The sequence below is a fragment of the Chromobacterium sp. IRSSSOUMB001 genome, from assembly GCF_023507765.1.
Classification (GTDB): domain Bacteria; phylum Pseudomonadota; class Gammaproteobacteria; order Burkholderiales; family Chromobacteriaceae; genus Chromobacterium; species Chromobacterium haemolyticum.
In genome coordinates, this window is sequence record NZ_JALCYU010000004.1 from 1 (window position 1) to 114165 (window position 114165).

At 62.1% G+C, this 114165-nt stretch carries 106 protein-coding genes, 3 tRNA genes and 1 riboswitch (1 of these 110 only partly in view); of the genes, 45 read left to right on the plus strand and 64 right to left on the minus strand.

Annotated elements, in window-relative coordinates; all coding sequences use genetic code 11:
• Positions 1 to 196 precede the first annotated feature (196 nt).
• The 11 genes from MOV80_RS06060 to MOV80_RS06110 form a co-directional block, all read right to left on the minus strand.
• Positions 197 to 742 carry a glutathione peroxidase gene (locus MOV80_RS06060; RefSeq protein WP_039756336.1) on the minus strand — a complete coding sequence of 182 codons (546 nt, stop codon included), beginning with the start codon at positions 740 to 742 and terminating at the stop codon, positions 197 to 199.
• A gap of 107 nt (positions 743 to 849) precedes the next feature.
• Positions 850 to 1212 (minus strand): thioredoxin, encoded by a 363-nt coding sequence (trxA, locus tag MOV80_RS06065; RefSeq protein WP_081554853.1) that lies wholly within the window; start codon positions 1210 to 1212, stop codon positions 850 to 852.
• Positions 1213 to 1349: 137 nt separating this feature from the next.
• Positions 1350 to 2552, minus strand: coding sequence for a sodium/glutamate symporter (gltS, locus tag MOV80_RS06070; RefSeq protein ID WP_019103841.1), 1203 nt, complete (start codon positions 2550 to 2552; stop codon positions 1350 to 1352).
• 149 nt (positions 2553 to 2701) lie between these two features.
• On the minus strand, positions 2702 to 3646 hold the full coding sequence (locus MOV80_RS06075; protein ID WP_118268261.1) for a class I SAM-dependent methyltransferase: 945 nt from the start codon (positions 3644 to 3646) through the stop codon (positions 2702 to 2704).
• Between the two features lie 97 nt (positions 3647 to 3743).
• On the minus strand, positions 3744 to 4271 hold the full coding sequence (gene coaD, locus MOV80_RS06080) for a pantetheine-phosphate adenylyltransferase (protein WP_043590836.1): 528 nt from the start codon (positions 4269 to 4271) through the stop codon (positions 3744 to 3746).
• Between the two features lie 180 nt (positions 4272 to 4451).
• Complete coding sequence (locus MOV80_RS06085) at positions 4452 to 5423, minus strand: peptide ABC transporter ATP-binding protein (protein WP_118268262.1); 972 nt, start codon at positions 5421 to 5423, stop codon at positions 4452 to 4454.
• A complete protein-coding gene (locus tag MOV80_RS06090) occupies positions 5420 to 6394 on the minus strand; it encodes an oligopeptide/dipeptide ABC transporter ATP-binding protein (protein ID WP_118268651.1) in 975 nt (324 codons plus the stop codon). The genes MOV80_RS06085 and MOV80_RS06090 overlap by 4 nt, the downstream gene beginning before the upstream one ends.
• 10 nt (positions 6395 to 6404) lie before the next feature.
• Complete coding sequence (locus MOV80_RS06095; RefSeq protein WP_019101432.1) at positions 6405 to 7319, minus strand: ABC transporter permease subunit; 915 nt, start codon at positions 7317 to 7319, stop codon at positions 6405 to 6407.
• Between the two features lie 19 nt (positions 7320 to 7338).
• Positions 7339 to 8367, minus strand: a complete 1029-nt coding sequence (locus MOV80_RS06100) for an ABC transporter permease subunit (RefSeq protein ID WP_043590832.1) — start codon at positions 8365 to 8367, stop codon at positions 7339 to 7341.
• Between the two features lie 555 nt (positions 8368 to 8922).
• Positions 8923 to 10521: an ABC transporter substrate-binding protein gene (locus tag MOV80_RS06105; RefSeq protein WP_043590830.1), complete on the minus strand. Its 1599-nt coding sequence runs from the start codon at positions 10519 to 10521 to the stop codon at positions 8923 to 8925.
• 162 nt (positions 10522 to 10683) lie between these two features.
• The gene (locus MOV80_RS06110) at positions 10684 to 11805 is read right to left on the minus strand and encodes a beta-ketoacyl-ACP synthase III (protein ID WP_019102780.1); all 1122 of its coding nucleotides are present in this window, start codon (positions 11803 to 11805) and stop codon (positions 10684 to 10686) included.
• 430 nt (positions 11806 to 12235) lie between these two features.
• On the opposite strand from MOV80_RS06110, the gene iscR reads away from it, so the two are divergent.
• From iscR to udk, 10 genes are all read left to right on the plus strand, one after another.
• On the plus strand, positions 12236 to 12715 hold the full coding sequence (gene iscR / locus MOV80_RS06115; RefSeq protein WP_019102781.1) for a Fe-S cluster assembly transcriptional regulator IscR: 480 nt from the start codon (positions 12236 to 12238) through the stop codon (positions 12713 to 12715).
• Positions 12716 to 12746: 31 nt separating this feature from the next.
• Complete coding sequence (locus MOV80_RS06120; RefSeq protein ID WP_019102782.1) at positions 12747 to 13964, plus strand: IscS subfamily cysteine desulfurase; 1218 nt, start codon at positions 12747 to 12749, stop codon at positions 13962 to 13964.
• A 61-nt stretch (positions 13965 to 14025) separates the two neighbouring features.
• A complete protein-coding gene (gene iscU, locus MOV80_RS06125; protein WP_019102783.1) occupies positions 14026 to 14409 on the plus strand; it encodes a Fe-S cluster assembly scaffold IscU in 384 nt (127 codons plus the stop codon).
• 17 nt (positions 14410 to 14426) lie between these two features.
• Positions 14427 to 14750: an iron-sulfur cluster assembly protein IscA gene (gene iscA, locus MOV80_RS06130; protein WP_019102784.1), complete on the plus strand. Its 324-nt coding sequence runs from the start codon at positions 14427 to 14429 to the stop codon at positions 14748 to 14750.
• A 75-nt stretch (positions 14751 to 14825) separates the two neighbouring features.
• Positions 14826 to 15359 carry a Fe-S protein assembly co-chaperone HscB gene (gene hscB, locus MOV80_RS06135; protein WP_249604931.1) on the plus strand — a complete coding sequence of 178 codons (534 nt, stop codon included), beginning with the start codon at positions 14826 to 14828 and terminating at the stop codon, positions 15357 to 15359.
• A 108-nt stretch (positions 15360 to 15467) separates the two neighbouring features.
• Positions 15468 to 17330: a Fe-S protein assembly chaperone HscA gene (gene hscA, locus MOV80_RS06140; RefSeq protein WP_249604932.1), complete on the plus strand. Its 1863-nt coding sequence runs from the start codon at positions 15468 to 15470 to the stop codon at positions 17328 to 17330.
• Positions 17331 to 17339: 9 nt separating this feature from the next.
• Positions 17340 to 17681, plus strand: a complete 342-nt coding sequence (fdx, locus tag MOV80_RS06145; protein WP_043590826.1) for an ISC system 2Fe-2S type ferredoxin — start codon at positions 17340 to 17342, stop codon at positions 17679 to 17681.
• Between the two features lie 132 nt (positions 17682 to 17813).
• The gene (iscX, locus tag MOV80_RS06150; RefSeq protein WP_019102788.1) at positions 17814 to 18008 is read left to right on the plus strand and encodes a Fe-S cluster assembly protein IscX; all 195 of its coding nucleotides are present in this window, start codon (positions 17814 to 17816) and stop codon (positions 18006 to 18008) included.
• A gap of 172 nt (positions 18009 to 18180) precedes the next feature.
• Positions 18181 to 18816, plus strand: coding sequence for a glutathione S-transferase family protein (locus MOV80_RS06155; protein ID WP_019102789.1), 636 nt, complete (start codon positions 18181 to 18183; stop codon positions 18814 to 18816).
• Positions 18817 to 18908: 92 nt separating this feature from the next.
• A complete protein-coding gene (gene udk / locus MOV80_RS06160; RefSeq protein ID WP_043590824.1) occupies positions 18909 to 19526 on the plus strand; it encodes a uridine kinase in 618 nt (205 codons plus the stop codon).
• Between the two features lie 459 nt (positions 19527 to 19985).
• Here the strand turns inward: udk and MOV80_RS06165 are convergent, their stop codons facing one another.
• Positions 19986 to 20384: a VOC family protein gene (locus MOV80_RS06165; RefSeq protein ID WP_081574276.1), complete on the minus strand. Its 399-nt coding sequence runs from the start codon at positions 20382 to 20384 to the stop codon at positions 19986 to 19988.
• 86 nt (positions 20385 to 20470) lie between these two features.
• Positions 20471 to 21262, minus strand: coding sequence for an inositol monophosphatase family protein (locus MOV80_RS06170; RefSeq protein ID WP_019102792.1), 792 nt, complete (start codon positions 21260 to 21262; stop codon positions 20471 to 20473).
• A gap of 203 nt (positions 21263 to 21465) precedes the next feature.
• Between MOV80_RS06170 and MOV80_RS06175 the strand changes: the two genes are divergently transcribed.
• Both MOV80_RS06175 and MOV80_RS06180 read left to right on the plus strand, forming a co-directional pair.
• A complete protein-coding gene (locus tag MOV80_RS06175; protein ID WP_019102793.1) occupies positions 21466 to 22245 on the plus strand; it encodes an RNA methyltransferase in 780 nt (259 codons plus the stop codon).
• Positions 22235 to 23158 (plus strand): DUF1853 family protein, encoded by a 924-nt coding sequence (locus MOV80_RS06180; protein ID WP_118268265.1) that lies wholly within the window; start codon positions 22235 to 22237, stop codon positions 23156 to 23158. The genes MOV80_RS06175 and MOV80_RS06180 overlap by 11 nt, the downstream gene beginning before the upstream one ends.
• 283 nt (positions 23159 to 23441) lie before the next feature.
• Here the strand turns inward: MOV80_RS06180 and fnr are convergent, their stop codons facing one another.
• Positions 23442 to 24188: a fumarate/nitrate reduction transcriptional regulator Fnr gene (gene fnr, locus MOV80_RS06185; protein WP_043590811.1), complete on the minus strand. Its 747-nt coding sequence runs from the start codon at positions 24186 to 24188 to the stop codon at positions 23442 to 23444.
• A 109-nt stretch (positions 24189 to 24297) separates the two neighbouring features.
• Here fnr and hemN point away from each other — a divergent pair, with 109 nt between their 5' ends.
• On the plus strand, positions 24298 to 25704 hold the full coding sequence (gene hemN, locus MOV80_RS06190; RefSeq protein ID WP_118268266.1) for an oxygen-independent coproporphyrinogen III oxidase: 1407 nt from the start codon (positions 24298 to 24300) through the stop codon (positions 25702 to 25704).
• Between the two features lie 67 nt (positions 25705 to 25771).
• Here hemN and MOV80_RS06195 read toward each other — a convergent pair whose 3' ends face one another.
• Both MOV80_RS06195 and MOV80_RS06200 read right to left on the minus strand, forming a co-directional pair.
• On the minus strand, positions 25772 to 27187 hold the full coding sequence (locus MOV80_RS06195; protein ID WP_019101096.1) for a sodium:alanine symporter family protein: 1416 nt from the start codon (positions 27185 to 27187) through the stop codon (positions 25772 to 25774).
• Positions 27145 to 27486 carry a hypothetical protein gene (locus tag MOV80_RS06200; RefSeq protein WP_162897120.1) on the minus strand — a complete coding sequence of 114 codons (342 nt, stop codon included), beginning with the start codon at positions 27484 to 27486 and terminating at the stop codon, positions 27145 to 27147. The genes MOV80_RS06195 and MOV80_RS06200 overlap by 43 nt, the downstream gene beginning before the upstream one ends.
• A 265-nt stretch (positions 27487 to 27751) precedes the next feature.
• On the opposite strand from MOV80_RS06200, the gene MOV80_RS06205 reads away from it, so the two are divergent.
• On the plus strand, positions 27752 to 29764 hold the full coding sequence (locus MOV80_RS06205) for a methyl-accepting chemotaxis protein (protein WP_162897121.1): 2013 nt from the start codon (positions 27752 to 27754) through the stop codon (positions 29762 to 29764).
• A gap of 6 nt (positions 29765 to 29770) precedes the next feature.
• Positions 29771 to 30475, plus strand: a complete 705-nt coding sequence (locus tag MOV80_RS06210) for a transporter substrate-binding domain-containing protein (RefSeq protein WP_249604933.1) — start codon at positions 29771 to 29773, stop codon at positions 30473 to 30475.
• Here the strand turns inward: MOV80_RS06210 and ugpQ are convergent.
• From ugpQ to MOV80_RS06230, 4 genes are all read right to left on the minus strand, one after another.
• The gene (gene ugpQ / locus MOV80_RS06215; protein WP_043590802.1) at positions 30462 to 31220 is read right to left on the minus strand and encodes a glycerophosphodiester phosphodiesterase; all 759 of its coding nucleotides are present in this window, start codon (positions 31218 to 31220) and stop codon (positions 30462 to 30464) included. The genes MOV80_RS06210 and ugpQ overlap by 14 nt on opposite strands.
• 140 nt (positions 31221 to 31360) lie before the next feature.
• Positions 31361 to 32374, minus strand: coding sequence for a cytochrome d ubiquinol oxidase subunit II (locus tag MOV80_RS06220; RefSeq protein ID WP_118268268.1), 1014 nt, complete (start codon positions 32372 to 32374; stop codon positions 31361 to 31363).
• Positions 32371 to 33711: a cytochrome ubiquinol oxidase subunit I gene (locus MOV80_RS06225; RefSeq protein ID WP_107731545.1), complete on the minus strand. Its 1341-nt coding sequence runs from the start codon at positions 33709 to 33711 to the stop codon at positions 32371 to 32373. The genes MOV80_RS06220 and MOV80_RS06225 overlap by 4 nt, the downstream gene beginning before the upstream one ends.
• A 2-nt stretch (positions 33712 to 33713) precedes the next feature.
• A complete protein-coding gene (locus tag MOV80_RS06230; protein ID WP_043590797.1) occupies positions 33714 to 34280 on the minus strand; it encodes a GbsR/MarR family transcriptional regulator in 567 nt (188 codons plus the stop codon).
• 312 nt (positions 34281 to 34592) lie between these two features.
• Between MOV80_RS06230 and mutS the strand changes: the two genes are divergently transcribed.
• Together mutS and MOV80_RS06240 are read left to right on the plus strand one after the other, a co-directional pair.
• A complete protein-coding gene (gene mutS / locus MOV80_RS06235) occupies positions 34593 to 37139 on the plus strand; it encodes a DNA mismatch repair protein MutS (protein WP_107731544.1) in 2547 nt (848 codons plus the stop codon).
• A 66-nt stretch (positions 37140 to 37205) separates the two neighbouring features.
• Positions 37206 to 37631, plus strand: coding sequence for a hypothetical protein (locus tag MOV80_RS06240; RefSeq protein ID WP_019100880.1), 426 nt, complete (start codon positions 37206 to 37208; stop codon positions 37629 to 37631).
• A gap of 72 nt (positions 37632 to 37703) precedes the next feature.
• On the opposite strand, the gene aceK is transcribed toward MOV80_RS06240, so the two are convergent.
• Together aceK and MOV80_RS06250 are read right to left on the minus strand one after the other, a co-directional pair.
• The gene (gene aceK, locus MOV80_RS06245) at positions 37704 to 39494 is read right to left on the minus strand and encodes a bifunctional isocitrate dehydrogenase kinase/phosphatase (protein WP_019100881.1); all 1791 of its coding nucleotides are present in this window, start codon (positions 39492 to 39494) and stop codon (positions 37704 to 37706) included.
• Between the two features lie 39 nt (positions 39495 to 39533).
• Complete coding sequence (locus MOV80_RS06250; protein WP_019100882.1) at positions 39534 to 40178, minus strand: pseudouridine synthase; 645 nt, start codon at positions 40176 to 40178, stop codon at positions 39534 to 39536.
• Positions 40179 to 40508: 330 nt separating this feature from the next.
• Here MOV80_RS06250 and MOV80_RS06255 point away from each other — a divergent pair, with 330 nt between their 5' ends.
• Together MOV80_RS06255 and icd are read left to right on the plus strand one after the other, a co-directional pair.
• Positions 40509 to 42746 (plus strand): NADP-dependent isocitrate dehydrogenase, encoded by a 2238-nt coding sequence (locus tag MOV80_RS06255; RefSeq protein ID WP_043590793.1) that lies wholly within the window; start codon positions 40509 to 40511, stop codon positions 42744 to 42746.
• A 182-nt stretch (positions 42747 to 42928) separates the two neighbouring features.
• Positions 42929 to 44173 carry an NADP-dependent isocitrate dehydrogenase gene (gene icd, locus MOV80_RS06260; protein ID WP_019100884.1) on the plus strand — a complete coding sequence of 415 codons (1245 nt, stop codon included), beginning with the start codon at positions 42929 to 42931 and terminating at the stop codon, positions 44171 to 44173.
• Positions 44174 to 44238: 65 nt separating this feature from the next.
• Here icd and MOV80_RS06265 read toward each other — a convergent pair whose 3' ends face one another.
• Both MOV80_RS06265 and MOV80_RS06270 read right to left on the minus strand, forming a co-directional pair.
• Entirely contained in the window at positions 44239 to 44736 is a 498-nt protein-coding gene (locus MOV80_RS06265) for a dihydrofolate reductase (protein WP_174243648.1), read from the minus strand.
• Positions 44733 to 45527 carry a thymidylate synthase gene (locus tag MOV80_RS06270; RefSeq protein ID WP_043642239.1) on the minus strand — a complete coding sequence of 265 codons (795 nt, stop codon included), beginning with the start codon at positions 45525 to 45527 and terminating at the stop codon, positions 44733 to 44735. The genes MOV80_RS06265 and MOV80_RS06270 overlap by 4 nt, the downstream gene beginning before the upstream one ends.
• A gap of 127 nt (positions 45528 to 45654) precedes the next feature.
• Here MOV80_RS06270 and flhB point away from each other — a divergent pair, with 127 nt between their 5' ends.
• Genes flhB through MOV80_RS06300 form a run of 6 tightly spaced genes read left to right on the plus strand, consistent with a single transcriptional unit; the run spans position 45655 to position 52853 of the window.
• Positions 45655 to 46812, plus strand: coding sequence for a flagellar biosynthesis protein FlhB (gene flhB, locus MOV80_RS06275; protein ID WP_043590786.1), 1158 nt, complete (start codon positions 45655 to 45657; stop codon positions 46810 to 46812).
• A gap of 48 nt (positions 46813 to 46860) precedes the next feature.
• On the plus strand, positions 46861 to 48942 hold the full coding sequence (flhA, locus tag MOV80_RS06280) for a flagellar biosynthesis protein FlhA (RefSeq protein WP_039756267.1): 2082 nt from the start codon (positions 46861 to 46863) through the stop codon (positions 48940 to 48942).
• A 6-nt stretch (positions 48943 to 48948) separates the two neighbouring features.
• Positions 48949 to 50439, plus strand: coding sequence for a flagellar biosynthesis protein FlhF (gene flhF / locus MOV80_RS06285; protein ID WP_107731538.1), 1491 nt, complete (start codon positions 48949 to 48951; stop codon positions 50437 to 50439).
• A gap of 5 nt (positions 50440 to 50444) precedes the next feature.
• Positions 50445 to 51314, plus strand: a complete 870-nt coding sequence (locus MOV80_RS06290; protein ID WP_043642233.1) for a flagellar synthesis regulator FleN — start codon at positions 50445 to 50447, stop codon at positions 51312 to 51314.
• Positions 51311 to 52057: an RNA polymerase sigma factor FliA gene (locus MOV80_RS06295; RefSeq protein ID WP_043590783.1), complete on the plus strand. Its 747-nt coding sequence runs from the start codon at positions 51311 to 51313 to the stop codon at positions 52055 to 52057. Before MOV80_RS06290 ends, MOV80_RS06295 begins: the two co-directional genes overlap by 4 nt.
• 46 nt (positions 52058 to 52103) lie before the next feature.
• Positions 52104 to 52853: a flagellar motor protein gene (locus MOV80_RS06300; protein ID WP_039756256.1), complete on the plus strand. Its 750-nt coding sequence runs from the start codon at positions 52104 to 52106 to the stop codon at positions 52851 to 52853.
• A gap of 64 nt (positions 52854 to 52917) precedes the next feature.
• Here MOV80_RS06300 and MOV80_RS06305 read toward each other — a convergent pair whose 3' ends face one another.
• Positions 52918 to 53802 (minus strand): LysR family transcriptional regulator, encoded by an 885-nt coding sequence (locus MOV80_RS06305; protein WP_019103720.1) that lies wholly within the window; start codon positions 53800 to 53802, stop codon positions 52918 to 52920.
• A 103-nt stretch (positions 53803 to 53905) separates the two neighbouring features.
• On the opposite strand from MOV80_RS06305, the gene MOV80_RS06310 reads away from it, so the two are divergent.
• The 3 genes from MOV80_RS06310 to ptsG all read left to right on the plus strand — a co-directional run bounded on the left by MOV80_RS06310 (position 53906) and on the right by ptsG (position 59133).
• Positions 53906 to 54292, plus strand: coding sequence for a DoxX family protein (locus tag MOV80_RS06310; RefSeq protein ID WP_019103721.1), 387 nt, complete (start codon positions 53906 to 53908; stop codon positions 54290 to 54292).
• A gap of 468 nt (positions 54293 to 54760) precedes the next feature.
• On the plus strand, positions 54761 to 57277 hold the full coding sequence (ptsP, locus tag MOV80_RS06315) for a phosphoenolpyruvate--protein phosphotransferase (RefSeq protein ID WP_249604934.1): 2517 nt from the start codon (positions 54761 to 54763) through the stop codon (positions 57275 to 57277).
• A gap of 92 nt (positions 57278 to 57369) precedes the next feature.
• A complete protein-coding gene (gene ptsG / locus MOV80_RS06320) occupies positions 57370 to 59133 on the plus strand; it encodes a PTS glucose transporter subunit IIBC (protein ID WP_107731536.1) in 1764 nt (587 codons plus the stop codon).
• Between the two features lie 69 nt (positions 59134 to 59202).
• Here ptsG and MOV80_RS06325 read toward each other — a convergent pair whose 3' ends face one another.
• From MOV80_RS06325 to hppD, 8 genes are all read right to left on the minus strand, one after another.
• Positions 59203 to 60000, minus strand: coding sequence for a Cof-type HAD-IIB family hydrolase (locus MOV80_RS06325; protein ID WP_019103723.1), 798 nt, complete (start codon positions 59998 to 60000; stop codon positions 59203 to 59205).
• 92 nt (positions 60001 to 60092) lie between these two features.
• Positions 60093 to 60449: a carboxymuconolactone decarboxylase family protein gene (locus tag MOV80_RS06330; RefSeq protein WP_019103724.1), complete on the minus strand. Its 357-nt coding sequence runs from the start codon at positions 60447 to 60449 to the stop codon at positions 60093 to 60095.
• Between the two features lie 111 nt (positions 60450 to 60560).
• Positions 60561 to 60636 (minus strand) — tRNA-Phe (locus tag MOV80_RS06335).
• Between the two features lie 26 nt (positions 60637 to 60662).
• Positions 60663 to 60738 (minus strand) — tRNA-Phe (locus MOV80_RS06340).
• 152 nt (positions 60739 to 60890) lie between these two features.
• Positions 60891 to 61535: a maleylacetoacetate isomerase gene (gene maiA, locus MOV80_RS06345; RefSeq protein WP_161524231.1), complete on the minus strand. Its 645-nt coding sequence runs from the start codon at positions 61533 to 61535 to the stop codon at positions 60891 to 60893.
• Positions 61528 to 62511: a fumarylacetoacetate hydrolase family protein gene (locus MOV80_RS06350; RefSeq protein WP_043642212.1), complete on the minus strand. Its 984-nt coding sequence runs from the start codon at positions 62509 to 62511 to the stop codon at positions 61528 to 61530. The genes maiA and MOV80_RS06350 overlap by 8 nt, the downstream gene beginning before the upstream one ends.
• 185 nt (positions 62512 to 62696) lie before the next feature.
• A complete protein-coding gene (locus MOV80_RS06355; RefSeq protein ID WP_019103727.1) occupies positions 62697 to 63827 on the minus strand; it encodes a homogentisate 1,2-dioxygenase in 1131 nt (376 codons plus the stop codon).
• A 199-nt stretch (positions 63828 to 64026) separates the two neighbouring features.
• Positions 64027 to 65100, minus strand: a complete 1074-nt coding sequence (gene hppD / locus MOV80_RS06360) for a 4-hydroxyphenylpyruvate dioxygenase (RefSeq protein ID WP_019103728.1) — start codon at positions 65098 to 65100, stop codon at positions 64027 to 64029.
• Positions 65101 to 65582: 482 nt separating this feature from the next.
• Between hppD and MOV80_RS06365 the strand changes: the two genes are divergently transcribed.
• A complete protein-coding gene (locus tag MOV80_RS06365) occupies positions 65583 to 66068 on the plus strand; it encodes an Lrp/AsnC family transcriptional regulator (protein WP_249604935.1) in 486 nt (161 codons plus the stop codon).
• An 84-nt stretch (positions 66069 to 66152) separates the two neighbouring features.
• Here the strand turns inward: MOV80_RS06365 and metF are convergent, their stop codons facing one another.
• Together metF and ahcY are read right to left on the minus strand one after the other, a co-directional pair.
• On the minus strand, positions 66153 to 66989 hold the full coding sequence (gene metF, locus MOV80_RS06370; RefSeq protein WP_019103730.1) for a methylenetetrahydrofolate reductase [NAD(P)H]: 837 nt from the start codon (positions 66987 to 66989) through the stop codon (positions 66153 to 66155).
• Between the two features lie 131 nt (positions 66990 to 67120).
• Positions 67121 to 68530 carry an adenosylhomocysteinase gene (gene ahcY / locus MOV80_RS06375; protein ID WP_043590771.1) on the minus strand — a complete coding sequence of 470 codons (1410 nt, stop codon included), beginning with the start codon at positions 68528 to 68530 and terminating at the stop codon, positions 67121 to 67123.
• A 62-nt stretch (positions 68531 to 68592) separates the two neighbouring features.
• A riboswitch (S-adenosyl-L-homocysteine riboswitch) is annotated at positions 68593 to 68666 on the minus strand.
• 79 nt (positions 68667 to 68745) lie between these two features.
• Between ahcY and MOV80_RS06380 the strand changes: the two genes are divergently transcribed.
• Entirely contained in the window at positions 68746 to 70383 is a 1638-nt protein-coding gene (locus tag MOV80_RS06380; protein ID WP_107731530.1) for a histidine kinase N-terminal 7TM domain-containing protein, read from the plus strand.
• Between the two features lie 63 nt (positions 70384 to 70446).
• On the opposite strand, the gene metK is transcribed toward MOV80_RS06380, so the two are convergent.
• Positions 70447 to 71616, minus strand: a complete 1170-nt coding sequence (gene metK, locus MOV80_RS06385) for a methionine adenosyltransferase (protein ID WP_118268271.1) — start codon at positions 71614 to 71616, stop codon at positions 70447 to 70449.
• Positions 71617 to 71692: 76 nt separating this feature from the next.
• Here metK and MOV80_RS06390 point away from each other — a divergent pair, with 76 nt between their 5' ends.
• On the plus strand, positions 71693 to 72574 hold the full coding sequence (locus tag MOV80_RS06390; protein WP_249604936.1) for a lysophospholipid acyltransferase family protein: 882 nt from the start codon (positions 71693 to 71695) through the stop codon (positions 72572 to 72574).
• A gap of 69 nt (positions 72575 to 72643) precedes the next feature.
• Complete coding sequence (locus MOV80_RS06395; protein WP_081554819.1) at positions 72644 to 73510, plus strand: lipid A biosynthesis lauroyl acyltransferase; 867 nt, start codon at positions 72644 to 72646, stop codon at positions 73508 to 73510.
• 50 nt (positions 73511 to 73560) lie between these two features.
• Here MOV80_RS06395 and MOV80_RS06400 read toward each other — a convergent pair whose 3' ends face one another.
• From MOV80_RS06400 to tpiA, 19 genes are all read right to left on the minus strand, one after another.
• Entirely contained in the window at positions 73561 to 73854 is a 294-nt protein-coding gene (locus MOV80_RS06400; protein WP_043590767.1) for a putative quinol monooxygenase, read from the minus strand.
• A 115-nt stretch (positions 73855 to 73969) separates the two neighbouring features.
• A complete protein-coding gene (locus MOV80_RS06405; protein ID WP_019101978.1) occupies positions 73970 to 74263 on the minus strand; it encodes a DUF2818 family protein in 294 nt (97 codons plus the stop codon).
• A gap of 12 nt (positions 74264 to 74275) precedes the next feature.
• The gene (gene nuoN / locus MOV80_RS06410) at positions 74276 to 75730 is read right to left on the minus strand and encodes an NADH-quinone oxidoreductase subunit NuoN (RefSeq protein ID WP_118268272.1); all 1455 of its coding nucleotides are present in this window, start codon (positions 75728 to 75730) and stop codon (positions 74276 to 74278) included.
• Between the two features lie 20 nt (positions 75731 to 75750).
• Complete coding sequence (locus MOV80_RS06415; RefSeq protein ID WP_019103712.1) at positions 75751 to 77247, minus strand: NADH-quinone oxidoreductase subunit M; 1497 nt, start codon at positions 77245 to 77247, stop codon at positions 75751 to 75753.
• Positions 77248 to 77287: 40 nt separating this feature from the next.
• The gene (gene nuoL / locus MOV80_RS06420; protein WP_107731529.1) at positions 77288 to 79321 is read right to left on the minus strand and encodes an NADH-quinone oxidoreductase subunit L; all 2034 of its coding nucleotides are present in this window, start codon (positions 79319 to 79321) and stop codon (positions 77288 to 77290) included.
• Between the two features lie 32 nt (positions 79322 to 79353).
• Positions 79354 to 79659, minus strand: coding sequence for an NADH-quinone oxidoreductase subunit NuoK (nuoK, locus tag MOV80_RS06425; protein WP_019102195.1), 306 nt, complete (start codon positions 79657 to 79659; stop codon positions 79354 to 79356).
• Between the two features lie 26 nt (positions 79660 to 79685).
• Positions 79686 to 80345: an NADH-quinone oxidoreductase subunit J gene (locus tag MOV80_RS06430; protein ID WP_039755352.1), complete on the minus strand. Its 660-nt coding sequence runs from the start codon at positions 80343 to 80345 to the stop codon at positions 79686 to 79688.
• Positions 80346 to 80354: 9 nt separating this feature from the next.
• Complete coding sequence (gene nuoI / locus MOV80_RS06435) at positions 80355 to 80843, minus strand: NADH-quinone oxidoreductase subunit NuoI (RefSeq protein ID WP_019102197.1); 489 nt, start codon at positions 80841 to 80843, stop codon at positions 80355 to 80357.
• Between the two features lie 19 nt (positions 80844 to 80862).
• Positions 80863 to 81909 carry an NADH-quinone oxidoreductase subunit NuoH gene (gene nuoH, locus MOV80_RS06440; RefSeq protein ID WP_249604937.1) on the minus strand — a complete coding sequence of 349 codons (1047 nt, stop codon included), beginning with the start codon at positions 81907 to 81909 and terminating at the stop codon, positions 80863 to 80865.
• A 3-nt stretch (positions 81910 to 81912) separates the two neighbouring features.
• A complete protein-coding gene (nuoG, locus tag MOV80_RS06445; RefSeq protein WP_249604938.1) occupies positions 81913 to 84243 on the minus strand; it encodes an NADH-quinone oxidoreductase subunit NuoG in 2331 nt (776 codons plus the stop codon).
• 3 nt (positions 84244 to 84246) lie between these two features.
• Positions 84247 to 85542 carry an NADH-quinone oxidoreductase subunit NuoF gene (gene nuoF / locus MOV80_RS06450; protein ID WP_019103467.1) on the minus strand — a complete coding sequence of 432 codons (1296 nt, stop codon included), beginning with the start codon at positions 85540 to 85542 and terminating at the stop codon, positions 84247 to 84249.
• A complete protein-coding gene (gene nuoE / locus MOV80_RS06455; protein WP_019103468.1) occupies positions 85542 to 86042 on the minus strand; it encodes an NADH-quinone oxidoreductase subunit NuoE in 501 nt (166 codons plus the stop codon). Before nuoE ends, nuoF begins: the two co-directional genes overlap by 1 nt.
• On the minus strand, positions 86042 to 87295 hold the full coding sequence (locus MOV80_RS06460) for an NADH-quinone oxidoreductase subunit D (RefSeq protein ID WP_019103469.1): 1254 nt from the start codon (positions 87293 to 87295) through the stop codon (positions 86042 to 86044). Before MOV80_RS06460 ends, nuoE begins: the two co-directional genes overlap by 1 nt.
• Positions 87288 to 87884: an NADH-quinone oxidoreductase subunit C gene (locus MOV80_RS06465; RefSeq protein ID WP_019103470.1), complete on the minus strand. Its 597-nt coding sequence runs from the start codon at positions 87882 to 87884 to the stop codon at positions 87288 to 87290. The genes MOV80_RS06460 and MOV80_RS06465 overlap by 8 nt, the downstream gene beginning before the upstream one ends.
• Positions 87885 to 87895: 11 nt before the next feature.
• On the minus strand, positions 87896 to 88372 hold the full coding sequence (locus MOV80_RS06470; RefSeq protein WP_019103471.1) for an NADH-quinone oxidoreductase subunit B: 477 nt from the start codon (positions 88370 to 88372) through the stop codon (positions 87896 to 87898).
• Positions 88363 to 88719 carry an NADH-quinone oxidoreductase subunit A gene (locus tag MOV80_RS06475; protein WP_019103472.1) on the minus strand — a complete coding sequence of 119 codons (357 nt, stop codon included), beginning with the start codon at positions 88717 to 88719 and terminating at the stop codon, positions 88363 to 88365. Before MOV80_RS06475 ends, MOV80_RS06470 begins: the two co-directional genes overlap by 10 nt.
• 93 nt (positions 88720 to 88812) lie before the next feature.
• Positions 88813 to 88897 (minus strand) — tRNA-Leu (locus MOV80_RS06480).
• A 17-nt stretch (positions 88898 to 88914) separates the two neighbouring features.
• A complete protein-coding gene (gene secG, locus MOV80_RS06485; protein WP_194427681.1) occupies positions 88915 to 89265 on the minus strand; it encodes a preprotein translocase subunit SecG in 351 nt (116 codons plus the stop codon).
• A 1-nt stretch (position 89266) separates the two neighbouring features.
• Complete coding sequence (tpiA, locus tag MOV80_RS06490; RefSeq protein WP_043590756.1) at positions 89267 to 90013, minus strand: triose-phosphate isomerase; 747 nt, start codon at positions 90011 to 90013, stop codon at positions 89267 to 89269.
• Between the two features lie 188 nt (positions 90014 to 90201).
• Here tpiA and pstS point away from each other — a divergent pair, with 188 nt between their 5' ends.
• The 5 genes from pstS to MOV80_RS06515 all read left to right on the plus strand — a co-directional run bounded on the left by pstS (position 90202) and on the right by MOV80_RS06515 (position 95691).
• On the plus strand, positions 90202 to 91245 hold the full coding sequence (gene pstS, locus MOV80_RS06495) for a phosphate ABC transporter substrate-binding protein PstS (RefSeq protein ID WP_043590754.1): 1044 nt from the start codon (positions 90202 to 90204) through the stop codon (positions 91243 to 91245).
• A gap of 67 nt (positions 91246 to 91312) precedes the next feature.
• Complete coding sequence (pstC, locus tag MOV80_RS06500) at positions 91313 to 92275, plus strand: phosphate ABC transporter permease subunit PstC (RefSeq protein ID WP_019103115.1); 963 nt, start codon at positions 91313 to 91315, stop codon at positions 92273 to 92275.
• Between the two features lie 35 nt (positions 92276 to 92310).
• Positions 92311 to 93204, plus strand: coding sequence for a phosphate ABC transporter permease PstA (gene pstA / locus MOV80_RS06505; RefSeq protein WP_019103114.1), 894 nt, complete (start codon positions 92311 to 92313; stop codon positions 93202 to 93204).
• Between the two features lie 12 nt (positions 93205 to 93216).
• The gene (pstB, locus tag MOV80_RS06510; protein WP_043590752.1) at positions 93217 to 93981 is read left to right on the plus strand and encodes a phosphate ABC transporter ATP-binding protein PstB; all 765 of its coding nucleotides are present in this window, start codon (positions 93217 to 93219) and stop codon (positions 93979 to 93981) included.
• A gap of 255 nt (positions 93982 to 94236) precedes the next feature.
• The gene (locus MOV80_RS06515; protein WP_081574191.1) at positions 94237 to 95691 is read left to right on the plus strand and encodes an inorganic phosphate transporter; all 1455 of its coding nucleotides are present in this window, start codon (positions 94237 to 94239) and stop codon (positions 95689 to 95691) included.
• 395 nt (positions 95692 to 96086) lie between these two features.
• Here the strand turns inward: MOV80_RS06515 and recG are convergent, their stop codons facing one another.
• From recG to dusA, 9 genes are all read right to left on the minus strand, one after another.
• On the minus strand, positions 96087 to 98135 hold the full coding sequence (gene recG / locus MOV80_RS06520; protein ID WP_249604939.1) for an ATP-dependent DNA helicase RecG: 2049 nt from the start codon (positions 98133 to 98135) through the stop codon (positions 96087 to 96089).
• Between the two features lie 82 nt (positions 98136 to 98217).
• On the minus strand, positions 98218 to 98646 hold the full coding sequence (locus MOV80_RS06525; RefSeq protein WP_118268277.1) for a DUF2147 domain-containing protein: 429 nt from the start codon (positions 98644 to 98646) through the stop codon (positions 98218 to 98220).
• 187 nt (positions 98647 to 98833) lie between these two features.
• Positions 98834 to 99670, minus strand: a complete 837-nt coding sequence (locus MOV80_RS06530) for a PhzF family phenazine biosynthesis protein (RefSeq protein WP_249604940.1) — start codon at positions 99668 to 99670, stop codon at positions 98834 to 98836.
• Positions 99667 to 100125 (minus strand): DUF4124 domain-containing protein, encoded by a 459-nt coding sequence (locus tag MOV80_RS06535; protein WP_162787864.1) that lies wholly within the window; start codon positions 100123 to 100125, stop codon positions 99667 to 99669. Before MOV80_RS06535 ends, MOV80_RS06530 begins: the two co-directional genes overlap by 4 nt.
• Before the next feature lie 240 nt (positions 100126 to 100365).
• Positions 100366 to 100746, minus strand: coding sequence for a RidA family protein (locus tag MOV80_RS06540; RefSeq protein WP_043642167.1), 381 nt, complete (start codon positions 100744 to 100746; stop codon positions 100366 to 100368).
• Entirely contained in the window at positions 100746 to 101957 is a 1212-nt protein-coding gene (gene hemW / locus MOV80_RS06545) for a radical SAM family heme chaperone HemW (RefSeq protein ID WP_249604941.1), read from the minus strand. The genes MOV80_RS06540 and hemW overlap by 1 nt, the downstream gene beginning before the upstream one ends.
• 49 nt (positions 101958 to 102006) lie before the next feature.
• Positions 102007 to 102600 (minus strand): RdgB/HAM1 family non-canonical purine NTP pyrophosphatase, encoded by a 594-nt coding sequence (gene rdgB / locus MOV80_RS06550; protein ID WP_019104483.1) that lies wholly within the window; start codon positions 102598 to 102600, stop codon positions 102007 to 102009.
• Between the two features lie 204 nt (positions 102601 to 102804).
• Positions 102805 to 103875 (minus strand): spermidine/putrescine ABC transporter substrate-binding protein, encoded by a 1071-nt coding sequence (locus tag MOV80_RS06555; protein ID WP_019104484.1) that lies wholly within the window; start codon positions 103873 to 103875, stop codon positions 102805 to 102807.
• Positions 103876 to 104209: 334 nt separating this feature from the next.
• Entirely contained in the window at positions 104210 to 105223 is a 1014-nt protein-coding gene (dusA, locus tag MOV80_RS06560; protein ID WP_345944379.1) for a tRNA dihydrouridine(20/20a) synthase DusA, read from the minus strand.
• Positions 105224 to 105669: 446 nt separating this feature from the next.
• On the opposite strand from dusA, the gene MOV80_RS06565 reads away from it, so the two are divergent.
• The 8 genes from MOV80_RS06565 to MOV80_RS06600 all read left to right on the plus strand — a co-directional run.
• A complete protein-coding gene (locus MOV80_RS06565; RefSeq protein WP_249604942.1) occupies positions 105670 to 107697 on the plus strand; it encodes a glycoside hydrolase family 3 protein in 2028 nt (675 codons plus the stop codon).
• A 248-nt stretch (positions 107698 to 107945) separates the two neighbouring features.
• On the plus strand, positions 107946 to 108707 hold the full coding sequence (locus MOV80_RS06570; protein WP_198001601.1) for a helix-turn-helix transcriptional regulator: 762 nt from the start codon (positions 107946 to 107948) through the stop codon (positions 108705 to 108707).
• Between the two features lie 200 nt (positions 108708 to 108907).
• Complete coding sequence (locus MOV80_RS06575) at positions 108908 to 109837, plus strand: DMT family transporter (protein WP_043642301.1); 930 nt, start codon at positions 108908 to 108910, stop codon at positions 109835 to 109837.
• A 43-nt stretch (positions 109838 to 109880) separates the two neighbouring features.
• The gene (locus MOV80_RS06580) at positions 109881 to 110702 is read left to right on the plus strand and encodes a 3-keto-5-aminohexanoate cleavage protein (protein WP_019104489.1); all 822 of its coding nucleotides are present in this window, start codon (positions 109881 to 109883) and stop codon (positions 110700 to 110702) included.
• A 30-nt stretch (positions 110703 to 110732) separates the two neighbouring features.
• Positions 110733 to 111401: a dienelactone hydrolase family protein gene (locus tag MOV80_RS06585; RefSeq protein WP_107731523.1), complete on the plus strand. Its 669-nt coding sequence runs from the start codon at positions 110733 to 110735 to the stop codon at positions 111399 to 111401.
• A gap of 12 nt (positions 111402 to 111413) precedes the next feature.
• Positions 111414 to 112616, plus strand: a complete 1203-nt coding sequence (pcaF, locus tag MOV80_RS06590; protein ID WP_249604943.1) for a 3-oxoadipyl-CoA thiolase — start codon at positions 111414 to 111416, stop codon at positions 112614 to 112616.
• A gap of 52 nt (positions 112617 to 112668) precedes the next feature.
• Entirely contained in the window at positions 112669 to 113880 is a 1212-nt protein-coding gene (locus MOV80_RS06595; RefSeq protein ID WP_081574183.1) for an aminotransferase class I/II-fold pyridoxal phosphate-dependent enzyme, read from the plus strand.
• Positions 113873 to 114165: the 5' end (the start) of an MFS transporter gene (locus MOV80_RS06600; RefSeq protein WP_249604944.1), read on the plus strand. 919 nt of this gene lie beyond the right edge of the window; 293 of the gene's 1212 nt are visible here — the first part of the coding sequence; it begins with the start codon at positions 113873 to 113875; its stop codon lies off the right edge, out of view. The genes MOV80_RS06595 and MOV80_RS06600 overlap by 8 nt, the downstream gene beginning before the upstream one ends.

Consider the following 114165-nt stretch of genomic DNA (forward strand, 5'->3'; position numbering starts at 1 on the left):
CTATACGTCACGCCCCCACACCCGTCAACACCTTTTGCGACAAAAACCTCAACAAAAGCGGGCCAGGCCGGGCAAACCCTTGATGCGGCAATGAATATCCATAAAGAGTATTTGTCAACTCCCGCCCCATGTCCCGACTATCCATGAAAAACGGGCCGGCGAAATGCCGGCCCCTTGTTGGATATACGTGCTTCCTCTAGTTTTTCACGCTCTCCGCCGGCTTTAGGTAAGGCAAGAAAGCATTGACCACTTCAGGATCATCCGGCTTGGTCCGCGTGCCTATACTGACAACCTTGCTTGCGCCGGGCAGTATCAAATACTTGTGGAAGTTCCATACCGGAGCGTCGTCGGTGGCCTTGATCAAGGCTTTGAAGAACGGCTGCGCATCGGCGCCGCGCACATGCCCTTTTACAGCCATCGGAAAGGTCACGCCATAATTGGCTTCGCAGAACGCGCCGATCTCCTTATCGCTGTCCAGTTCCTGAAAGAAGTCGTTGCTGGGAAAGCCGACCACCATCAGACCGCGCTGCCCATAGGTCTGATACAACGATTGTAGTTGCTTGAACTGCGGCGTGAAGCCGCAGTGGCTGGCGGTATTGACCACCAGCAGCGGCCGATCCGCGTATTGGCATAGATTAATCTGGCCGCCCATCAGGCCCGGCACTGTGTAGTTCAACAAAGCCGGGCAAGCCGCCAGCACCGCCTGACTGCAAAAAATCAGCATTGCGCCCCATCGTTTCATTCGCGTCTCCTCGCTGCGCCATGTATTGATGGCAGACAAAATGATAAGGCAATGCTTGAAGCATTGCCTTATCTATTGTCCCGAGCACCGCATGCGGGCGTCTGCTGTCATTCCTGCTGGCTGGCGATGTCGGCCCGCACCTTGTCCATATCCAGTTCCCGCAGACCTTGAATCAACTGCTCAAACTGAGCGGCCATCATCGCCCCAGCCTGGTTGAATACCATGATGCCATCCTTGATGGCGATCAGCGTGGGTATGGAGCGGATATTGAAGTGGGCGGCCAGGTCTCGCTCGTCTTCAGTATTGATCTTGCCGAACACGATGTCGGCGTGCTTTTCCGATGCGGCTTCGAAAGTGGGACCGAACATTTTGCACGGACCGCACCACGGCGCCCAAAAGTCGAGAATGACCAAGCCTTCCTCTTTCATATGGGCGTTGAAGTTGTCGGCGCTGAGGTTGATGTAAGTCATCGGGGTGTCTTTCGCTGTCTGAAGCGCCCGCCAACGGCGGGCTGTTGCAGCAAAGATAGGTACGCGCCCGCGGCATTGCAAGACTATCGCCCAGTTGAATTTATCAATCCAGACGATAGCCGCTGTCGCCGCGATGCTTAGCCTATGAAGGGCAGCGCGAGGTAGAGCTTGATCACGATAGCGTTGACGATATCAATGAAGAAGGCCCCAACCATGGGCACGACCAGGAAGGCCAGGTGCGAGGGGCCGAAGCGTTCGGTCACCGCCTGCATATTGGCGATGGCGGTGGGCGTGGCGCCTAGGCCGAAGCCGCAGTGGCCGGCGGCCAGCACCGCCGCGTCGTAATTGCGCCCCATCACCCGGAAGGTGACGAAAATCGCATACATCGCCATCGCCGCGGTTTGCGCCAGCAGTAGCACGAAGATGGGCAACGCCAAGGCCGCCAAATCCCACAAACGCAGGGACATCAAGGCTAGCGCCAGGAACAGCGACAGGCTGACGTTGCCCAGCACCGACACTTCGCGCTCGAAGATTTGATACCAGCCCAAAGCCGCTAGCCCGTTGCTGATCAACACGCCGACAAACAGCACGCAGACGAAGGTGGGCAATTCCAGCGGCGTGCCTTTAAGCAGGCCGCCGAGAAAGGTGCCGCCCAACAGACAGACGGCGATCAGCGCCAGCGTCTCGATGAAGGAATGCGGAGTGATCAGACGTTGTGCGTCCGGCTGTTCGAAAGCCAGCGGCGGATCGTCGGCATTGTGCTCGGCGCCTGGGGCTTTGACTTTTTTGACCAGAAAACGCGCCACCGGGCCGCCGATTAGGCCGCCCAGCACCAACCCGAAAGTGGCGCAAGCCAGCGCCAGTTCCGACGCGGAGGCCAAACCGTACTTGGAAGCAAAGGTGCCTCCCCAGGCCGCGCCGGTGCCATGGCCGCCGGACAAGGTAATGGAGCCGGCCAGCAGACCCATCAATGGATCCAGGCCCAGCAGGCTGGCCAGAGCGATGCCCAGTGTGTTCTGCACCAGCAGCAGGCCAACCACCACCGCCAGGAAAACGCCAACTGTCTTGCCGCCCTGCCTCAGGCTTTTCAAATTGGCGTTGAGGCCGATGGAAGCGAAGAAGGCCAGCATGAGCGGGGTTTGCAGCGAAGCGTCGAAGCGAACCTCGTTGCCGGTCAGCTGACGGAACAGCAACAGCAGGGCGGCAATCAGCAAGCCGCCAACTACCGGCTCGGGGATATTGTAGGTGCGCAGCGCGCCGACATGCGCCACTAGTTTGCGCCCGAGCAGCAAAACCAGCGACGCGGCCACCAAGGTGCCGTAGAAATCCAGTTGAATCATCGAGTCTCCCTATTGTTTGATGAGCGACGGCGCGCTTGATTCAGACTAGCAGCTGTCGGAATGTTGTCGCGCCCTGCAATACGATAGGCAACCCGGGGATAAAGTTCGGCCTCTAATTAATAGAGGCCTTATAGAGTGAATATCAACCGCTAATCGCGACGAATCCGCCAGCATTGATGAATGGCGCGGTTGCGGAAGTCTTCCGGCACTGATTGCGCGCTGATGTCGCTGATGAGGTAATCGTCGGATAGTCTCTCGTCCAGCTTGAAGCTGCGGAGATTATTGGAGAAGTACAAGGTGCCGCCCGGAGCCAGCAGCGCCATTGCGTAGTCAATCAGCCAGACATGGTCGCGCTGCACGTCCAGAATGTCGCGCATCTTCTTGGAGTTGGAGAAGGTAGGCGGGTCCATAACGATCAGATCAAACTGCTTGCCGGCATCCACGGCGTCTTCCAGATACTGAAACACATCCGCCCGCACCAGTTCGTGCCGGGCAAGGTCCAGGCCATTGAGTTCGAAGTTACGGCGCGACCAATCCTGATAGGTATTGGACATGTCCACGGTTTCGGAGCGGATCGCGCCGCCGGAGGCTGCGTAGACAGTGAAGCTTCCGGTGTAGGCGAACAGATTGAGGAAACGCTTGCCGGCGGCTTCTTCCCTCACCCGCTTGCGGGTGTTGCGATGGTCCAGGAACAGGCCGGTATCCAAGTAGGCTTCGAGATTAACAATAAAGCGCTGACCAAACTCGTTGACGACAAAGTCGCAGCCCTGTTGCCCCGCTTTCTCATACTGGCTCACGCCTTTCTGGCGACGACGGTTCTTTAGCGTCACCGCATCAGGCGCAAGGCCCGTCACCGCGCACAGGCTGTCCACCACCGCGTTGATCCATTCGCGGTAAGCGTCGTCCTCCATCTCCCACCCCGTGTCGTACTCCTGCAGGTGGATGCGCTCGCCGTACACGTCCACCGCGAACGGGAACTGCGGCACGTCCTTGTCGTAGACTCGCCAGGCGTCCAGCCCCTGGCGACGCGCCCATTTGGCGTAGTGCTTGAAATTCTTGGCCAGGCGATTGGCGAATGGGCTGACGTCCAGCATGAGTCCTCGATATTGGCGATAGGCAAAACACAAAACAAACGCGCCGCTGACTACAGGCGGCGCGCGAACGGGTTATCCAATTCTATTACAGCCGCGGCTATTCGGACGAATACATCTCGATCAGCTTGCTGTAAACCGGTTCCGGCAAGTATTGGCGAATCACGCTTTCCCAGCCCCTCGGCCCCACCAGGCCCTTGACCATCGTGGACGACACTTCGGCGTACTCACGCGGCGGCAGCAGGAAAATAGTGGTGATGTCCGGGTGCAGATCGGAATTGATATAGCGCATGGTGCGCTCGTATTCATAATCGCTGGCGGTGCGGATGCCGCGGATGATGTAGTTTGCGCCTATGCTTTGCGCGTAATTAACCAGAAACTGATTCTCGAACACATCCACCCGCAGCTTGCTGAAGCCGCCAGTGACGGCGCGCAACAAAGCCACTCGTTCCTCGACACTGAAGGTACAGTGTTTTTCCGGGTTCACTCCGACCGCTACGATCAATTCGTCAAACAGCTCCACCGCTTCACGAATCATCCATAGGTGACCATTGGTCACCGGGTCGAAGCTGCCCGCGTACACGGCTCGCTTCAATTCTCGTTTTCCTTTGACTGTATGATGTGCCATGGCGAATGTATCGTGGTCGTTGGGGGTGGGTAAAGCAATTTTTGTGCATTGCGCAAAATGTTCCGCTCCCACCTGGACTATCCGGGGCAGAATCTGTCCATTTCACTCATTATCGGCAAAGCGCCGCCAAAAAAAAGCGGGCCGCGCATGGCGGCCCGCTTACGGTCAAATCCTACCCATTCAGGCGTTGATCTCCTCGGCGCGATGACAAGCGATCATGCGCTGATCCAGTTCGCGTAATTCCGGCACCTCCTCGGCGCAACGCTGATTCGCGTGGGGGCAGCGCTTGTGGAAGGCGCAGCCCGACGGCGGCTTCAAGGGGCTGGGCAGCTCGCCCTCGATCTTGATCTTGATACGACGCTGTTCCGGGTGGATGGACGGCGTAGCCGACAACAAGGCTTGGGTATAAGGATGCAACGGCCGCTCATAGACACGGTTCTTTTCCCCCACCTCCACCGCGCGCCCCAAATACATCACCATCAAGTCGTCGGCCACATGCTCAACCACCGACAGGTTGTGGGAGATGAACACATAGGCGGTTTTGAACTCGTCCTGCAGATCCATGAACAGATTGAGCACCTGGGCCTGGATAGACACATCCAACGCCGAGGTAGGCTCGTCCGCCACAACGATCTTGGGGTTCAGCATCATTGCGCGGGCAATGGCGATGCGCTGACGCTGACCGCCGGAGAACATATGCGGATAGCGGAAAAAGTGCTCCGGCCGCAAACCAACCCGCTGCATCATGCCGCGCACCTTTTCTTCGCGCTCCTTGGCGCTCAGCGAGGTGTTGATCAGCAAGGGCTCGGCCAGCTGACTGCCGATTTTCTGGCGCGGATTCAAGGACGCGTACGGGTTTTGGAACACCATCTGCACCTTGGTGCGCATGGCTTTCAATGCGACCTTGCCGGCCAGGGCCGCATCCTGGCCATCCAGCAGCAGAGAGCCCGAGGTCGGCGCTTCGATCAGCGTCAGCTGCCGCGCCAGGGTGCTCTTGCCGCAGCCGGACTCGCCCACCACCGCCAAGGTCTTGCCGGCCCGCAGTTCGAAGGAGACGCCGTTGAGCGCCTTGACTTGCGCCGAGGGCTTGAGAAAGCCTTGGGACACGTCGTAGTAACGGGTCAGATCCCGCGCTTGCAATACGGTGCTCATTTCGCCTCCTTGTCCAGCAACGGGTAGTGGCAGCGCACGGCGCCGCCCTCCACCGGGGTCAGGCCTGGACGCTGGGTCCGGCAGTTGTCCTTGACATAGGGGCAACGCGGCGACAACAGGCAGCCGCCGGGGCGGTCATACTGCCCCGGCACAATGCCGGGCAAGGTGTTCAGGCGATGCGCGCCTTTGCTGTGCTCCGGAATCGACGACAGCAGCGCTTCGGTGTACGGATGGGCGGGATGATTGAACACGCCCGGCACCGCGCCCATTTCAGCCACCTGGCCGGCGTACATCACCGCCAGCCGGTGCGCCACTTCGGCCACCACCGCCAGATCGTGGGTAATCATGATCAAGGCCATGTTCTGGCTCTTTTGCAAGCTGACCAGCAGCTCCATGATCTGCGCCTGGATGGTCACGTCCAAAGCCGTGGTCGGCTCGTCGGCGATCAAGAGCTTGGGGCTACAGGCGATGGCCATCGCAATCACCACCCGCTGGCTCATGCCGCCGGACAACTGATGCGGATAGGCGTTGAGCCGCGAGGCCGGCGCCGGAATCTCCACCAGTTCCATCAGTTCCAGCGCGCGCCGCTTCAGGGCCCCGCCGCGCAGGCCTTGATGCAGCTTCAGCACTTCCATGATCTGGTAGCCGACGGTGTAGCTGGGGTTCAGCGAGGTCATCGGGTCCTGGAAGATCATGGCGATATCCTTGCCGACGATCTTGCGGCGTTCGCGCGCGGAGATGGTCAGCAGGTTCTTGCCGTCGAAGCTCAGTTCGTCGGCCACGATGCGGCCCTGACCTTCCAGCAACCCCATCATCGCCATCATGGTCACCGACTTGCCGGAACCGGATTCGCCGACGATGCCGACGATCTCGCCCTGATCCACGGTCAGGTCCAGCCCTTCCACCGCGCGGAAGGGATTTTTCTCCGAACCGAACTCCACCGAGAGGTTCTTGATTTGCAGCAAACTCATTTCCATCCCCTCAAGCCGCGCGCTTCAGTTTCGGGTCCAGCGCGTCGCGCAGGCCGTCGCCCATCAAATTGATGGCGAGCACCGACAGCAAAATGGTCAGGCCGGGCAAGGTGACCACCCACCAGGCGCTTTCAATGTAATCGCGGGCCGATGCCAGCATGGTGCCCCACTCTGGAGTCGGCGGCTGCACGCCCAGGCCGAGAAAACCCAGCGCGGCGATTTCCAGGATGGCCGAGGAAAAGCTCATCGTCGCGTGCACGATCAAAGGCGCCATGCAGTTGGGCAACACGGTGACGAACATCAGCCGCGGCAGGCCCGCGCCGGCCACGCGCGAGGCCGTAACGTAGTCGCGGTTCAGTTCGGTCATCGCCGACGCGCGAGTCAGCCGCACATAGGCCGGCAAGGCCACGGTGGCGATGGCTATCATCGCGTTCATCAGGCCGGGGCCGAGAATGGCCATGATGGCCACCGCCAGCAGCAGCGAGGGCAAGGCCATCATGATGTCCATCAGCCGCATGATCGCGCCGCCGAGGACCTTGGGAAAGAAGGCGGCCAAGAGGCCGAGCACCACGCCCGGCAGCAAGGCCATCAGCACCGAGCACAGGCCGATGAACAAGGACAAGCGCGCGCCGTGGATCAACCTCGACAGGATGTCTCGCCCCAGTTCATCGGTGCCGAACAGGAATTGCGTCGAGCCGCCGTCCACCCATGCAGGAGGCGTCAGCAAATGGTCGCGATATTGCTCGATTGGGCTATAGGGCGCCACCAGCGGCGCCAGCAGCGCACAGGAGGTGACGATCAACATGAAGATCAGGCCGGCCACCGCGCCCTTGTTGTGGGAAAAGCCCTGCCAGAACTCCTTGAACGGCGAGGGATAGGCCAGCGCCAGGTCCGGGCCGGCGTTGACTTGCGTAGTCTGAGTCATAAATCCACCTAACTGGCTGTTACTTGGCGTGACGGATGCGCGGATTGGCGATGCCGTACAGGATGTCGACGATGAAGTTGGTGAGGATCACCAGCGTCGCCACCATCAGGATGCCGTTCTGCACCACCGGATAGTCTCGGCGACTGATCGCGTCGATCAGCCATTTGCCTATGCCCGGCCAGGAAAAGATGGTTTCAGTCAACACCGCCCCGCCCATCAGCGTGCCCACTTGCAGGCCGATCACGGTCAGCACTGGAATCAGCGCATTGCGCAGGGTGTGGATGAAGATCACACGCGCCGGCGACAAGCCCTTGGCGCGCGCGGTGCGCACATAGTCCTCGCGCAGCACTTCCAGCATCGACGAGCGCGTCATCCGCGCGATGACCGCCAACGGAATCGTGCCCAGCACGATGGCCGGCAGAATCAGGTGCATCAAAGCGTTCTTGAAGGCGCCGGCGTTCACGTCCGGATCCGCGGCCTCCGCCATCCAGGAATCGATCAGCATAAAACCGGTATGCGGCGCGATGTCGAAGGTCAGGTCGACGCGGCCGGACACCGGGGTCCAACCCAGCTTGACCGAGAAGAACATGATCAGGATCAGGCCCCACCAGAAGATGGGCATGGAGAAGCCGGTCAACGAGATGCCCATCACGCCATGGTCGAACAGCGAGCCGCGCTTGATGGCGGCGATGACGCCGGCCAGCAGACCCAGCACGGTAGCGAAGATCAAGGCGGAAATCGCCAATTCCAGCGTGGCGGGGAACAGGGTTTTGAACTCGGTCCAGACTCCGGTCTTGGTGACTAGGGACTCGCCCAGATCGCCGTGCAGCAAATTGACCACATAGTCGAAGTACTGAGCGTACAGCGGCTTGTCCAGACCCAGGCGATGCAAGGCTTCGGCGTGCATTTGCGGATCGAGCGCGCGCTCGCCCACCATCACCTCCACCGGATCACCCGGAATCATGCGGATCAAGCCGAAGGTCAGCAGCGTGATGCCGAAGAAGGTTGGCACCAATAAGCCCAACCTTCGCAGAATAAAGGAAAACATGAGGACTTCTCCCTTGCGCCGGCCCCGCTGGGCGACTGGGCGCAATACTCAACTTGAGACCCAGAGCGACGACGCTTTGCATGGCAAACAGCGCGCGACGGCTCTATTGCGTTTGGGGAGACGTTACCGGAATAGAACGGAGAAGAAGCAAGGAAAACAACAATGAAGAGCGCCGGAGCGATGGCATACAACTGAACCACCCACCCACATCAGCTGCGCCACCGCTACGGCAAGTGCAAGATAGCACTCCTCCCCGCAAACGAGCTTGACCCAGGTCAAGCCTGACGCACAGCCTCTCCACGCTGTGACTGACTACCCTCTAACACCACCCAGTAGACGTTCCGCCGCCATCGGGCCCGCCACCTCTTTGTGCGACTGGAAACCCAAGGCTTAGAGTAGCCGACAAAACCCCGCGCCGCGTCCTGGCGCGCCGGCGGCAGCTGCCGCCCGGCAACACATGCCAGTTCGCATCACGGATTTCGCCAGCCGTTCTTTATCAGGCAAAACATCGGGGGAACCAGCCCCCGATGTCGCTGTTTTTTATTGTATTCCGGCTTACTTGACACTAACGCCGTAGAAGGAGTTCAGGCCGAAGGGGCTGACCTTGAAGCCCTGTACCGATTTCAGCATCGGCTGATTCACGGTGGAGTGGGCAATCGTTGTCATCGGCACTTGCTGTTTGACGATCTCCTGAGCCTTCATGTACAGCTTGGTGCGCTCTGCCACGTTGGCGGTGCGCTTGCCTTTCTGGATCAGGTCTTCAAACGGCTTGTAGCACCACTTGGAGAAGTTGTTGCCGTTCATCGCGTCGCAACCAAACAGCACACCCAGCCAGTTGTCCGGATCGCCGTTGTCGCCGGTCCAGCCAATCAGCATGGAATCATGCTCGCCGGCCTTCGCGCGCTTGATGTACTCGCCCCACTCGTAGGAAGTGATCTTGGCCTTGACGCCGATCTTGGCCCAGTCGGACTGCACCATTTCCGCCATCAGCTTGGCGTTGGGGTTGTACGGACGTTGCACCGGCATCGCCCACAGGCTCAGTTCGAAGCCGTTGGGATAGCCGGCCTTGGCCAACAGCGCCTTGGCCTTGGCCACATCGTAAGGCGCGTCTTTCAGGCTCTTGTTGTACGACCACTGGGTCGGCGGCATCGGGTTGGTGGCCGGCTGGCCGGCGCCCTGGTACACCGCGTCGATGATGGCCTTCTTGTTGATCGCCATGTCCAGCGCCTGACGCACTTCCAACTTCTCCAGCGGCTTGTGCTTGACGTTGTAGGCCAGGTAGCCCAGGTTGAAGCCCGGCTGCGCGGTCACCGACAGCTTGGGGTCGGCCTTCATCGCGGCCAGGTCGGTCGGACGCGGGTTGACGGTGATCTGGCACTCGCCGGCCTTCAGCTTCTGATAACGAACCGAAGCGTCGGTGGTGATGGCGAACACCAGGTTGTCCACTTTCGGACCGTCAGCCTTGTTCCAGTATTCTTTGTTGGCGGCGAAGCGGATCTGCGCGTCTTTTTGATAGCGCTTGAAGATGAACGGGCCCGTGCCTACCGGCTGCTGATTGATCAACTGCGGCTTGCCGGCCTTGAGCAGTTTGTCGGCGTACTCGGCGGATTGCACCGAGGCGAAGCTCATCGCCAGGTTCTGCAGGAAAGCGGCATCCAGGCTCTTCAGCGTAAACTTGACGGTGTTGGCGTCGACTTTCTCGACCTTGACGATATTGGTGTCCAGACCCATATCCGTGAAATACGGGAATTCGGTCGGATAGGCTTTGCGGAACGGATGGTTCTTGTCGACCATGCGGCTGAAAGTGAATACCACATCGTCGGCGTTGAATTCGCGGGTCGGCTTGAAGTAGTCGGTGGTCTGGAACTTCACGCCCTTGCGCAGGTGGAAGGTGTAGCTCAGGCCATCTGCCGCCACGTCCCACTTTTCGGCCAGCGCCGGCACAACCTTGGTACCGCCGCGCTGGAATTGCACCAGGCGGTTAAACACGGTTTCGGCGGACGCGTCGAAATCGGTGCCGGTGGTGTACTGACCCGGGTCGAAACCGGCCGGGCTGCCTTCCGAGCAATACACCAGAGTACCGGCGGCCTGAGCCGACATCGCGGCCCCCGCGATCAGGCCCGCGGCCAGCAGCGCTTTCTTGACAGTTTGCATAATTATTTCCTTTCCCTTGTACAGACTCGTAGGTCTTGCTTTATCGGTGGGTTCCATGCCCGCCATGGGGGGATACATTATGCAGAGAGGACGCTTTTGACAAGCGTCCTCTGCTTTTTTCTGCCAATCTTTCTTCTCGCTAGAACTATATCTGGCGATTTATCAGATTTTCCTCAGCACAACGCTGCCCACCGAATAGCCCGCGCCGAAAGAAGAGATGACACCGACATCACCACTGTGCAGATCGTCCGAATGCAGATGAAATGCGATGACCGAGCCGGCGGAACTGGTGTTGGCGTAACGGTCCAGAATCACCGGCGCCTCATGGTCGCCGGCGTCGCGGCCCAACACACGCCGGGAAATCAGCTGGTTCATCGCCAGGTTGGCCTGATGCAGCCAGAAGCGCGCCACCTCGGCAGGCGGGATGCCCAGGCACTCCAAATGCGCGGCGATATGATCGCCCACCATAGGGCAGACTTCCTTGAACACCTTGCGGCCCTGCTGTACGAAAAGCTTGTCCGGCTGGCCAATTCCCGCCTCGTCGCAACGATTGAGGAAGCCGAAGTTGTTGCGGATATTATTGGAGAACACCGTGGCTAGCTTGCTGCCCAACACCTCGTAGCGCTGCGCCGAGCTTGCCGCCTCGGCTCGCTCCAACACCACCGCGGTGCAGGCGTCGCCAAAAATGAAGTGGCTGTCTCGGTCGCGGAAATTCAGGTGTGCGGAACAGATTTCCGGGTTCACCATCAACACCGCGCGCGCCTGGCCGCTGGCAATGGCGTTGACTGCGGTTTGAATACCGAAGGTGGCGGATGAGCAAGCCACGTTCATGTCGAAAGCGTAGCCCTGAATACCCAGCGCCTGCTGCACCTCGATCGATACCGCCGGATACGGGCGTTGCATATTGGAGCAAGCGACGATGACCATATCGATGTCCGCCGCGCTTCGGCCTGCGCGTTCCAGCGCCTGCCGCGCGGCGGCCACCGCCATTTCCGCCTGGACCGACAGCTCGTCGTTGCCGCGCTCCGGCAAGCGCGGCGCCATTCTCGCCGGGTCCAACACCCCGCTCTTGTCCATGAGGAAGCGCTGCTTGATGCCGGAGGCCTTTTCGATGAACTCGGAGCTGGACTCGGCCAGCGGCTCCATCTCTCCAGCGGCGATCCGGTCCGCGTGTTGCTGATTGTGAGCGTGTACAAAGGCATTGAAAGCCGCGACCAGTTCCTGATTGCTGACCGTGTGCGGCGGCGTGAACAAACCGGTTCCGCTAATGACGACCTTGTGCATGAATTGTCCTTTTAGCCCCCCGTAACCCGGGTAAGTGTAGATTTTTGTTGCGGCGACGACAGTCCTTGCTGCCCCGCTCAAGCGGAAATAGCCCGCCCTGTCTCAGCCCGTCCTCGGACGATCCTTTCCGTCGCCGGATTCTACACCAAGCCCTTCATCTGAAAGTAATAAAACCGCAAACGCCGCCCTGGCGCGGCCCGCGGCCCTCTCCGCCCCCGACGCCGCGCGCACGGACGCTCTTGCCGCGGGGCCGGAGCCGTCGGCAAAACTACCCCTACGCTTAAAAACCGAGTAAAATGATCGGCTTTGCGCAGCCGCCTTCTCTTGGCCCCCGCCGATAATAGTTGACTAAAACAGTCGGATATTAGGTATAATCGTCTGCATCAGGAATTCATCCTCCTCCAAAACCCCACTCTTGGAGACCAGAGACATGCGTTTAACCACTAAAGGCCGTTTTGCCGTCACCGCGATGCTGGACTTGGCATTGCGCGAGAGCGGCGGCCCGGTCACGCTAGCCGGCATCAGCGAGCGCCAAGGCATCTCGCTCTCCTACCTGGAACAACTCTTCGGCAAGCTGCGGCGCGCCGAACTTGTAGACAGCGTGCGAGGCCCCGGCGGCGGCTACACCTTGGCCAAGGCCCCGATTGATATTTCCGTGGCGGACATCATCACCGCCGTGGACGAACCTGTGGACGCCACCCAGTGCGGCGGCCGAGAGAACTGTCGCGGCAATCAGCGCTGCATGACCCACGATTTGTGGACCAATCTGAACGTCACCATTTTCGACTACCTGTCCAAGGTCAGCCTCGCCAGTCTGGTTGAGCAGCAAAAGACCAAGGAAAACACTGTATTGCAGGATAAGCGCGAATGCAGCGTGGTTCACGCTTCTGCCGCCTCCGGCGCCCTGTGAGGCGCGGACCCATCTTCTGTGGAGAATATAAATGAGCCAGCTCAAGCTTCCGATCTACCTCGACTACTCGGCCACCACGCCGGTAGACCCGCGCGTTGCCGACAAGATGATTCCCTATCTTTACGAAAAGTTCGGCAACCCGGCTTCGCGCAGCCACAGCTTCGGCTGGGACGCGGAGGAAGCGGTGGAGAACGCGCGCGCTGAAGTGGCCAAGCTGATCAACGCCGACTCCAAGGAAATCGTCTGGACCTCCGGCGCCACCGAGTCCGACAACCTGGCGATCAAGGGCGCCGCCCACTTCTACAAGAGCAAGGGCAAGCACCTGATCACGGTCAAGACCGAACACAAGGCGGTGCTGGACACCATGCGCGAGCTGGAGCGCCAGGGCTTCGAAGTGACCTATCTGGGCGTAAAGGACGATGGCCTGCTGGACATCGAAGAATTCAAGGCCGCCATTCGTCCGGACACCATCGTCGCCTCGGTGATGTTCGTCAACAACGAAATCGGCGTGATTCAGGACATCGAGCAGCTGGGCGAGATCTGCCGCGCCAACGGCGTGATCTTCCACGTCGACGCCACTCAGGCCCCGGGCAAAGTGGTCATCGACATGGAAAAGCAGAAAGTGGACCTGCTCAGCCTGTCCGCTCACAAGGTGTACGGCCCCAAGGGCATCGGCGCGCTGTACGTGCGCCGCAAGCCGCGCGTGCGCCTGGAAGCGCAGATGCACGGCGGCGGCCATGAGCGCGGCTTCCGCTCCGGCACCCTGGCCACCCACCAGATCGTCGGCATGGGCGAAGCCTTCCGCATCGCCCGCGAAGAGATGGACAGCGAGCGCGAACGCATCCGCATGCTGCGCGACCGGCTGTGGAACGGCATCAAGAACATGGAAGAGGTCTACATCAACGGCGACATCGACCAACGCGTGCCGCACAACCTCAATGTCAGCTTCAACTTCGTCGAAGGCGAAAGCCTGATCATGGCGATCAAGGAGCTGGCCGTGTCCAGCGGCTCGGCTTGTACCTCGGCCTCGCTGGAACCGTCCTACGTGCTGCGCGCACTGGGCCGCAACGACGAAATGGCCCACAGCTCGATCCGCTTCACGCTGGGCCGCTTCACCACCGAGGAAGAAATCGACTTCGCGGTGAATCTGCTAAACCAAAAGATCGGCAAGCTGCGCGAACTGTCCCCCTTGTGGGAAATGTTCAAGGACGGCGTGGATCTGAATTCGGTTCAATGGGCCGCCCACTAAGGGCGACAGCAATATCCAGCGCCGAGCCGGCAAGACCGGAACGGCGCTGAAGGAGACAATCATGGCATACAGCGACAAGGTAATGGATCACTACGAAAACCCGCGCAACGTGGGCTCTTTCGAAAAAGGCGACGACAGCGTGGGCACCGGCATGGTGGGCGCGCCGGCCTGTGGCGATGTGATGAAGCTGCAAATCAAGGTGAGCGAGGACGGCGTGATTCAGGACGCCAAGTTCAAGACTTACGGCTGCGGCTCCGCCATCGCCTCCTCCTCACTGGTGACTGAGTGGGTCAAGGGCAAATCGCTGGACGAAGCGCTGGAGATCAAGAACACCGCCATCGCCGAAGAACTGGCCTTGCCGCCGGTGAAGATTCACTGCTCCATCCTGGCCGAAGACGCGATCAAGGCCGCGGTCAACGACTACAAGCAAAAGCACGGCAAATAATCAGCGGGGACATCATCATGGCTATCACCCTTTCCGAACGCGCCGCCGCCCACGTCAGCGCCTTCATCGCCAAGCGCGGCAAGGGCTTGGGCATTCGTCTGGGCGTTAAGACCTCCGGCTGCTCCGGCATGGCCTACAAGCTGGAGTTCGTCGACGTGGCCAGCGACGACGACGTGACCTTTGAAAGCCATGGCGTCACCGTGTTCACCGATGCCAAGAGCTTGGCTTACATCGACGGCACCGAACTGGATTACGCCAAGGAAGGCTTGAACGAGGGGTTTCAGTTCAACAACCCCAACGTCAAAAACGAGTGCGGCTGCGGCGAAAGCTTCAACGTCTGACCCCGGCAGGCGGGCGCGCTTCGGCGCGGCCCGCCCGTCGTCCAACTGTAAGCTAGGTTTTCCGGCCCCGTCCCTATGAGCACCGATTTCAGCCAAGACTTCTTCTCCCTGTTCAATCTGCCGCGCCGCTTCGCCATAGACGGCTCGGCACTAGAGCACGCCTGGCGCACCGCCGCGGCCCAGGTTCATCCCGACCGCTACGCCAGCAGTTCCGACGCTGAAAAGCGCAGCGCGCTGATGCAGGCCACCCGAGTCAACGAAGCCTACCAAACGCTGAAGTCGCCGTTGAACCGCGCCCGCTACCTGCTGACGCTCTCCGGAGTCGACACTCAGGAAGACACCAACACCCAGATTCCGGCCGCCTTCCTGATGGCGCAGATGGAGTGGCGCGAGAACATAGAAGACGCCCGCGCCGGGCGCGAACTCGAACGCCTGGAAACACTGTCGCGCCAGCTGCGGGACGAGAGCCGCGCGCATCAGACCGAATTGGAGCAAGCGCTGGATCAGCGTACCGACTTGGACGCCGCCGCGCTTCTAGTGCGAAAATTGCGGTTTTTGGAAAAACTGGACCAGGAAATCGGCGATGCCATCGAGGCTTTGCTCGACTGAGCTCCCGGCCGCCGGCCCTTCCCCGTCGTGGGGATCGCGCACCGGCCTGTCCTCCATATCCGCCTCCGCCGCAGCAGGCGGCTTACCTCGAACTGATTTGAACTGAATATGGCCTTACTGCAAATCGCCGAACCCGGCCTCTCCGCCGCCCCTCACCAACACCGATTGGCGATCGGCATCGATCTGGGCACCACCAACTCGCTGGTGGCCTCGGTGCGCAGTGGATCCGCCGCCGTACTCAAGGACGAGCACGGCCGCAGTCTGCTGCCCTCGGTGGTGCGCTACGCCGACGAAGGCGCCGTCAGCGTCGGCTACGAAGCCCAGAAAGAACAGAACAAGGATCCGCACAACACCATCGTCTCGGTGAAACGCTTCATGGGCCGCGGCCTGGCCGACCTGCCGGACGTCCGCAACCTGCCCTACCGCTTCGTCGACGCGCCCGGCATGCTGCAGCTGGTGACCCGCGGCGGCATCAAGAGTCCGGTTGAAATTTCCGCCGACATCCTGCGCACCCTGAAGCAACGGGCCGAAGCCAGCTTGGGCGACGAACTCACCGGCGCGGTGATCACGGTGCCGGCCTATTTCGACGATGCCCAGCGCCAGGCCACCAAGGACGCCGCGCGCCTGGCCGGCTTGAACGTGCTGCGCCTGCTGAACGAACCCACCGCCGCCGCCATCGCCTACGGGCTGGACAACGGCAGCGAAGGCATATACGTCGTATATGACCTAGGGGGAGGCACTTTCGATGTTTCCATCCTGAAACTGAGCCGCGGCGTGTTCGAAGTGCTGGCCACCAGCGGCGACTCCGCATTGGGCGGCGACGACTTCGACCACCGCGTCTACTGCTGGATGCTTGAGCAGGCCGGCCTGTCCGGGCTGGGCGCTCAGGACACCCGGCTGCTGTTAACCCGCGCCCGCGAAGCCAAGGAAGCGCTGACCGAGCACGCGGAGACCCAAATCACCGCTCTGCTGTCCGACGGACAGACCCTGAACCTGACCTTGGATCAGGACACCTTCCGCAGCATCACCAAGAACCTGGTGGACAAGACCCTGCTGCCGGTGCGCAAGGCGCTGCGCGACGCGGGCGTCGCGACGGACGAGGTCAAGGGCGTGGTGATGGTGGGCGGCGCAACCCGCATGCCGCAGGTGCAAAAAGCCGTTGGCGACTTCTTCCGCCAAGAACCGCTGACTAATCTGGACCCGGACAAGGTCGTCGCCTTGGGCGCGGCGATTCAGGCCAACGTGCTGGCCGGCAACAAGGGCGAGGACGAGTGGCTGCTGCTGGACGTGATCCCGCTGTCGCTGGGCATCGAAACCATGGGCGGCCTGACCGAGAAGATCATCCCGCGCAACAGCACTATCCCGGTGGCGCGCGCGCAGGACTTCACCACCTTCAAGGACGGCCAGACCGCGATGTCCATTCACGTGCTGCAGGGCGAGCGCGAACTGGTGGCCGATTGCCGCTCGCTGGCCAAGTTCACCTTGAGCGGCATCCCGCCGATGGTGGCCGGCGCGGCGCGCATCCGCATCACCTTTCAGGTGGACGCCGACGGCCTGCTGGAAGTCTCCGCCCGCGAACAGACCAGCGGCGTGGAAGCGCGCATCGAGGTCAAGCCCTCCTACGGCCTCAGCGACGAGGAAATCAGCCGCATGCTGACCGAGTCCATGACCCATGTGCATGAAGACATCGAGGCGCGCAAGCTGCGCGAAGCCGTCGTCGACGCCACCAGCCTCAGCGAAGCCTGTCGCGTCGCGCTAGCCAGCGACGGCGACCTGCTGGACGCCGACGAGCGCGCCGCGGTGGACGAGGCGCTGGCCGCCGTGGACGCGGCCATCGCCGCGGCACAGGCCGCCCGCGAGGTCAACGAGGCCTCCGGCCGTCTCAACCGCGCTACCGAAGAATTCGCCTCGCGCCGCATGGACCGCAATATCCGGCGCGCGCTCAAAGGCCACAACATTTCCGATTTGTAAGGATCCGCCATGCCGCGAATCATCGTACTGCCCCACGCCGACCTCTGCCCGGAAGGCGTGGTCATCGACAACGCCGAACCCGGCCAGAACATCTGCCAGATATTGCTGGACCACGACATCGAGATCGAGCACGCCTGCGAGATGTCCTGTGCCTGCACAACCTGCCATTGCATCGTCCGCGAAGGCGGCGACTCCCTGAACGAAGCCGACGAGCTGGAAGAAGACCTGCTGGACAAGGCCTGGGGACTGGAAGCCCAGTCCCGCCTGTCCTGCCAGGCGATTGTGGCCGATGAGGACTTGGTGATAGACATCCCTCGGTACACGATCAACCACGCCCGCGAACACCACTAGGAACACGCCCTAAAATCCCTGTAGCCGCGTTGCGCCGCCTTGCCGTACCTCATGTACTGTCTGCGGCGGCGCGCCTTGCTACAGTCGCTGCGCTGGATTTTATGAACGGTTCCACGCTCTGGAGATAAAAAGATGAAATGGACCGACGTGCTGGACATCGCCATCGAACTGGCGGAAGCCCACCCGGAAATCGACCCCAAAACCGTGCGCTTCGTCGACTTGCACAACTGGGTCGTCGCGCTGCCGGGTTTTGACGACGACCATAGCCGCGGCGGCGAACGCGTGCTGGAAGCGATTCAACAAGCTTGGATCGACGAGGTGGAATAAGCGCTCGCCCCCCTGTTTCGGCAAGGCCGCGTCTCCTGACGCGGCCTTTTTGCCGTCTAGCGTCAAAAAACCCACGGCCGCCGCATAGGAAAAGCCGTGCCGATGGCGGTATCATCGGACAAAGGCTGCGACAGCCCGCCGGCAGCCTCCTCTTTCGAAACGGAGCTCCCTGATGTTTACCCTCATCATCGGCAATAAAAACTATTCCTCTTGGTCCCTGCGCCCCTGGCTGGTGCTGAAAATGCTGGACGAGCCGTTTGAAGAGCAGCAAATCGATCTTTACCTGTCCGACACCAAGGCCCGCATCCTCGCCGCCAACCCGGCCGGCAAAGTGCCGGTGCTGATAGATCGCAAGCTGCGGGTCTGGGATTCGCTGGCGATCTGCGAATACCTGGCCGAGTGCTTCCCCGCCGCCAAGCTGTGGCCGGACGACGCCGGACTGCGCGCGGTCGCCCGCTCCATCGTCGCCGAGATCCACTCCGGCTTCTCCGCCCTGCGCGAACACCTGGCGATGAATCTGACGCTGCGCCATATCAATTACCAAAGCACGCCGGCGGTGGAGTTCGATATCGCCCGCATCATCTCGCTATGGGAAGAGCATCTTCCGCGCCATCAGGCCAACGGCGAATTCATCTTCGGCGGCTTCAGCATCGCCGACGCCTTCTTCGCGCCGATCGCCACCCGCTTTCACACTTACAACGTCAAATTGCCTGAGCAGTCTCAGGCTTACGTCAACCGCCTCCTGGCTTTGCCGGCCATGCGGGAGTGGTATGATGCCGCCCAGGCGGAAGGTCAGCGCGGCCAATAGCGTCCGATGTCGCAATTAGAGTGGAAGGACGCGCCATAACTCATTAGAATGGCGCGTTTTTTTATCATTTTTACGCGTAGAAGGATAGTTTCATGACCACCCCGTTCATCATCGGCGTTGCAGGCGGCAGCGGCAGCGGTAAAACCACGGTGACCAATCAAGTGCTGGAAACCATTGGCTCCGAGATGGCGGCTGTGATCATTCAAGACTATTACTACCGCGATCAGAGCCATCTGACCTTCGAACAGCGGCTGGCCACCAACTACGACCACCCGCAAGCCTTCGATTGGCCGCTGCTGATCGAGCACATCGACGATCTGCGTAACGGCCGCGCCATCGAAATGCCGGTCTACGACTTCGCCAACCACACCCGCGCCGAGGAAACCATTACCATCCAGCCGGCGCCGGTCATCGTCATCGAGGGCCTGTTCCCGCTGTACGACGCCGCGCTGCGCGACATGATGTCCTTGAAAATCTTCGTCGACACCGATTCCGACGTGCGCTTCATCCGCCGCCTCAAGCGCGACATCACCGAGCGCGGCCGCACCACCGACAGCGTGATCGAGCAATACCTGACCACGGTACGGCCGATGCACAACCAGTTCATCGAGCCGACCAAGCGCTTCGCCGACGTGATCCTGCCGCACGGCGCCAATGATCCGGCGGTGGATATTATCACCACCAAGGTGGCCAGCCTGATGGTACGCTAAGAGCGGGCAACAAAACCCCTGATGCTGCGTTGCGCCGACTTGTCGTACTCAAGTACTGCCTGCGTCGGCGCGCCTTGCCTCAGGTGCTCTACGAGCTTTTGCGAACCGCTCAGACTTAATGCGGCGGCGTCCGCGCCGCCGTTTTCCGCCCGCTCTTGGCAGCGGGCTCCAAGCACAGGAGTACTTCCATGCACACAATCAAACCGCGCAATCCGCACGCTTGCGCGCCCATCATGAAAAAAGGCGGCGCCCACGGGCGGAGCCGCTCCGGACAGCGCCAGGCCGGACGCCAGGCCATATTGGCCGAACTGGATCTTGATCTGGACTGGAACGAAGCGGACGCCTACCCGCCGCAGGCGCAAGCCGCTGCCGACGATGAGCCGGCGGTTTTTGGCGACGTTAAAAACAAAGAGCCGCGCATTGCGCGGCTCTTTGTTTTTAACGGTGCCCTGCCAGCGGCTACGCCCCCGACTTCAACTGCAGCAAATCCCAGCGGTTGCCATACAAATCCTCGAACACCACCACGGTGCCGTATTCCTCCTCCCGCGGCTGCTCGCTGAAGCTCACCCCCGCCGCCGCCATGCGGCGGTAATCGCGCCAGAAGTCGTCGGTATGCAGGAAGAAACCGACGCGACCGCCGGTTTGCGCGCCCACGACGGCTTGCTGCCGTGCATTGCTCGCCTTGGCCAGCAACAGCGCACACTCGCTCGCCCCGGGCGGCGCCACGCGCACCCAGCGTTTGTCCTCGCCCTGACGCTCATCCTCCAGCAGCACAAAACCCAGCTTGTCCACATACCAGGCGATGGCCTCGTCGTAATCGGCCACCACCAAGGCGACCGAACCCAAAAACTGTTTCATCTCACGCTCCAAACAAAAACGGCGTCCCCAAGGACGCCGTGACGCGCTGAGCCCGCTCAAGCCCCAAGAGGCCAAGCCGACAGCGCTTACTTGCCGATATGCGGCGCCAGCATATGCAGCAGTTGCGCCAGCACTTTCGGATTGGCGGCGACGATATCGCCGGACTCCAGCCAGCCCTGCTCCCCGGACAAATCGGTAACGATGCCGCCCGCTTCCTGCACGATCAGGCTGCCCGCGGCGATGTCCCAGGGCTTGAGATTCAGCTCCCAGAAGCCTTCCACGCGGCCGCAGGCCACATTGCACAGGTCCAGCGAGGCCGCGCCTTCGCGACGCACGCCGGCGCTCTTGGCCAGCACGTCCTTGAGCATGCCCAGGTATTGGTCGATATAGCTTTGGTCGGACACCGGGAAGCCGGTGGCGATCACGCACTCATTCATCATGAAGCGCTTGGATACGCGGATGCGGCGATCATTGAGGAATGCGCCGACGCCGCGCGAGGCGGTGAACAGATCGTTGCGGTTGGGGTCGAAGACCACGGCTTGCTGCACCTGGCCCTTGTGCGCCAGGGCGATGGAAATCGCGTACTGCGGGTGGCCATGCAGGAAGTTGGTAGTGCCGTCGATGGGATCGATGATCCACTCGTATTCCGACGAACCGATGCCTTTCGCGCCGGACTCTTCTGCTAGAATCGCGTGCTTGGGATAAGCTTCCAGAATGGAAGCGATGATGGACTCTTCCGCGGCGCGGTCCACTTCGGTCACGAAGTCATTGTGTTTCTTGCGCTCTACGCGCACCGCGTCGAGATTCAGCGACGCGCGCTGGATGACACTGCCGGCGCGGCGAGCGGCTTTCACCGCGACATTGAGCATCGGATGCATTGACGGCCTCTACACTTTCAACCATGACAAACGTCCGCCACATGACGCGACGTCTGCTAGTAACAATCTGGGTTAAGGAACAAGAAAAACCCGGCGCAATCGGGCAAGGCGGCATGCCTGCCCATCCGGCAAGCGCTGGCCTTGCGCGCAAAACGGCGCGCGGGCTTTTTCGATAAGCCGGCTATTTTAATGTGAAACTGCTGATGAATAAACCCCAAGTACCTGATTTTCTGAAAAACATTCGCGTGGTGTTGGCTCGCCCCAACCACCCCGGCAATATCGGCTCCGCCGCCCGGGCAATGAAGACCATGGGCCTGAGCCGGCTCTATCTGGTTGAACCCAAAGTGTTTCCCAGCGATGAAGCCAATACCCTGGCCTCCGGGGCGGTGGATCTTCTCGAACACGCCACCGTGGTGCCCAGCCTGGCCGAGGCGCTGCAAGACGTCACCATCGCCTGCGCGCTGACCAGCCGCCGCCGCGAGCTGACCACCCCGCTGTCCACCCCGCGCCAAACCACGCCTGAACTAGTGGCCCGCGCCCGCGACGGCGAACAAGTGGCCCTGGTGTTCGGCAACGAAACCTTCGGCCTGTCGATCGAAGAAGTCGAGCAGTGCAACCGTCTGGTCACCATCCCCGGCAATCCGGACTACTTCTCGCTGAATCTGGCGATGGCGGTGCAGGTCATGACCTACGAGCTGTTCAGTCACACCGGCGTGGACGTCGATTATCTGCGCGCCGACAGCGACGCGGCGGCGCTGGGCGAGGTGGAGGGCTTCTGCGGCCATCTGGAACAGACCATGGACAAGATCGGCTACTTCCGCCGCCGCAATAGCGAGCGGATGATGCGCCGGATGCGCACCCTGTTCAACCGCGCCGGCCTGCTGCGCGAGGAGATCGACATCCTGCGCGGCTTCCTCAAACAGGTGCAGCGCGCTGCCGACGGCGAAGTCCGTCGCGACGCGCCCGGACCGAATGGCGAATAAGCCGCCGTTCACCCTGCCCTACGCGCATCCGGCGGTGCGCGATCTGGCTTTTCTTCTCACCGCGCCCTCCCCCTGGAAAAGCGGCGCGGACATTCCGCCGCACCGGCTGCTGGGCCCCGACGGCCCGGCGCTGCTGCAAGCGCTGGACGCTCATCCCGACGAGCTGCGGCACTGGCTGGCGCGCCAGCCCACCCGCCGCCTGGGTCATTACGCCGAGCGCTTGCTATCGTTCTGGTTCCGCTTGGCGCCGCACATCGAACTAGTCGCCAGCAATCTGCCTGTGCGCGGTCCAGACGGCCGCACCGTCGGAGAATTCGACTTCCTTTTGCGCCTGGACGGCCAACCGCTGCATCTGGAAGCCGCCAGCAAGTTCTACCTGCAGCTGGGCCGCAGCGCCGATACGCTGACCGGCCCCAGCCTGCGCGATGCCTGGGCGCTGAAAGCCCATAAGCTGCAGACCCAGCTGCGTCTATCCCGTCACCCCGCGGCGCAAGCGACGCTGCCGGAAGGCTTTGCCGGCTGCGCGGTCGGCGCCCGGCTCAGCGGTTGGCTGTTCCACGCTCAAGACACCTCGCCGGAACCGCCGCCCGGCGCCCTGCCGCTATACGGGCAATACTGGCCGCTGCGCGGCGACTGGCCTGCGTTGAACGCGGACTCCCGCTGGGCCTGGCTGCCCAGGCTCAGTTGGCTGGCGCCTGCGCGCCTCTCGCGGGAACACACCGCCGATGCGGCGGAACTGCGCGCGCGGCTGGAACAGGCAGAGGCACCGCAATTGCTTGCCGAACTGCAACCCGGCCCGGACGGCGACTGGCATGAAGTGGCGCGAGGCTTCGCCGTTCCGCCGGGATGGCCTCAAGAAGCGCCGTTGTCGCGCTTGTTGCGGCAAATCGCGGACTGCGCGCCGCCGCAATGAAAAAGGCAAGCCTCATGGCTTGCCTAAGAGGCTGTTCATAATCTGCTTCGCTTCGTGATACGCCCCACGGTGAGTACCGCTTCGAAATGCTCATGTACCACTATGTACATTCCGCTTTCTCAGCGGTTTTCGCCTTGTCTCGCTCTTGCTCGCTAGATTTTGAACTGGCTCTAAGAACCTGTTTACGATCCGCTTTCTCAGCCGTTTTCGTCTGACCTCCTCTTGTCTCGCGAGATCATAAACACGCTCTTACGTCTTTCGCGGCTCCGTAGAAGCGGCGGGATCAATGACCGTTGGCGTGAGCACAGCCGGAAATCAGCGCCTTCAACTCATCCACCATCACCAACTGGATGTGCTTGTGATCGACCGTGATCCAGCCTTGCTGCTGGAACTTGGACAGCGTGCGGCTGACGGTTTCCAGTTTCAACCCCAGGAAGCTGCCGATTTCCTCGCGGCTCATGCGCAGGATGAAATCATTGGCGGCGAAGCCGCGGGTGGACAGACGCTGGGACAAATTGAGCAGGAAGGCGGCCAGGCGTTCTTCCGCCTTCATGTTGCCCAATAGCAACATTACATTTTGATCGCGAACGATCTCGCGGCTCATCAGTCGGTAGAAGTGGTGCTGCAAGGTGGGAATTTCGCGGCCCAGGCTCTCCATGCGGCTGAACGGCAACTCGCACACCTCGCTATCCTCCAGCGCGATGGCGTCGCAACCGTGAACATTGGCGGAAATACCGTCCAAGCCCATTAGTTCGCCGGACATGTGAAAGCCGGTCACCTGCTCGCGGCCGTCCTGACTGGCCACGCTGGTCTTGAAGAAGCCGGTGCGCACCGCGAACAGCGAGCGGAAGCCCTCGCCGCTGCGGAACAGGTACTCGCCGCGCTTCAAACGGCGGCTTTGACGGATCACTGCGTCAAGCTGGGTCAGTTCCTCGCGGTTGAGCCCCACTGGCAGACAGAGTTCCTTCAGGCTGCAGTTGGAGCAGGAGACCTTCAGGTTATGCAAAGAGATATGGTTCTGATCGGACATGGCATGTTTAGTACAAGCTTGCGACGAAGCTTGACCCTTATCAAAGCGAAATTCGCAGGATTTCCGCAAATTTACCAGTCCACCAGAGGTTTTGCCATCCAAATACGACATGAAGACCACCCACCCATTTTCTCCTGCCCATTTTGAATTCGACCGCGCTCTGATTGAACGCCTCGACGGGACAGGTCCTAGATATACGTCATACCCGACAGCAGATCGCTTTACGCCGGGTTTTGCCGAAAGAGACTACATCCACTGGCTACGGCAGCGCAGCATCGGCGCCAACCGGAAACCTTTATCATTGTACGCTCATATACCTTTTTGCAACACTATCTGCTACTACTGCGGTTGCAACAAGATCATCACCAAGGATAGCGGCAAAGCCGACTTGTATCTGGACTACCTGGAAAAGGAAGTCCAGATGGTCGCCTCCTGTCTGGCGCGCCGAGAGCAGGTGATACAGCTGCATTTCGGCGGCGGTACCCCGACTTTCCTGTCCGACGCGCAACTGGAACGATTGATGACCTTGCTCAAGACTCATTTCGAGTTCTTGAAGGAGGGGGAGTATTCCATAGAAATAGACCCGCGCAAAGTCAGTGCAGCTACAATTTTCAAGCTGGCCGAATTAGGTTTCAACCGCATCAGCGTCGGCATTCAGGACTTCGAGCCCGCGGTGCAGCAGGCGGTGAACCGCGTGCAGTCCGAAGCGGAAACTCTAGAGGTGATCCAGGCGGCGCGCGACGCCGGCTTCAAGTCCGTCAGCGTCGACCTGATCTACGGCCTGCCCTTGCAGACCCGTGAATCGGTGCGTCGCACGCTGGACAAAGTGATCGCCATAGGACCGGACCGGCTGGCGCTGTACAACTACGCCCATTTGCCCACCGTGTTCATGCCGCAACGCCGCATCAACGAGGCCGATCTGCCGTCGCCGGAAACCAAGCTGGACATCCTGCAGGACTCGGTGCAACGCCTGGCCGACGCCGGCTATGTGTTCATCGGCATGGATCACTTCGCCAAGCCGGACGACGAACTGGCCTCCGCCTTGCGCCAGGGCCGGCTGCAGCGCAATTTCCAGGGTTATTCCACGCATGCGGACTGCGACATGATTGGCCTTGGCGTGTCCTCCATCGGCAAGGTCGGCCCCTGCTACAGTCAGAGCGCCAAAGATCTGGACAGCTACTACGCGGCGCTGGACAGCGGCCATCTGCCGGTGCTGCGCGGGCTGACGCTGGACAATGACGACATCCTTCGTCGCAGCATCATCCAGGGTCTGATGTGCCGTTTCTCGCTGTCCGTGGAAGCGCTGGAGGAAATTCACGGCATCAACTTCGCCGAGTACTTTGCGGAAGAGTTGCCGCAGATCCGCGAATATCAGCAACTGGGGCTGCTGTCCTTCGACGGCGACTTCATCATGGTGGAACCCAAGGGCCGCCTCCTGATCCGCAATATCGCGATGATCTTCGATAAGCACCTGCGCGAGCGCCGCACCCGGGCTCGCTACTCCAAAACCATTTAAGCCAGTCCCATGACAAAACAGCCCGCGTCTAAACGCGGGCTGTTTATCGTTGGAGCCAGGCAAAAGCTTACCAGATGTCTTTTTCCACCTTGGCCGCCAGTTCCGGGTAATCCGCCACCTTGAACACAGGGGTGGACTCGCCTTGCTTCAGCTGACGCTCATAGTCCTTCAACACGATGAAGAAGTAACGCGACAACAACACAATGGCCACCAGATTAATCAAGGCCATCAAGCCCATGGCGAAGTCGGCCATGTCCCATACCAGCGGCAAGCTGGCCACCGCGCCGAACATCACCATCGCCAGCACGATCAGCCGGAACACCAACAAGATCCACTTGTTGCTGCGAATGAATTCGACATTGCCTTCGGCGTAAGCGTAATTGCCGATGATGGTGGAAAAGGCGAACAGGAACATCGCCACCGCGAGGAAGGACGCCCCGATCGGGCCGAACTGGGCCTCGATGGCCTTCTGCGTCAGCGCCACCCCGCTCAAACCCTGATCATGCACGCCGGACAACAGAATGATGGCCGCCGTGGCGGTACAGATCACCATGGTGTCGATGAAGACGCCGAACATCTGGATCGCGCCCTGGCTTGCCGGATGGCGCGAGGTCGCCGTCGCGGCGGCGTTGGGAGCGGAACCCATGCCCGCCTCATTGGAAAACAGACCGCGCTTGATACCCAGCATCATCGCCTGGCTCACGGCGTATCCGGCAAAACCGCCCGCGGCCTGCTCCAGACCAAAAGCGCTCTTGACGATCAACACAATCAGACCGGGCAACTCGGCGGCATGCACCGCCAACACATAGAAGGTCATCAGCAAATAGACGGCCGCCATCACCGGCACCAGCCATTCGGCCACCCGCGCCACCGAGCGCACGCCGCCAAAGATGATGGGCGCGCTCATCACCACCAGGGCGATGCCCACCATATAGCGGTTCCAGCCCCAGGCGCCCTCGGTGGCCGCCACGATGGAGTTGGCCTGCACCGCGTTGAACACCAAGCCGAAAGCCAGAATCAGGCACAAGGCGAAGATCACGCCCAGCCAGCGTTGCCCCAGGCCTTTCTGGATGTAGTAGGCCGGACCGCCGCGGAAGGTGTCGTCATGGTGATTGGTCTTGAACAGCTGCGCCAAGGTCGATTCGGCGAAAGCGCTGGCCATGCCCAGCATGGCGGTCAGCCACATCCAGAACACCGCGCCGGGTCCGCCGGCGGCAATGGCGATGGCCACGCCGGCGATGTTGCCGGTGCCCACCCGGCTGGCGAGGCCGGTGGCGAAGGCCTGAAACGGCGAGATGTCGTCCTTGCTGCGGTGGCCGCCGCGGCCGCCCATCATCTCGCGCCAGCCGCGCGCAAAAAGCCGCAACTGCAACAGGCCGGAGCGCAACGAGAAATACAAGCCGACGGCCAATAACAGGCCAATCAGCACTTTGCCCCAAATCACATCATTGGCGGCATTGATAAACGAATGAAGCAAGTCCATGGATCCTCTATAAAGCTCTGAGCGTGGCAATCTGGAAAATAGGCGACGCGCGCCGGAAGGATTGCAGACAGGAAGGTTGTCCTCGCCGCGGTCTTGGCGCCGGGCTTGAAAATTGCAGCCTTGATGAAACCGTTCCCCGCGACCGTCGGGTCGCCTGATTCAGGACACTGCTTCGTCAGACTGTTCGATGCAAAACCCGGCGAATTTAGCAAAATAGAGTGATTGCTGGCAATGCCGGGCAATCTTGGCCAAAGCCTCGCAAACGTCCACTCCCCCGTTTCAACGAACGCCTTTGTCATTGAATCGTTCCGAATAGCCGGACGCTGACCCAATGCCAAAACAGTCCAAAGGCATTTTCGATGCCCCAGGCATTATTGCCGGTTATTCGCCCTGGCCAGACAAGCCAAAGCTCAAGGCCCTTAGCTAAACGAACTGATAAGCGCCTCATCCGACAAGTCATCGCATTTCATGCGGCAATCGCAGCCCGTGAAAATTGCCTATTCTGGAACTGGCGAAGCAGACGTCCACATTGCGTGCGTCGCCGCCACAGTCAGGAGCGAAATCATGACAACACCCGTGGTAAGGCTGATGCAGCGCTTGAGCTACCCCAGCCGCTTTGCGCTGATCGGCACGGTCTTTGCCGTCGCCTTACTGTATATGGTGTACGGTCTGTATCGAACCAATCAGGACAATATCGATTTTTCGCAAAAAGAAAGAGTCGGGGTGTCCTATATCCAGCCGCTGCAGCATTTGCTGGGCGCGCTGGAGCAAGCTCAGGACCTGGCCGTGCGCGCGGCTCAGGGCGAAGCCGCCGCCAAGGCAGCGCTTCCCGCGGCGCAGGCGCAGCTAGAACAAGGCTGGAACCAACTGCAAAGCGCTCACGAACGGTACGGCGCCATCCTGCAAACCGAGGAGGCCTGGAAAACCGCCAGCGCCGCGCGAGGCACGCTGTCGCGGATCGGCGGCGCCCCGCCGCCGCAAGTGATCGCCAGCTTCGACAGCACCGCGGACAAACTCAACGCCTTGCTCGGCGCCGCCAGCGACAACTCCAATCTAACGTTGGACCCGGACATCGACAGTTACTATCTGATGGACGCCGCGACCGCCAAGCTACCCGCGCTCAGCAACTACGTCGGCGAAGCGCTGGCCTGGGCCGCCAAATCGGAAGCCGGCCAAACGCTGACACCCGCCGAACGCGACCGCCTAGTGGAGTTGCGCCCGCTGATCAACGGCGCGCTGGACGGCTTGAACAGCGATCTGGCCAAGGCGCTGGCCTACAACCCGGCCTTGAAAAACGAACTGAACGCCGAATCCCAGGCGCTGGCCGCCTTTCATCAAAGCCAGGCCGCGTCCATCGACAAGGCCATCGCCGGGCAAACCGGCGCCGCCGTGGCCCTGGGCGGGATGGCGGCGAAAAACGCCGAAATCGGCGCCCGCTTCAGCGATGTGACGCTGAAAAACCTGGAGGCGCTGTTGCAGGCCCGCATCGAACGGATGCAGGCTCAGCGCAATTTCTACATCGGCATCGGCCTGGCCGCGATGCTGTTGGCCAGCTTCCTATTCCACCAGCTCTATCTGTCCATCACCCTGCAACTGGGCGGCGAGCCTTTCTACGTGCAAAGCGTGGTCGAACAATTAGCCGCAGGCCAGCTGGGCACCCGGATCCAACTGCGCGAGCAGGACAGCAATAGCTTGCTGGCCTCCATTGGCCAGATGCGCGACCAATTGCGCGACACCGTGACGCAGTTGCTGGACACCTCGCGCGAAGTCAACGCGGCTGCGGACCAGATGGCTCAAAGCGCCCAGAACGTCTCCCATAGCAGCACCCGGCAAACCCAGGCGGCGGCCAGCATGGCGGCGGCGATCGAAGAGCTGAGCACCAGCCTGATGGTCAGCGCCGAGCAATCTGAACAAGCCAATCAACTGTCGCGCGCCGCGGTCAGCCAGTCCAGCGAGGGCAACGCCATCATCCACGACGCCAGCGCCAGCATGGACAGCATCGTGCGCGACGTGTCTTCTGCCTCGGAAACCATAGGCGCGCTGGGCCAGCAATCGGAATCCATCGCCAGCATCGTCGATGTGATCCGCGATGTCGCAGACCAAACCAATCTGCTGGCGCTTAACGCCGCCATCGAAGCCGCGCGCGCCGGCGAACAAGGCCGCGGCTTCGCCGTAGTGGCCGACGAAGTGCGCAAGCTGGCGGAACGCACCGCGCAATCCACCACCGAGATCAGCACCATCGTTTCCGACATTCAGCGCACCTCGCAGCAGGCCATCACCAATATGCAAACCGGCATGAGCGCCATCATGAAAGGCCAGGAGAACACCCGCAACGCCGGCGCCAGCATCGCCTCCATCCGCCAATGCGTGGATCAGGTGCTAGACAGCATCCATCAAATCACTCAAGGTCTGAAGGAACAGAGCAGCGCCAGCCAGTCGCTGGCGCAAAACGTGGAAAGCGTGGCGCGGATGTCGGAAACCAACGCCAGCGCCGTCGAAGCCAGCGCGCAGACCGCCGGCGAACTGCAATCGGTGTCGCAACGGCTGGGGCAGCTCGCCGGCCGTTTCAGTGTCTAGACTACAATGCCGCGCCCGCTGATAAAGCTGATCGCGGCGTTGGCTTCGGCACCCGCCGCGGCGGCCGGGCTGACCATTCTGGTCAGCCCTCAGCCTCCCATCATCGAAGTCTCCGCCGATCAGCAACACGTCTCCGGCGCCGCCATCGACTTGATGCGCGCGCTGTCCCAGCGCGCCGGCCTGCCGTTCAAGTTTACGCCCTACCCCACCGCCCGCGCCGTGCTGCTGGTCCAGCAGACCCCGGACGCCTGCTTGACCGCCGCCCGCTTTCCGGAACGCGAAACACTGTTCCGCTGGAGCGAACCTGTCATCCGCCTGCGGCTGGTGCTGCTGGCGCGCCATGACGAAACCCGCGACTTCGGCGGCGTGGAGCAGGCCAGGCAATTCCATATCGGCGCCGTGCGCGGCACCGCCGTGGCCAGCCGGCTGAAACAACAGGGCTGGACGCTGGACGAAAGCGCGGACGCGGAGACCAATCTGCGCAAGCTGCAACTGGGCCGCATCGACCTGCTGGCCACGCTGGACGTGGGCATACAGAGCCTGGCCGACAAAATGAAAATGGCGACGCCGCGCGTCGCCCTGGTGGTGAACGAAACCGACATCTATTTCGCCTGCCACCCGCAATTAAGCGACGACGTCATGCAGCGGCTGAACCGCGCCATCCTGGCGATGAAGGAGGACGGCAGCTTCAAGGCCTTCAATCTGAAATAGGCCGCAGCAGATCCAAACGGTCGGTGCAGACGCTGTCTACGCCCCAAGCCAGCAAACGTTCGGCATCGGCCGGCTGATTCACCGTGTAGCACAGCAATTGAAAGCCCGCTTGCTTGACGCTGGCCGCCAAGGCCGCGTCCAAGCTCTGATAGTCGCAATGCAAGGCCACGCAGTCCAGGTCGCGCAAGCGCGACAGCCAGTCCGCCGGCACTCGCTCCACCAGCCAGGCGCGCGATAGAGCCGGCGCGGCTTCCCCCGCAGCGCTCAGCGCCTCGGCGGAAAAAGACGACAGCAAGGGCTGCAACGCGGCGCCGGCCCACAGCCGGGCGGCTTCCGCCGCCACCGCAGCGCCGGTTTCCGCCTCCCGTCCCGGGCAGGGCTTGATCTCGATGTTCAAGGCAATGCCGTGCGCAAGGCAGCAGGCGGCGACTGTGTCCAGCGTCGGCATGGGCTCGCCGGCAAAAGCCGCGCCCTTCCAGCCGCCGGCGTCCAGCCGCGCCAATTCCGCCATGCTCAGCGCCGCCGCCGCGCCGCGGCCATTGCTGGTGCGCTCCACCGTGTCGTCATGCAGCAGAAAACAGACATTGTCGGCCGACAGCTTCACATCGCATTCGGCGCCGCGGTAGCCGTAACGCAGGCCTTCGCGAAATCCCGCCAGGGTGTTCTCCGGCGCCAGAACGCCGCCGCCGCGATGAGCGATGAAGCGGGGATAAGGCCATTGCCGGCCAGGCGTGGAGTAAGACATGGGCGCTTCCTTGCAGACCTCGAACAAAAGGCATCATTGTCGCCGGCGAGGATTGCAGACGGATGACGCGCTCTCAGTATGGCAAAAGCCGCCTTCGCAGAGCAAAGACGGCTTGGTCAAACACGGCGCCGGATACTGGCTTATTGGTAAGTCAACGCATTGGCCTTGCCGTGGAACACCCGGTAGACAAAGGCGGTGTACAGCAGAATCACCGGCAGCACCACCGCCGCGCCCCAGAAGATCACCCACAAGGCCGCGGTGTCGCTGGCCGCCTGCCAGATATTCAGCCGGCCAATCACCACCTCCGGGAACACGCTATAGGTCAGGCCCCAGAACGACAGCAGCACGATGCCGACGGTGCAGGCGAACGGCGCCCAGCACCAATTATCATTGCCGGCTGCCTGACGCGCCGCCAAGCGCGGCAGGATCACCCACAGCGTGGCGAACAACACAATGCAGCCCAAGGGCAAGGGCAGCAGCAGCAAGAACTCCGGCAGGGCGAACCACTTTGCGGCGATATGGCTGCTGGCCAGCGGCGTGGCCGCCGACACCAGCAGCACAGACAGACCGGCGCCGGCCAGGCTGCGCCGCGCCCAAGCCACCGCCTTGGCTTGCAAAGCGCCGCTGGTCTTCATGATCAGCCAACCGGCTCCCAGCAAGGTGTAAGCTGCAGCCAAGCCGATGCCGGCCAGCAAGGCAAAGCCCCAGGCCAGCCAACCCTCGGCGAAGCCGGTCAGGTAGCGGCCCAGCATCACGCCCTGAGTCAGCGCCGCCAACAGCGAGCCACAGGCGAAAGCGACATTCCACCACGGCTTATGCGGCTCGCGCGCCTTGACGCGAAAGTCGAAGGCCACGCCGCGCACTATCAAGCCAGCCAGCATCAGCGCCACCGGCAGATAGAGCTCGCCCAGAATGATGCCGTGCGCCAGCGGAAAGCCCACCAGCAACAGGCCCACGCCCAGCACCAGCCAGGTTTCGTTGGCGTCCCAGAACGGGCCGATCGACGCGATCATCATGTCCTTCTCGTCGTCCTCGGCGAAGGGCAACAACAAGCCCACGCCCAGATCGTAGCCATCCAGCACAACGTAAATCAGCATGGCCAGGGCCATCAGGCCGGCGAACACCACCGGCAACCAATACACAGCGCCACTCATGCCAGTTTCTCCTCAAGATGCGCGGCCTCGCCGCCGGACTGGCCGGCCGCCTTGCCCGCCATGTAGAACAAGACCGACACATAGGCGGTCAGCAACACCAGGTACAAACCCAGATACATCGCCAGCGTAGACGCCACCATACCGCCGGTCGCCGGACCCGCCGCCTGCGCGGTGGTCAGCACGCCCTCCACCAGCCACGGCTGACGGCCGATCTCGGTCACGTACCAGCCTGCCAGGGTCGCGACCCAACCGGCGAAGGTCATGCCCACCAGCGCCCGCAGCATCAGCGGCGCCAACTGGCCGCGGCGACGCAGTTGCCAACAGGCCAGCCAAGACACCAGCAGCATCAGCGCCCCCACGCCGGCCATCACGCGGAAGCTCCAGAACACCTTGCCCACAGGCGGATGCTGAGCGAACTCATTAAGACCGCGGATCTCGCCGTTAGGATCATGAGTGATGATCAGGCTGGCCAGCTTGGGAATGCCCACCGCCATATCGTTCTGACGGGTTTCCGCATTGGGCAGAGCGAACAGCAACAGCGGCGCGCCTTTCTCGGTATGCCAGATACCTTCAATCGCCGCCAGCTTGGCGGGTTGATGCTTGAAGGTGTTGAGGCCGTGCATGTCGCCCACGAAAATCTGCAGCGGAATCAGCAAGGCCGCGGTCACCACGCCGGTTTTCAGCGCCATCTTCGCGCCGTCGCTGCGGTCGCCCTTCAGCCGGCGATAAGCGGACAGACCCGCAACCAGAAAGGCTGTGGTCAAGCCGGAGGCGATCAGCATATGGGTCAGCCGGTAGGGCAAAGAGGGATTAAAAATCACCTCCAGCCAACTGGTCACCACCGCCTTGCCGTCCACCATCTTGAAGCCGGTCGGGGTCTGCATCCAGGAATTCAAGGCCAGAATCCAGAACGCCGACACCGTATTGCCGAAGGCGACCAGGAAGGTGGCCCAGGTATGCACTCGCTCGGACACCCGTGAACGGCCGAACAGCATCACGCCCAGGAAGGTGGCCTCCAGGAAGAAAGCGGTCAGGATTTCATACGCCAGCAGCGGGCCGGCGATATTGCCCACCGTCTGCATATAGCCAGGCCAGTTGGTGCCGAACTGGAAGCTCATGGTCACGCCGCTGACCACGCCCAGGGCGAAGGACAAGGCGAAGATCTTCACCCAGAAGCCATAGGCGTCCATCCAGCCTTGCTGACCGGTTTTCAGGTAACGCAGCTTGAAGAACAGCAGCACCCAGCCCATCGCGATATTGATGGTGGGGAACAAGATGTGAAAGGAAATATTGGCGCCGAACTGAATGCGCGCCAATACCAGCGGGTCAAAGTCCATAGCTACTCCCTGTCGCCGTCGCGACTGGTCAGTTTCGAAAGCGAGTGGGTGAACTGCAGGATTTTCTGCACCTGCGAACCCAGTTTCATCAGGCGCTGCAAGGTCTCCACATCCATGTGCTGGATATCGGAGAACCAGGTGGTCACCAGTTCGATCAACTGGTGCATCTCCTTCATCCGCGCTTGGGCATGGCGTTCAGCGTCGCTGGCCGGCGTCTCCATGATCGCGCCGCGCAACATGGTCAGCGTAGGCTCCACCTCGCGCTTTTTGCGCTCCTCGGCCAGGGTTTTGAAAATGGCCCAGACATCGTCGGGCGTGGAGAAATATTCGCGGCGATCTCCGGGGAAATGCTGCAGCCTGACCAGCCGCCAGGACTCCAGCTCCTTGAGACCCATGCTGACGTTGGAGCGTGAAAAGCTCAGGCTCTCTGCGATTTCATCCGCGTTCAGCGGCTTCTCCGATACATAGAGCAGCGCGTAGATCTGCCCGACGGTGCGATTGATGCCCCAGCGGCTGCCCATTTCACCGAAATGCAGCACGAAAGACTGGACGAGTGGCGATAAATTCATGACGTTCTCAATTTTCAGGAATTTCTGAAACTTTGATATAAATCATAAATTCGCAACGAAACCAAGTCAATCACAACCATCATTGAGCCGCACGCTTGACAGAACCCCAAACCATGCATATCGCATCTTTGCAGTCTGTGCCTGCACGGCTGACGCCGCAGTCGGGCTGCGCTAAAATAGCGCCGACTCTCCAAAAGCCCCGCCGCGCGCGGGGTCGAAACATTAATCAGGGATGCTCTGGCGCCCGCGCGCCCTTGATCCGCGGGCAAAGGCCACGGCATCCTGTTGTCCATTCATAAGAGCCCACAGCCAATGAGCACGCCACAGCACACCCCGATGATGCAGCAATACCTAGCCATCAAACGCGAACACGCCGACAAGCTGGTTTTCTACCGCATGGGGGACTTCTACGAACTGTTCTATGAGGACGCGGAGAAGGCGGCGCGCTTGCTTGACATCACCCTGACCACCCGCGGCGCCAGCGGCGGCAACCCGATCAAGATGGCCGGCGTGCCCTATCACGCCGCCGAAGGCTATCTGGCGCGCCTGGTCAAAATGGGCGAATCCGTCGCCATCGCCGAGCAGATTGGCGACCCGGCCTTGTCCAAAGGGCCGGTGGAACGCAAGGTGGTGCGCATCGTCACCCCCGGCACCCTGACCGACGCCGCTTTGCTGGACGACAAGCGCGACAACCTGGTGATGGCGGTGAACATGGTCAAGGGCGTGCTGGGCCTGGCCTGGCTATCGCTCGCCAGCGGCGAGTTCAAAGTATTGCAGACCCGGGTGGACGAGCTCCACAGCGAGCTGGAGCGCTTGAAACCCGCCGAACTGGTGATCCCGGACGACACCGGCCTCAATGTGTTCGAAACCGTGGCCACGCCCAAGAAAAAGCTGCCGCCGTGGCAGTTCGACATCGAGTCGGCGCAGATGACGCTGACCCGGCACTTCGGCACCCGCGACTTGGCCGGCTTCGGCGCCGACACCCTGCCAGTGGCGGTGGGCGCCGCCGGCGCGCTGCTGGAGTACGTCAAGACTACTCAGAGCGTCAACCCGGCTCATATCGCCAATCTGGCGGTGGAGGACGCCGGCGAGTTGATCCGCATGGACGGCGCCACCCGCCGTAACCTGGAACTGACCGAAACCATACGCGGCGAGCCGTCTCCGACGCTGGCCTCGCTGCTGGACGGCTGCGCCACCAGCATGGGCAGCCGTCTGCTGCGCCATTGGCTGCATCACCCCATCCGCAGTCACGGCAAGCTGTCGCGCCGGCTGGAAGCGGTGCGCGCCTTGCTGCCGGCCTACGACGACGCCCACGCCCAGCTGCGCGAAGTGGCTGACATCGAACGCATCACCGCCCGCATCGCCCTGCGCAGCGCCCGCCCGCGCGACCTGGCCGCGCTGCGCGATTCGCTGAAGGCGTTGACCGGCGTCAAACGGCTGGCCGCCAATCTCGACGCAGAACTGCTGGGCGAACTGGCGCGCCTGCTGCCGGACGATTCCCCAGTGGAAACCATGCTCAGCCAGGCCATCCTGCCCGAGCCCTCCACCTTCCTTCGCGACGGCGGCGTGATCAATCACGGCCTCAACGCCACGCTGGACGAATTGCGCGCGATCCAGACCGACTGCGGCGCCTTTCTGCTGGCGCTGGAAGCCCGCGAAAAAGAACGCACCGGCATCCCCACCCTGAAAGTGGAGTTCAACCGCGTGCACGGCTTCTACATCGAAGTTACCAAGGCTCAAGGCGACAAGGTGCCGGACGACTACCGCCGCCGCCAGACGCTGAAGAACGCCGAGCGCTACATCACGCCTGAACTGAAGGAGTTCGAAGACAAGGCGCTGTCCGCGCAAGACCGCGCGCTGGCGCTGGAAAAGCAACTGTACGAAGACCTGCTGGATCAACTGGCGCCGCACATACCCGACCTGAAGCTGATAGCGCAAGCGGTGGCCGGACTAGACGTGCTGTCCGCCTTCGCCGAGCGCGCCAGCGTCAACAACTACGTGGAGCCGGAGTTCGTGGCCGAGCCGCGGCTGGAAATCATCGAAGGCCGCCACCCTGTGGTGGAGGCGGAAGTGGAACGCTTCATCGCCAACGACACCCGGCTGTCCGACACCCGCAAACTGCTGCTGATCACTGGCCCGAACATGGGCGGTAAATCCACCTATATGCGCCAGAACGCGCTGATTACGCTGATGGCGCACGTCGGCAGCTTCGTACCGGCCCAACGCGCGGTGATTGGACCGATAGACCGTATCTTCACCCGCATCGGCGCTTCCGACGACCTGGCCGGCGGCCGCTCCACCTTCATGGTGGAGATGACCGAAACCGCCAACATCCTCAACAACGCCTCCGAACACTCGTTGGTGCTGATGGATGAAGTGGGCCGCGGCACCTCCACTTTCGACGGCCTGGCGCTGGCCTGGGCCATCGCCAAGGCGCTGATAGAGAAAAGCCGCGCCTATACGCTGTTCGCCACCCATTATTTCGAGCTGACCAGCCTGGAAAGCGAGTACCCCAGCGTCGCCAACGTCCACCTGTCCGCCGTGGAGCACAAGGACCGCATCGTGTTTTTGCACCATGTGGAGGAAGGCCCGGCCAGCCAGAGCTATGGCTTGGCGGTGGCTCAGCTGGCCGGCGTGCCCGGCAAAGTGATCCGCGAGGCACGTCGCTATCTGACTGAATTGGAGAACCACTCCGCCAGCCGCGTGCAACCAGACCTATTTATCAGTTTACCCGCAACGACAACTGTGGAACCTGAAGCGAATCCGGCAGTCGAACGCCTTCTGGAGGTCGATCTAGACGATCTCTCGCCACGGGAAGCCCAGGCCCTGCTCTATGAATTAAAGAAACTGGCCAAATGACCAGGCCAGACCCGGGGACGTTTCCTATATTACTAGAAGGTAACATCCGAGACAGGAGCAACAACAATGTCGCTTGAAAACACTGCCACCGCCCCGGGCCTGGTCACACTGTTCAGTCAGGTCACGGACGATGGAAGCATTGCCCTTTCCTCCATCCGCGAGCGGGCCAACCTCGAATTGTCCAGCTTCGCCGAACTGGCGAGCCAACAATTGCAACAGCTGGACATCAGCATGCCGCCTGCGATCAGCCTGATCAGCACGCCGGCCTGCCAGCTGGACTTGGAAAACAACCATCCGCATGCCGAGGAAATCCGGACCTGGTTGCAGGGCAATGACAACATCACCCGAAAATTCAAGGAAGTGGAAGTACTGTACGAGATCGTGCGCGCCGCGGAAAGCATAGGCGAAACCTTCCCGGAAAGCTCAACCTTCCACATCGGCTTAACCAGCGCCGGGCCCATCGCCTACTTCGAGGACAGCCATCGCCCTTAACGACGGCACAACCAAGTTGCTCGCGCTCAACACCCAAAACGGGGAAGCTTTCGCTTCCCCGTTTTTCTTGTCCTAATCCTCCCTTGGCCAGGCCGCCCGCTCCCGCCGGTAAAACCGCGGATAAGCATTGAGGAAACGCATCTCCTCCGGATAAGGGTAAAAATCTTCGATGTGGCCGGCGCGGATGCGGCGCTGGCGCAGCTGCCAAAACTCGGGACTCAGCAAATCCCGGTGATGGCGCAGAAAAACCTGCCTGACCTCGGGGTCGCCCAATAGAAAAACGCCGAACTCCTCGGGAAACACATCATTGCGCGCCACCGGGTACCAAACCTCGCCGGACATTTCCATTTCCGGGTTAGGCGCCTCCGGAATCCGCCGGAAATAGCAGTCGCTCAGGTATTCGATCTCGTCGTAGTCGTAGAAAATTACCCGCCCGTAACGCGTCACGCCAAAATTCTTGAACAACATGTCGCCGGGGAAAATATTCGCCGCCGCCAGCTCCTTGATCGCCAAGCCGTAATCGCGCACCGCCCGCGCCTTCTCCGCCGGTTCGCAACTCATCAGGTAGAGATTCAACGGCTTCAGCCGCCGCTCGATGTACAAGTGCTTGATCACCACCTGCTCAGCGCCCTCCTCCATCATCGACGGCGCTTGCTCGCGCAACTCCCGCAGCAATTCTTCGGTGAAGCGCGCCTTGGGAAACGCCACATTGGAAAACTCCAGCGTATCCGCCAGCCGTCCCACTCGGTCATGGCGCTTCACCAGCTGGTACTTTGCCTTCACCGTGGCCCGGTCCACCTCCTTGGGTCCGCCGAACACGTCCTTGATCAGCTTGAACACATAGGGATAGGACGGCAGAGTGAATACCAGCATCACCAGGCCGCGGATGCCGGGCGCGATGACGAAGCTGTCGTTGGAATGTTTCAGGTGCTGGATGAAATCGCGGTAGAAGGTGTTCTTGCCCTGTTTCTGCAGCCCCAGCATGGTGTAGAGCTCGGCCTTGGTCTTGCCCGGCAGCATCCCTCTCAGGAACTGCACATAAGCGGACGGCACCTCCATATCCACCAGGAAGTAAGCGCGGCTGAAGGAGAACAGCACGCCGATGCGCCAGGGCTCCAGCAGCAAGGTATCCAGGTACAGCCCGCCCAGTGCGTCGTGCAATACCGGGACTGCGAATGGGTAATGCGCGCCGCCGTTGATGACCTTGCCGAATACATAAGCGGTCTTATTGCGGTAGAACGGCGACGACAACACCTGGATCTGACAATTGGCCTCCGGCTGCGGCCAGCCCCCCTCCAGAAAGGACTCCGCCTGGCGCAACAGCAGAGCGATGTCCCGCCGCAGCCAGGTGAACGGCCGCCGCCAGCCAAAGTCCTCGACGATGCGCCGCAATGCTCGCCGCAGGCCCTCGCGCGCGGGGTAATAGCTGCGGTAGGACGGCGGGTCTGACTCGATGTACTCGGTGGAGATCGCCGGCCGGATGAAGATGAAATCGTTGTTGAAGTAATCGCGGTGCAAGATGCGGGTGAACACGGAATTGAAGAAGGTTTCCGCGCACTCCGGTTGCTTGTGATTGGCCAACAGGCCGATGAAGTAAAGCTTGGCCTGCTGCCAGATCTCGTCGTCCAGCAGATCGGCGTGGAATTCGCCATGCAGCCTCGCCACCGTTTCCGCCACCCGTTCGTCGTAGAACTGGATACGGTCGCGAACCGCCTTTTGCACCCCTTGCCAGTCCCCGGACTCGAACAAATCCTTGGCGCCGCGATTACACTCGCGGAACAGGCGATAATGCTTGTCGAAACCGTCCACCAGCGCCTGTGCGATATCGCGCGCCACCGGGTTGTAGTACTCGGGAATCTGCATGCGCTCGCCCTCTGGAATCGCCAACGGCCGCGCCCTCGCTCAGGGCTTGCGCGGACCTCCGCGCCGGTCCCCGCCGACGCCGCGCGGCTGCGCGCCGGGCTTGGCGATGCGCTGAGCATGCGACACCCTCGGCAAATCCGCAAGATCCACCTCCAGCTCGCGCATCTCCCCCGGCTGCAGGCCGTCCAGCGTCCACGGTCCTATCGCCGCCCGCACCAGGCGCAACGTCGGCAGCCCCACTTTAGCGGTCATGCGCCGCACCTGGCGATTCTTGCCCTCGCTGATGACGATCTCCAGCCAGCCGTCCGGTACCGTCTTGCGAAAACGCACCGGCGGCGTGCGTTCCCACAGCGCGGGCGCGTCGATGCGCCGCGCCTGCGCCGGCTGGGTGGTGAAATCGCCCAGGTCGACGCCGCGGCGCAGTTGCTCCAGTTGTTCGTCGCGGATCTGTCCCTCCACCTGCACCCAATAGGTCTTGGGCAGCTTCCAGCGCGGATTGGCGATGCGGTGTTGCAATTCGCCGTCGCCCGTCAAAAGCAGCAGGCCTTCGCTGTCGGTGTCCAGCCTGCCCGCCGGGTACACGCCCGGCAACGGCACGCAGGACTTGAGCGTCGGATGCTTGGGATGCTCTGAAAACTGGCAGATGACGCCGTAGGGCTTGTTGAGCAGGATGAGTCGGGACATGGCATGAAGAGCGGCGAGAAAAGAATGAGGCGAATGATACAAGAGCCTGCCGCCGCGCGCCGCAAGTTTGCCGGCGAAGACGCTCCGGGCGCGGCCTATAATTCGCATTCGAACCGCCGCCGCGCAGTTATCAAGCATAAAAGTTCAAATGCGCAGCGAGCCAAGCGCGCGCGGAGAGGTATAATTCGCTTTTGAAAATTACCCGAGAGTCTCCGGACCGTGTTCAGGCCGCGTCGCCTGAACCGCCATCCGCCTTTCCAAGGTCTTTCCATGCGCCGGCAGCGCCCTGCGCAACCGTTCTGTCGTCACAAGATAAAAGGAGATAGAGTAATGCCTTCGGAACAGCCCAAAATCATCTACACCCTGACCGACGAAGCGCCGGCGCTGGCAACCAGCGCCTTCCTGCCTGTCGTGCAAGCCTTCGCCGGCTCCGCCGGCATTGAAGTCGCCACTGCCGATATTTCGCTGGCCGCGCGCGTCCTGGCCGAATTCCCCGACTATCTGGCCGACGAACAGAAAGTGCCGAACACGCTGGCCGAGCTGGGCAAACTGACCCAGCACCCCGACACCAACATCATCAAGCTGCCCAATATCAGCGCCTCCGTGGCCCAATTGATCGCCTGCGTCAAAGAATTGCAGGCCAAGGGCTACCCGCTGCCGGACTATCCGGAAAACCCGGCCTCCGACGCCGACAAAGCCATTAAGGACCGCTACGCCAAATGCCTAGGTTCCGCGGTGAACCCCGTGCTGCGCGAAGGCAATTCCGATCGTCGCGCGCCGCTGGCGGTGAAAAACTACGCCAAGAAGCATCCGCACTCGATGGGCGAATGGAAGCAGTGGTCGCAAACCCACGTCTCCCATATGCACCACGGCGACTTCTACCACGGCGAGAAGTCGATGACGCTGGACAAGGCGCGCGACGTGAAGATGGAACTGACCACCAAGAGCGGCCAGACCATCGTGCTCAAACCCAAAGTCGCGCTGCAGGCCGGAGAGATCATCGACTCCATGTTCATGAGCAAGAAGGCGCTGTGCGACTTCTACGAGCGTGAAATGGAAGACTGCCGCGAATCCGGCATCCTGTTCTCCCTGCACGTCAAAGCCACCATGATGAAGGTGTCCCACCCCATCGTGTTCGGCCACTGCGTCAAGATCTACTACAAGGAAGCCTTCGAAAAACACGGCAAGCTGTTCGAAGAGCTGGGCGTCAACGTCAACAACGGCATGGCCACTCTGTACGAGAAAATCGAAACCCTGCCGGCTTCCAAGCGTGAAGAAATCATCCGCGACCTGCACGCCTGCCAGGAGCACCGCCCGCGCCTGGCCATGGTGGATTCGGCCAAGGGCATCACCAACTTCCACTCGCCCAACGACGTGATCGTGGATGCCTCGATGCCGGCGATGATACGTGCTGGCGGCAAGATGTGGGGGGCCGACGGCAAACCTTACGACGCCAAGGCCGTCATGCCGGAGTCCACCTTCGCCCGCATTTATCAGGAGATGATTAACTTCTGCAAATGGCACGGCAATTTTGATCCCAAAACCATGGGCACCGTGCCCAACGTCGGCCTGATGGCGCAGAAGGCCGAAGAGTACGGCTCCCACGACAAAACTTTTGAAATCCAGGAAGATGGCGTCGCCAACATCGTCGACCTCGCCACCGGCGAAGTGCTGCTGTCGCAGAACGTCGAGCAAGGCGATATCTGGCGCATGTGCCAGGTGAAGGACGCGCCGATCCGCGATTGGGTCAAGCTGGCCGTCACCCGCGCCCGCAACTCCGGTATGCCGGCGGTGTTCTGGCTGGACCCGTACCGCCCGCACGAGAACGAACTGATCAAGAAGGTCCACGCCTACCTGAAGGATCACGACACCAGCGGCCTGGAAATCCACATCATGTCCCAGGTTCGCGCAATGCGTTACACCCTGGAGCGCGTGGCGCGCGGCCTGGACACCATCTCGGTGACCGGCAACATCCTGCGCGACTACCTGACCGACCTGTTCCCCATCATGGAACTGGGCACCTCGGCCAAAATGCTGTCCATCGTGCCCCTGATGGCCGGCGGCGGCATGTACGAGACCGGCGCAGGCGGTTCCGCGCCCAAGCACGTGCAACAGCTGCTGGAAGAAAACCATCTGCGTTGGGACAGCCTGGGCGAGTTCCTGGCGCTGGCGGTGTCCTTGGAAGAACTGGGCATCAAGACAGGCAACGGCAAAGCCAAGATCTTGGCCAAGACGCTGGACCTCGCCACCGGCAAACTGCTGGACGAGAACAAGTCCCCGTCGCGCCGCACCGGCGAGCTGGACAACCGCGGCAGCCAGTTCTACCTGACCCTGTACTGGGCCCAGGCACTGGCGGAACAGTCCGAGGACAAAGAGCTGCAGGCCCGCTTCGCCCCGCTCGCCCAAAACCTGGCTAGCAACGAGCAGAAAATCCTGGACGAGTTGAAAGCCGTGCAGGGCAAAGCGGCCGACATCGGCGGCTATTACCATCCCGACGCGACCAAGTGCGGCGCAGTGATGCGCCCAAGCGCCAGCTTCAATGTCGCGCTGGCCGCCGTGCTCGGCTAAGCCCTTCCCTGTCCCCCCGGGAACTTCCCGTCCGACAAAACGCCAAGACCTATGTCTTGGCGTTTTTTTTGCGCCGTGTCAGCGACGCAGGCGGCAAGCTTTTCATGATTTTTCATAGATAATCAAAATACGAGCCTGCCCAGCGGCGTGCCGTTGCGCACCCCACCCTCAGGAGAGAAAGTATGAGCGTCACCCATATCAAGGTTCCGGCTAACGGCGAGAAGATCATCCCCGGCCAGCCGGCGCCCGACCATCCGATCATTCCTTTCATCGAAGGCGACGGCATAGGCGTGGACATCACCCCGGTAATGATCAAGGTGATAGACGCCGCGGTGACCAAAGCCTATGGCGGCAAGAAAAAGATTCATTGGATGGAAGTGTACGCCGGCGAAAAATCCACCCGGCTCTATGGCCCGGATGAATGGCTGCCGAAAGAAACCTTCGACGCATTGAAAACGTATTCGGTGTCCATCAAAGGACCGATGACCACCCCGGTGGGCGGCGGCATCCGTTCGCTCAACGTGGCGCTGCGCCAGGAGCTGGACCTGTACCAGTGCGTGCGGCCGGTTCGTTACTTCAAGGGCGTGCCCTCGCCGCTGAAACAGCCGGAACTGACCGATATGGTGATCTTCCGAGAGAATACCGAAGACATCTATGCCGGCATCGAATGGCAAGCGGGCAGCGACGCCGCCAAGAAAGTAATCGCCTTCCTTCAGGACGAAATGGGCGTGAAGAAGATTCGCTTTCCAGAATCATCGGGCATAGGCATCAAGCCGGTGTCCAAAGACGGCACCGAACGCCTGGTACGCGCAGCCATCCGCTACGCGATAGACAACGACCGCAAGAGCGTGACCATCGTGCACAAGGGCAACATCATGAAGTATACCGAGGGCGGCTTCCGCGACTGGGCCTACGCTCTGGCGAAGGACGAGTTCGGCGCGACGCCTGTCGATGGCGGCCCGTGGTGCGCGTTCAAAAACCCGAAGACTGGCCGCGACATCATGGTCAAGGACGCCATCGCCGACGCCTTCCTGCAGCAAATCCTGCTGCGCCCGGCGGAATACGACGTGGTGGCCACGCTAAACCTGAACGGCGACTACATCTCCGACGCGCTAGCCGCGCAGGTGGGCGGCATCGGCATCGCACCCGGCGCCAACATTTCGGATCAATACGCGGTGTTTGAAGCCACCCACGGCACAGCGCCCAAATACGCGGGCCAGGACAAAGTCAATCCCGGCTCGCTGATCCTGTCCGCAGAAATGATGCTGCGCCACCTCGGTTGGAAGGAGGCCGCCGATCTGGTGATCAAGGCGATGGAAGCCGCCATCGCCGACAAGCAGGTGACTTACGACTTCGCCCGCCTGATGGACGGGGCCGTCGAAGTCAGCTGCTCCGCTTTTGGCGACGCGATGATCGCGCGAATGTAAAAAATCGCGGCGACACAAAAAGCCCGCGTTGCCGCGGGCTTTTTGAATTGGAGACCCTGCCGGCCTCAACGCCGCAGGTAATCGACGAAGGCGTAAGCCAGGCCATCGGCGCTGACGTGCGCCTCGCGGCTGTCCTCGCGCCAGAGTTCGGCGGACACCTCGGGGAAATGGGCGTCGCCCGGATACTCTCCTGCGATCTCGGTCAGCCGCAGGCAGTCCGCGCTGGAGATCGCCTGGCGGTACAGCTCGGCGCCGCCGATCAAACACACCTCTTCCACCGCGCCGGCCAAAGCCAGCGCCTGCTCCAGCGAATGCGCGGCCTCCGCGCCGTCGGCGCTCCAATCCGCTTGGCGCGTCACCACGATGTTGCGGCGGCCCGGCAAGGGCCGGCCGATCGAATCCCAGGTCTTGCGGCCCATGATCACCGGCTTGCCCAGCGTCACCGCCTTGAAATGCTTGAGATCCTCCGGCAAATGCCAAGGCAAGCGGTTGTCTATGCCTATCACCCGCTTGGCCGCCATCGCCGCCACCAGGGTCAAGCGCGGCCTTTCCACCGCCGTCATACCGCCACCGCCGCTTTGATGTGCGGATGCGGATCGTAGCCTTCCAGTTCGAAATCCTCGAACTTGAAGCCGAAGATATCCTTGACCTGCGGATTGAGTTTGAGCGTCGGCAAGGCGCGCGGCTCGCGCGACAGTTGCAGCTCGGCCTGCTCCAGATGGTTGCTGTACAGGTGCGCATCGCCCAGGGTATGCACAAACTCGCCCGCTTGCAGCCCGCACACTTGCGCCATCATCATGGTCAGCAAGGCGTAACTGGCGATATTGAAGGGCACCCCCAGGAAGATATCGGCGGAGCGCTGATAGAGCTGGCAGGACAGCTTGCCGTCGGCCACGTAGAACTGGAACAGGCTGTGGCAGGGGGGCAGCGCCATCTCATCCACCAGCGCCGGGTTCCAGGCCGACACGATCAAGCGGCGCGAATCCGGATTGTTCTTGATCATCGCCACCACATTGGCGATCTGGTCGATGTGGCGGCCGTCCGGCGCAGGCCAACTGCGCCACTGGTAGCCGTAGACCGGCCCCAAATCGCCGTTTTCATCTGCCCACTCATCCCAGATCGACACGCCGTTTTCCTTCAGATAGCGGATATTGGTGTCGCCGGACAGGAACCACAGCAGTTCGTGGATGATGGAACGCAGATGGCATTTCTTGGTGGTGATCAGCGGAAAACCCTGTTGCAGGTCGAAGCGCATCTGGTGGCCGAATACCGAACGGGTGCCGGTGCCGGTGCGGTCGGACTTGTCGTGGCCATGTTCCAGCACATGGCGCATCAGGTCGAGATACTGTCGCATTGTGTTCATTCCATCGTTGACGCCGCCATTGTACCCGACTTGAAGCCGCCTCGGAAAAGCTGGCCCGGCCTCGCCGCTTCGGCTACCATTCTCTTTAAAATCAAGACAGAAGCATGAAACACCGGACATGGCTGAAGATTCCGACCTCGAACGCACCGAACCCGCCACCGCGAAACGGCTGGGCCTCGCCCGCGAAGACGGCAACATCCCCCGCTCGCGGGAACTGACCACCTTCGCCATCACCATGGCCGGCGTGGCGCTGCTGATGGCCCAGGGCGGCCATATCGCCGCCAATCTGGCGCAGACCATGCGCGCCCTGCTCACCTTCGACCAGACCACGGTGCGCAATGTGGAGCCGGCGCTGCTCCGCTTCAAGGAAACCATTTTCAGCGCGCTGTGGAGCCTGGCTCCGCTGCTGACCGGCCTGGCGCTGGTGGCGCTGTTCGTGCCCATGCTGGTGGGTGGCTGGAACCTCACTTTCAAAGCGATCGAGCCCAAATTCAGCAAACTCAACCCGCTGCCCGGCATCAAGCGCATGTTCTCCGTCAACGCCGCCACCGAGGCCGTCAAGGCTATTCTCAAAAGCGTGCTGATCGGCGGCATCGCCACCTGGTTCATCTGGCGCGAACGCACTGAGATCATAGGCTTGATTTCCATGCCCCTGCCTACCGGCATCGCCAAGATGACCGATATGATCATCACCACCTTCTTCGTGGTGACTTCGGCGATGATTCTGCTGGTGGCTATCGACGTGCCGTTTCAGCTGTGGAGCTATCACAAGAAACTGCGCATGACCAAGGAAGAGGTCAAGCAGGAATACAAGGAAGCCGAAGGCTCGCCCGAGGTCAAAGGCCGCATCCGCCAAATGCAGCGCGAAGCCGCCCGCAAACGCATGATGCAGGAGATCCCCAGCGCCAACGTCATCGTCACCAACCCTACCCACTACGCGGTGGCGATCAAGTACGACGACGGCATGCGCGCGCCGCAAGTGGTGGCCAAGGGTTCGCTTAAGCTGGCGGAAAAAATCATAGACACCGGCAAAGAGCACCGCGTCATCGTCATGCGCTCGCCCAGCTTCGCCCGCGCGCTGTACTTCCACGCCGAGCTAGGCGACGACATCCCCGCCAAGCTCTACGCCGCCGCCGCCCAAGTGCTGGCCTATGTGTTCCAGCTCAAGAGCTACCAGGACAACGGCGGCCTGGCCCCGGTGTTCCCGGACCAGTTGGACGTGCCCGCCGAACTTGACCCGCAAAGCAAACGCCAGCAAGATGCGACGCCACCATAATGATAAGGTCGACGAACCGATTCGACCGGCTTGAGCCATAAATCCAGCATGGACTCCATACTAGACATACTGAAGCGCTTCAAAGTCACCCAGTTGGCCGGCCCCGTGCTCATCATCCTGATTCTGGCGATGATGGTGCTGCCGCTGCCTCCGGTGCTGCTGGACATTTTCTTCACTTTCAACATCGCCGTCTCGGTGATTGTGTTGCTGGTGGGGATCAACGTGCGCAAACCGCTGGACTTTTCCGCCTTCCCCACCGTGCTGCTGGTCACCACCCTGCTGCGGCTGTCGCTGAACGTAGCCTCCAGCCGGGTGATTCTGCTGGAGGGGCACTCCGGGCCGGACGCAGCCGGCAAGGTGATCGAATCCTTCGCCCACTTCCTGATCGGCGACAACGTCGCCATCGGCATCGTGGTGTTCGTCATCATCACCATCATCAACTTCGTGGTGATCACCAAGGGCGCCGGCCGCATCGCCGAAGTGAGCGCCCGCTTCACGCTGGACGCGATGCCCGGCAAACAGATGGCGATCGACGCCGACCTCAACGCCGGCCTGATCGGCGAGGACGAAGCGCGCACGCGCCGCTCCACCATCGCGGAGGAAGCCAACTTCTTCGGCGCGATGGACGGTGCCTCCAAGTTCGTGCGCGGCGACGCCATGGCCGGCATCCTGATCATCGTCATCAATATCTTAGGCGGTCTGATCGTCGGCATGGTCCAGCATGATCTGGACGCCGGCGTCGCCGCCAAGACCTACACTCTGCTGACCATCGGCGACGGTCTGGTGGCGCAAATCCCCGCACTCATCATCTCCACCGCCGCCGGCATCGTGGTGTCGCGCGTGGGCACCGACAAGGACATGTCCGAGCAATTCCTCGGCCAGATGTTCACCAAACCTCAAGTGCTGTACATCACCGCCGCGGTGATAGGCATGGTCGGCCTGATTCCCAATATGCCGCACTTCTCCTTCCTGCTGATCGCCGGCAGCCTGGGCCTGCTGGGCTGGGTGATGGAGAAACGCCAGAAAGCCGAGGCACTGCAGGCCGAACAGCAGCAACAGGCCGCGCCGCCGCCGGAACACACCACGACGGAAGTAAGCTGGAACGATGTGCAGCACGTGGACCAACTGGGCATGGAGGTGGGTTACCGGCTGATTCCGCTGGTGGACCGCAGCCAAGACGGGGAGCTGCTACGCCGCATCCGCGGCATCCGCAAAAAAATTGCGCAGGAGCTGGGCTTTCTGGTGCCGCCGGTCCATATCCGCGACAACCTGGAAATCAAGCCCAACGCCTACCGCATCCTACTCAAGGGCGTGGAGCTGGGCACCGGCGAAGCCTTCATCGGTCAATACCTGGCCATCAATCCAGGCCGGGTCAACGGCGAGCTCACCGGCACTCCCACCACCGATCCGGCCTTCGGCCTGCCGGCGATCTGGATAGACGCCGGCAAGCGCGAAGAGGCGCAGAGCCTGGGCTACACCGTGGTGGACGCCAGCACCGTGGTGGCCACCCACATCTCCAACTTGCTGCAGACCCACGCGGCGGAGCTGCTGGGCCGTGAGGAAGTGCAGGCCTTGATTGATCACCAGGCCAAGGAGTCGCCGAAGCTGATCGAAGACCTGGTGCCCAAGGTGGTGCCGGTGGGCACGCTGCAAAAAGTGCTGCAGCAGTTGTTGACCGAAGGCATCCACATCCGCGATTTCCGCACCATACTGGAAACGCTGGCCGATCACGTGACCACCACCCAGGACATCGACGAGCTGACCAACATCGTCCGCACCGCCTTGTCCCGCGTCATCGTCCAGCAATTATTTCCCGGCGAGCAAGAATTACCCTTGATGACCCTGGAACCGACATTGGAAAATGTGCTGATGCAGGCGGTCCAGTCCAAGACCGGAGGCGGCCTGGAACCCGGCCTGGCGGAAAATCTGCTGGCCAGCGCCGCCCAGGAAACCGAACAAGTGGAAATTCAAGGGTACAATCCGGTACTCTTGACCGCGCCGGGCCTGCGGCCCTTGCTCGCGCGCTTCTTGCGCCGCGCGCTGCCGCAGCTGCGTGTTATTTCTCATAATGAGATACCGGACAATAAATCAATTCGTATAATTGCTGTAATTGGGGGAAGCAAGGGCTAATCGAACATGGTGGTGAAAAAGTTTTTCGGCAAAACCACGCGTGACGCGCTCAGACAAGTTCGAGAAGAACTGGGCGCGGACGCCCTGATTTTGTCCAACCGCCCCACCATGGGCGGAGGGGTGGAAATCATGGCGGTGGCGGACGCCGACGTCGCCAACCTCGCCACCAACCTGGCCACCTCCTCCAGCAAGCACCCGCCGCGCAACGCGCCGCCGGTGGTCAACCGCGCGCCCTCGCCGCTGCCCACCCCGGCCGGAGCGGCAGTCAACCGCGCCATCGCCCGCACTTACGCGATGCCGGTTGAACCGCTGGACAGCCCGCCGCCGCCGCGCATCGAGGCGCAGCAACCGCGCCAGCGCATTGAACCGGCCTTTGCGCCGGAACCCCAAGCCGCGCCCCGGCCGGCCCAGCCATCCTATCCGCCGCAGCAATACGCGCAAACCGCGCCGCAAGCCGCCGCCGCGCCGCGCGCGCAAGCGCCGGCTCCAAGCGCCCCGCCGCCCCGCCCCACCGCGCCTCCCGTCGCGAACAACGGCGAGGAGCCGGAGGTGATGGCTCAGGAGCTCAAGCAGATCGGCGACGAGATCAAGCTGCTGCGCAGCCTGCTGCAAAGCCAGCTGGCCAGCTTCGCCTGGTCCGATATGGAAGGCAAGGCGCCCAATCGCCTCGAATTGTTCAAGCACCTGCTGGCCATGGGTTTTTCCGCCCACCTGATCCGCCAACTGATCGAAAAGATGCCGGCTCAATATGAGGCCGAGGTCGCGGTCAAATGGGCGCGCTCGGCGCTGATGCACAACCTGAAGTGCGCGGACTCCGACAAGGAGATCATGGACCGCGGCGGCATCTACGCGCTGGTCGGCCCCACCGGCGTGGGTAAAACCACCACCGTGGCCAAGCTGGCGGCGCGCGCCACCATGCGCTTCGGCGCCCAGCATGTGGCTTTGATCACCACCGACAGCTACCGGATCGGCGCTCAGGACCAATTGCGCATTTACGGCAAGATTCTCGGCATCCCGGTGTTCTCCATCCAGAACGAGGGCGATCTGCAGCTAACGCTGGCGGATCTTTCCAACCGCCACATCGTCTTCATCGACACCGTGGGCATGGGCCAGCGCGACGCCCGAGTACTGGCGCAGATTGAAATGTTCCGCACCGCCGGCCGGCCGATAGAGCGGCTGCTGCTGCTGGCCTCCAACGCCGACGGCCAGACGCTGGAAGACGTGGTGCGCCGCTATCGCGGCGACGGCCTCACCGGCTGCGTCTTGTCCAAAATAGACGAATCCGTGGCGATGGGCCCCAGCTTGGACGTAATCATCCGCAACCGGCTGCGTCTGTTCTACATCACCAACGGACAGCGCGTGCCGGAAGACCTGCACGCCGCCCACGCCGGCTTCCTAGTGGACCGCGCGATGCGCTCGCAGCAGCAGCATTCCCCCTTCACCCTTCAGGCCGACGAACTGCCCATCATGAACGCGGCCCAGGCCGGATGGCTATAAGCGCGATGCAGGATCAAGCCGCCAGCCTCCGCCTGCTCAGCGCCCGGTCCGCGCGCGCGCCTAGCTTCGCCTTCATCGGTTCCGCCAGCGCCGGCGCCAGCACTCTGGCCACCGAACTGGCGCTGGGCCTGGCCTACGCCGGCCAGCGGCCGCTGCTGGTGGACTGCACGCTGGGCCAAGTGCAGGCGCGCCGGCTGGGCGTGCCCACCACCGCCACGCTGGAAAGCCAGGTGCTGACCCTGGGCGGGCTGGATGAGATGATGGTGAGCTCGCGCCAAGGCATTCAGTTGATCAATCTCTACGCGCGCCCGGAAGAGCGCGCGCTGTTCTCCGCCCAGTTGTGGCTGCGCTTGGGCAGCGAGTTCGCCGCGCTGGAGCGCGACGCCTCGGTGTTATTGGTTGACGCCCCCAGCCCCGCTCACGACCCGGTGCCCGCCAGCGTGGCGGACAATTTGGTATTAGTGCTCACGCCGGCGGCGGAGTCGCTGACAACGGCCTACGCTAATATCAAGAGGTTGTCCGGCAGCTACGGCCGCCAGCGCTTCAATGTGCTGATCAACCGCGCGCGCCATCTGGAGGAAGCGCGCGAACTGTTCACCCGGCTGTCCGCCGCCACCGGCGAATTCTTGTCGGTATCGCTGCGCTGGGTGGGCTTCGTGCCGATGGACAACGCGGTGCGCCGCAGCCAGACGCTGCGCCGGCCGCTGATGGAGGCGTTTCCGGACAGCGAGGCCGCGATGGCCTTCTCTCAGCTGGCCGCGGTGCTGCCGCAGTGGGACACCCAGGAAACGCCGCGCAGCGGCACCGGATTCATGGATTTGTTGATTGCCGCCTCGCGCGATTGGGCCGAGGCGGATGGAGTCAAACCGCTATGACCTTGCCGTCCTTACGCCGAACCGGCTACGCCGCCGCCTCGCCTCCCGTCGAAATCGACGTGGAGGCCTACGCGCCGCTGGTCAAGAAGCTGGCCGGCATGATGATCGCCCGCCTGCCGGCCTCGGTCGACATCGACGATCTGATCCAGGTCGGCGTCATCGGCCTGATCGAGGCCGCGCGCCAGTTCGATCCGGCCCAGGGCGTGATGTTCGAAACCTTCGCCAGCCAACGAGTGCGCGGCGCGATGTTGGATGAACTGCGCCGCGAAGACTGGATGCCGCGCCAAGCGCGCCGTCACTCGCGCCAGATCGAGGACGCCGTCCGCCAGCTGGAACATCAGTTGGGCCGCTCGCCTCTGGAGTCAGAAATCGCCGCTCAGATGGGGCTGGAACTGGAGCAATACCAAGACATGCTTGGCGATTGCCGCGGCATGACCTTGCTGCATTTCGAGGACTTTTCCAACGACGACGGCGACGCGCTGCCCGACGCGGTGGCCAATGTCGCCGACGAGGACTCTCCAGACCCGTTCGCCGCGCTGGCCGACGGCGGCTTCCGCCAAGCGCTGATAGACGGCATCAAGCTGCTGCCGGAACGCGACCAGTTGGTGATGTCCCTGTATTACGAGCAGGAATTGAACCTGAAGGAAATCGGCGCGGTGCTGGGCGTCTCCGAATCGCGGGTCAGCCAACTGCACAGCCAGGCCATCGCCCGGCTGCGCGCGCGCATCAAGGACTGGCTCTGAACCTCCGCGCCCTAACGCGGCATAACATTAAAAACCGGAACTTCGCGTGGATAAAATAAGCATTGTAGCCATTCTGATGGGCCTGACCGCCATTATCGCGGGACAGGCGCTGGAAGGCGGCAACATCGGCTCCCTGATGCAGCTGACCGCCTTCATGATCGTCATCGGCGGCACGGTCAGCGCGGTGATGCTGCAAAGCACGCCCAAGCAATTCGCCGCCGGCGTGCGCATGCTGAAATGGATTTTCCAGCCGCCTGTGCTGGACCACGACAAGATGATCCGCGAGATCATCAACTGGAGCCAGACCGCGCGCAAGGGCGGCCTGCTGGCGCTGGAAGGCTACATCAATCTGCAGAAGGATCCCTTCATCAAGAAGGCGCTGCAAATGCTGGTGGACGGCGCGGAGCCTGACACCCTGCGATCGGTGATGGATGTGGAGATCTCCATGTTCGAGCACGCGCGCAAACAGGCGGCGCGGATCTGGGAATCCGCCGGCGGCTACGCGCCGACCATGGGCATTCTGGGCGCGGTGCTGGGCCTGATCCACGTGATGGAAAACCTGTCGGACCCGTCCAAGCTTGGCGCCGGCATCGCCGTCGCCTTCGTCGCCACCGTTTACGGCGTCGGTTCCGCCAACCTGCTGTTCCTGCCAATCGCCAACAAGCTCAAGCACCTGATCGCCTCGGAAGTCGCCTTGAAAGAGCTGGTGGTGGAAGGCCTGGTCTCTATCGCCAACGGCGAAAACCCGCGCATTATTGAAAGCCGGCTCAAGGGCTTCCTGGCGATGCACGAATAAGCCGTCTCTTAGCTTGGCAACGGCCGACGGCGTCCAGCGCATGCTGAATGTCGTCGGCCGTTCGCTATTGAAAGAACTGCTGCAGATAATCGACAAAAGCCCGGACCTTGCCCGGCACATGCCGCCGCGCCGGGTACACCGCCGACAGGTCCAGGCAATGCCAGTCGTAATCGCTGAGCAGCGGCACCAGCGTGCCGTCCGCCAGACCCTGCTCCACCAGAAAGCGCGGCTGCAGAATCACCCCCATGCCGTGGACGGCGGCGTCCGTCAGGATGTCGCCGTTGTTGGCTCGCAGCATGCCCTTGACCCTGACCCGGCCGCTGCTGCCGTCCGGCGCGGTGAAATCCCATAGATTGGGCTGCGCGGTCAGCGCGTACAACAGGCACTGATGCTCGGCCAGATCCGCCGGCTTCGCCGGCGTGCCGCAACGTTGCAGATAACTGGGCGCAGCGACGACCAGATCCCGTATTCGCGCCAGCCGGCGCGCCACCAGGGAAGAGTCGGACAGGTTCGACACCCGCAGACCCAGATCGAAGCCCTCCTCCACCAAGTCCACCCGCCTGTCGTTCAGGTTCAGCTCCACTTCGATCTGCGGATACTGCAGATGAAAACCCGCCACTGCGCGCCCTAGGTAGCGCATGCCGAAGGAAACCGGCGCGGACACCCGCAAACGCCCCACCGGACTGCTGGCGCCCTGCGATAAACGGGCGTCCAGATCGTCAAGCTCGGCCAGCAGTCCGCCGGCCTGTCCCAGATAAGTCTCGCCCGCCTCGGTCAGCGACAAACGCCGCGTGGTGCGGTGCATCAGCCTCACACCCAAACGCCCTTCCAGACTGGACACCAGCTTGGTCACCATCGCTCGCGACAGCTCCAGCCGCTCCGCGGCGGCGGCAAAACTGCCCAACTCCGCCACGCAAACGAAGGCGCGGATTTCCGAAAAGCGGTCCATGATAATTTCCTATTGGTAAACAATATTTTTATTAATAGCGGATTTATTGATTTTTCTCTACATGGTCAAATGCACCCCATCGCAAACTTGATTGGAACCCACCATGAACCGCTTCCAGAACCCCGCCCTCGGCACCCTGATCCTGCGTCTGTCGCTGGGTCTGATGTACTTGTCCCACGGCCTGCTCAAACTGCTGGTGTTCACCCCGGCCGGCACCGCCGGCTACTTCGCCAGCCTGGGCCTGCCCGGCTTTGTCGGCTACCTGGCCATCCTGGCCGAAGTCGGCGGTGGCCTTCTGCTGCTGTCCGGTTTCTTCGCCCGCTGGGTGGCATTGGCGCTGACCCCTCTGCTGCTCGGCACCATCGTGCTGGTGCACGGCGCCCACGGCTGGATGTTCGCCAACGAAGGCGGCGGCTGGGAATACCCGGCCTTCCTGATCGCCGGCTCACTGGCCTTGTTCTTCCTCGGCGACAACAAGCGCCAGGCTTGAAACGTCGGCGCCTCCGGTGCGCGGCAAGGCGGCGGCCCCCGACGGGCCGCCGTTTTTCATTTCAGGCATAACAAAAATGCAACAGCCGCCCCGTTGCCGCGCCCGCGGCCAAGGCGGCTTCTTTTCCACGCAAAATCAATCCCCGCCGCAGCCGTCCCGCTCCCTTCCCCGCCGCCGACGCGCGTACTAGTGCAAATACGTGAATTCCTACTTGCGCAATTTCTTGATTGCCATCAAGCTGCACCGTTATTTCGATGTAGTTAAACTACAATATTGGCATCATATCGCCAGTTGGACAGTAAGCGTCTGTACTGTTGCGGCGCCATGAATGTCACAGTGCCATCGAATCAAGACAGGCCTATCCGTACGGTGTACCCTATCCGGCACGCCACGCGGAACCGCTCATGAAGAAGCAGGCCGACGCTCGTAATAAAACAACTGATAAATTCCCGATCTGAGGAGTTACATATGAGCACACCCTTGCCAAGACTGAAGATCCTCGCCCCCCTCTCCGGGTGGCTGGTCGCCCTGGACACCGTCCCGGATCCGGTGTTCGCCGGCAAGATGGTGGGAGACGGCATCTCGCTGGACCCCACCTCCTGCAGTCTGCTCGCGCCGGTCTCCGGCGTCGTCAGCAACCTCCATTCCGCGCACCACGCGCTCACCATCACCTCGCCCGAAGGCGTGGAAGTCATGGTGCACATCGGCATCGACACCGTCATGCTCAAAGGCCAGGGTTTCCAGCCGCTGGTGGAACAAGGACAGAGCGTCAACGCAGGTCAGGCGCTGATCGACTTCAATCTGGATTTGGTGGCGCGCAACGCGCAAAGCCTGCTGACCCAGATCATCATCACCAACGGCGACGAAACCGTCAGCGCCATGCACCGTGCCAGCGGCCTGGTCGAAGCCGGCAAGACCGCGGTGCTGGAGCTGGAACTGGCCGGCGCGGCCGCCGCCGCGGCGCCGACCGGCGGAGCCAAACTGCTGTCGCCGGAAATCGAAATCACCAATCCAGCCGGCCTGCACGCTCGCCCGGCCGCCGTGTTCGCCAGCAAGGCGAAAAGCTTCCAGTCAGACATCCACTTGCTGCTGGACGAACAGTCCGCCAACGCCAAGTCCGTGGTCGGCGTGATGGGCCTGTCCACCCGCAAGGGCGACAAAGTGCGCATCGAAGCCGCCGGCGAGGACGCTGAACAGGCGCTGGCCGAACTGACCCAACTGCTGCTGGACCGCTGCGGCGAGGCCGAAGACGAAGCGCCGGCAACGCCCGCGCCCATCGCCGCCGCGGCCCAACAACTGGAAAGCGCGGAGTTGCTGGTCGGCGTCGGCGCCTCTCCCGGCCTGGCCATCGGCCGCGTTTACCATCACCGGCTGCAGGAATTCGACGTGCCGGAATTCGGCCAAGGCGCCAGCCTGGAGCAGCAGCACTTCGCCCGCGCCACTGAAGAAGCCGCCCAGCAGATAGACGCGGTCAAGAGTCAACTGACCGACAAAGCCAAACAAGCCATCCTGTCCATGCACCAGGAACTGCTGCAAGACCCGGACCTGCTGGCGCAAACCTACGCCGGCCTGGCGGACGGCAAATCCGCCGCCTGGTCCTGGCGCGCCGCCTTCAGTTCCTACTCCGCGCGCCTGGAAGCGCAAGACAACGCACTGCTGCGAGAGCGCGCAAACGACATCCGCGACGTGGGCCGCCGGGTGCTGGCCTTGCTGGCAGGCATCAAACAGGCCAGCCTGGACGTGCCGGCCGGCTCCATTCTAATCGCGGAAGACCTGACTCCATCCGACACCGCCGCGCTGGATCCCAAAAAAGTGCGGGGTTTCTGTACCCGCACCGGCGGCGCCACCAGCCACGTGGCCATCCTGGCCCGTTCGCTGGGCATCCCGGCGATCTGTGGCATCTCCCAAGCCGCGCTGGCCCTGCCCGACAGCGAACAAGTCATCATCGACGGCGGCCGCGGCACGCTGCGCATCGCGCCGAACGCCGAGCAACTGGCCACCGCCGAGGCGGAGATCGCGCAAATCGCGGAACGCCGCGCGGCCGAGGCGGCGATGTCGCAGCGGGAAGCCCGCACCAGCGACGGCGTCCGCATCGAAGTGGTGGCCAATATCCGCAACGCCGCCGACGCGCGCGAAGCGGTGGCCAAGGGCGCCGAAGGCGTGGGCCTGCTGCGTTCGGAGTTCCTGTTCGACAACCGCGACACCCCGCCCAGCGAGCAGGAACAGGCGGAGGAATACTGCGCGGTGGCCCGCGCGCTCGGCGCGGAACGACCGCTGGTGGTGCGCACGCTGGACGTGGGCGGCGACAAGCCGCTGTCCTATCTGCCGCTGCCCAAGGAGGACAACCCCTTCCTCGGCCTGCGCGGCATCCGCGTCAGCCTGGAGCGTCCGGACCTGCTGCGCACCCAGTTGCGCGCCATCCTGCAGGCCGCGCCGCTGACCCGCCTGCACATCATGTTCCCGATGGTGGCCTCGCTGGACGAGCTGCGCGCCGCCAAGGCCGTCCTGGCCGAAGAGCAAGCCGCCAGCGGCCGGCAAGACGTCAAGGTGGGCATCATGGTGGAAGTGCCGTCCGCCGCCGTCATGGCCGCGCGCTTCGCGCCGGAAGTGGACTTCTTCTCCATCGGCACCAACGACCTGACCCAGTACGTGCTGGCGATGGACCGCGGCCACCCGCAGCTGGCCAAGCAGGCCGACGCGCTGCACCCTGCGGTGCTGGCGATGATAGCGATGACCTGCGACGGCGCGCGCGCCCACGGCAAATGGGTGGGCATCTGCGGCGGCCTGGCCTCAGACGAGCGCGCCGCGCCGCTGCTGGTGGGCATGGGCGTCACCGAGCTGTCGGTCAGCACCCCGGCGCTGGCCGCGGTCAAGGCCACGCTGTCGCGCTGGAGCGCGGAGGAGTGCCGGACCCTGGCGCAACAGGCGCTGGCCCTGTCCACGGCGAGCGAAGTCCGCGAACACCTGAACGCGCAAGCCAGATAAACGCAAGAGAATCTCCGGCCATCCGGAGCGATGTGGGGCGGCGAGCGCGCCGCCCGCTATTTCCTACGCTGTTGAGCAAGGAATGAACCACCATGTTTAGTCAATCATTCGCATTTCTGCAAAAGATCGGCAAAGCGCTGATGCTGCCGGTGGCCGTGCTGCCGGTAGCCGGCCTGCTGCTGGGCATAGGCGCCACCGATTTCCACACCCAGAGCACCGTGGTGCTGGCCATCCTGTCGCTGATGAAAAACGCCGGCGACGTGATCTTCGGCAATCTGCCGCTGATCTTCGCCGTCGGCGTGGCGCTGGGCTTTACCGAGAACGATGGCGTGGCCGCGATCGCCGCGGTGATCGGCCATCTGGTCACCACCGTCACACTAGGGGTGATGGCCGGCCTGATGGGCGTAAAACCCGATACCATCATGGGCCTGCCGTCGATACAGACCGGCGTGTTCGGCGGCATTCTCGCCGGCGGACTGGCGGCGTATATGTTCAACCGCTATTACCGGATCAAATTGCCCGAATATCTGGGCTTCTTCGCCGGCAAGCGCTTTGTGCCCATCGTCACCGCCATCAGCGCCATCGCGCTGGGCGTGGCTCTGTCCTTCATCTGGCCGCCGATAGGCAACGCCATCAAGAGCTTCTCGCAGTGGGCCGCGGTCAGCGATCCGCGCACCGCCGCCACCGTCTACGGCTTTGTCGAGCGTCTGCTGTTGCCCTTTGGCCTGCACCACATCTGGAACGTGCCCTTCTTCTTTGAAATCGGCGCCTTCCCCGACGCGGTAAGCGGCAAAATGATACACGGCGACATCAACCGCTTCTTCGCCGGCGACCCCACCGCGGGCATCCTGTCCGGGGCCTTCCTGTTCAAGATGTTCGGCCTGCCGGCCGCGGCCATCGCCATCTGGCATTCGGCCAAACCGGAGAACCGCGTCAAAGTGGGCGGCATCATGATTTCCGCCGCTCTAACGTCCTTCCTCACCGGCATCACCGAGCCCATCGAATTCTCCTTCCTGTTCGTGGCGCCGGTGCTGTATTTCCTCCATGCCTGCCTGGCGGCGTCGGCGCAATTCATCGCCAACACCCTGGACATGCACATGGGCTTCACCTTCTCCCAGGGCGGCATCGATTTCCTGATGTTCAACCTGATCGGAGATAAGGCCAAGCACGCCTGGTACGTGTTCATCCTCGGTCCGATCTACGCGGCCATCTACTACGGGGTGTTCCGCTTCGTCATCGCCAAGTTCAACCTGAAAACCCCGGGCCGCGAGGACGAGAGCGCCGATGCAGGCGAAACAGTCAGCGAAGACGCGCGCGCGCGCGAATTGGTGCTGGCCTTTGGCGGCCGCAGCAACATCAGCAGCCTGGACGCCTGCATCACCCGCCTGCGCATCGCGGTGCGGGAACCCGCCAAGGTGAATCAGGCCAAGCTCAAGAGCATGGGCGCATCCGGCGTGGTGGTAGTGGGCACCGGCATCCAGGCCATCTTCGGCCCGCAGTCGGAAAACCTGAAAACCGATATGGAAATCTATCTGCGCGGCGCCGGCGCGGACGCCGAAGTCGACGCGCCCGCCAGCGCGCCGGCTCCAGTGCTTCATGCCGCAACACCGACGCCCGCCGCCGATCAGAACCAGGCCGCGGCGCTGCTCCAGGCGCTGGGCGGCGCGGCCAATCTGGCCAAGGTGGAAGCCATCGCCCATACCCGCTTGCGCGTGGAGCTGAAACAGGGCGCGCTGTTCAATCAGGACGCCGCTCGCGCGGCCGGCGTGGCGGCGATGCAGGAAGTGGCTCCCGGCGTCTGGCACCTGATCGTCGGCGACCGGGCCGCCGGCCTGGCGCAAGCGCTGCAAGACTGAACGGGCGCGCCCCGACATGCAAAACGCCAGCGCTTGCGCTGGCGTTTTTTATTGGAACTCCGTTTACGACTACAAGGCGAACAACTCGCGCAAATGGCGGGCCACCCCTGCCTCGCGGTTGCTGCCTATGCGCGGCACATCCGGCAGTTGCTCTGCCAGACGAGCCTGGGCGTTGCCCATCATCCGCGGGTGGCCGGCAGTGCGCAGCAGTTCGATATCGTTTTGGCCGTCGCCGAAAGCCAGGCAATGCGCCTTATCCAGGCCCAAATCCGCCAACACCAGCTCCAGCGCGTGGCCTTTGGATACGCCGGGCGCCATCACTTCCAGGCAGTCGTCGGCCGAGAAAGTAATGTACAGCTCATCGCCAAAGGCCTGGTGCAGCTTGCGCTCCACCTCCAGCAAATGTGCGTGCTCGCCGATGTAGAGCACCTTGCCGACACCCGCGCCGCTGTGTCCGGCCAGATCGGCCAATTGATAGCGCAAGCCGGAATCGGCGTGGAAGTTCAACAAATACTGGCAGGGTTGATCGATCAGCCAGGCGTCGTCCAAATAGAAGTTCAACACGGTGCCGCCGGCGAATTCCGCTTGCGCCAGCCGGCGCACCAGGGCGGGATCGATATCCTGGCGATGCACCAGCTGGTCGTCGGGATCATGCACCCGCGCGCCGTTGGAGGTGATCAGGTGGGCGCGAATGCCCAGCGCCTGACGGATGCCCTGCACGTCCAGATAATGGCGGCCGGTGGCGATGGCGAACTGCACGCCGCGCGCTTGCAAAGCCTGCAAGGTGCTGGCGGTGAAATCGTCCACTGCGTGATTGGGGTCCAGCAAGGTGCCATCCAGATCGGATGCGATGAAGTGATACACCATCAAACTCCCGCGACAACAGAAGCGCATAGTATACGCCCGCTCGGCGGCGCTGCCCATCAATGCGAGCGGGCGCTTTCTGATCCAAACCGGTATCAGTTGGGCGCGGCCTCGCCGCCAAACTGCTCATAGGCCTGCAGCGCCTCCGCCGCGGTCATCAAGGACGGACCGCCGCCCATATAAATAGCCACTTGCAACATCTCCATGAATTCGGCGCGGCTGCAACCCAGTTCCACCAGCGCCTTGGCGTGGAAAGCCAGGCAACCATGACAACGGTTGGCGATGCCGATGGCCAGAGCGATCAGCTCCTTGGTCCGGTTCGACAATGCGCCGTCCGCGTGAGCGGCGCGGCTCATCTGGCCGAAGCCTTTCATGGTTTCCGGGATTTCCTTGCGCAGCTTGCTCAACTCCGCGCCGAGTTCCGCGCTTAATTCAGGATAGCCGTAACTCATGACCTGTCTCCTCAACATAACAATATATATTATATTTAATCATATATCGAAAGGCAGAAGCAAGCGGCAATGCAAAAAGCCGAACTCAACGAGTTCGGCTTTTTTGGTATCTGGTGGCCAGTCGCGGAATCGAACCACGGACACGCGGATTTTCAATCCGCTGCTCTACCAACTGAGCTAACTGGCCGACGGGTGCTGAAGCTAAGGCGGTGATGGTGGCCAGTCGCGGAATCGAACCACGGACACGCGGATTTTCAATCCGCTGCTCTACCAACTGAGCTAACTGGCCATCACTGCTGCGCTGTCGCGCCGTCAGAGCCACGCATTTAATCAGAGGACGCTACTCGCGTCAAGGAATAATTACAAAAAAACGAGCTGCCGTCAGACAGGAAAAACAGACGGGCCGGTCCTCCGAGAAGACCGGCCCGCCGGATCAAAGACTTAGATCGCGTCCGGCTGACGAGACGGATGCGCGTCGGCGAAAGCCGACAACCGCTCCAGCGCGTCGGCTATGCGAACGATGTTTGGATAAGCCGCCAGATCCAAGCCGAAACGCCGGGCGCTGAATACCTGCGGCAGCAGGCAAACATCGGCCAGCGTCGGCTGCTCGCCCGCCGCGTAGCGGCCAGGCGTTGCGGCCAGCAACGGCTCCAGCGCGTCGAAGCCGGTCTGAATCCAGTGCCGTATCCATTCCGCCTTGCCTTCCTCGTCCTTGCCGTACTCGGTCTGCAGATACTTGCCAACCCGGACGTTTTGTAATGGGTGGATATCGGCGGCGATGGCCAGCGCCAGCGCGCGGACCCGCGCCCTCGCCGCCGCGCCGGCCGGCAACAGCCGCGGCGTATCCGGATAGGCTTCGTCCAGATATTCGCAGATGGCCAGGGACTGCGCGATCTTGACCCCGCCGTCATCCAGCAACGGCACCAAGCCCTGTGGGTTGATCGCCAGATACTCGGGGCTGCGCTGCTCGCCCTTGAGCAAATTGACCGCTTGATAACGGTAATCCAGCCCCTTGAGATTCAGCGCGATGCGCACCCGATAGGAGGCGCTGGAACGGAAATAACCGTACAGCACGCGTTCAGTCATGCTTCACCACAATCTGCTCAATGGCGCCGAAGATGCTGGCGCCGGCGGCGTCCTTCATCTCGATGCGAACGCGGTCGCCCACTTTCATGAACGGAGTGGTCGGCGCGCCAGTCTCGATGGTCTCTATCATCCGCTGTTCCGCCAGGCAGCAGGAGCCTACGCTACGGTCGTGATTGGACACGGTGCCGGAGCCGATGATGGAGCCGGCCGCCAGTTCTCGGGTCTTGGCTACGTGAGCCACCAACTGCGGGAAGCTGAACTGCATTTCCACGCCGGCGTTGGGATGGCCGTAAGGCGCGCCATTGTATTCAACCAGCAGCGGCAAATGCGCCTTGCCGTCGCGCCAGGCCGCGCCCAGCTCATCCGGGGTCACCGCAACCGGCGAGAAGGCGGTGGCGGGCTTGCTCTGGAAAAAGCCGAAACCCTTGGCCAGTTCGTTGGGAATCAGATTGCGCAGGCTGACGTCGTTGACCAGCATCAGCAAGCGGATATGACCGGCGCAGGCGGCGGCGTCGGCGCCAAGCGGCACATCGCCGGTGATCACCGCCACCTCGCCCTCAAAGTCCAAGCCCCAGGCTTCGTCGCGCAGCGGAATGGGCGCCAGCGGCGGCAGGAAGGCGTCGGAGCCGCCCTGGTACATCAGCGGGTCGTGGTAGAAGCTGGCCGGCACTTCCGCGCCGCGCGCCTTGCGCACCAGCTCGACATGGTTCAGATAGGCGCTACCGTCCGCCCATTGATAGGCGCGCGGCAGCGGGCTATGACAACGCTGCGCCTCAAACGGGAAAGCGCCCGGCACCTCGCCTTCGTTAAGCGCGGCGTAAACCTCCTGCAAACGCGGCGCCAGCGCGTCCCAACCGTCCAGAGCCTGCTGCAGGCTGGCGGCGATCTGCGGCACCGCCACCGCGCGGGACAGGTCGCGGCTGACAACCAACAACTGGCCGTCGCGAGTTTGATTCTGATAAGTGGCGAGTTTCATCTTCTATTCTTTCTGCAGCTGGGCAGCTGAAAATCCAGTGATACTGGTATGACATGAAAGCTTCGTTTGAGGAGCATTTCGGCGCAAGCGGGCTGAGGTCGAAACGAGAAGCGCAGCGGTACAAGCGGTACCTCGAGCATCACAGTTTCGAGATCAGCCTGCGCAGTAGAAATGAACTCAAACAATCAGGGCTTGGGTTTCCAACTATCCACATATTGGGCCCACTCCACCTCCGGCATCTGCGGCCCCTGCTCCAACGCGTCGCGCGTGTCTATCATCACCGCCACTTCGTCGGTAAAGGTCTTGGGGTCTGTCATCGCCTTGGCGAAGGCTTTGGGATGGGGCCCGTGGGTGAAGCCGGCCGGGTGGAAAGTCAGCATGCCCGGCTTGATGTTGTCGCGGCTGAAGAAATCGCCGGCGTGGTAGAAGATCACTTCGTCGTAATCGTCGTTGTTGTGATAGAACGGGACCTTCAAAGCGCCGGGATCGGACTCTATCGGCCGCGGCACAAAGGTGCAGATCACGAAACCGTCAGCGACGAAAGTCGTGTGCGCAGACGGCGGCAAATGGTAGCGATGGCTCATCAGCGGCCGGATGTCGCGCCAGTTGATGCGAGCGACGGAATGGTTGCCGTGCCAACCTATCGCGTCCAGCGGATTGAACGGATAGGTCACGGTGGACAGGGCGCCGCGGCGCTTGATCACCACTTGCCACTCGTCCTCGGTCTGCTGGGCGCGGAAGGCGTCGTTGATCGCCGGCACGTCCAGCATCGCCTCGTCGAAAATGGCGTGCGGCCCCACCAGCCCCTTGTCCGGCAACTGGTAGGCGCCGTTGCTCGCCTCAATCAATAGCATGGTGGTGGGCGCGGCCGGCTCGATACGCCAACTGGTGGAGCGCGGCATCAGGATGTAGTCACCGTCGCGATAACTCAAATGGCCGTAATCGCAAAATAGCTCGCCACTGCCGGCGTGGATGAACAGCATGTCGTCGCCGTCGCCATTGCGGAACAGCTGAGTCATCGCCTGATCCACGCTCCAGATGCGCAGCTTGCATTGGGCGTTGTGCAACACCAGCGGAGCGGCCCAGGGCGCGGCCACGTTCTTGGGCAGCTCGTTCAGGTCAAAAGCGCGCGGGCGCAGCGGGCCCTCCCAGGCGCTCCAGCCGGTGGGCGGGTGCTTGTGATGCAGATGAGTGGCGGGGCCGAAAAAACCACTGCGGCCCACTTCGCGCTCATAAATGGCTGTGTCCGGAAAGTCGGCGTGCGCCTGGCGCGAGACGGTGCCTTCGCGGTGGGGATATTGAATCCATTTACGCATGGTGTGTCCTTCAATCCCGCCGCCCAGGCGGCGGGATGGCATCGATAGAACTGCGGGCTTAAAGCCGGTTCGTAGTCTGCCGCGCCTCAGCGACGCCGTGGTGGAACCGGCTGCGGAATGCTCATGCGCCGTGGCGCGCTCCGCTTCTTCAGCCGCAACGGCTGGCTTCGCCTTGGCCCGCGGGATCGTAAACCGCTATTTAAATGACGCCGCGGCGGATCTGATCTTCTTCAATCGACTCGAACAGCGCGCGGAAGTTGCCCTCGCCAAATCCCTCGTTGCCCTTGCGTTGAATGATCTCGAAGAAGATCGGGCCGATCACGGTCTCGGTAAAGATCTGCAGCAGGATGCCGGCACCGTCCACCGGCGCGCCGTCCACCAGGATGTGGTTCTTGCGCAGACGCTCCAGGTCCTCGCCGTGTCCCGGCACGCGCTCGTCCACTTTCTCATAATAGGTGTCGGGAGTGTCGAGAAAACGAGTGCCGGCGGCTTTCAGCGTTTCCACGGTCTTGTAAATGTCGCGGGTGGTCAACGCGATGTGCTGGATGCCTTCGCCGTGGTATTCGCGCAGGAATTCCTCGATCTGGCTCTTGTCGTCGGAGGACTCGTTGATCGGGATGCGAATCTTGCCGCAGGGGCTGGTCATCGCCTGGGACACCAGACCGGTAAGCTTGCCCTCGATGTCGAAGTAGCGGATTTCGCGGAAGTTGGCGATATCGGTGTAGAAGCCCGCCCACTTGGCCATATTGCCGCGGAACACGTTGTGGGTCAGGTGATCGATCTCATACAGACCCACGCCTTCCGGATGCTGGTCCACGCCCTCCAGCGGCACGAAGTCCACGTCGTAGATGCTGTGTTCCGGGCCGTAGCGATCGACGAAATACAGCGCCGAGCCGCCAATCCCCTCCACTGCAGGAATATTCAGCTCCATGAAACCGATTGGGCGCTCGTACTTTTTGGCGCCGTGGGCCAATGCGTATTCATAGGCCTTGGCCGCGTCCTTGACGCGCCACGCCATCGCACAAGCCGACGGGCCGTGTTCATGGCCAAAGGCGTTGGCCGGCTGCGACGGTTCGCCGTTCAAGATGAAATTGATATCGCCCTGGCGGAACAGGCTGACGTTCTTGCTGCGGTGGCGCGCGACTTCGCTGAACCCCAACGACAGGAACAGGGCCTTCAGCTTGGCGATGCCTTCCGTTGTGGGGGACGTGTATTCGACAAATTCAAAACCGTCGGTAGCCAGAGGATTCTGCAGCATAGTTTCCATTTTCATCTGTTTCTCCTGTTGTAGATGAGTGTGTGGCCGGTTGGCGGCAAGCGGAGCATGACGCCGCTCTGAACTGGCGACTTGATCTTGCGTTCCGCGCAACAAGCTTGTTTATAAACAAATAACAGTAGCTTTTGATGACATGTCTTGTGATAGTCTTGTCATGACATGTTGTAAAAAGCCCTGCGCAACGCATTTGGCTTCACGTGGAAAAGTCGGAAGAAAAAAGACTTATCAGGAGGGGCGCGCTAGCCGCGCGTTGATTAAGCTTGCCGTGACGCGCGGCAAGCTTCTCCTCAAAATGTGAATCTTATCTCCGCCGTCTTATTCACTCGACAAACCCCGGTGCTTTTTTAGCGCCGTGTGTAGAATGCGTTTTTAGGCTTTTTATTCTATGGAAACCACGGGGCAATTTTCTTGCTAAATACCAAGAAACCATTAATAACTAAGTATAAAACACTAATATTTTGCCTCTTTTAGGAGAAAACATGCCAAGTCTTACATTAGATAAGACAGACTTGCGTATTCTGGCCGAACTTCAGCATGACGGCCGCTTAACCAATGTGGAATTAGCAGAACGGGTGGCCCTGTCTCCATCCCCTTGCCTGCGTCGCCTGAAACAGCTGGAGGAGTCCGGCGTGATTCGCCAATACGTGGCGCTGCTGGACCCCACCCGCATTGGCTTGGGCCTGCAAGCCTGGGTGCGGGTTACGCTGGAAAAACGCGGCAACGCGCATTTGCAAAGCTTCATCGAGGCGGTGCAAAGCTGGCAGGAGGTCATCAATTGCTTTGCGATGACCGGCGAGATGGACTATCTGCTGCAAGTGTATTTCGAGGACATGGAGCACTTTTCGCGCTTCGTGATGGACGAGCTGTTGCAACACCCCGGTGTCGCCGATGTGAAGTCCAGTTTCGTGCTCAAGGAGATCAAGCGGACGACCTCACTGCCGCTCGGCCAGTTGCGTGGTCTTTAAGGCGGAGCGGCCTTGCGCCGCATGTGGATTCGAAACAAAACGGCCCGGTGCACCGGGCCGTTTTGCATGGGAGCGCGTTCCCGTTCACAAACCTAGCCGCTGCCAAATGGTGGACACCAAGCCGGCCTGATTCAGCGTGTAGAAGTGCAGACCCGGCGCGCCGTGCTGCAATAAGCGATCGCACAACTCGGTCACCACGTCCAAACCCAGCGCGCGGATGGACGCGCTGTCGTCGTAATAGGCCTGCATGCGCTGGCGCAGCCAACGCGGCACTTCCGCGCCGCACATGTCGGAAAAACGACACAGTTGCCCGAAGTTGGAGATCGGCATGATGCCCGGAACGATGGGAATATTCACACCCCTGGCCTGAACTTCGTCGACGAAACGGAAATAGGCGTCGGCGTTGAAGAAATACTGAGTCATCGCCGAGTTGGCGCCGGCATGGACCTTGCGCACGAAGTTGTTGAGATCGTCCTCGGCCGAGCGCGCCTGCGGATGGAATTCCGGATAGGCCGCTACTTCGATGTGGAAATGATCGCCGTGCTCGGCGCGGATGAACTCCACCAGCTCGTTGGCGTAACGAAACTCGCCGGCCGCCACCATGCCGGACGGGATGTCGCCGCGCAATGCGACGATGTGTCGGATGCCGTTGTTGCGGTATTCGTTGAGGATGGCCCCGATATTCTCGCGGGTGGAACCGATGCAGGACAAGTGCGGCGCGGCGGCGTGGCCTTCACTGCGGATTTCCAGCACTGTCGCCAGCGTCCCGTCGCGGGTGGTGCCGCCGGCGCCAAAGGTGACGGAGAAAAACTGCGGCTTGAATTGAGCCAATTGCTGGCGCGTGGTGCGCAGCTTGGCAATCCCTTCCGGGGTCTTGGGCGGAAAGAATTCGAAACTGAAGGTTCGGCTCTGTGCTGTCATGATCTCTCTGTATCTCCCAACGGGAGACTCCTTTGTTTTTATATAGGATGACCGCGGTCCGCGGCGGCGGACAAGAAAAAACGGACAGCACCATTCTAATAGCCCTGTCCGTTTTTCTATCGTTATAAAAATCAATAACGATAGTGATCCGGCTTATAAGGGCCTTGTTTGGGCACGCTGATGTAGGCGGCCTGCTCGTCGGACAGCTCGGTCAGCCGGGCGCCGATGCGGGCCAGATGCAGGCGTGCCACCTTCTCGTCCAGATGTTTGGGCAGCACATACACCTGCTTGCCGTATTGCTGGCCGTTGGCGAAAATTTCCACCTGGGCCAGCACTTGGTTGGTGAAGGAATTGGACATCACGAAGCTAGGGTGGCCGGTGGCGCAGCCCAAGTTGACCAGGCGGCCTTCGGCCAACAGGATCACTCGCTTGCCGTCTGGGAAGATGATGTGGTCCACCTGCGGCTTGATATTGTCCCACTGGTACTGGCGCAGGCTGGCAACCTCGATCTCACTGTCGAAATGGCCGATATTGCAGACGATGGCGTTATTGCGCATCTTCTTCATGTGTTCGTGAGTGATCACGCCGACATTGCCGGTGGCGGTGACAAAGATGTCGGCCTGATCGGCCACCTCGTCCATGCGCACCACGCGGTAGCCCTCCATAGCCGCTTGCAGCGCGCAAATCGGGTCCACCTCGGTCACCCACACCGTGGCGCCCAGGCCGCGCAGGCTCTGCGCGCACCCCTTGCCCACGTCGCCGTAACCCAGCACCACCGCCACCTTGCCGGCCACCATCACATCGGTGGCCCGTTTGATGCCGTCCACCAGCGATTCACGGCAGCCATAGAGGTTGTCAAACTTGGACTTGGTGACCGAATCATTGACGTTGAAGGCCGGGAACGGCAAGCGGCCTTCCTTCTCCAGCTGGTACAGGCGATGCACGCCGGTGGTGGTTTCCTCGGTCACGCCCTTGATGTGCTTGAGCCGCTTGGAGTACCACTGCGGATCTTTCTGCAGATAGCGGGCAATGGCGGCGAACAACGCGGTCTCTTCCTCGTTGGACGGATGACTGATCGCCCCGCGATCGGTTTCCGCCTTGCTGCCCAGCATCAGCAGCAAGGTGGCGTCGCCGCCGTCGTCCAGAATCATATTGGCCGGCTCATGCTCCGGCCATTCGAAGATCTTGTGGCTGAACTCCCAATACTCGTCCAGGCTCTCGCCCTTGAAGGCGAACACCGGGATACCGGCCGCGGCGATGGCGGCGGCGGCGTGGTCCTGGGTGGAGAAGATATTGCAAGAGGCCCAGCGCACTTCCGCGCCCAGCGCCACCAGGGTTTCAATCAAAACCCCGGTCTGGATCGTCATGTGCAGACTGCCGGCAATACGCGCGCCGCGCAGCGGCTGGCTATGCCGGTGCTCATCGCGCAAGGCCATCAGGCCCGGCATCTCGGTTTCGGCAATCGCCAGTTCCTTGCGGCCCCAGGCGGACAAATTAATATCGGCAACATGAAAATCGGTGAAATCAGCCATCGCGAGCATTCCTTAGTTCACGCAGCCGGCCAGGATGCGGCTCACCCGCTCCCGTGCCCGGCACGGTTTTGATCAGGTGAGCGCCGTTGAAACGGGAGCGGCCCGAGCCTGGGGATGGATCATCCTCGCAGCGCCCCTCGGGCCGACCGGCCACCGGCGGCGTGGACACGCGGACGGCGACGTTTCGATTATACCTATGCCGCTCGGAAAAGGTAGGAGTCTGCATGCCAAGAAGATACACTACCGGCTTGCCGATCCATCGTCGCCCCATGACTTTCGACTTCACCCCGCTGGCCGCCCTGTCCGGGATCGCCGCGCTGATTTCAACCGCTATCGCCGCCATTGCCTGGTATCGCCGCCAGTTTCCTGGCGTGCGGTGGCTGGCGCTGCTGATGAGTTCGGTGGCGTTCTGGGCCGCCGGCGCCATGTGCGAGCTGGCCGCCGCCAGCCTGTCCGCCAAAATCGCCTGGTCCAAACTGGAATACCTCGGCACGCTGAGCACGCCGGTGCTGTTCCTGCTGCTGGCGCTGGACTACAACCGCATTCAGCTGAGCCGGCGCTGGTTGGCGGCGCTGTTCGCCCTGCCCTTGCTCTGCTTCGTCCTGGCGCTCAGCAACGAAAGCCACCATCTGGTGTGGACCAGTTACCGGCCCAGCCCCTCCGGCTACAACCTCCTGGTCTATGGGCACGGCCCCGCATTCTGGGTCGGCGTCGCCGGCTACTCCTACCTGATGATGCTGATCGGCTCGCTGATGCTGATCCGCGCGCTGCACTACTATCCGGCCCATTTTCGCGGTCAGTCCATCGTGCTGATGATCAGCGCCTGCGCGCCCTGGCTGGGCAATATTCTCTACCTGAGCGGCGCGATGCCGCTGCAAGGGCTGGACCCGACGCCCCACTCCTTCACCGTGACCGGCCTGGTGTTCGCGCTGGATCTGCTCTACCTGCGTCTGCTCTATCTGGTGCCGGTGGCGCGCGCGCGCTCTTTCGAAGCCATGGGAGACGGAGTGCTGGTGATAGACGACAAGTTCCGCATCCTGGACCTCAACCCAGCCGCGGCGCGGCTGCTGGGTCTGCCGGGTCGACAGCTATTGGGCCGGCCCTTGCCGGCCGACTGGCCACATGCCCAGCTCCTGTCCAGCCAGGAGCAGCCACTGGAATTGTCGCTGCAGGACGGCTTGCGCATCCTGGACCTGCGGGTCTATCCGATCACCCAACAAAGCAAGCCGCACTCCAGCCGCATGCTGGTGCTGCGCGACATCACCGAGCGGCGTCAGGCGGAGGAAGCGCTGCGCAGCGCCAATCAAACCCTGGCCTTGCGCATCGCCGAAATCGAATCCTTGCAGGCGGCGCTGCGCGAACAGGCTTTGCGCGATCCGCTGACCGGCCTGTACAACCGCCGCTATCTGGATGAGATCTTTCCGCGCGAGCTGAGCCGCGCCCGCCGCGACGGCATTCCGCTGGCCATCGCCTTGATCGACCTAGATGATTTCAAGCGCATCAACGACAGTTTCGGCCACTTCCACGGCGACCAGGTCTTGCGCCGGCTCGCAGCTTTGCTGGACGCCGACGGCAACGGAGCAGACATGATCTGCCGGCTGGGCGGCGAGGAGTTCCTGGTATTGATGCCCGGCGCTGGCGGCGAACAGGCCTTGCGCCGCGCCGAAGCCTGGCGCGCCGCCTTCGAGCGGCTGCCGCACGGCGCCGGCGACGACAGCTTCTGCGCCACTTTTTCCTGCGGCATCGCACTCTTCCCTGAACACGCCGGCGCCCCGCCCCAGCTCTACCAGGCAGCGGACCAGGCTCTGTACGCGGTCAAGGCCGCCGGCAAGAATGCCTGCCTCCTGAGCGCGGCCCTCTAGCAAGAGGCAAAAAAAAACGCCTGTCCGCGGACAGGCGTTTCTTGATGCGAAGCCGTGCGCGGCTTACAGGCCGGCGTCGGCGCGCAGCGCCTCCACCTTGTCGGTGCGCTCCCAACTGAATTCCGGCTCTTCGCGGCCAAAGTGGCCGTAAGCGGCGGTCTTGCTGTAGATCGGGCGCAGCAGATCCAGCATCTGGATAATGCCTTTGGGACGCAGGTCGAAGTGCTTTTTCACCAGCTCCACGATCTTTTCGTTCGGAATCGAGTTGGTGCCGAAGGTGTCCACCGCGATGGAGGTCGGCTCGGCCACGCCAATGGCGTAGGAAACCTGGATCTGGCACTGGCGCGCCAGGCCCGCGGCAACGATGTTCTTCGCCACGTAGCGGCCGGCATAGGCGGCGGAACGGTCCACTTTGGACGGATCCTTGCCGGAGAAAGCGCCGCCGCCGTGCGGCGCCGCGCCGCCATAGGTGTCGACGATGATTTTGCGGCCGGTCAGACCGCAATCGCCCATCGGGCCGCCAATGACGAAACGGCCGGTCGGGTTGATCAGGAATTTGGTTTCCGGGGTAATCATCTCCGGCGGCAGCACCGGCTTGATGATGTCCTCAATCACCGCCTCGGTCAGCGTCTTGTGATCAATTTCCGGGGTGTGCTGGGTGGACAGCACCACGGTGTCGATGCGCTTGGGCAGGCCGGTGGAGCCGTCGTATACGCAAGTGATCTGGCTCTTGGCGTCCGGACGCAGCCACGGCAGGCGGCCGTCCTTGCGCAACTCGGCCTGACGCTGCACCAAGCGGTGCGCGTAGTAGATCGGGAACGGCATCAGCGTCGGCGTTTCGTCGCAAGCGTAGCCGAACATCAGGCCCTGGTCGCCGGCGCCCTGATTCAAATCCAGGCCTTCGCCTTCATTGACGCCTTGGGCGATGTCCTGCGACTGCTTGTCGTAGCAAGCCATCACCGCGCAGCCGCGGAAGTCGAAACCCAACGCGGAATCGTCGTAACCGATGCGCTTGATGGTCTCGCGGGCGATCTTGATGTAGTCGATATTGGCGCTGGTGGTGATTTCTCCGGCCAGCACGACCAGGCCGGTGTTCACCAGGGTCTCGGCGGCGACGCGCGCGTGCTTGTCCTCGCGCAGAATGGCGTCAAGGATGGCGTCGGAGATCTGATCGGCGACTTTGTCCGGGTGCCCTTCCGACACCGACTCAGATGTAAACAGATATTCGCTCATTTATTATTCGTTCCCGAAAAATGCAAAACCTTGTGATGATAAAATAGGTCGCTTTAAGACCAAGACTGAGCTTCATATGTCTAAGCTAGTCCATTTATTGCTGTCTTTCCTGGCGCACCTGCCTTTATCCTGGCTACAAGGCCTAGGTGCCGTTCTTGGACGACTGACTTATCATGCGTCCCCCCGCTACAGAGCACGGCTCCGGGAGAACCTAAGTTCTAGTAAAATCTGTGGAAATTATCAGCTTTTACCGCGTTTAGTCAAACAAAGCGCCGCGGAAACCGGCAAGGGCGCGCTGGAACTGGCCATCGCCTGGTGCCGCGAGCCGGACGACATCGCCGCCATGGTCAAGTCGTGCACCGGCTGGGAGCACGTCGAGGCGGCATTGGCCAAAGGCCACGGCATCGTCTTCGTCACTCCGCACCTGGGCAGCTACGACATCGCCGGCCGCTATATCAGCTCGCGGCTGCCGTTTCCGCTGACCGCGATGTACCGCCCTCCCAAGCTCGCCTGGCTGGAACCGGTGATGCAGGCCGGCCGCGCCCGCGGCAAGGGCAGGACCGCGCCGGCCACCGGCGCCGGAGTTCGCGTGCTTATGAAAGCGCTGAAATCCGGCGAAGCCACCATCATCCTACCGGATCAAGTGCCCGGCAACGGCGAAGGCGTGTGGGCGCCGTTCTTCGAGCGTCCGGCCTACACCATGACTCTGGTGCCGCGGCTGGCTCAGATCAGCGGCGTGGAGACGCTGTTCTTCGTCGGCGAGCGCCTGCCTTGCGGCCAAGGCTTCCGCGTTCACATCGAACCGCCCGCGCAAGCGTTCAGCGGCGATAAGGAGCAGGACGCCGCTCAGCTCAACGCCCAGGTGGAAGCGCTGATTCGCCGCTTCCCCAGCCAATACCTGTGGAGCTATAACCGCTATAAATGCCCGCCTGGCGTCAGCCGGCCGGACACGCAATAACAGAGAGGCTCGGAACACTCTCGCCCAGGACGCGCGGCGGGTTGTTCGAGCTTCTCGACAAGGAAACCTATGAAATTCGCTTTTTCCCTGCTGTGGTTGATCCGCCTGCTGCCGATGTGGGCGATCGGCCTGCTGGCCCGCGGCCTGGGCAATATCGCCTACTGCCTGGCACATGGCCGCCGCCGCGTCGGCATGATCAATCTGAGGCTATGCTTCCCCGACATGCCGTTGGCGGAACGCCGCCGGCTCATCCGCCGCAATTTCCAGCACATGATACGCATGGTGCTTGAGTACGGCGTGGTCTGGTGGAGTTCGGCCGCTCGCATCGACAAGCTGGTCGAGATCAAAAACCTGCACTACGTCACCGAGCTGCGCGAGCGCGGCGAAGACGTGATCCTGTTTTACCCTCACTTCGTCGGTTTCGAAATGTGCGTGTATTCGCTGAACCAGCACATCCCGTTGGTTAGCGTCTACTCCCACCAGAAGAACGAAGCTCTGGACCGCCAAATCTATAAAGGCCGCCAACGCTACGACAACGCCTACATCGTGTCTCGTCAGGAAGGGCTGCGCCCCATCATCAAGGCAATGCGCAAGGACCACGCCCCCTTCCTCTACTTGCCTGATCAAGACTTTGGGGTGCGCGACTCGGTATTCGTCGACTTCTTCGGCGTCAAGGCCGCCACCATCACCGGCCTGTCCCGCATCAGCAAGCTGGCGCGCGCCAAAGTCGTCCCGGCCATCGCCCGACGGGTGGGCAACCGCTTCGAGCTGGAGTTCTACCCGCCCTGGGACGATTACCCCAGCGAAGACGTGGAGGCCGACACTCGCCGCATGAACGCCTTCCTGGAACAACGCGTCCGCGAAATCCCGGACCAGTACTTCTGGCTGCACAAGCGCTTCAAGAGCCGGCCGCAAGGCGAGGCGCGTTTCTACTAAGTCCACAAGCCTCACTCTATCAGGGCGCCGCACAGCGGCGCCCTTCTCCGTCAGACCTCGGCGAACGCGTCCATCAGCAAGAAAGTGCCAGCCTGCCGCTGACGGCTGTCTATCTGCGGCACCAGCCGCTGGAAATGCTCGGTGGCGCAATGACGGTCCAAGGCCGCACGGTCCGGCCAGGTTTCGATGAAGACGAAATGGCCGGGGTCTTTCTGGTCAATGAACAGCTCATAGCGGATGCAGTCCGGCTCTTGCCGCGTCTTCGCCAGCAGTTCCCGATACAGCGGCATCACCTCGGCCACCCGGTCCGGCTGAATGAAGTCCTGAGCGATCACTTTCAACATTCCATTCCCCCTTCTCTGCATTTTGCGGCTTGGCGCGCGCCGCCGCTCTCCCCAAAAAAACAGCGCGGACGGGGAAACCCCGTCCGCGCTGCGTATTGCGTCCACCCGGCTCGCGCTAGGCCCGTCGCCGCCAGAAATAGCGGTAGACGTAACCCGGAAACGCGAACACCAGGAACAAGGACAAGGTCGTCACATAGAACTGCCAATTCTGCGGCTGCACCGGCATCAACCGGCTTTCCAGCAGGTAGGCGAAGCCGCCCACCAGCAGATACAGCGCCATCAGTTCCAGAAAGCGCCAGCCAAAATGCTTATTGGCCACTTTCCACACGCCGCCCACTTTCTGGGTCAAGAACGGCAGGTTGGCCGCCGCCAAGGCGATGATCAGCAAAGCGATGACGCTGGATTGCATGGTATGGCGGCCTTAAATCACGGTAAGCGATTGACGCACGACTTGCAGGCACAACTCCAGCGCGCGCTCCGGCAGCAGGCCGATGACGAGCAAGGCCAGCGCGTTCAGCGACAGCACCAGCTTCATATCGCCGCGCACCACGATATCGCTGCGGTCTTCGGCATCGTCGAAATACATGGTCTTGACCACGCGCAGGTAGTAGAACGCGCCGATCACCGACATCAGCACCGCGAAGATGGCCAGCTTGATCATGCCGATATCCACGATAGCCTTGATCACCGCGAACTTGGCGTAGAAGCCCACCAGCGGCGGAATGCCGGCCATGGAGAACATGGTCAGCAGCATCAGCAGCGCATACCAGCTGTTGCGGCTGTTCAGGCCCTTCAGATCCTCAACCTTCTCGCACTCGAAACCGGCGCGCGAGAGGGCCAGCAGCATGCCGAAGCTGACCAGCGACATCAGCACATAGCTCAGCGCGTAGAACAGCGCCGCCGAGTAGCCCACCTTGGTGCCCGCCAGGACACCCAAGAGCAGAAAGCCCATGTGCGAGATCGTCGAGTAAGCCAGCATCCGTTTGATGTTGGTCTGCACGATAGCGGTTACGTTGCCGATCGCCATCGACAGCGCGGACACGATCACCAGCATCAGTTGCCAGTCCGCCACCAGCGCGTCCAGGCCCTGAGCCAGGATGCGCAGCGTGAAGACGAAGGCCGCCAGCTTGGGGGCCGCGCCCACCATCAGCGTCACCGAAGTCGGCGCGCCGTGGTAAACGTCCGGCACCCACATGTGGAACGGCACAGCGCCCAGCTTGAAGGACAGGCCGGCCACGATGAACACCAGACCGAAGACCAGCAGCACGTCGTTGGCCTTATGCGCGGCGATGGACTTGGCTACCGTCGCCAGTTCCAGCGAACCAGTGGCGCCGTAGACCATGGAAATGCCGTAGAGCAGCAGGCCGGAGGCCAGCGCGCCCAGCACGAAGTACTTCATCGCCGCTTCGGTGGCCTTAACGGACTCGCGCTGCAGAGCGATCAGCGAGTACAGCGCCAGCGAGAGCAGTTCCAGGCCCATATACAGGGTCAGGAAATGCGAAGCCGACACCATCAGGTTCATGCCCAGCAAAGCGAACAGCGCCAGCGAGAAATACTCGCCCTTGAACAGCTGGCGATCAGCGGTGTACTGCCGGCTGTAGATCAGCACGATGGCGGTCACAGCGTACATGGCCAGCTTGACCACGCCGCCCATCGGATCCGCGACGAACATGCCGGAGAAAGTCACGACCGGCTGCGAAGAGAAAGTCATCACCTGCGTCACCGCCGCGCCCAAGAGGGTCAGCAGGGTCAGGCCCAGGGTGATGCCGCGCTTTTCGTCCGAAACGAACAGGTCCGCCATCAGCACGAACAGGATCGCGCCGGCGAGGAACATCTCGGGGATTGCCGGTATCAGGTTGAGATCAGCCCAATTCATTGTTTCCATTCCTTCCGCGCTTACAGCTTGCTCTGCGAGACATGCAGGATCAGGTCATTGACCGACAGGTGCATTTTCTCGACGAAGGCTTGCGGATACAGGCCCATGCCCAGCACCGCGATGGCCAGGATGGCCAGCACCAGGAATTCGCGCTTGTTGACGTCGGACAGCTCCGCCACATGGCTGTTGCCCACATCGCCGAAGATCACGCGCTTGTACATCCACAAGGTATAGGCCGCGCCGAAGATCAGCGTGGTGGCGGCCAAGGCCGCGTACCAGAAGTTCACCTGCACCGCGCCCATGATCACCATGAACTCGCCGACGAAGCCGGAGGTGGCCGGCAGACCGGAGTTGGCCATGGCGAACAGCATCATGAAGGCCGCGAAGATCGGCATCTTGTTGGCCACGCCGCCGTAGTCGGCGATATTGCGGCTGTGCACGCGGTCGTACATCACGCCGATGCAGAAGAACATCGCGGCGGACACGAAGCCGTGGGACACCATCTGCACCAGCGCGCCTTCAACCGCCCACTGGTTCAGTTCGGAACCGGTGAACAGGAACAGACCCAGAGTGACGAAGCCCATGTGCGAAATAGACGAATAAGCCACCAGCTTCTTCATGTCGGACTGCACCAGCGCCACCAGACCGATGTAAACCACCGCCACCAGCGACAGCGCCACCATCACGCCGGACAGCTCGCGCGCGGCGTCGGGGAGGATGGGCAGCACGAACCGCAGGAAGCCGTAGGCGCCGATCTTCAGCGTGATCGCGGCCAGCACCATGGAGCCGCCGGTTGGCGCTTCCACGTGGGCGTCCGGCAACCAGGTGTGCACCGGCCACATCGGCACCTTCACCGCGAAGGACAGGAAGAAGGCGACGAAGAGCAGGATCTGCACCGTCAGCGGGATCTTGGCGATGTCGTGGAAAGCCTGGATGTCGAAGGACTTGCCGGCCTGGAAGTACAGGTAGATCAAGGCCACCAGCATCAGCAGCGAGCCTAGCAGAGTGTAAAGGAAGAACTTGATCGACGCGTACACGCGACGCGGGCCGCCCCAGACGCCGATGATCAGGTACATCGGAATCAGCATGCCTTCAAAGAAGACATAGAACAGGATGGCGTCCAACGCGGCGAAAGCGCCGTTGATCAAGCCGGACATGATCAGGAAGGCGGCCATGTACTGCGACACGCGCTTCTGGATCACCTGCCAGCCGGCCACCACCACCAGCAAGGTGGTGAAGCTGTTGAGCACCACGAACAGCATGGAAATGCCGTCCACGCCCAAGTGGTAGTTGATGCCGAGGGATTCGATCCACGGCTTCATCTCGACGAACTGCATGCCGCCGCTGAGATTGTTGAATTCAGTGAACAGCGGCAGCGACAGCAGGAAGCCCGCCAGGGCCCCCGCCGCGGCCAGCCAGCGCGCCAGCGTGGCCCGCTGATCGCCCCCGGTTGCCAGCACCAGCAACCCGGCCGCTATCGGGGCCCAGATCACCAGAGTCAATAGATTTGTGAACATAGTCAAACCCAAGTTGTTATTCCAATCCCGGAGTCCGGGCTCAACGCCAGATCAGCGGCCAGAACCACATCGTCATCAGCGCCAGCACCCCGATGATCATCGCGGTGGCGTAGCTGTAGATGAAGCCGGTTTGCGCGCGGCGGATGAAGCCGGAGAACGTCGCCACCAGCTTGGCGGTGCCGTTCACTACCAGACCATCGATCAGCAACATGTCGCCCACCTTCCAGAAGAAGGTGCCCAGAGCCCGAGAGCCCTTGGCGAACACGGCGAAATAGATCTCGTCCAGGTAGTACTTGTTTTCCAGGACCTTGTTCACCAGGCTGAACTTCTGCTTGATGGCAGCCGGAATCTGCGGCGCCTTCATATAGAAGAACCAGGCGGTGGCCACGCCGGCCAGCGCAAGCCACAGCGGCAGCGTGCTCAGCGAATGCACGCCCATGGCGGCGGCGCCATGGAACTCGCGGGCGATCTCTTCCATCGCCGGGTGCAGTTCATGGTTGACGGTGATCACGCCCTTGAAGAAGTCGCCGTACAGCAGCGGCTCGATCGCGAAGTACCCCACCAGCACCGACGGAATCGCCAGCAGCACCAGCGGCAGGGTCACCACCCACGGCGACTCGTGCGGCTTATCGTTCGGGCCCAGGCCATGGTGATGATCGTGATCGTCATGGCCATGGTCGTGATGATCGTCCTTCCTCTCCATCCAGCGCTCCTTGCCATGGAAGACCAGGAAGTACATGCGGAAGGAGTAGAAGGCGGTCACGAACACACCGGCGATCACCGCGAAGTAGGCGAAACCGGCCGCGGACAGATTGGACGCGTGCACCGCCTCGATGATGGAGTCCTTGGAGTAGAAGCCGGAGAAGAACGGCGTGCCGATCAAGGCCAGCGAACCCAAGAGCGAAGTCAGCCAGGTGATGGGCATGTACTTGCGCAGGCCGCCCATATTGCGCATATCCTGATCGTGATGCATGCCGATGATCACCGAACCCGCAGCCAGGAATAGCAGCGCCTTGAAGAAGGCGTGGGTCATCACATGGAACATCGCCACCGAGTAGGCCGAGGCGCCCAGCGCCACGGTCATGTAACCCAGCTGCGACAGCGTGGAGTAAGCCACCACGCGCTTGATGTCGTTCTGGACGATGCCGAGGAAGCCCATGAACAGCGCGGTGATGGAACCAGCGACCATGATCACGTTCAACGCGGTGTCGGACAGTTCGAACAGGGGGCTCATCCGCGACACCATGAAGATGCCGGCGGTCACCATGGTGGCCGCGTGAATCAGCGCCGAGATCGGGGTTGGGCCTTCCATCGAGTCCGGCAGCCACACATGCAGCGGGAACTGCGCCGATTTGCCCATCGCGCCGATGAACAAGAGGATGCAGGTCACGCTCAGCAGCGACCATTCGGTGCCCGGAATCAGGCTGATGGTCTTGCTGGCCAGCGCCGGAGCGGCGGCGAACACGTCGCTGTAATTCAGCGAGCCGCCGAAATAAGCCAACACCAGGCCGATGCCCAGCAGGAAGCCGAAGTCGCCGACGCGGTTGACCAGGAAGGCCTTCAGGTTGGCGTAGATCGCAGTCGGACGCTTGAACCAGAAGCCGATCAGCAGGTAGGACACCAGGCCCACCGCTTCCCAACCGAAGAACAGCTGGATGAAGTTGTTGCTCATCACCAGCATCAGCATCGAGAAGGTAAACAGCGAGATATAGCTGAAGAAGCGCTGATAGCCCGGGTCTTCCTGCATGTAGCCTATGGTGTAAATGTGCACCATCAGCGACACGCTGGTCACCACCACCAGCATCATCGCGGTCAGCGAATCCACCAGGAAGCCCACCGAGAACTCGTAGCCTCCCACTGTCAGCCAGGTGTAAACCGGACCGTTGAACACTTCAGCCTGCCCGGTCAGGAAGGCGTGAAGCACCTTGAGCGACAGCGCGGCGGACAGCGCCACGCCGGCTATCGTCACGACGTGCGAAGCGCGCCGGCCGATGGCCCATCCAAATAGGCCTGCAATGATGGAACCCGCCAGCGGGGCGAGTGCAATCAGCAGGTATAAGCTCTTCATATCCATGCTTGTGTGCTTTGTGTAGGTTCCGGTTTGCCTTAGCCTTTGAGGCTGCCCAAGTCTTCAACGTTGATGGTGCGCAGATTGCGGAACAGCACCACCAGAATGGCGAGACCAATCGCGGCTTCGGCCGCAGCCACCGTCAGGATGAAGAATACGAAGATCTGGCCCGCCGTATCCGACAGGTAATGCGAGAACGCGATGAAATTGAAGTTCACCGCGAGCAGCATCAGCTCGATGGCCATCAGCAGCACGATCAGATTTTTCCGGTTCAGGAAAACGCCTAGCACGCCGATGGCAAACAGGATTGCGGCCAGCACCAGGAAGTGAGTCAGTGTCAGCACATTTCCTCCCTTATGTTGATTGGCCGTCAGGCCTGTTGCTTACCGGATTCGGCCTCGGAGGCCTCCTCCACCGTGGATTCTTCAGCAGGCTGTTCGGCCTGCATTTTCACCAGTCGCACGCGGTCGTTGCGCTTGACCTTGACCTGCAGCGCCGGATCAATCGCCTTGGTGTCCTTGCGGCTGCGCATGGTCAGGCCGATGGCGGCCACCATGGCCAGCAGCAGCACCACCGCCGCCACTTCGAAAGGCAGCAGATAAGTGGTGTACAGCTGACGACCCAGCACTTTGACGTTGCTGAAGTCGGCCGCCAGCGGCGCGGCGGCCTGGTAGGCGTCAAGCCTGGCGCTGGGGCTGGCCAGAATCATCGCCATTTCAAACACCATGATGATGCCGACGGCGGCGGCGACCGGAAGATTCTTCCAGAAGCCCTCGCGCAGTTTCTCGATGTTGATGTCCAGCATCATCACCACAAACAGGAACAACACCATCACCGCGCCCACATACACCACCACGAGGGTGATGGCCAGGAACTCGGCCTCCATCAGCAGCCACAGGCCGGCGCTGTTGAAGAAGGCCAGCACCAGGAACAGTGCGGCGTGAATCGGGTTCTTGGCCGTCACCACGCGGATACCCGCGAACACCAGGATGGCGGACAGAACATAGAAGACAAACATTGTGAAGTTCATGACCCCCCCTTAGCGATACTTGGCGTCGGCCGCCTTGTTGGCGGCGATCTCGGCTTCGTACTTGTCGCCGATCGCCAGCAGCATCGGCTTGGTGTAGTACAGATCGCCACGTTTTTCGCCGTGGTATTCGAAGATGTGGGTTTCCACGATGGCGTCCACCGGACAGGCTTCCTCGCAGAAGCCGCAGAAGATGCACTTGGTCAGATCGATGTCGTAGCGCGTGGTGCGGCGGGTGCCGTCATCGCGCTGTTCGGACTCGATGCTGATCGCCATCGCCGGGCACACCGCCTCGCACAGCTTGCAGGCGATGCAGCGTTCTTCGCCGTTGGCGTAGCGGCGCTGAGCGTGCAGGCCGCGGAAGCGCGGCGAAATCGGCGTCTTCTCTTCGGGGAACTGAACCGTGATCTTGCGGGCGAAGAAGTAGCGGCCAGTGACCATCAGGCCCTTGACCAGCTCCACCAGCAGGAAGGTCTTGAAAAAGTTTCGGATCGAATTCATCTTTTCACCTATCCCCGTCTCAGTGCCACAAGGACAGCGGGGTCATCATCCAGACGCCCACCACCAGGATCCACACCAGGGTCACCGGGATGAACACCTTCCAGCCCAGACGCATGATTTGGTCATAGCGATAACGCGGGAAGGTGGCGCGGAACCACAGGAAGCAGAACAGCACCATGGCTACCTTGAGCGCCAGCCAGAAGAAACCGCCCGCGCCCAGAATGCCCCAGGACGCCGGGAACGGCGACAGCCAGCCGCCGAGGAACAGCAGCGAGGTCAGCGCGGCAACCAGAATCATGTTGGCGTATTCGGCCAGGAAGAAGATGGCGAAGGCCATGCCCGAGTACTCAACGTGGAAACCGGCCACGATCTCGGATTCGCCCTCGGCCACGTCAAACGGCGCGCGGTTGGTTTCGGCCACGCCGGAAATCAGGTAGACCACGAACAGCGGGAACAGCGGCAGCCAGTTCCACGACAGCACGGAACCGCCCGCCATGCCCTGCCCTTGCTGCTGGACGATCTCCACCAGGTTCAGGCTGCTGGACACCATCAGCACGCCGATCAGCGCGAAGCCCATCGCCAGTTCGTAAGACACGATCTGAGCGGCGGAACGCATGGCGCCGAGGAAGGAGTACTTGGAGTTGCCCGCCCAGCCGGCGATGATCACGCCGTAAACCCCCATCGAGGTCAGCGCCAGGATGTAGAGCAGCGAGGCGTTGACGTTGGCCAGCACCAGCTTGTCGGTGAAGGGAATCACCGCCCAGGCCGCCAACGCCGGAGCGATGGACAGCACCGGCGCCAGCAGGAACAGGCCCTTGCTGGAGTTGGTGGGCAGGATGATTTCCTTCATCAGCAGCTTGACCGCGTCGGCGATGGGCTGCAGCAGCCCCAGCGGGCCTACCCGGTTGGGGCCGATGCGGATCTGCATGAAGCCGATGACCTTGCGCTCGGCATAGGTCAGGTAGGCGACGCACAGCAGCATCGGCAATACGATGGCGATGATCTTCAACAGGGTCCAAACCACGAGCCCCACGTCAGTGCCAAGAATACCTTGCAAGAACTCCATGCTTTACCCCTGGGTGATCTCGATAGCGTCGAACATGCCGCCCAGCGCCAGCGTGGCCGCGTGAGCGGTGGCGATGCGGACCGTATCCTGCGGCAGGCTGTCGTCGGCGACGATGCGCACGCGCGCCTGGCCGGAACCCTGGCTCAGCAATGCGGTGCTGTCGACGGCAATGCCCAGCTTCTGCAGCAGGCCGCTGTGAGCGGAAGCCACCGGCTCGGCCGCATCGCGGGTCTGTTGCAGCGACTTGGCGCGGCGGCAGATGGCGTCGGCCTGATACAGCGGCACTTCGCCGATACGGCTCAGACCGGCAGCAGCGGTAGCGGCGACGTTCAGCTGGCTCAGCGCGTTGTTCAGACGCGCGGCGATGTCGCCCTTGGCCAACAGCTCGGCGCGTACTTCCTCCGCGCTGTTGAACTCAAAGCCGGACAGATTCAGCATATTGCCCAGTACCCGCAGCACTTTCCAGGCCGGGCGCGCTTCGCCCAACGGACGCACCACGCCGTTGAACGGCTGCAGCTTGCCTTCCATATTCACGAAGGAGCCGGCGGTCTCGGAGAACGGCGCGATCGGCAGCAGCACATCGGCGTAATCCAGCAGACCCTGGCCCTTGAACGCGGTCAGCGCGATCACGGTGGCGGCCTGCTTCATCGCGGCGACGGCGGCCTGCGGGTTGTAGCTGTCGAACTCGACTTCGGTGTTCAGCAGCACGTAAGCCTTCTTCGGCTGCGCGATCATCGCGGCGGCGTTGGCGCCCGCGCCTTGCGGCAGCGCGCCCGCCAGTTCCGCGCCCACGCTGTTGGCGGCCTCGGACAGCACGCCGAAGCTGGCGCGGCTCAGGCGCGCGATCTCCTGCGCCACGGCCAGCAGTTGGCCGAACGCCGGATGATGCTGAGCCACATTGCCCAGCACCACGGCGGCGGTTTCCGCGCCGCTTAGGCTTTCGGCGATGCGGCGCGCCTCGGCGGAGACTTCCACCGCGGACAGATCAACGGAGGTTTCTCCGCCCTTGATTTCCGACACAGCCTTCAGCACCTGGGCGAAGCCGTTGACCAGCGCCAGCGGCGACACGATCAGCTTGGCGTTGATCTTGATCAGCAGGTCGTCGTCGGCAACGTGGATAATATTAAGCTCGCTGCCTTTTTTGGCCGCTGTGCGGAGGCGCGAAGTCAGCAGAGGCTGTTCCTTGCGCAGCGTGGAGCCCACCACCAGTACCGACTTGGCCGCGGCCAGATCGGAAATGCTGGAGCCCAGCCATTCCGCGCCCTGCTTGGCCGCATCGGCGGCGAAGTCGCTGCGGCGCAGGCGGTAATCAATGCTTTCCACGCCGAAGGCGCGCGCCAGCTTCTGCGCCAGATACAGCTCTTCGGTGGTGGAGTGCGGGCTGGTCAGGAAACCGATGGCGTCCTTGCCGTGATCGGCGGACACGCCGTTCAGGCCCTTGACCACGTAATTGAGCGCGGTCTCCCAATCGGTTTCGTGCCACTTGCCGTCAAACTTGATCATCGGCTGCTTCAGACGCTCGGCCGAGTTCAAGCCCTCGTAGGAGAAGCGGTCGCGGTCGGCGATCCAGCACTCGTTGATGGCTTCGTTTTCCAGCGGCAGCACGCGCATCACTTCATTGCTCTTGACCTGAACGATCAGGTTGGAGCCCAGGCCGTCGTGCGGGCTGACCGATTTGCGGCGCGACAGTTCCCAGGCGCGGGTGCTGTAGCGGAACGGCTTGGAGGTCAGCGCGCCCACCGGGCACAGATCGATGACATTGCCGGAGATTTCCGAATCCACGCTCTTGCCGAGGAAGGGCAGAATCTCGGAGAACTCGCCGCGATGAGCCATGCCGATTTCCTGGAAGCCGCCGACTTCCTCGGTAAAGCGCACGCAGCGTGTGCAGTGAATGCAGCGCGACATTTCTTCCGCCGAGACCAGCGGGCCCATGTCCTTGCCCACCACCACGCGCTTTTCTTCCTGATAGCGCGAGGAGGAGTTGCCGTAGCCCACGGCCAGATCCTGCAGCTGACATTCGCCGCCTTGGTCGCAGATCGGGCAATCCAGCGGGTGGTTGATCAGCAAGAACTCCATCACGCCCGCCTGGGCCTTCTTGGCCATGTCGGAGTGGGTATGGACCTTCATGCCGTCGGTCACCGGGGTGGCGCAAGCCGGCAACGGCTTGGGCGCCTTCTCCACTTCCACCAGGCACATGCGGCAGTTGGCCGCGATGGACAGCTTCTTGTGGTAGCAGAAGTGCGGAATGTACGTGCCCACCGAGTGGGCCGCTTCCATGACGGTGCTGCCTTGCGGGACCGTCAGTTTTTTTCCGTCGATTTCGATTTCAAGCATCGCTCAACACCATTTGTGGTCCACCAAGGTCTTTCCGTGTTCGATCGCGTACTCGAACTCGTGACGGAAATGCTTGGTGAAACTGCGAACCGGGAACACGGCGGCGTCGGCCAGCGCACAGATAGTGCGGCCCGCCATGTTATTGCCCACGGAATCCAGAAGCTCCAGATCGCCCGGACGGCCCTGGCCGTTGGCGATGCGGTGGATCACACGGTACAGCCAACCGGTGCCTTCTCGGCACGGCGTGCACTGGCCGCAGGATTCTTCGTGGTAGAAGTAGGCCAGACGCTCCAGCGCCTTGATCATGCACACGTCTTCATTCATCACGATGACAGCGCCGGAACCCAGCATCGAGCCGGCTTTGGCTATGCTGTCGTAGTCCATCGTGCATTGCATCATGACGTCGGCGGGCAGAATGGGCGCGGACGAACCACCCGGGATCACCGCCTTGAGCTTCTTGCCGTCGCGCATGCCGCCGGCCATTTCCAGCAGCTCGGAGAACGGAGTGCCCAGCGGGATCTCGTAGTTGCCCGGACGGTTCACATGGCCGGAGACCGAGAACAGCTTGGTGCCGCCGTTGTTCGGCTTGCCCTTTTCCAGGAACGGCTGCGCGCCGTCGCGGATGATGAAGGGCACCGAGGCGAACGATTCGGTGTTGTTGATGGTGGTCGGCTTGCCGTACAGGCCGAAGCTGGCCGGGAACGGCGGCTTGAAACGCGGTTGTCCCTTCTTGCCTTCCAGCGACTCCAGCAGCGCGGTTTCCTCGCCGCAGATATAAGCGCCGTAGCCATGATGGGCAAACAGGTCGAAGTTGAAGCCGGAGCCCAGAATGTTCTGTCCCAGCAGACCCGCTTTGCGCGCCTCATCCAACGCCTCTTCGAAGCGCTCGTATTCGGCGAAGATTTCACCGTGGATGTAGTTGTAGCCGGCCTTGGTGCCCATCGCGTAACCGGCGATGATCATGCCTTCAATCAGCGAATGCGGATTGAAGCGCAGGATGTCGCGGTCCTTGAAGGTGCCCGGCTCGCCCTCGTCGGTATTGCAAACGACGTATTTGTCGCCCGGGAACGAACGCGGCATGAAGCTCCACTTCAGGCCGGTGGGGAAACCCGCGCCGCCGCGGCCGCGCAGGCCGGAGTTTTTCACTTCGGCGATCACGTCTTCCTGGGCCATCTTGCTGTCCAGAATGCGGCGCAGCGCCTGGTAGCCGCCGCGCGCCTCGTAGGCGCTCAGTTGCCAGCAATTGGGATCGGAAGTGTCGACGCCATCGAAAATCACGCCATTGACGAAGATTGCCATTATTTCAGCTCCGCCAGTTTCTTATCGATTGCTTCGGGCGTCATGAAGCTGCACATCTTGTGGTTGTTGACCAGCAAGACCGGCGCGTCGCCACAGGCCCCCATGCACTCCCCTTCCAGCAAGGTGTACTTGCCGTCCGCGCTGGTTTCGCCGATGGCGATGCCCAGCTTCTTGGAGATGTACTCAGCCGCGTTGACGCCGCCGGACAAGGCACAGGGCAAGTTGGTGCAGACGGTGATCTTGTACTGCCCAACCGGCTTCATGTCGTACATATTGTAGAAAGTGGCGACTTCGTAAGCGGCTACCGGCGGAATCTGCAGGTAGTTGGCGACGAATTCGATCACCTCGGTATTCAGGCAACGCTCCTCCGGAGCGGAGCCCGCTTCGCGACGTTCAGTCAGCGCGATGCGCAAGGCGCCCATCACCGCGGACCGTTTCTGGTCTGCGGGATATTTGGCGACTTCGCGATCGATTTTGGCTAGCGATTCAGCGGACAGCATCAGCGGTCAATCTCCCCAAACACGATATCCTGCGTACCGATGATGGCCACCACGTCGGCGATCATATGGCCCTTGGCCATCTCGTCCAGCGCCGCAAGGTGGGCGTAGCCGGGCGCGCGAATCTTCATGCGGTACGGCTTGTTTGCGCCGTCGGACACCAGATAGACGCCGAACTCGCCTTTCGGGTGCTCGGTGCCCACGTAGGCCTCGCCCTCCGGCACGTGCATGCCTTCGGTAAACAGTTTGAAGTGGTGGATCAGGTCTTCCATATTGGCCTTCATGCCTTCGCGCGAAGGCGGCGCCACTTTATGGTTGTCGGTGATCACCGGGCCTGGGTTCTTACGCAGCCATTCCACGCACTGGCGGATGATGCGGTTGGACTGGCGCATCTCTTCGACGCGCACCAAGTAGCGGTCGTAGCAATCGCCGTTGACGCCCACGGGAATATCGAAGTCCAGCTTGGAATACACATCGTAGGGCTGCTTCTTGCGCAAATCCCAGGCGATGCCGGAGCCGCGCAGCATCGGACCGGTCAGGCCCAGGTTCAGCGCGCGCTCGGGCGACACCACGCCGATCCCGACGGTGCGCTGCTTCCAGATGCGGTTGTCGGTCAGCAAGGTCTCGTATTCGTCGACATAAGTCGGGAAACGCTTGGTGAAATCGTCGATGAAGTCCAGCAGCGAACCCTGGCGGCCTTCGTTCAGGCGGGCCAGTTCGCGGGCGTTCTTGATCTTGGAGACAGTGTACTGCGGCATGCTGTCCGGCAGATCGCGATACACGCCGCCGGGACGGAAGTAGGCCGCGTGCAGACGCGCGCCGGACACCGCTTCGTAGCAGTCCATCAAGTCTTCGCGTTCGCGGAAGGCGTACAGAAATACGGTCATCGCGCCGATGTCGAGACCATGCGCGCCAATCCACAGCAAGTGGTTCAGCAGGCGGGTGATCTCGGCGAACATCACGCGGATGTATTGCGCCCGCTCAGGCACTTCGATGCCCAGCAGCTTCTCGATGGACAAACAGTACGCGTGCTCATTGCACATCATGGACACGTAGTCCAGACGGTCCATGTAAGGCAGCGACTGAATGAAGGTCTTGCTCTCGGCCAGCTTCTCGGTGCCGCGATGCAGCAGGCCGATATGCGGGTCCGCGCGCTGGACGACTTCGCCGTCCAGTTCCAGCACCAGACGCAACACACCGTGAGCGGCAGGGTGTTGCGGGCCGAAGTTGAGGGTGTAGTTACGGATTTCAGCCACCGTAGTTCTCCTCGCGAATGATGCGCGGCGTAATTTCACGCGGCTCAATGGTCACCGGCTGATAAATCACGCGCTGTTGTGTCGGGTCGTAACGCATTTCCACGTGACCGGACAGCGGGAAGTCCTTGCGGAACGGATGGCCGACGAAGCCGTAGTCGGTCAGGATGCGGCGCAGGTCAGGATGACCGTCGAAAACGATGCCGAACAGGTCGAACGCCTCGCGCTCGAACCAGTTGGCGCCGCTCCAGACGCCCACGACCGAAGCGACCACCGGGAAGGCGTCGTCTTCGGCGAACACGCGCAGGCGGATGCGCTGATTGTGCTTGACCGACAGCAGATGGTAGACCACGGCGAAGCGCGGACCGTCCCATACCTCGTCGCGGTACGCGCTGTAGTCCACACCGCACAAATCGATGCATTGCTCAAAAGACAGGTCGGCGTGGTCGCGCAGCGTGGTCGCCACGGCGATCAGATCCGCCGCCTTGCATACAATGGTCAGCTCTTCCAGAGCCAGCGTGCTTTGCACGAGCTTGTCGCCCAGCGCCTGCTGCACAGCCGACCCTAACGCTTCCATTTTCTTGGAGGCCATAAGTTTCTACCTTAGCGGGCGATGGTGTTGGTGCGTTTGATCTTGTTCTGCAGCTGAATGATGCCGTACAGCAAGGCCTCTGCAGTTGGCGGACAGCCGGGCACGTAGACGTCGACCGGCACAATGCGGTCGCAGCCTCGCACGACTGAATAGGAATAATGGTAATAGCCGCCGCCGTTGGCACAGGACCCCATCGAGATCACCCAGCGAGGCTCGGCCATCTGGTCGTAAACCTTGCGCAGGGCCGGAGCCATCTTGTTGCACAGCGTGCCGGCCACGATCATCAGATCGGACTGGCGCGGGCTGGGACGGAACACGATGCCGAAACGGTCCAGATCGTAACGCGCCGCGCCGGCGTGCATCATCTCCACCGCGCAACAGGCCAGACCAAAGGTCATCGGCCACAGCGAACCGGTTCGGGTGTAATTGATGAGCTTGTCAGCCGTTGTGGTGACAAACCCTTTCTCCAGAATACCTTCTACTCCCATTCCAGAGCTCCTTTTTTCCACATGTAGACGAAGCCCAGGGTCAACACGCCCAGGAACTCCACCATGACGCCCAGACCATAAGTCCCCAACTCCTTCAACACCACGGCCCACGGCAGCAGGAAAGCGACCTCTAGGTCGAACAGGATGAAGAGGATGGCTATCAGATAATAGCGGACGTCAAACTTCATGCGAGCGTCTTCGAAAGCCTCGAAGCCGCACTCATACGGAGACAGTTTCTCAGGATCGGGACGATTGGGAGCCAGCAGTTTGCCCAATAAAATAGGGCCTACGCCGACCAACAGTCCGACCATGACAAACAGCAGAATGGGAAAGTAATTTTGCAGCATTTCCCGTACACCCCCACGAAATAAAGGGGGTTACCCCCCTTTGGCTCCAAATAAAACAGGCCACCGGAGTCCCGGTGGCCTGTTTTTGAATGGTGGTGCCGACAGTGAGACTCGAACTCACACAGCTTTCGCCACTACCCCCTCAAGATAGCGTGTCTACCAATTTCACCATGTCGGCACAGCAAGCTTTAATTGTTACTCCGGTATTTTCGATGCCGTACCCGAAGCTTTATCGCTAGGCACACCGGCCGGGATTTGCGGTGCAACCTGTTCAACCTTGGCTCCCATTACGCCCAAATCGCTTTTTCCGCCCCCAGACAGAAAAACCAGAGCAAGGGAAGTCGAGAAGAACACGGCCGCTGCGACAGCGGTTGTCCTACTCAAGAAATTCGCAGAACCAGACGCGCCGAACAAGCTACCGGAAGAGCCGCTACCGAAAGCCGCCCCCATGTCCGCGCCTTTGCCGTGCTGCATCAAAACCAGCACGATAATAGTCCCTGCAGACAGGAGATTTACGATCCAAATAAGCGTCTTAATAAGTTCCATACTATATCAATTTTCCTGCGGCTTGGCAAATTGCCCTGAATGAACCGGCGTCCAGAGATGCCCCTCCAACAAGGGCTCCGTCGACATTTTCAGTCGCCAGAATCGCTTCGGCATTCTCTGCCTTGACACTGCCGCCGTAGAGGACGCGAATATTATCGGAGGCCTTGACGTTTTGCAAGCACCATTTTTTGATCGCGCCGTGGATTTCGGCGATTTGCGCCAGCGTCGCCACCTTGCCGGTGCCGATCGCCCAGACCGGTTCATAAGCCACAACGTATTCACCATGGTCTATCTCGGACAGAAGCGCAAGCTGATCTCTAATCACCTCTAGCTGACGGCCGGCCTCCCGCTCTTCCAGGGTCTCGCCCACGCACAGCACCGGCACCAGGCCGGCCGCGATGGCGTTCCGCATCTTCCGCAACAAAGCGGCGTTGCTCTCGCCGAAATACTGGCGGCGCTCCGAGTGACCCACCAAAGTGTAGCCGCAGCCGATATCGGCCAGCATCGCGGCGCTGGTTTCGCCGGTGAAGGCGCCGTCTTGATCGAAGGCGCTGACATCCTGCGCGCACAGCCGGAGCGGCTGACCGCGCAGCCGTTCCGCCAGGCCGGCCAGGTAGACGGCCGGCGCGGCCACGCCCACCCAATCGCGGTTGCTCGTCTCATCCGCCAGCAGCGCCTGCAACAGCGTCTGAGCGCTGTCGGCGCGGGTATTCATCTTCCAGTTGCCAATTACCAGCTTGCCGGCCATTTCCGCCTCCCGCGATTCTCGAATATCAGCCGATTATATCCGCAGCCGCCTTGTTGGCTCAAACTGACATCCAGCTGACATTGATTGTCCGCAAACGAAGCCGTTTCCACGACTTGTAATATTCCTGAAAAATTTCCGTCTTAGCATGCGCCCATTACCACGCACCTCATCCATTCTCAGGAGTAGGCATGAAACAGTCTGTTCGTCTGGCCGCATCGTTTGTTCTCGGTTCCGTCTGCCTGTCCGGCGCGGCCGCGGCCGCCGACATCACCGGCGCGGGCGCTACCTTCCCGTACCCGCTGTACGCCAAATGGGCCGCCGCCTACAAAGCCGGCACCAACAACAACCTGAACTACCAGTCCATCGGCTCCGGCGGCGGCATCAAGCAGATCCAGTCCAAGACCGTGGACTTCGGCGCGTCCGACATGCCGCTGAAGCCGGAAGAGCTGGAAAAATCCGGCCTGACCCAATTCCCCACCGTGATCGGCGGCGTGGTGCCGGTGCTGAACGTGCCCGGCATCGCTCCGGGACAGGTGAAGTTCACCGGCCCGCTGCTGGCGGACATCTACTTGGGCAAAGTCGCCAAGTGGAACGACCCGGCCATCGCCAAGCTGAATCCCGGCGTCAAACTGCCGGACCTGCGCATCTCCGTGGTGCGTCGCTCCGACGGTTCCGGCACCACCTTCATCTTCACCAACTACCTGTCCAAGGTCTCTCCGGACTGGGCCAAGGAAGTCGGCTCCAACACCGCGGTCAGCTGGAAAGGCAACCCGGTGGGCGGCAAAGGCAATGAAGGCGTGGCCAACTACGTGACCCGCATCAAGGGCGCGATCGGCTACGTGGAATACGCCTACGCCAAGCAGAACAAGTTGGCCTTCGGCCTGATGCAGAACCAGGCCGGCAGCTTCGTGAAGCCGGATGAGTCCAGCTTCAAGGCCGCCGCCGCCAACGCCGACTGGAAAAAAGCGCCGGGCTTCTACCTGCTGCTGACCAACCAGCCGGGCAAGGACAGCTGGCCCATCGCCGGCGCCACCTTCATCTTGATGCACAAGAAGCAGGACAAGCCGGCTCAAGGCGGCGAAGTGTTGAAATTCTTCGACTGGGCTTACAAGAACGGCGACAAGACCGCGCTGGATCTGGACTACATCCCGATGCCGGATGCGATCAAGGGCGTGATTCGCGCCAGCTGGAAGCAAATTGCCGACAACAGCGGCAAATCGGTGTGGAACTGAGCCGCATACCATGCACGCAGGCCGGGGAAGGCTTCCCCGGCTTTTTGTCTGATAAATGAGCATGCATATGCAAAAGTTGAGTCACTCGCAGCAAATCAAAACCCAGCTGCTGCTGGACAATCTGTTCCGCTGGGTTACCCGTTTCTTCGCCTTCCTGGTGCTGGCCTTGCTGGTGGGCATCCTGATTTCGCTGTTGATCGGCGCGCTGCCCAGCATTCAAGCCTTCGGCTTCAAGTTTCTGGTCACCAGCGACTGGGATCCGGTCAATGAGCAATTTGGCGCGCTGGTGCCCATTTTCGGCACCCTGGCCACCTCTTTCATCGCCCTGCTGATCGGCGTGCCGGTCAGCTTCGGCATTGCCCTGTTCCTGACCGAATTGTGCCCCACCTGGCTGAAGCGGCCGCTGGGCATCGCGGTGGAACTGCTGGCGGGTATTCCGTCCATCATCTACGGCATGTGGGGCCTGTTCGTGTTCGCTCCCATTTTCGCCGACCACGTGCAGCCGCTGCTGACCGACACCCTGGGCAATATCCCTCTGCTGGGCGTGCTGTTCCAGGGCGCGCCGATGGGCATTGGCATTTTCACCGCCGGGCTGATCCTGGCCATCATGATCATCCCCTTCATCGCCTCGGTGATGCGCGATGTGTTCGAAGTGGTGCCGGTGATGCTGAAGGAGTCCGCCTACGGTCTGGGCTCCACCACCTGGGAAGTGGTGCGCTATGTGGTGCTGCCTTACACCAAGACCGGCGTGGTCGGCGGCATCATGCTCGGCTTGGGCCGCGCGCTGGGCGAGACCATGGCGGTGACCTTCGTCATCGGCAACTCCACCCGCTTCGCCGCCGGCCTGTTCGAGCCGGGCAATTCCATCGCCTCCTCTCTGGCGAATGAATTCGCCGAAGCCAATGGCGAGCTTTATCTCTCCTCCCTGATTCAACTGGGCCTGATCCTGTTCTTCATCACCTTCGTGGTGCTGGCGTGCTCCAAACTGTTGTTGCTGCGCCTGAAGAAACAGGAAGGTCGCCCGTCCTGAACACGAGAGACGCTAACCGCATGAGCCAAACCGTTATGAATTCCGCCCTGCGCCCGCCCCAATCCGCCATTTCCTCCAAGGCCGACAGCAGCGTTTACCGCCGCCGCCGGCTGGTGAACCGCATCAATATGGGCGCGTCGATGTTCACCATGGCCTTCGGCCTGTTCTGGCTGTTCTGGATTCTGAGCACCTTGCTGCAGCACGGCTTGTCCGGACTCAACTGGGAGGTGTTCACCGCCAGCACGCCACCGCCGGGCAGCACCGGCGGCTTGGCCAACGCCATTTACGGCAGCCTGATGATGACGGCCTTCGGCACCCTGTTCGGCACACCGATCGGCATCCTGGCCGGCATCTATCTGGCCGAGTTCGGCCAGCGCGGCTGGCTGGCGCCGGCCACCCGCTTCATCAACGACATCCTGCTGTCCGCGCCGTCCATCGTCATCGGCCTGTTCATCTACGAGGTCTACGTGGTGTCGGTCGGCCACTTCTCCGGCTGGGCCGGCTCCTTCGCGCTGGCCATCCTGGTGATTCCGGTGGTGGTGCGCACCACCGAGAACATGCTGCGCCTGGTGCCGGGCAGCCTGCGCGAAGCGGCGTCGGCGCTGGGCGCGCCGCAGTGGAAGGTCACCTTGCACGTCACCTTGCGCTCGGCCAAGGCCGGCGTGTTGACCGGCATTCTGCTGGCGGTGGCGCGCATTTCCGGCGAAACCGCGCCGCTGCTGTTCACCGCGCTGAACAACCAGTTCTTCAACAGCAATATGAACCAGCCGATGGCCAACCTGCCCATTGTGATCTTCCAGTTCGCGATGAGCCCGTACGAGGACTGGCACAAGCTGGCCTGGGCCGGCTCCCTGTTGATCACCTTCAGCGTGCTGACGCTGAACATCGTTGCCCGCTGGATGGGCAGCCAGAAAAACCAATCGCATTAAGGCTTGCAGACCATGGCTGAAATCCACTCCAAGCTTCAGGTCAAGAATCTGAACTTCTTTTACGGTAATTTCCACGCGCTGAAGAACATCCAGCTGGAGATCGCTTCGCGCAAGGTCACCGCCTTCATCGGCCCGTCCGGCTGCGGCAAATCCACGCTGCTGCGCACCTTCAACCGCATGTACGAGCTCTACCCCGGCCTGCGCGCCGAGGGCGACATCCTGCTGGACGGCCACAATGTCCTGGGCCGCGACGTGGACGTCAACCTGCTGCGTGCCAAAGTGGGCATGGTGTTCCAGAAGCCCACCCCGTTCCCGATGTCCATCTACGACAACATCACCTTCGGCGTGAAGCTCTACGAAAAACTGTCCAAGGGCGAGATGGAGGACCGGGTGGAATGGGCGCTGCGCAAGGCCGCGCTGTGGGACGAGGTCAAGGACAAGCTCAAGCAGTCCGGCAATTCGCTGTCCGGCGGCCAGCAGCAGCGGCTGTGCATCGCGCGCGCGGTGGCGTCCAAGCCGGAGGTGCTGCTGCTGGACGAGCCCACCTCGGCGCTGGATCCGATTTCCACCGCTCACATCGAAGAGCTGATTCATGAGCTCAAAGAGGACTACACCATCGCCATCGTCACCCACAATATGCAGCAGGCGGCTCGGGTGTCGGACTACACCGCCTATATGTATTTGGGCGAACTGATCGAGTTCGGCGACACCGACTCCATCTTCACCACTCCGCAGAAGAAGGCCACCGAAGACTACATCACCGGCAAGTTCGGCTGATTCCGCCCCAGCTCGCAGACCGCCGTCATGACCGTTTCCGGCATGACGGCTTTTGGCGTTCGCAGGCGCGGAAAAGCGCATGACGGCGGCAAAAAACCGCCTAAATCAGCCGGCCTCCCGGACCGGTCTGTCAAGGCGATTCCACATGGTTTGCCGGCAAATACGACACCATTTATTTTTTTTTTATAAGTACTTGACGGCATTGGCCTTGGACACAACAATCCCGCCTTTACGATACTGTGTGCACATTTCACCATGTTGGACCTGTTTTCCGGGCTTGAGACCCACGTCGCCATCACCCTGGTGCTTTCCCTGGGCTTCGTGCTCGCCTTTGAGTTCATCAACGGCTTCCATGACACTGCCAACGCGGTGGCTACCGTTATCTATACCCAGTCGATGAAACCGCGCCTCGCGGTGTTCTACTCCGGTATTTTCAATTTCCTCGGCGTCATCACCGGCGGCCTCGCCGTAGCCTACGCCATCGTGCACTTGCTGCCCGTGGACCTGCTGATCTCGATCAACACTACCCGCGGCATGGCCATGGTGTTCGCGCTGCTGACCGCCGCCATCGCCTGGAACCTGGGCACGTGGTACTTCGGCCTGCCCGCCTCCAGCAGCCACACGCTGATCGGCGCCATTCTGGGCGTGGGCGTGGCCAACAGCCTCATCCACGGCACTTCGCTGTCCCATGGCATCAACTGGAGCAAGGCCATCGACGTCGGCGCCTCGCTGCTGGCCTCGCCACTGGTGGGCGCCTTGCTCGCCGCGCTGATCGTCATCCTGCTGCGGCGCTACCGGCCTCACAGCAATGTGCACAAGACCCCTTACCAACGCCAGCAGGTCGAAGGCCGTAAACATCCGCCGTTCTGGACCCGCTTCATGCTGATCGTGTCTTCCATGGGCGTCAGCTTCGCCCACGGCTCCAACGACGGCCAGAAAGGCGTCGGCCTGATCATGCTGGTGCTGATCGGCATCGTGCCGGCCAAGTTCGTGCTGGATCTGGACAGCACGCCCTACCAGCTGGACCGCACTCGCGACGCCGCCATTCACTTGCAGAAGTTCTACGAGCGTCATCAAGTCGAACTGAGCAAGATCATCGTGCCGTCCAAGGGCTCCAGCCAGTACGAATGCCACCCGCTGGAAACCGGCGACACCGTCAAGCGCCTGCTGAACACCATGGGCGACGGCGGCGACTACCATGCGCTGAGCTCCGAACAGCGCTGGAATGTGCGCACCGAACTGCTGTGCCTGGACGACGCCGCCAAGAAGGCCTCCGCCCTGCCCAAGCTGTCCGCCGACGACAAGCAGATGCTGCAGAACCTGCGCAAGGATTTGACCACCACCACTGAATACGCGCCCACCTGGGTGATCGTCGCCGTGGCGCTGTCCCTTGGCATCGGCACCATGGTCGGCTGGCGCCGCGTGGTGAAAACCGTGGGCGAAGGCATTGGCAAGAAAGACATGACTTACGCTCAGGGCGTATCCGCGCAAATGACCGCCGCCATCTCCATCGGCCTCGCCAGCCAGTTCGGCTTCCCGGTATCCACCACTCAGGTGCTGTCCAGCGCCGTGGCCGGCACCATGGTGGCGGACAAGGCCGGCTTGCAGATGTCCACTATCCGCTCGATCGCATTGGCCTGGCTGTTCACGCTGCCGGTATCGATGTTGCTGGCGGGCGGACTGTACTACGTGGCCTCGCTCTGGTTGTAATATAAGGTCTTCCCTGCCTCTTCTAAGAACCTGCGCTTCAGCGATACGGCGTTGAAAACAAGCTCAAAATGCTCATGTACCACTTGTACATTCCGCTTTTTCGCTTGTTTTCGCCTTGTCTCGCCCTTGCTCGCGAGACTTTGAACAGGCTCTAAGGCTGTCGAGAAAGTCAAAGCCACCGCATTGCGGTGGCTTTTTCTTTTGGCATTTCCTTGTCGGAAAATTTTCGATTGACCTGGGTCAAGCTTTAAGCCGGCACTGCTTGTGCCAATATTTTATAAATTGCTAATATTTGCTCGCTTCATCATGGTTTCTCCTTTGTTGTTTGCAGCAATCCCTTTGCGCCTCAGCCCCCCAGCCGAGGCGCTTTTTTTTTTGCACTCGCCATGACGCACTTAAGCCTTGAGAAACTGCTCGCGCCCCGCCAGCCAACGGTCCAGATGAGCATCCACCGCCTGCGGGTGGCGCTCCAGCAGCAAGGGCGCCAGTTCCCGCGCCGCCTCCAACAGTTCCAGGTCCTCCTCCAGATTGGCGAAGCGCAGCATGGGCAGGCCGCTCTGGCGTGCGCCCAGTAGTTCGCCGGGCCCGCGAATCAGCAAGTCCTGCCGCGCGATCTCGAAACCATCAACATTCTCGTAAATCACTTTCAAGCGCGCCTTGGCCAAGTCGGATAACGGATTGTCGAACATCAGCACGCAGACGCTGCGCGCGCTGCCGCGCCCCACCCGGCCGCGCAGCTGGTGCAACTGAGCCAGGCCCATGCGCTCTGCGTGCTCTATCACCATCAAGCTGGCGTTAGGCACGTCCACGCCCACCTCGATCACCGTGGTGGCCACCAACACTTGCAGTTCGTTTCGGGCAAAAGCCGCCATCACCGCCGCTTTTTCGTCCGCCTTCATCCGGCCATGCACCAGCCCGACGCCAAGCTGCGGCAGGTCGGCGGTGAGTTGCTGATGGGTGTCCACCGCGGTCTGCAATTGCAGGGTTTCCGATTCTTCGATCAGCGGGCACACCCAGTAGGCCTGCTGCCCGTCGGCGCAGGTCTTGGCCACGTGGGCGATGATCTCCTCGCGGCGCGCGCTATTGATTAGCTTGGTGACGATGGGCGTGCGCCCCGGCGGCAGTTCGTCTATCACCGACACGTCGAGATCGGCATAGAAACTCATCGCCAGCGTGCGCGGAATCGGCGTCGCCGACATCATCAGCTGGTGCGGCTCGCCACCCTTCTCCTTCAACGCCAGCCGCTGGCCGACGCCGAAACGGTGTTGCTCGTCGACAATGACCAGGCCCAGGCGATGGAAGGCCACCTCGTCCTGGAACAAGGCATGGGTGCCCACCGCCAGCCGCGTTTCGCCGCTGGTGATCGCCGCCATCGCTTCTTGCTTTTGCTTCTTGCGCAAGCTGCCGGCCAGCCAGCGCACGGGAACGCCCAAGGGCTCCAGCCAGGCGGACAGTTTGAGGAAGTGCTGCTCCGCCAGAATCTCGGTCGGCGCCATCAGCGCCACTTGGTAGCCGGATTCAATCGCGGTCAAGGCGGCCAGGGCCGCGACGATGGTCTTCCCGCTGCCCACGTCGCCTTGCAGCAGACGGTGCATCGGATGCGGCTGAGTCAGGTCGGCGCGGACTTCAGCCAAGGCCCGTTGCTGCGCGCCAGTCAGCGAGAACGGCAGGCGCTCGACCAACGCTCGGCTCAACATGCCGTCGCCGCGCAGCGGCGGCGCGCGGCCCAGCCGTCGAGCGCGATAGGCCAAACGCATCGACAGCTGCTGCGCCAGCAATTCGTCGAACTTGAGCCGCTGCCAGGCCGGCAGTCTAGGGTCGGCCAATTGGCTGGCGCTGTAATCCGGCGTTGGCAAGTGCAGCAGGCGGATCGCCTCGGCGAACAGCGTCAGCCGCAACGGCGCGGCCAGTTCCTCCGGCAGCGTCTCGCCCAAAGGCTGGCTGTCCAGCTCGGCATGGATCAGCTTGCGCAGCGCCGGCTGGGTGAGGCCGTTGACCGTGGGATAGATCGGAGTCAGGCTGTCCGCCAGCGGCGCGCCATTGCCCACTTCGCGGATTTTGGGGTGCACCATCTCGTCGCCGGCGAAGCCGCGGCGGATCTCGCCCAAGGCGCGCACCCGGTTGCCGGTGGTGAATTGCTTGACCTGATTGGGATAGAAATGAATGAAGCGCAGCACCAGGCTGCCGCTGGCGTCCTCAATGCGCGCCACCAGCTGACGGCGCGGCCGGAACTGGATTTCATGGGCGATCACCTCGCCCTCCACCAGCACCGCCTGGCCATACGGCGCGTCGGCGATGGCGTACAGATGGGTCTCGTCCTCATAGCGCAGCGGCAGATGCAGGACCAGGTCGAAACGCCGGCGTATGCCCAGCTTTTCCAGCTTCTTGGCCAGTGCCGGCGCCACGGCCGGCGGCTGATTGGCGGGGTCGATTAGGGAGGTCATCAGCAGCGATTGTACCCAATAAAGAAAAAGGCGGAAGCTGTTCGCGCTCCCGCCTTGCTCATTCTCGCCGCGGCGCTTGCGCTTACTGGCGCTCCCACACCTGAGAACGGAAGAAGGGGCCAATGTAGCCGCGCACGCGCAGCTTCTTGCCATCTTCGATCAGCTTGGCGCCGGAGGTGTAGATCTTGCCGGACTTGGGGTCCAGAATTTTGCCGCTGCCCCACTCTGCGCCGTCTTTCTTCAGCCCCCAAAGGATTTGCATGCCGTTTACCGGCTTGCCTTTGCGATCGCCTTCGCATTTGTCGCACACCGCTTCCGGGCTGGCGAACAGCTTGATGATCTTGCCGTTCAGTTCCCCGCTGGCGCTTTCCGTGATCTGCACCAGGGCCTTGGCCTGCTTGGTTTCGTCGTCTATCGTCTTCCAGACGCCGGCGGCGCTGTCGGCCAGCGCCATGTGGCTGAACAGGCCCAGCACGGACGCCAGGCAGGCGGCTTTGGCGAATTTGCTCATCTTGATTTCCTCGCGAGTCGGGCCGAGAGGCCGCTCCGCGAACGGGCGGCCGCAGCGGCCTTTTAATTATCAGAACGCCGCCCCGGAACAGCCGGCACGCCGAAAAGAAACGTTGGTTTGGAGCAGCGGCTCTAGGATGCCAACAGCCAATGCCGCCGTCAAGAATGGAGACGAAGAGCGATGAAACTCACAAAGATATCTCTCCGCGCCCTACCCTCTGCACTCGCCCGCCCACTAGGATCTCGCCCTCGGCGCCCACTTGCAGATGCAGCACATTGGGCCGCGCCAGCGCCGCCCCCTGCTCCACTCGCCACTGCAAGGGCCCAAGGCCGTTGAGCGCGCACCAGCCGCCCAGATTGGCGCATGCCGATCCGGTGCCTGGATCTTCCAGCACTGCGCCCTGCTGTTCGAAAAACAGCCGCACGGTGGCGACGCCGCCGTCCTCGTGCCACAGATAGGCGACGCTGCGTCCCGGCCTCAAGGTGGCGTCGCGCAGCAGCAAGGCATGCACCGGACGGGCGCGCAACACCGCGCCGGCGCTGGCGGCGCGAATCAGCAGCTGTTCGCTGCCGGTGTCCACCCATACCGGCTCCAGCGCGATGTCCTCCTCGTCCAGCCCCAGCATCGCCGCGGCCTGAGCGCGGCTGAGGCCGGCGGCGCGCGCGCTGGGCGGGTTCGCCCGCAAGGTGTAAACGCCGTCGCTGTGGAGGATGGGAATCAGGCCGGCGTTGGTGCGCAACTGAAAGCGGGAGTCCAGCTCCCCGCGCCAGTGCAGCGCCGCCGCCGCGCCCAGCGTGGGATGGCCGGCGAACGGCAGTTCCTGGCTGGGGGTGAAGATGCGCAGCCGCGCAGCCGCCTCCCCGTCCGGGAACAAAAATACGGTTTCCGACAGATTCATCTGTCTGGCCAAGAGCTGCATCTCGCGCTCGTCCAGCCCGCTGGCGTCGGAGAACACCGCCAGTGGATTGCCGCCAAAGCGCTCCTCGGCGAACACATTGACCAATTCGAACGAATACCCGCTCATGCCCCCTCCCGGAATGGATGACACGCCGCCGCGGCCAGTTTTTCCTCGACGCCGGCCAGACGCTCGGCCAGGGACTTCCTGGCCGGCGCCGCCGCCAAGGACTGCCGCAAGCGCCGCTGTTGAAGCTCCAGACCATGACAGCGGCGACGCGCTTTGTCCAGTTCCCGCGCTTGCGCACTCTCAGCGCGGCTGCGTTGCGCCTGTCGCCGCCGGGCCTCGCGCGCCTCCTCGGCGGCCCAGCGCCGGCTTTGGGCCTGGGACTCGGCCACGCCCCGGCGCTGGCGCTCATCCTGTACCACCACGCTCAACGGCGGCGGCTGGAACGCTTCCGCCGCGCCGCCGTCGGCGCAGGCCCGGTCGCGGTAGGTCAATCCGCCTTCCGCGTCCCGACATTTGTAAACCTGGGCCCAGACCAGGCCCGGCAGCAATAACAACAGTGCGATCCAGATGCTCATGCGACCTCCGCGGCAGGAATGAACGATCCGGATAGTTAACATGAAAAAAGGCGGCCTGGGCCGCCTTGTGGTCTGACATTTCGAGCAGTTGGGCTGCTCAGAGCCTGTTTACGATCTCGCGAGCTAAGGCGAGACAAGGCGAAGACGAGCGAAAAAGCGGAATGTACACACGGTACATGAACATTCTGAAGCTGTTCTCAACGCCGTATCGCCAACGCGCAGCAGATCGTAAACAGGTTCTTAGAGCACCAGAACCGCTTCCGCCTCCACCAACACGCCCTTGGGCAGGCTGGCCACGCCCACGGCGGCACGCGCCGGGAAGGGTTGGCTGAAATACTGGCCCATGATTTCGTTGAAGGTGGCGAAATTGGACAGGTCGGTCAGGTAAGCGTTGAGTTTGACGATCTGGTCCAGGCTGCCGCCGGCGGCTTCGCATACCGCCTTCATGTTCTTGAACACCTGATGGGTTTCAGCGGCGAAACCGCCTTCCACCACGTTCATGGTGGCCGGGTCCAGCGGGATCTGGCCGGACAAGTAAACGGTGTTGCCGGCTTTCACGGCTTGCGAGTAAGCGCCGATGGCGGCCGGGGCCTTGTCGGTGTGAATGATTTCCTTAGCCATTATTCATCTCCTTCTTTCAGGAACAGGGTTAATAAGTCATTGAGGAAGCGTTGGCCCTTGAGCGTGGGCCGTAACATCACGGCGTCGCGCTCAATCAGGCCTTGCGCCTCGGCTTGCGTCAACGCGGATTGTATGCCGGACAGCGGCAGACCGGTGCGCTCTTGGAATAGACGCAATTCGAAGCCTTCGGTCAGCCTCAGCAGGTTCATCATGAATTCGAACGGCAGTTCGTCGCGCGTCACCTTGCGGCTGCTTTGCAAGGGCTTGCCCTCGGCCACCGCTTTCAGATAGGCGGCCGGCTGCTTGTGACGCATCTGACGGACAATGCCGGCGTGGCTGCTGATCTTGCCGTGGGCGCCGGCGCCGATGCCGACATAGTCGCCGAACTGCCAGTAGTTGAGATTGTGCCGCGCGCGGCGGCCCGGCCGCGCGAAGGCCGAGGTTTCGTAGTGCTCGAAACCGGCGGCGGCGAGCCGCGCTTCGATCGCCTCCTGCATATCGGCGGACACTTCGTCGTCCGGCAGATTGCGCGGCGTCTCTGCGGCAAACAGGGTGTTGGGCTCTATCGTCAGGTGATAGGCGGACAGATGAGTAATCCCATAGGACAGCGCGGTGTCCAGATCGGCCAGCGCTTCGTCCAGGGTCTGCCCCGGCAACGCGTACATCAGGTCCAGATTGACGTTGTCGAAGTGGCTGAGCGCGATGTCGATGGCGCGGCACGCCTCCTCGCCGTCATGGATGCGGCCCAGCGCCTGCAAATGCGCAGGCTTGAAGCTCTGGATGCCGATGGACAAGCGATTGATGCCGGCCTCGCGGTAGCCGCGGAAACGCTCGGCCTCGAACGTGCCGGGATTGGCTTCCATGGTGATTTCCGCATCCGGCTGCAGACGCATGCGCGCGCGCACGCCGGCCAGCAGCGCGTCCATCGCCTGCGGCGAGAACAGGCTGGGCGTGCCGCCGCCCATGAAGATGCTGGTCAAGGGACGGCCCCAGACTTCCGGCAGGCTGAATTCCAGATCGCGCAGCAAGGCGTCGACATAGGCCATCTCGTCGAAACCGCTCTTGGGCTCGTGCGAATTGAAGTCGCAATACGGGCACTTGCGCACGCACCACGGGAAATGGATGTACAGCGACAACGGCGGCAACTCCGTCAAAGCGGGCTGCCCGCCCAAGCCCCCAAGCGCGGACAGCGAGATCTTGGTCACCTGCACGTTGCAGCTCCTTGTCGCTTCAGCCGGGCACAGAAAGGAAGGAAGGGCTTCATGCCAGCGCGCGCAGCTTGGCCAGCAGCGCCTGCATCGCCTGGCCGCGGTGGCTGACGCGGTTCTTCTCCGCCGCATCCAGTTCGGCCACGCTACAGCCGTGTTGCGGCAGCCAGAAATGTGGATCGTAGCCGAAGCCGCCCGTGCCGGCCGCCTCGTCTTTCACTTCGCCAAACCACATGCCGTCCGCCACCAGCGGCTGCGGATCGTCGGCGTGGCGCACCAAGACCAGCACGCAGTAATACCAGGCGCGGCGGTTGGCTTCGCCTTGCAGCGCCGCCACCAGCTTGGCGTTGTTGGCGGCATCGGACTTGGGCTCGCCGGCGTAGCGGGCCGAATACACGCCCGGCGCGCCGGACAACGCCTCGACGCAGATGCCGGAGTCGTCGGCCAACGCCGGCAAGCCGGTCATGCGGCTGGCGTGGCGCGCTTTTTCCAGCGCGTTTTCCAGGAAAGTGTGGTGGGGCTCCGGACATTCCGGCACCTGCAGTTCCACCTGCGGAATCACTTGTATGCCCAGCGGCGCCAGCAGCGAGGAGAATTCCTTCAGCTTGCCGGCGTTGTTGCTGGCCATCACTAATTTGTCGAACATTGAGAACTCCATCGAATGCAACGCAGCCCCGACGACGCCGGGGCTGCGGACATAAGTATAAGAACTTATTCAAAGTCTCGCGAGCTAGCGCGAGACAAGGCGAAAACAGCTGAGAAAGCGGAATGTACAAGTGGTACATGAGCATTTCGAAGCCGTTTTCAACGCCGTATCGCCGACGCGCAGCAGACTTTGTTCAAAACAAGCTTAACGGCTGACCTTCACTTCCGTCCACATCCGCGCCAGCGAGCGCCGTTCCACCGGCGTCAGCTCACGCAGCACCGTCCATTTCTTCACGGTGTCCGGCGTCGGATCGATCACCGGATGGGCTTTCAAATCCGCGCGGAAAAAGGGAGCGGCGGTTTTAACCGGATTAGTGGCGCCGTTAAGGTTGGTCAGTTGGGCGGCGTTCTTGCCGTCCAGCATGAAGTTGATGAACTGATGCGCCAGGTCCGGGCGTTTGGCGCTGGCCAGGACCGCCATGGTGTCCACGCCCAGCTCATTGCCTTCCTTCTGCGCCACATTGGCGATGTGGAAGCGGCGCTTGGCCTGCCGCGCGTCCTCGGCTGCCTGGAAGAACTCGGTGGAATAGCCCAGCGACACCCAGATATTGCCCACTGCCAGCTCTTTCAGATAACTGGCGTTGGAGAAGGTGGCCCAGTAGGGCTTGGCCTGCTTGATCACCGCCTGCGCCGCGCGATAATCCGCCTGGCTGGCGGTGTTGGGGTTCTTGCCCAGGTAGAATAGCGCGGCGGCGAACACCTCGCGCGAGCTGTCCAGCACGGTGACCTTGCCCTTGATCTTCTGCAGCACCTTGGGATCGAAGATCACAGACCAGCTGTGCGGATCGATGCCCAGTTTCTGCAAGCGCTCCGCGTTGTAGCCGACCGAGGTCAGCGACAGCACCGTGGGCACGGTGTAACGGTTGCCGGGATCATAGCTTTGGGACAAGTAGGCGGGGTCGACGTTCTTCAGATTCGGCAGCTTGGCGTGATCCAGCGGCCGCAGCAGCTTCTGTTTGCTCATCGCCTGGATCACGAAGCTGGATGGAAACACCATGTCGTAACCCTTGGCCCCGGCCGCCAGCTTGGCCAGCATTTCCTCATTGTCGCCGTAGTAATTCTGCACCACGCGGCAATCACAGCTTTTCTCGAACTGACGGAGGATGGCGTCCGACAGCGAGCCGCTCCAGTTATAGATGTGCAAGACGTCCTTGGGTCCGGCCCAGACGGCGGACGACAGGATGGAGGACAATAGGACAAGCTTCAGCGGTTTCAATTCAGATTCACCTCCAGACGGCCATGACCAGCATGGCGAACAGAAAAGGCGGCAAGCCGCCATGTCGGGTTTCCCTCTTGGGAAGCCCCGCGACGTAGAACCTGTTCAAAGTCCGCTTAGCATCGACAAGCGTCGCGTTCTGATGCCCATGCGCGGTAGGCGCATTAACGCTTCTTCAACGGTTTCGGTCTTGTCTCGCGCTAACCAGCGAGACTTTGAACAAGCTCTTAAATACGGCGGCGTCGGGCCCTGCCTCAGCAAGAGCAACGCTCTCGCCTTGCTACAGCAGACCCCGGCGCCGCGAATCCGTTCCTGGCCGCAACGGCCAGGCGGTTTATTCGGCGCGTCGGGCTGCGCCCAGCGTCGCCTCCAGCGCCTGTTGCAGCAGGCGCTGGTCGGCGCCGTCAAGCAATTTGGCGTCGGACAACATGCGCCGCCAGTTGCGCGCGCCGGGAATGCCCTGAAACAGGCCCAGGATGTGGCGGGCGATATTGCGTGTCTTGTGGCCCTCGGCCAGACGCGCCGCCACATAGGGCATCATCGCGGCCACCACCTGTTCTCGCTCCGGCGCGGCGGCGACGCCGTAGTAGCGCTGGTCCCAATCCGCCATCAGCCAGGGGTTGTGGTAGGCCTCGCGCCCCACCATCACGCCGTCGACGTGGCGCAGATGCTCGTCAATGTCGGCCTGGCTTTTGACGCCGCCGTTGATCAGGATTTCCAGATCCGGACGCTCCTGCTTCAGCCGATAGACGTAATCGTATTTCAAGGGCGGGATTTCGCGGTTTTCCTTGGGGCTCAGGCCTTTGAGAATGGCGTTTCGCGCATGCACGATGAAAGTGCGGCAGCCGGCGTCCGCCACCTGGCCGACGAAATCGCTCAGGTAATCGTAATGCTCGATGCGGTCGATGCCGATGCGGTGCTTGACCGTCACATCAATGGACACCGCGTCGCGCATCGCTTTGACGCAGTCGGCCACCAGCTGCGGCTCGGCCATCAGGCAGGCGCCGAAAGCGCCTTTCTGCACCCGTTCCGACGGGCAGCCCACGTTCAGATTGACCTCGTCGTAGCCCCACTCCGCCGCCAGCTTGGCGCAACGCGCCAGCTCCGCCGGCTCGCTGCCGCCCAGTTGCAAGGCCAGCGGATGTTCCGCCTCGTCGAAACGCAGGTGGCGTTCAACGTCGCCATGCAACAACGCTCCGGTGGTCACCATCTCGGTGTACAGCCAGGCATGCCGAGTGATCTGACGCGCGAAATAGCGGTAGTGACGGTCGGTCCAATCCAGCATCGGCGCCACCGATAGACGGCGCGGCGGCAAGCCGTCGCTGTTCCCAACCCTAGAATGCTGCACTCCGCTGTCCTGCATCGTATCCATATCCACCCGAAACCAGATCACCGCTCAGCGCCGGCGGCAGACCGGCCCGCCATCGCGCTAAGCGTTTGAAAAAAGGCATGAATTATCCTCCCGCACCCGAACAAGGGTCAAGCATTTAGGCAAAAACACCGAGCAATCAAAGGGATATGGCGATTATGACCCAACGATTCTCCCCCACTGGCAACTTTTTCAAGAATTGAATTTCATAAGCTTTAACCTCGGCAGCCGCATCTCCGCGCCGGACGCGCCCTGGCAGGGGTGTCTGGCGTGCCAATCCATTACTAACAAGAATCATTCACAAATGAATATATTCATGAAAAGAGAATCCAGCCCTCGCGCCTGTCCGCCGGACCAGCGTTGCAGGCTGTCGGGCGGGCCTGCCCGTCATTCCGGATGTTTCCACTTCAGCACAAGGTTGACCCATGTTTAAACCATACTCCCTGCGCTTACCGGCGCTGATGCTATTGCCGGCGCTGCTGAGCGGCTGCCTGGAACAACCCAGCGTCGAACAGCAAGCCGCGCGCATCGTCGAGCAAATGAGCCCCCGCGAGAAAATCGGCCAGAAAATCATGATGGCCTTCCGCTACTGGTGCCCGGACGATCAGCCCGCCTGCACCGCCGGCATGACCGAACTGCCGGAAGCCGCCAGCCGCGCCTTGCGCGACAACGCCATCGGCGGCGTGATTCTGTTCGCCAACAATCTGACCGATCTGCAGCAAACCCGCCGCCTGTCCGAGCAGATCCGCAAGGCTCGGCCGCAAAACAGCCCGGTCGGCCTGTTGATTGGTTCTGACCAGGAGGGCGGCAATGTCTTCCGCTTGCCGCGTCCGCTGGCCACCAGCTTTCCCGGCAATATGGCGCTGGGCGCCGCCTATGAAGCAACTCGGGATAGCGACCTGGCCCGCGACTCCGGCCGCGTGCTGGCCGCCGAGATCCGCGCCGTCGGCTTCAACGTCAACTTTGCCCCGGACGTGGACGTCAACAGCAATCCGCTCAACCCAGTGATCAATGTCCGCGCCTACGGCGACGACCCGGCCACCATCAGCCTGCTGGGCCAGGCCACGACGCAAGGCATGCGCGAGCAAGGCGTGATCGGTTCCTTCAAGCACTTCCCCGGCCACGGCGACACCGCCACCGACTCCCACTACGGCCTGCCGGTAGTCAACAAATCCCGCGCCGACGCCTACGCCATCGACCTGGCGCCCTACCGCCAAGCCATCGCCTCCGGCCAGCCCCCGGAGATGATCATGACCGCCCACATCCAGTACCCGGCGCTGGACAACAGCCAAATCACCGCCCGCAACGGCGAACGCATGATCGCGCCGGCGACCATGTCGCGCAAAATCCAGCATGATCTGCTGCGCGGCGAGATGGGCTACCAGGGCGTCACCGTCACTGACGCGCTGGACATGAAGGGCATCAGCGATTTCTTCGAGCAGGCCGACGCGGTAATCAAGGTGTTCCAGGCCGATGTCGACATCGCGCTGATGCCCACCGAGTTCCGCACCGCCGCGCAAGCCGGCCGGCTGCGTCAATTAATCGACCAGGTGGCCGCCGCGGTGGCGGACGGACGGATAGATCGCGCCGAACTAGACCGCTCGGTGCGGCGCATCGTGGCGATGAAGTTGCGCAACGAGGTCACCCCTGCCGGCGAAGCCAAGCCGCTGCCGGAGTTGAGCACCATAGGCGGCGCGGAACACCGCGCGGTGGAAGATAAGATCACCCGGCACTCCATCACCCTGCTGCGCAATCAGGGCGCGGCGCTGCCGTTGCGCTCGCCCAGCCAGCGCATCTTCATCCTGACGCCCTGGGGCGAACAGGCCGAGGCGATGCGTCGCCGCTTTGATGAGAAAGGCTATCGCCAAGTCAGCGGCGCCAAGCTGAGCGCCACGCCGTGGGAAGCGCAGAAACAGGCGATCGATCAGGCCGACGTGGTCGTCATCGGCACCTTGGCCACCGGCGTCAGCCCAGTGGAGCGCAACGGTGACCCCAACGCGCCGGCCATCGCGCCGCGGATGAAGCGCAGCCTGCAGACCGAGCCGGCGCCGGCCGCCGGCAACGGTTCCCTGGTCTTCAATGTGGCGGAAGACCTGCCCGCGCTCCGGACCCGCTTCGCCCGCAGCCTGTCCGCGCCGCCGCTCAGCGAGGCGCAGCAAATGCGCAATGCGATGGAATACGCCAAGCGGCAAGGCAAGAAGCTGATCCACGTGACCCTGCGCGCGCCTTACGACGTGATCAATTACGACGATCTGGCAGACGCCACGCTGGCCACCTACTCCTACTACGGTTATGAGAACGGCCTGCGCGGGCCCTCCATGCCGGCGCTGGTGGACGTGATGCTGGGCGCGAACCCGCCCGGCGGCAAGCTGCCGGTGGCCATCCACGCGCTGGACGAAAACGGCCAGCCGGGCGCGCTGCGCTACGCGCGCGGTTTTGGGCTGAGCTTCTGACAAAGCATCGCTCTTCTTAACCCTCCTCCTAACGCACCGCGGCCCTCCGGCCGCGGTGTTTTCTTTTGTCCCGGCGGCGGGCGGCTCCGCTGATCCAAGGCATTCGCATTGAAATAGACACAATTTATACTGTATGAATATTTTGTGCACTGCAGTATCATGAGCCTGAACCGACGGCTGAAGACGCCCGCACAACAGGGCCGCAAGCTGCGCGGAACCGGGCTACCCTCAAATAAGAAAGCAAGCGCATGGCCATAGAATCCAACGCCGTCCTACCGGACTTCGCCGCGTGGAGCATGTCCAAGGACTTTCCTAGCGGTCATCAAATCGGCCGCCACCAACACCGCGAAGGCCAACTGATTTTCGCCGTCTCCGGCGTGATGGAGCTGTCTACCTCCGACGGCCTGTGGCTGGTGCCGCCGCAGCGCGGCGTCTGGATGCCCCCGGCGGTGGAACACAGCATGCGCGCCCGCGGCACGGTGTCGCTGCGCACGCTGTACATCCAGTCTCCCCACTACCTGGCGCAGTTGCCGCTTTGCTCCAAGGCCATCGCCATTTCGCCGCTGATGCGGGAACTCATCATCCGCCTGATGCGCACTCGCGGCATTCCGCACGCGGACCAGAAGGAAGGCCGCTTGCTGGACTTGCTGATCGACGAAATCGAATGGTCCAGCGAAACGGCCTTGCCGCTGCCCCCGCTGGGCGATCCGCGCTTGCAACGGGTGTGCTCGGCGATTCTGGCCAATCCAGGCGACCGCCGCGGCCTGAGCGAATGGGCGGAACTGGTGGGCGCGTCCAGCCGCACGCTGGCGCGCTTGTTCCAACAGGAGTTGGGCGTGTCCTATCTGTACTGGCGCCAACAAGTATGCGCAATGGCGGCCCTGCCGCGGCTGGGCGCCGGCGAGCCGGTCACCCTGATTGCCTCCGACCTGGGCTACGAAACCCCCGGCGCGTTTTCCTCCATGTTCCGCCGCATTATGAACGCGGCCCCCAGCCAGTACTTCTCCTGATCTCATAAGCTGTTCAAAGCCGCGCCCACATGAGCGAGGCTTTGAACAGCCTCTCCTCCGCCCCACGCGCCGGCACGGTTTTGCCGCAGCGCAGCATGATTGTCCGTTTTGAAGCAGTAATTGTCCGCTTGCAAGAAGCCTGAGCCAAACCGTTTCAATATGATAAATAGCTATTGAAACCGCTACCTGGCCAGGTGACCATGTCCCATCCCAACTACGACGCCAAACGCTATTGGCTGCTGATTCTGGCCGCCACCTTTTTGTTTGGCTCCACCTTCCCCACCTCCAAGATCGTGCTTTCGGAAATGCCGCCCTTGTGGGCGGCGGTGGCGCGCTTCACCGCCGCCGCCGCCGGCATCGTCCCCATACTGCTGTGGCAGCGCTTCCGCTATCCGCGCGCTTTCGTCCGCCCGCGCCCCTGGGGCGTGCTGGCCTTGATCGGGCTGCTGCAAACCGCCGGCTCGATGGGCTTTCTCAATATCGGGCTGCGCAGCACCACACCGGCCAAGGCCGCCATCCTGATGGCCTGCACCCCCTTGATCGTGGCCTTGATGTCGCGGCTGGCGCTAAAGGAAAAAATCCACCCTCTGGCCGCCGTCGGCCTGGTCCTTGCTTTTTTCGGCGTCGCCGTCTGCATCGGCTTGAACAAGCTGGACGGCTTCGGCGCCGGCGACGCGCTGGTGCTGTGCGGCGCGGCCTGTTGGGCCGCGTCCACGCTGGTGATCAAGGGCAGCCGCATCGTGATCAACGTCTGGGCGCTGACTTTCTGGCAGATGCTGGTCGGTTCGGCCTGCCTGGCGCTGCTGGCCTGGGCCGGCGGAGAAGTCCCCGCCCCGCCGCACAGCGAGCGGGTGTTGGCCGCCTTTTTGTGGCTGGCGCTGCCGGCCACCACCGGGGCCATGGCGCTGTGGTTCATGGCGCTGGACCTGGGCGGAGCGGTGCGCACCAGCGGCTTCCTGTTTCTATCTCCGCTGTTCGCCACCCTGATTTCCTTTGTCGCCTTCGGCTATTCGCTGTCGTTGCATGAACTGATCGGCGGCGTGCTGATCGGCGTCGGCATTTATCTGGTGTCCAAGCGCCCAACCGCCGCCGCGCAGCCTCAAACCGCGCCCGCAGGCGACCAGATCTGAGCGCCGTCGCTTTTTACCCTTTATTCACATGAGCTTTCCCACCATGCAAAAACTCATCATCACCGCCGCCGTCAACGGCGGCATCACCAGCCGGCAAAAACATCCAGGCGTTCCGTTCTCGCCTGAGGAAATCGCCCAGGCCGCCTACGAATGCTGGAACGCCGGCGCGGCGGTGGTCCACATCCACGCCCGCAACCCGGACGGCACGCCCAGCTACGACGCGAACGTCTACGGCGAGATCGTCCGCCGCATCCGCGAGCGCTGCGACATCCTGATCAATCTGAGCACCTCAGGCCTCAACCTGCCGCCGCAACTGGAGAAGAAGGAAGCCTGGAATCACCTGCCCTTCCGCCCCGACATCGCCTCCTTCAACTGCGGCTCGGTCAACCACGGCAGCAAGCCCTTCATCAATCCGCCGGAGCTGGCGCGCGCGCTGGCCTTGGATATCCGCGAATACCGCGCCAAGCCGGAGATCGAGGTCTACCACCAGGGCATCATCGGCGAGGCGTTGAAACTGCAAGAAGACGGCTACCTGAGCGGCCCGCTGTGCTTCAGCTTCGCCATGGGCATACAGGGCGGCGCGGCCGCCACTTGCAAGAACCTGCTGCATTTCGTCGAAAGCATTCCGCAGGACAGCGTGTGGTCCGCGCTGGGCATAGGCAAACACCAGCTGGCGATCAATCTGCACACCCTGCTGCTGGGCGGCCATGTTCGCACCGGCCTGGAAGACAACGTCTATTACCGCTACGGCGAACTGGCCCGCGACAACGCCCAACTGGTGGAGCGCCTGGCGCGCCTGGCCGGCGAAGTCGGCCGCGAGATCGCCTCTCCCGCCGAAGCCAAGCAGATTCTGGGCATTCACTAAGAACCAAGCCATTAAGTAAAGACACACTACATGAGCACGATCGATCCGAATCCGCATAAAGAACAGGGCCTGGAAATCTACGGCGCGCCGCTGAACCAGGCCAAACTGGCCGTGGTGCTGCTGCACGGCCGCCGCCAGAGCGCCCAGGACGCCTACAAGAACGGCGAGGCCATCGGCCTGGCCGACGTCGCCTACATTCTGCCCATCGCCAAGGACCGCACCTGGTATCCGCACAGCTTCATGGCGCCGCTGGAGAGCAATCAGCCCGCGCTGGATCAGGCGCTGGATTGCGTCGAGGCCACCATCGAAGAATTGCGCGGCTACGGCTTCGCTAACCGCCAGATCGTATTGATGGGCTTCTCCCAGGGCGCTTGCCTGGCCGCCGAATTCATCTATCGCCGCCCCAGCCCGATAGGCGGGCTGATCGCCTTCTCCGGCGGCCTGTTCGGCCCCGACGAGTCTGCCTGGGGCGAGCCAACCGCGGCGCTGGACTTCCCGGCCTTCTTCGGCACCAGCGACAGCGACAGCTGGATGCCGCTGGAGCGGATCCAACGCAGCGCCGAGGCCTTCCGCCGCGCCGGCGCCAAGGTGGATTTCCGCGTTTATCCGGACATGCCCCACCACGTTTGCGCCGACGAAATCGACGCGGCGCGCGATTTGCTGTCCGCGCTGTTGCAACCGCAAACCAGCTTGAGCTGAGAGGAAACCGCAATGACCGACGCCTTCATCTGCGACGCCGTGCGCACACCCATCGGCCGCTTCGGCGGCACCTTGTCCGGCGTGCGCGCCGACGATCTGGCCGCGGCGCCGCTGCGCGCCCTTATTGAGCGCAATCCGGGCCTGGACCCGGCGGCGATAGACGAAGTCATCTTGGGCTGCGCCAACCAGGCCGGCGAGGACAACCGCAACGTGGCCCGCATGAGCCTGCTGCTGGCCGGCTATCCGGAGAGCGTCCCGGGCCTGACTGTGAACCGCCTGTGCGCCTCCGGTCTGGACGCCGTGGCGCTGGCGGCGCGCGCAATCAAGTCCGGCGAGGCAGAGCTGCTGATCGCCGGCGGCGTGGAATCCATGTCGCGCGCGCCCTTCGTGATGCCGAAGTCGGAAAAAGCCTTCGGCCGCGACATGCAGATCTACGACACCACCATAGGCTGGCGCTTCGTCAATCCTGTCATGGAGAAGCAATACGGCGTGGACACCATGCCGGCCACCGCGGAGAACGTGGCTCGCGAATTCGGCGTTAGCCGCCAGGATCAGGACGCCTTCGCTCTGCGCAGCCAGCAGCGTTACTTCGCCGCGCTGGAAACCGGCGCCTTCGCCGAGGAAATCGTGCCGGTGACGATTCCTCGCCGCAAGCAGGACCCGCTCATCGTCAGCCGCGACGAGCACCCGCGCCAGACTTCGCTGGAGGATCTGGCCAAGCTCAAGGCGCTGTTCGGCCCGGAATCCAGCATCACCGCCGGCAACGCCTCCGGCGTCAACGACGGCGCGGCGGCGATGATCGTCGCCTCGGCCGCGGCGGCACAACGCCACGGCCTGCGTCCGCGCGCGCGAGTGCTGACATCGGCCAGCTCCGGCATCGCGCCGCGCATTATGGGCGCGGGCCCGATCGAGGCCAGCCGCAAGGCGCTGCGCCAGGCCGGCCTGGGCATCGAGGACATCGACATCATTGAACTGAACGAAGCCTTCGCCGCTCAGGCGCTGGCGGTCACCCGCGCGCTGGGCCTGCCGGACGACAGCGAACGGGTGAACCCCAAGGGCGGCGCCATCGCGCTGGGCCACCCGCTGGGGATGAGCGGCAGCCGGTTGGTGTTGACCGCCGCCGCGCAGTTGCAGGCCAGCGGCAAGCGCTACGCGCTGTGCACCATGTGCGTGGGCGTGGGACAGGGCGCGGCTCTGATTCTGGAGCGGGTATAAGCCGGACGAGGCGGCCATGACGGCCGCCGCCAAACCATACGAGGGGGGAAACATGCATCAACACGCCAATATCAAAAAAGCCATTCAGTTGAGCAACAGCTTCTGGGACATCACCACCCAGGCCGGCATGGCCAATATCGTCACCCGCAACCTGGGCGACGGCCGTCACGAGGCGGTGGCCAACGGCCGGCGCTTCGTCAATATGTCGTCCTATTCCTATCTGGGCCTGGACTCGCACCCGGACATCCTGCAAGCGGCGGCGGACGCGGTGCTGAACACCGGCTCGTTGAATACCTCGATTTCGCGCATCCGCGTGCAGTTCGACATCCTGCAGCAGGCCGAGGACGCGCTGGCGGAACTGGTGGACGCGGAAACGCTGACAGTGCCGTCCTGCGCCGCCGCCGCCGCGGCCGCCCTGCCCCTGCTCGCCTCCGGCGCGCTGACCGAGGATGTGCCGCCCTTGATGGTGTTCGACAAGAACGCCCACTTCTGCCTGAACATGATGAAGCCGATCTGCGCCGACGAGGCCGAGATCCACACCATCCGCCACAACGATCTGAACGCGCTGGAAGACCTGTGCAAAACGCATGCGCGCGTGGCCTACGTCGCCGACGGGGTCTACAGCACCGGCGGCATGGCCCCGGTGCCGGAATTGCTGGCGCTGCAGGACAAATACGGTTTGTTCCTGTTTTTCGACGAAGCTCACGGTCTGTCCACGCTGGGCCGCCATGGCCGCGGCCTGGTACTGGAAACCATGGGCGGCATCAATGAACGCACCTTGATCGTCACCTCGCTGAACAAGGGCTTCGGCGCGTCCGGCGGCGCCATCTTCCTGGGCCCGCGCCACGACGCGGAGCGCCGCAAGCTGGCCACCCGCTTCGGCGGACCTGTGACTTGGTCGCAACGCATCAACACCGCCGGCCTGGGCGCCATCATCCAGTCCGCGGCCATTCACCGCTCCGAGGAGCTGCCGCGGCTGCAACAACGGTTGCAGGACAATATCCGTCTGTTCGACCAACACGTGGCCTCGGACAACAGCGGCGAACCGCTGCCCATCCGCTTTGTCTCCATCGGCTCGGAAGAAAACACCATCTTCTACGCCAAGAGCTTGCTGGAAGACGGTTTCTACACCTCGCCCATCTTCTTCCCGGTGATCGCCAAGGGCCGCGCCGGCCTGCGCATCATGATCCGCGCCAATATGACGACGCAGGAGATCGAACGCTTCGCCGCCTGCCTCAATCAGTTGCGAGCCGCCCATGAGTGAGAAAACCCTGACCGCGCCGCAAGCGGCGCTGGCGCAGCCGGCCGGCCGGCTGATGGCGCTGGCCTGCCTGATCGTGTTCATGGCGCAGATGGCCACCACCGTGTATCTGCCTTCGCTGCCGGCGGTGATGCGGGAATTGGCGATGAGCCAGAGCCTGGTGGAGATGTCCATTTCCGGCTATGTGGTGGGCGCGGCCTTGCCGGTGCTGTTCTGGGGCTCGGCGGCCGACCGCTGGGGCCGGCGCGGACCGCTGCTGATTTCGCTGGCGCTATTCATCGTCTGCAG

Coding starts and splice junctions, on each gene's coding strand:
- MOV80_RS06060 (WP_039756336.1), bottom strand. CDS start 742: ATGAAACGATGGGGCGCAATGCTGATTTTTTGCAGTCAGGCGGTGCTG.
- trxA (WP_081554853.1), bottom strand. CDS start 1,212: ATGACTTACATCAACCTCAGCGCCGACAACTTCAACGCCCATATGAAA.
- gltS (WP_019103841.1), bottom strand. CDS start 2,552: ATGATTCAACTGGATTTCTACGGCACCTTGGTGGCCGCGTCGCTGGTT.
- MOV80_RS06075 (WP_118268261.1), bottom strand. CDS start 3,646: ATGCTGGACGTCAGCCCATTCGCCAATCGCCTGGCCAAGAATTTCAAG.
- coaD (WP_043590836.1), bottom strand. CDS start 4,271: ATGGCACATCATACAGTCAAAGGAAAACGAGAATTGAAGCGAGCCGTG.
- MOV80_RS06085 (WP_118268262.1), bottom strand. CDS start 5,423: ATGAGCACCGTATTGCAAGCGCGGGATCTGACCCGTTACTACGACGTG.
- MOV80_RS06090 (WP_118268651.1), bottom strand. CDS start 6,394: ATGAGTTTGCTGCAAATCAAGAACCTCTCGGTGGAGTTCGGTTCGGAG.
- MOV80_RS06095 (WP_019101432.1), bottom strand. CDS start 7,319: ATGACTCAGACTACGCAAGTCAACGCCGGCCCGGACCTGGCGCTGGCC.
- MOV80_RS06100 (WP_043590832.1), bottom strand. CDS start 8,367: ATGTTTTCCTTTATTCTGCGAAGGTTGGGCTTATTGGTGCCAACCTTC.
- MOV80_RS06105 (WP_043590830.1), bottom strand. CDS start 10,521: ATGCAAACTGTCAAGAAAGCGCTGCTGGCCGCGGGCCTGATCGCGGGG.
- MOV80_RS06110 (WP_019102780.1), bottom strand. CDS start 11,805: ATGCACAAGGTCGTCATTAGCGGAACCGGTTTGTTCACGCCGCCGCAC.
- iscR (WP_019102781.1), top strand. CDS start 12,236: ATGCGTTTAACCACTAAAGGCCGTTTTGCCGTCACCGCGATGCTGGAC.
- MOV80_RS06120 (WP_019102782.1), top strand. CDS start 12,747: ATGAGCCAGCTCAAGCTTCCGATCTACCTCGACTACTCGGCCACCACG.
- iscU (WP_019102783.1), top strand. CDS start 14,026: ATGGCATACAGCGACAAGGTAATGGATCACTACGAAAACCCGCGCAAC.
- iscA (WP_019102784.1), top strand. CDS start 14,427: ATGGCTATCACCCTTTCCGAACGCGCCGCCGCCCACGTCAGCGCCTTC.
- hscB (WP_249604931.1), top strand. CDS start 14,826: ATGAGCACCGATTTCAGCCAAGACTTCTTCTCCCTGTTCAATCTGCCG.
- hscA (WP_249604932.1), top strand. CDS start 15,468: ATGGCCTTACTGCAAATCGCCGAACCCGGCCTCTCCGCCGCCCCTCAC.
- fdx (WP_043590826.1), top strand. CDS start 17,340: ATGCCGCGAATCATCGTACTGCCCCACGCCGACCTCTGCCCGGAAGGC.
- iscX (WP_019102788.1), top strand. CDS start 17,814: ATGAAATGGACCGACGTGCTGGACATCGCCATCGAACTGGCGGAAGCC.
- MOV80_RS06155 (WP_019102789.1), top strand. CDS start 18,181: ATGTTTACCCTCATCATCGGCAATAAAAACTATTCCTCTTGGTCCCTG.
- udk (WP_043590824.1), top strand. CDS start 18,909: ATGACCACCCCGTTCATCATCGGCGTTGCAGGCGGCAGCGGCAGCGGT.
- MOV80_RS06165 (WP_081574276.1), bottom strand. CDS start 20,384: ATGAAACAGTTTTTGGGTTCGGTCGCCTTGGTGGTGGCCGATTACGAC.
- MOV80_RS06170 (WP_019102792.1), bottom strand. CDS start 21,262: ATGCATCCGATGCTCAATGTCGCGGTGAAAGCCGCTCGCCGCGCCGGC.
- MOV80_RS06175 (WP_019102793.1), top strand. CDS start 21,466: ATGAATAAACCCCAAGTACCTGATTTTCTGAAAAACATTCGCGTGGTG.
- MOV80_RS06180 (WP_118268265.1), top strand. CDS start 22,235: ATGGCGAATAAGCCGCCGTTCACCCTGCCCTACGCGCATCCGGCGGTG.
- fnr (WP_043590811.1), bottom strand. CDS start 24,188: ATGTCCGATCAGAACCATATCTCTTTGCATAACCTGAAGGTCTCCTGC.
- hemN (WP_118268266.1), top strand. CDS start 24,298: ATGAAGACCACCCACCCATTTTCTCCTGCCCATTTTGAATTCGACCGC.
- MOV80_RS06195 (WP_019101096.1), bottom strand. CDS start 27,187: ATGGACTTGCTTCATTCGTTTATCAATGCCGCCAATGATGTGATTTGG.
- MOV80_RS06200 (WP_162897120.1), bottom strand. CDS start 27,486: ATGACAAAGGCGTTCGTTGAAACGGGGGAGTGGACGTTTGCGAGGCTT.
- MOV80_RS06205 (WP_162897121.1), top strand. CDS start 27,752: ATGACAACACCCGTGGTAAGGCTGATGCAGCGCTTGAGCTACCCCAGC.
- MOV80_RS06210 (WP_249604933.1), top strand. CDS start 29,771: ATGCCGCGCCCGCTGATAAAGCTGATCGCGGCGTTGGCTTCGGCACCC.
- ugpQ (WP_043590802.1), bottom strand. CDS start 31,220: ATGTCTTACTCCACGCCTGGCCGGCAATGGCCTTATCCCCGCTTCATC.
- MOV80_RS06220 (WP_118268268.1), bottom strand. CDS start 32,374: ATGAGTGGCGCTGTGTATTGGTTGCCGGTGGTGTTCGCCGGCCTGATG.
- MOV80_RS06225 (WP_107731545.1), bottom strand. CDS start 33,711: ATGGACTTTGACCCGCTGGTATTGGCGCGCATTCAGTTCGGCGCCAAT.
- MOV80_RS06230 (WP_043590797.1), bottom strand. CDS start 34,280: ATGAATTTATCGCCACTCGTCCAGTCTTTCGTGCTGCATTTCGGTGAA.
- mutS (WP_107731544.1), top strand. CDS start 34,593: ATGAGCACGCCACAGCACACCCCGATGATGCAGCAATACCTAGCCATC.
- MOV80_RS06240 (WP_019100880.1), top strand. CDS start 37,206: ATGTCGCTTGAAAACACTGCCACCGCCCCGGGCCTGGTCACACTGTTC.
- aceK (WP_019100881.1), bottom strand. CDS start 39,494: ATGCAGATTCCCGAGTACTACAACCCGGTGGCGCGCGATATCGCACAG.
- MOV80_RS06250 (WP_019100882.1), bottom strand. CDS start 40,178: ATGTCCCGACTCATCCTGCTCAACAAGCCCTACGGCGTCATCTGCCAG.
- MOV80_RS06255 (WP_043590793.1), top strand. CDS start 40,509: ATGCCTTCGGAACAGCCCAAAATCATCTACACCCTGACCGACGAAGCG.
- icd (WP_019100884.1), top strand. CDS start 42,929: ATGAGCGTCACCCATATCAAGGTTCCGGCTAACGGCGAGAAGATCATC.
- MOV80_RS06265 (WP_174243648.1), bottom strand. CDS start 44,736: ATGACGGCGGTGGAAAGGCCGCGCTTGACCCTGGTGGCGGCGATGGCG.
- MOV80_RS06270 (WP_043642239.1), bottom strand. CDS start 45,527: ATGCGACAGTATCTCGACCTGATGCGCCATGTGCTGGAACATGGCCAC.
- flhB (WP_043590786.1), top strand. CDS start 45,655: ATGGCTGAAGATTCCGACCTCGAACGCACCGAACCCGCCACCGCGAAA.
- flhA (WP_039756267.1), top strand. CDS start 46,861: ATGGACTCCATACTAGACATACTGAAGCGCTTCAAAGTCACCCAGTTG.
- flhF (WP_107731538.1), top strand. CDS start 48,949: ATGGTGGTGAAAAAGTTTTTCGGCAAAACCACGCGTGACGCGCTCAGA.
- MOV80_RS06290 (WP_043642233.1), top strand. CDS start 50,445: ATGCAGGATCAAGCCGCCAGCCTCCGCCTGCTCAGCGCCCGGTCCGCG.
- MOV80_RS06295 (WP_043590783.1), top strand. CDS start 51,311: ATGACCTTGCCGTCCTTACGCCGAACCGGCTACGCCGCCGCCTCGCCT.
- MOV80_RS06305 (WP_019103720.1), bottom strand. CDS start 53,802: ATGGACCGCTTTTCGGAAATCCGCGCCTTCGTTTGCGTGGCGGAGTTG.
- MOV80_RS06310 (WP_019103721.1), top strand. CDS start 53,906: ATGAACCGCTTCCAGAACCCCGCCCTCGGCACCCTGATCCTGCGTCTG.
- ptsP (WP_249604934.1), top strand. CDS start 54,761: ATGAGCACACCCTTGCCAAGACTGAAGATCCTCGCCCCCCTCTCCGGG.
- ptsG (WP_107731536.1), top strand. CDS start 57,370: ATGTTTAGTCAATCATTCGCATTTCTGCAAAAGATCGGCAAAGCGCTG.
- MOV80_RS06325 (WP_019103723.1), bottom strand. CDS start 60,000: ATGGTGTATCACTTCATCGCATCCGATCTGGATGGCACCTTGCTGGAC.
- MOV80_RS06330 (WP_019103724.1), bottom strand. CDS start 60,449: ATGAGTTACGGCTATCCTGAATTAAGCGCGGAACTCGGCGCGGAGTTG.
- maiA (WP_161524231.1), bottom strand. CDS start 61,535: ATGACTGAACGCGTGCTGTACGGTTATTTCCGTTCCAGCGCCTCCTAT.
- MOV80_RS06350 (WP_043642212.1), bottom strand. CDS start 62,511: ATGAAACTCGCCACTTATCAGAATCAAACTCGCGACGGCCAGTTGTTG.
- MOV80_RS06355 (WP_019103727.1), bottom strand. CDS start 63,827: ATGCGTAAATGGATTCAATATCCCCACCGCGAAGGCACCGTCTCGCGC.
- hppD (WP_019103728.1), bottom strand. CDS start 65,100: ATGAAAATGGAAACTATGCTGCAGAATCCTCTGGCTACCGACGGTTTT.
- MOV80_RS06365 (WP_249604935.1), top strand. CDS start 65,583: ATGCCAAGTCTTACATTAGATAAGACAGACTTGCGTATTCTGGCCGAA.
- metF (WP_019103730.1), bottom strand. CDS start 66,989: ATGACAGCACAGAGCCGAACCTTCAGTTTCGAATTCTTTCCGCCCAAG.
- ahcY (WP_043590771.1), bottom strand. CDS start 68,530: ATGCTCGCGATGGCTGATTTCACCGATTTTCATGTTGCCGATATTAAT.
- MOV80_RS06380 (WP_107731530.1), top strand. CDS start 68,746: ATGCCAAGAAGATACACTACCGGCTTGCCGATCCATCGTCGCCCCATG.
- metK (WP_118268271.1), bottom strand. CDS start 71,616: ATGAGCGAATATCTGTTTACATCTGAGTCGGTGTCGGAAGGGCACCCG.
- MOV80_RS06390 (WP_249604936.1), top strand. CDS start 71,693: ATGTCTAAGCTAGTCCATTTATTGCTGTCTTTCCTGGCGCACCTGCCT.
- MOV80_RS06395 (WP_081554819.1), top strand. CDS start 72,644: ATGAAATTCGCTTTTTCCCTGCTGTGGTTGATCCGCCTGCTGCCGATG.
- MOV80_RS06400 (WP_043590767.1), bottom strand. CDS start 73,854: ATGTTGAAAGTGATCGCTCAGGACTTCATTCAGCCGGACCGGGTGGCC.
- MOV80_RS06405 (WP_019101978.1), bottom strand. CDS start 74,263: ATGCAATCCAGCGTCATCGCTTTGCTGATCATCGCCTTGGCGGCGGCC.
- nuoN (WP_118268272.1), bottom strand. CDS start 75,730: ATGAATTGGGCTGATCTCAACCTGATACCGGCAATCCCCGAGATGTTC.
- MOV80_RS06415 (WP_019103712.1), bottom strand. CDS start 77,247: ATGTTCACAAATCTATTGACTCTGGTGATCTGGGCCCCGATAGCGGCC.
- nuoL (WP_107731529.1), bottom strand. CDS start 79,321: ATGGATATGAAGAGCTTATACCTGCTGATTGCACTCGCCCCGCTGGCG.
- MOV80_RS06430 (WP_039755352.1), bottom strand. CDS start 80,345: ATGAACTTCACAATGTTTGTCTTCTATGTTCTGTCCGCCATCCTGGTG.
- nuoI (WP_019102197.1), bottom strand. CDS start 80,843: ATGAATTCGATCCGAAACTTTTTCAAGACCTTCCTGCTGGTGGAGCTG.
- nuoH (WP_249604937.1), bottom strand. CDS start 81,909: ATGGAGTTCTTGCAAGGTATTCTTGGCACTGACGTGGGGCTCGTGGTT.
- nuoG (WP_249604938.1), bottom strand. CDS start 84,243: ATGCTTGAAATCGAAATCGACGGAAAAAAACTGACGGTCCCGCAAGGC.
- nuoF (WP_019103467.1), bottom strand. CDS start 85,542: ATGGCAATCTTCGTCAATGGCGTGATTTTCGATGGCGTCGACACTTCC.
- nuoE (WP_019103468.1), bottom strand. CDS start 86,042: ATGCTGTCCGCTGAATCGCTAGCCAAAATCGATCGCGAAGTCGCCAAA.
- MOV80_RS06465 (WP_019103470.1), bottom strand. CDS start 87,884: ATGGCCTCCAAGAAAATGGAAGCGTTAGGGTCGGCTGTGCAGCAGGCG.
- MOV80_RS06470 (WP_019103471.1), bottom strand. CDS start 88,372: ATGGGAGTAGAAGGTATTCTGGAGAAAGGGTTTGTCACCACAACGGCT.
- MOV80_RS06475 (WP_019103472.1), bottom strand. CDS start 88,719: ATGCTGCAAAATTACTTTCCCATTCTGCTGTTTGTCATGGTCGGACTG.
- secG (WP_194427681.1), bottom strand. CDS start 89,265: ATGGAACTTATTAAGACGCTTATTTGGATCGTAAATCTCCTGTCTGCA.
- tpiA (WP_043590756.1), bottom strand. CDS start 90,013: ATGGCCGGCAAGCTGGTAATTGGCAACTGGAAGATGAATACCCGCGCC.
- pstS (WP_043590754.1), top strand. CDS start 90,202: ATGAAACAGTCTGTTCGTCTGGCCGCATCGTTTGTTCTCGGTTCCGTC.
- pstC (WP_019103115.1), top strand. CDS start 91,313: ATGCAAAAGTTGAGTCACTCGCAGCAAATCAAAACCCAGCTGCTGCTG.
- pstA (WP_019103114.1), top strand. CDS start 92,311: ATGAATTCCGCCCTGCGCCCGCCCCAATCCGCCATTTCCTCCAAGGCC.
- pstB (WP_043590752.1), top strand. CDS start 93,217: ATGGCTGAAATCCACTCCAAGCTTCAGGTCAAGAATCTGAACTTCTTT.
- MOV80_RS06515 (WP_081574191.1), top strand. CDS start 94,237: ATGTTGGACCTGTTTTCCGGGCTTGAGACCCACGTCGCCATCACCCTG.
- recG (WP_249604939.1), bottom strand. CDS start 98,135: ATGACCTCCCTAATCGACCCCGCCAATCAGCCGCCGGCCGTGGCGCCG.
- MOV80_RS06525 (WP_118268277.1), bottom strand. CDS start 98,646: ATGAGCAAATTCGCCAAAGCCGCCTGCCTGGCGTCCGTGCTGGGCCTG.
- MOV80_RS06530 (WP_249604940.1), bottom strand. CDS start 99,670: ATGAGCGGGTATTCGTTCGAATTGGTCAATGTGTTCGCCGAGGAGCGC.
- MOV80_RS06535 (WP_162787864.1), bottom strand. CDS start 100,125: ATGAGCATCTGGATCGCACTGTTGTTATTGCTGCCGGGCCTGGTCTGG.
- MOV80_RS06540 (WP_043642167.1), bottom strand. CDS start 100,746: ATGGCTAAGGAAATCATTCACACCGACAAGGCCCCGGCCGCCATCGGC.
- rdgB (WP_019104483.1), bottom strand. CDS start 102,600: ATGTTCGACAAATTAGTGATGGCCAGCAACAACGCCGGCAAGCTGAAG.
- MOV80_RS06565 (WP_249604942.1), top strand. CDS start 105,670: ATGTTTAAACCATACTCCCTGCGCTTACCGGCGCTGATGCTATTGCCG.
- MOV80_RS06570 (WP_198001601.1), top strand. CDS start 107,946: ATGGCCATAGAATCCAACGCCGTCCTACCGGACTTCGCCGCGTGGAGC.
- MOV80_RS06575 (WP_043642301.1), top strand. CDS start 108,908: ATGTCCCATCCCAACTACGACGCCAAACGCTATTGGCTGCTGATTCTG.
- MOV80_RS06580 (WP_019104489.1), top strand. CDS start 109,881: ATGCAAAAACTCATCATCACCGCCGCCGTCAACGGCGGCATCACCAGC.
- MOV80_RS06585 (WP_107731523.1), top strand. CDS start 110,733: ATGAGCACGATCGATCCGAATCCGCATAAAGAACAGGGCCTGGAAATC.
- pcaF (WP_249604943.1), top strand. CDS start 111,414: ATGACCGACGCCTTCATCTGCGACGCCGTGCGCACACCCATCGGCCGC.
- MOV80_RS06595 (WP_081574183.1), top strand. CDS start 112,669: ATGCATCAACACGCCAATATCAAAAAAGCCATTCAGTTGAGCAACAGC.